Source organism: Paenimyroides ummariense (genome assembly GCF_900115115.1).
GTDB classification, from domain to species: Bacteria; Bacteroidota; Bacteroidia; order Flavobacteriales; family Flavobacteriaceae; genus Flavobacterium; species Flavobacterium ummariense.
On sequence record NZ_FOVI01000009.1, the window covers coordinates 1 to 112,137 of the forward strand.

At 35.1% G+C, this 112,137-nt stretch carries 131 protein-coding genes and 1 tRNA gene (1 of these 132 only partly in view); 37 read left to right on the forward strand and 95 right to left on the reverse strand.

The genetic code is table 11. From position 1 onward, the window contains the following. Positions 1-74 precede the first annotated feature (74 nt). Together BM253_RS08030 and mobA are read right to left on the reverse strand one after the other, a co-directional pair. Complete coding sequence (locus BM253_RS08030; RefSeq protein WP_450088497.1) at positions 75-320, reverse strand: hypothetical protein; 246 nt, start codon at positions 318-320, stop codon at positions 75-77. A 1-nt stretch (position 321) separates the two neighbouring features. Next, positions 322-759, reverse strand: coding sequence for a conjugal transfer protein MobA (gene mobA / locus BM253_RS08035; RefSeq protein ID WP_091521986.1), 438 nt, complete (start codon positions 757-759; stop codon positions 322-324). A gap of 509 nt (positions 760-1,268) precedes the next feature. On the opposite strand from mobA, the gene BM253_RS08040 reads away from it, so the two are divergent. After that, complete coding sequence (locus BM253_RS08040; RefSeq protein WP_091521988.1) at positions 1,269-1,727, forward strand: DUF3408 domain-containing protein; 459 nt, start codon at positions 1,269-1,271, stop codon at positions 1,725-1,727. 328 nt (positions 1,728-2,055) lie between these two features. On the opposite strand, the gene BM253_RS08050 is transcribed toward BM253_RS08040, so the two are convergent. The 4 genes from BM253_RS08050 to BM253_RS08065 form a co-directional block, all read right to left on the reverse strand. Beyond that, the gene (locus tag BM253_RS08050) at positions 2,056-2,400 is read right to left on the reverse strand and encodes a YciI family protein (RefSeq protein WP_091521993.1); all 345 of its coding nucleotides are present in this window, start codon (positions 2,398-2,400) and stop codon (positions 2,056-2,058) included. A 72-nt stretch (positions 2,401-2,472) separates the two neighbouring features. Then, positions 2,473-3,309: a sigma-70 family RNA polymerase sigma factor gene (locus BM253_RS08055; protein WP_091521996.1), complete on the reverse strand. Its 837-nt coding sequence runs from the start codon at positions 3,307-3,309 to the stop codon at positions 2,473-2,475. Positions 3,310-3,471: 162 nt separating this feature from the next. Then, positions 3,472-4,005, reverse strand: a complete 534-nt coding sequence (locus BM253_RS08060; RefSeq protein WP_091521998.1) for a dihydrofolate reductase family protein — start codon at positions 4,003-4,005, stop codon at positions 3,472-3,474. Between the two features lie 72 nt (positions 4,006-4,077). Beyond that, positions 4,078-4,812 carry a helix-turn-helix transcriptional regulator gene (locus tag BM253_RS08065; protein WP_091522435.1) on the reverse strand — a complete coding sequence of 245 codons (735 nt, stop codon included), beginning with the start codon at positions 4,810-4,812 and terminating at the stop codon, positions 4,078-4,080. A gap of 347 nt (positions 4,813-5,159) precedes the next feature. On the opposite strand from BM253_RS08065, the gene BM253_RS17320 reads away from it, so the two are divergent. Next, positions 5,160-5,321: a hypothetical protein gene (locus BM253_RS17320; protein WP_166666239.1), complete on the forward strand. Its 162-nt coding sequence runs from the start codon at positions 5,160-5,162 to the stop codon at positions 5,319-5,321. Between the two features lie 59 nt (positions 5,322-5,380). Continuing rightward, positions 5,381-6,946: a recombinase family protein gene (locus BM253_RS08070; RefSeq protein ID WP_091522438.1), complete on the forward strand. Its 1,566-nt coding sequence runs from the start codon at positions 5,381-5,383 to the stop codon at positions 6,944-6,946. On the opposite strand, the gene BM253_RS08075 is transcribed toward BM253_RS08070, so the two are convergent. The 12 genes from BM253_RS08075 to BM253_RS08135 form a co-directional block, all read right to left on the reverse strand. Further along, positions 6,906-6,979 (reverse strand) — tRNA-Met (locus BM253_RS08075). The genes BM253_RS08070 and BM253_RS08075 overlap by 41 nt on opposite strands. 123 nt (positions 6,980-7,102) lie before the next feature. After that, positions 7,103-7,822: a GIN domain-containing protein gene (locus BM253_RS08080; protein ID WP_091522000.1), complete on the reverse strand. Its 720-nt coding sequence runs from the start codon at positions 7,820-7,822 to the stop codon at positions 7,103-7,105. 5 nt (positions 7,823-7,827) lie between these two features. Next, complete coding sequence (locus tag BM253_RS08085) at positions 7,828-8,202, reverse strand: hypothetical protein (protein ID WP_091522002.1); 375 nt, start codon at positions 8,200-8,202, stop codon at positions 7,828-7,830. A gap of 68 nt (positions 8,203-8,270) precedes the next feature. After that, positions 8,271-8,984 carry a GIN domain-containing protein gene (locus BM253_RS08090; RefSeq protein ID WP_091522004.1) on the reverse strand — a complete coding sequence of 238 codons (714 nt, stop codon included), beginning with the start codon at positions 8,982-8,984 and terminating at the stop codon, positions 8,271-8,273. Positions 8,985-9,333: 349 nt separating this feature from the next. Further along, positions 9,334-10,563, reverse strand: coding sequence for an ATP-dependent Clp protease ATP-binding subunit ClpX (gene clpX, locus BM253_RS08100; RefSeq protein ID WP_091522009.1), 1,230 nt, complete (start codon positions 10,561-10,563; stop codon positions 9,334-9,336). A 5-nt stretch (positions 10,564-10,568) separates the two neighbouring features. After that, complete coding sequence (clpP, locus tag BM253_RS08105) at positions 10,569-11,246, reverse strand: ATP-dependent Clp endopeptidase proteolytic subunit ClpP (RefSeq protein ID WP_091522013.1); 678 nt, start codon at positions 11,244-11,246, stop codon at positions 10,569-10,571. An 81-nt stretch (positions 11,247-11,327) separates the two neighbouring features. Further along, a complete protein-coding gene (gene tig, locus BM253_RS08110; RefSeq protein WP_091522016.1) occupies positions 11,328-12,650 on the reverse strand; it encodes a trigger factor in 1,323 nt (440 codons plus the stop codon). A gap of 98 nt (positions 12,651-12,748) precedes the next feature. Further along, positions 12,749-13,090: a phage holin family protein gene (locus BM253_RS08115; RefSeq protein ID WP_091522019.1), complete on the reverse strand. Its 342-nt coding sequence runs from the start codon at positions 13,088-13,090 to the stop codon at positions 12,749-12,751. Positions 13,091-13,101: 11 nt separating this feature from the next. Beyond that, positions 13,102-14,688 (reverse strand): SGNH/GDSL hydrolase family protein, encoded by a 1,587-nt coding sequence (locus tag BM253_RS08120; protein ID WP_091522023.1) that lies wholly within the window; start codon positions 14,686-14,688, stop codon positions 13,102-13,104. Positions 14,689-14,697: 9 nt separating this feature from the next. Further along, positions 14,698-15,948, reverse strand: a complete 1,251-nt coding sequence (locus BM253_RS08125; RefSeq protein ID WP_091522027.1) for an OmpP1/FadL family transporter — start codon at positions 15,946-15,948, stop codon at positions 14,698-14,700. A gap of 131 nt (positions 15,949-16,079) precedes the next feature. Continuing rightward, positions 16,080-16,850, reverse strand: coding sequence for an alpha/beta fold hydrolase (locus BM253_RS08130; RefSeq protein ID WP_091522030.1), 771 nt, complete (start codon positions 16,848-16,850; stop codon positions 16,080-16,082). After that, on the reverse strand, positions 16,850-17,563 hold the full coding sequence (locus BM253_RS08135) for a pyridoxine 5'-phosphate synthase (protein ID WP_091522033.1): 714 nt from the start codon (positions 17,561-17,563) through the stop codon (positions 16,850-16,852). Before BM253_RS08135 ends, BM253_RS08130 begins: the two co-directional genes overlap by 1 nt. 71 nt (positions 17,564-17,634) lie before the next feature. Between BM253_RS08135 and BM253_RS08140 the strand changes: the two genes are divergently transcribed. The 8 genes from BM253_RS08140 (at position 17,635) to murI (ending at position 26,076) form a co-directional block, all read left to right on the forward strand. Continuing rightward, a complete protein-coding gene (locus BM253_RS08140; RefSeq protein WP_091522037.1) occupies positions 17,635-18,306 on the forward strand; it encodes a CBS domain-containing protein in 672 nt (223 codons plus the stop codon). 6 nt (positions 18,307-18,312) lie between these two features. Beyond that, complete coding sequence (locus tag BM253_RS08145) at positions 18,313-19,197, forward strand: NAD kinase (protein WP_091522041.1); 885 nt, start codon at positions 18,313-18,315, stop codon at positions 19,195-19,197. A 75-nt stretch (positions 19,198-19,272) separates the two neighbouring features. Then, entirely contained in the window at positions 19,273-19,965 is a 693-nt protein-coding gene (gene porG, locus BM253_RS08150) for a type IX secretion system protein PorG (protein WP_091522045.1), read from the forward strand. 1 nt (position 19,966) lies between these two features. Further along, positions 19,967-20,707, forward strand: coding sequence for an isoprenyl transferase (locus BM253_RS08155; protein ID WP_091522048.1), 741 nt, complete (start codon positions 19,967-19,969; stop codon positions 20,705-20,707). 12 nt (positions 20,708-20,719) lie between these two features. Further along, positions 20,720-23,503, forward strand: a complete 2,784-nt coding sequence (locus tag BM253_RS08160; RefSeq protein ID WP_091522053.1) for a BamA/OMP85 family outer membrane protein — start codon at positions 20,720-20,722, stop codon at positions 23,501-23,503. A 28-nt stretch (positions 23,504-23,531) separates the two neighbouring features. Next, entirely contained in the window at positions 23,532-24,656 is a 1,125-nt protein-coding gene (locus BM253_RS08165; RefSeq protein ID WP_091522057.1) for an OmpH family outer membrane protein, read from the forward strand. A gap of 63 nt (positions 24,657-24,719) precedes the next feature. After that, complete coding sequence (locus BM253_RS08170; RefSeq protein WP_091522060.1) at positions 24,720-25,229, forward strand: OmpH/Skp family outer membrane protein; 510 nt, start codon at positions 24,720-24,722, stop codon at positions 25,227-25,229. A gap of 67 nt (positions 25,230-25,296) precedes the next feature. Then, entirely contained in the window at positions 25,297-26,076 is a 780-nt protein-coding gene (gene murI, locus BM253_RS08175) for a glutamate racemase (protein WP_091522064.1), read from the forward strand. Between the two features lie 4 nt (positions 26,077-26,080). Here murI and BM253_RS08180 read toward each other — a convergent pair whose 3' ends face one another. Both BM253_RS08180 and BM253_RS08185 read right to left on the reverse strand, forming a co-directional pair. Then, entirely contained in the window at positions 26,081-28,033 is a 1,953-nt protein-coding gene (locus tag BM253_RS08180; RefSeq protein ID WP_091522069.1) for a coiled-coil domain-containing protein, read from the reverse strand. 1 nt (position 28,034) lies between these two features. Then, a complete protein-coding gene (locus BM253_RS08185; RefSeq protein ID WP_091522073.1) occupies positions 28,035-29,021 on the reverse strand; it encodes an LLM class flavin-dependent oxidoreductase in 987 nt (328 codons plus the stop codon). An 82-nt stretch (positions 29,022-29,103) separates the two neighbouring features. Between BM253_RS08185 and BM253_RS08190 the strand changes: the two genes are divergently transcribed. Next, positions 29,104-29,724, forward strand: a complete 621-nt coding sequence (locus BM253_RS08190) for a MarC family NAAT transporter (protein ID WP_091522077.1) — start codon at positions 29,104-29,106, stop codon at positions 29,722-29,724. 163 nt (positions 29,725-29,887) lie between these two features. After that, positions 29,888-31,402 carry a SulP family inorganic anion transporter gene (locus BM253_RS08195; protein WP_091522081.1) on the forward strand — a complete coding sequence of 505 codons (1,515 nt, stop codon included), beginning with the start codon at positions 29,888-29,890 and terminating at the stop codon, positions 31,400-31,402. A 72-nt stretch (positions 31,403-31,474) separates the two neighbouring features. Here the strand turns inward: BM253_RS08195 and BM253_RS08200 are convergent, their stop codons facing one another. From BM253_RS08200 to BM253_RS08405, 42 genes are all read right to left on the reverse strand, one after another. After that, positions 31,475-31,957 (reverse strand): hypothetical protein, encoded by a 483-nt coding sequence (locus tag BM253_RS08200; RefSeq protein ID WP_091522084.1) that lies wholly within the window; start codon positions 31,955-31,957, stop codon positions 31,475-31,477. A 140-nt stretch (positions 31,958-32,097) separates the two neighbouring features. After that, complete coding sequence (ctlX, locus tag BM253_RS08205) at positions 32,098-33,036, reverse strand: citrulline utilization hydrolase CtlX (protein ID WP_245758475.1); 939 nt, start codon at positions 33,034-33,036, stop codon at positions 32,098-32,100. Positions 33,037-33,094: 58 nt separating this feature from the next. Next, a complete protein-coding gene (locus tag BM253_RS08210) occupies positions 33,095-33,454 on the reverse strand; it encodes a four helix bundle protein (protein WP_091522089.1) in 360 nt (119 codons plus the stop codon). 36 nt (positions 33,455-33,490) lie between these two features. Next, positions 33,491-34,402: a dimethylarginine dimethylaminohydrolase family protein gene (locus BM253_RS08215; RefSeq protein ID WP_091522092.1), complete on the reverse strand. Its 912-nt coding sequence runs from the start codon at positions 34,400-34,402 to the stop codon at positions 33,491-33,493. 114 nt (positions 34,403-34,516) lie between these two features. After that, entirely contained in the window at positions 34,517-35,800 is a 1,284-nt protein-coding gene (locus BM253_RS08220; protein ID WP_091522095.1) for a citrate synthase, read from the reverse strand. A gap of 275 nt (positions 35,801-36,075) precedes the next feature. Then, complete coding sequence (gene eno / locus BM253_RS08225; RefSeq protein WP_091522445.1) at positions 36,076-37,371, reverse strand: phosphopyruvate hydratase; 1,296 nt, start codon at positions 37,369-37,371, stop codon at positions 36,076-36,078. 99 nt (positions 37,372-37,470) lie between these two features. After that, positions 37,471-37,788, reverse strand: a complete 318-nt coding sequence (locus tag BM253_RS08230) for a HopJ type III effector protein (RefSeq protein WP_091522098.1) — start codon at positions 37,786-37,788, stop codon at positions 37,471-37,473. 117 nt (positions 37,789-37,905) lie between these two features. Continuing rightward, entirely contained in the window at positions 37,906-38,613 is a 708-nt protein-coding gene (locus BM253_RS08235) for a hypothetical protein (RefSeq protein ID WP_091522101.1), read from the reverse strand. 47 nt (positions 38,614-38,660) lie between these two features. Beyond that, on the reverse strand, positions 38,661-39,773 hold the full coding sequence (gene carA / locus BM253_RS08240; RefSeq protein WP_091522104.1) for a glutamine-hydrolyzing carbamoyl-phosphate synthase small subunit: 1,113 nt from the start codon (positions 39,771-39,773) through the stop codon (positions 38,661-38,663). A 120-nt stretch (positions 39,774-39,893) separates the two neighbouring features. After that, a complete protein-coding gene (gene rplQ / locus BM253_RS08245) occupies positions 39,894-40,382 on the reverse strand; it encodes a 50S ribosomal protein L17 (protein ID WP_091522108.1) in 489 nt (162 codons plus the stop codon). 62 nt (positions 40,383-40,444) lie between these two features. Further along, the gene (locus BM253_RS08250; RefSeq protein ID WP_091522111.1) at positions 40,445-41,437 is read right to left on the reverse strand and encodes a DNA-directed RNA polymerase subunit alpha; all 993 of its coding nucleotides are present in this window, start codon (positions 41,435-41,437) and stop codon (positions 40,445-40,447) included. 25 nt (positions 41,438-41,462) lie between these two features. Next, on the reverse strand, positions 41,463-42,068 hold the full coding sequence (gene rpsD, locus BM253_RS08255; RefSeq protein ID WP_091522114.1) for a 30S ribosomal protein S4: 606 nt from the start codon (positions 42,066-42,068) through the stop codon (positions 41,463-41,465). 90 nt (positions 42,069-42,158) lie between these two features. Then, positions 42,159-42,542 carry a 30S ribosomal protein S11 gene (gene rpsK, locus BM253_RS08260; protein ID WP_091522117.1) on the reverse strand — a complete coding sequence of 128 codons (384 nt, stop codon included), beginning with the start codon at positions 42,540-42,542 and terminating at the stop codon, positions 42,159-42,161. Between the two features lie 8 nt (positions 42,543-42,550). Continuing rightward, the gene (rpsM, locus tag BM253_RS08265) at positions 42,551-42,925 is read right to left on the reverse strand and encodes a 30S ribosomal protein S13 (RefSeq protein ID WP_091522120.1); all 375 of its coding nucleotides are present in this window, start codon (positions 42,923-42,925) and stop codon (positions 42,551-42,553) included. Between the two features lie 2 nt (positions 42,926-42,927). Further along, positions 42,928-43,044: a type B 50S ribosomal protein L36 gene (gene ykgO, locus BM253_RS08270; protein ID WP_002987490.1), complete on the reverse strand. Its 117-nt coding sequence runs from the start codon at positions 43,042-43,044 to the stop codon at positions 42,928-42,930. Between the two features lie 85 nt (positions 43,045-43,129). After that, the gene (infA, locus tag BM253_RS08275; protein WP_011963449.1) at positions 43,130-43,345 is read right to left on the reverse strand and encodes a translation initiation factor IF-1; all 216 of its coding nucleotides are present in this window, start codon (positions 43,343-43,345) and stop codon (positions 43,130-43,132) included. Positions 43,346-43,348: 3 nt separating this feature from the next. After that, positions 43,349-44,695: a preprotein translocase subunit SecY gene (gene secY, locus BM253_RS08280; protein WP_091522125.1), complete on the reverse strand. Its 1,347-nt coding sequence runs from the start codon at positions 44,693-44,695 to the stop codon at positions 43,349-43,351. A gap of 14 nt (positions 44,696-44,709) precedes the next feature. Continuing rightward, on the reverse strand, positions 44,710-45,162 hold the full coding sequence (gene rplO, locus BM253_RS08285) for a 50S ribosomal protein L15 (protein ID WP_091522129.1): 453 nt from the start codon (positions 45,160-45,162) through the stop codon (positions 44,710-44,712). Between the two features lie 13 nt (positions 45,163-45,175). Beyond that, on the reverse strand, positions 45,176-45,358 hold the full coding sequence (gene rpmD / locus BM253_RS08290; protein ID WP_091522133.1) for a 50S ribosomal protein L30: 183 nt from the start codon (positions 45,356-45,358) through the stop codon (positions 45,176-45,178). Positions 45,359-45,369: 11 nt separating this feature from the next. Next, positions 45,370-45,894 carry a 30S ribosomal protein S5 gene (rpsE, locus tag BM253_RS08295; protein WP_091522137.1) on the reverse strand — a complete coding sequence of 175 codons (525 nt, stop codon included), beginning with the start codon at positions 45,892-45,894 and terminating at the stop codon, positions 45,370-45,372. A 12-nt stretch (positions 45,895-45,906) separates the two neighbouring features. After that, positions 45,907-46,257, reverse strand: a complete 351-nt coding sequence (gene rplR / locus BM253_RS08300; protein WP_091522140.1) for a 50S ribosomal protein L18 — start codon at positions 46,255-46,257, stop codon at positions 45,907-45,909. An 11-nt stretch (positions 46,258-46,268) separates the two neighbouring features. Continuing rightward, positions 46,269-46,811, reverse strand: coding sequence for a 50S ribosomal protein L6 (rplF, locus tag BM253_RS08305; RefSeq protein ID WP_091522143.1), 543 nt, complete (start codon positions 46,809-46,811; stop codon positions 46,269-46,271). A 17-nt stretch (positions 46,812-46,828) separates the two neighbouring features. Further along, positions 46,829-47,227: a 30S ribosomal protein S8 gene (rpsH, locus tag BM253_RS08310; RefSeq protein ID WP_091522449.1), complete on the reverse strand. Its 399-nt coding sequence runs from the start codon at positions 47,225-47,227 to the stop codon at positions 46,829-46,831. A gap of 105 nt (positions 47,228-47,332) precedes the next feature. Continuing rightward, positions 47,333-47,602 (reverse strand): 30S ribosomal protein S14, encoded by a 270-nt coding sequence (gene rpsN, locus BM253_RS08315; protein WP_091522146.1) that lies wholly within the window; start codon positions 47,600-47,602, stop codon positions 47,333-47,335. A 1-nt stretch (position 47,603) separates the two neighbouring features. Then, the gene (rplE, locus tag BM253_RS08320; protein WP_091522149.1) at positions 47,604-48,155 is read right to left on the reverse strand and encodes a 50S ribosomal protein L5; all 552 of its coding nucleotides are present in this window, start codon (positions 48,153-48,155) and stop codon (positions 47,604-47,606) included. 2 nt (positions 48,156-48,157) lie between these two features. Beyond that, complete coding sequence (gene rplX / locus BM253_RS08325; protein WP_091522152.1) at positions 48,158-48,472, reverse strand: 50S ribosomal protein L24; 315 nt, start codon at positions 48,470-48,472, stop codon at positions 48,158-48,160. A 12-nt stretch (positions 48,473-48,484) separates the two neighbouring features. Next, positions 48,485-48,853 carry a 50S ribosomal protein L14 gene (gene rplN, locus BM253_RS08330; RefSeq protein ID WP_007803649.1) on the reverse strand — a complete coding sequence of 123 codons (369 nt, stop codon included), beginning with the start codon at positions 48,851-48,853 and terminating at the stop codon, positions 48,485-48,487. Positions 48,854-48,855: 2 nt separating this feature from the next. Continuing rightward, a complete protein-coding gene (gene rpsQ / locus BM253_RS08335; protein WP_091522155.1) occupies positions 48,856-49,113 on the reverse strand; it encodes a 30S ribosomal protein S17 in 258 nt (85 codons plus the stop codon). A gap of 17 nt (positions 49,114-49,130) precedes the next feature. Next, complete coding sequence (rpmC, locus tag BM253_RS08340) at positions 49,131-49,322, reverse strand: 50S ribosomal protein L29 (protein ID WP_091522159.1); 192 nt, start codon at positions 49,320-49,322, stop codon at positions 49,131-49,133. A gap of 12 nt (positions 49,323-49,334) precedes the next feature. After that, positions 49,335-49,754, reverse strand: a complete 420-nt coding sequence (rplP, locus tag BM253_RS08345; protein ID WP_091522162.1) for a 50S ribosomal protein L16 — start codon at positions 49,752-49,754, stop codon at positions 49,335-49,337. 17 nt (positions 49,755-49,771) lie between these two features. Continuing rightward, positions 49,772-50,512 carry a 30S ribosomal protein S3 gene (gene rpsC / locus BM253_RS08350; RefSeq protein ID WP_091522166.1) on the reverse strand — a complete coding sequence of 247 codons (741 nt, stop codon included), beginning with the start codon at positions 50,510-50,512 and terminating at the stop codon, positions 49,772-49,774. An 8-nt stretch (positions 50,513-50,520) separates the two neighbouring features. Further along, positions 50,521-50,931 (reverse strand): 50S ribosomal protein L22, encoded by a 411-nt coding sequence (rplV, locus tag BM253_RS08355; RefSeq protein WP_091522169.1) that lies wholly within the window; start codon positions 50,929-50,931, stop codon positions 50,521-50,523. A gap of 9 nt (positions 50,932-50,940) precedes the next feature. After that, on the reverse strand, positions 50,941-51,219 hold the full coding sequence (gene rpsS / locus BM253_RS08360) for a 30S ribosomal protein S19 (RefSeq protein WP_091100312.1): 279 nt from the start codon (positions 51,217-51,219) through the stop codon (positions 50,941-50,943). Positions 51,220-51,229: 10 nt separating this feature from the next. Then, on the reverse strand, positions 51,230-52,054 hold the full coding sequence (gene rplB, locus BM253_RS08365) for a 50S ribosomal protein L2 (protein ID WP_091522172.1): 825 nt from the start codon (positions 52,052-52,054) through the stop codon (positions 51,230-51,232). Positions 52,055-52,059: 5 nt separating this feature from the next. Further along, entirely contained in the window at positions 52,060-52,350 is a 291-nt protein-coding gene (rplW, locus tag BM253_RS08370; RefSeq protein WP_091522175.1) for a 50S ribosomal protein L23, read from the reverse strand. A gap of 8 nt (positions 52,351-52,358) precedes the next feature. After that, positions 52,359-52,988 (reverse strand): 50S ribosomal protein L4, encoded by a 630-nt coding sequence (gene rplD, locus BM253_RS08375; protein WP_091522178.1) that lies wholly within the window; start codon positions 52,986-52,988, stop codon positions 52,359-52,361. Next, on the reverse strand, positions 52,988-53,605 hold the full coding sequence (gene rplC, locus BM253_RS08380; RefSeq protein ID WP_091522183.1) for a 50S ribosomal protein L3: 618 nt from the start codon (positions 53,603-53,605) through the stop codon (positions 52,988-52,990). Before rplC ends, rplD begins: the two co-directional genes overlap by 1 nt. A 99-nt stretch (positions 53,606-53,704) precedes the next feature. Next, positions 53,705-54,010: a 30S ribosomal protein S10 gene (gene rpsJ, locus BM253_RS08385; RefSeq protein ID WP_091522187.1), complete on the reverse strand. Its 306-nt coding sequence runs from the start codon at positions 54,008-54,010 to the stop codon at positions 53,705-53,707. 11 nt (positions 54,011-54,021) lie between these two features. After that, the gene (fusA, locus tag BM253_RS08390; protein ID WP_091522191.1) at positions 54,022-56,157 is read right to left on the reverse strand and encodes an elongation factor G; all 2,136 of its coding nucleotides are present in this window, start codon (positions 56,155-56,157) and stop codon (positions 54,022-54,024) included. A 22-nt stretch (positions 56,158-56,179) separates the two neighbouring features. Then, positions 56,180-56,656 (reverse strand): 30S ribosomal protein S7, encoded by a 477-nt coding sequence (gene rpsG / locus BM253_RS08395; RefSeq protein ID WP_091522195.1) that lies wholly within the window; start codon positions 56,654-56,656, stop codon positions 56,180-56,182. Between the two features lie 121 nt (positions 56,657-56,777). Beyond that, complete coding sequence (gene rpsL / locus BM253_RS08400; protein ID WP_091100281.1) at positions 56,778-57,161, reverse strand: 30S ribosomal protein S12; 384 nt, start codon at positions 57,159-57,161, stop codon at positions 56,778-56,780. 192 nt (positions 57,162-57,353) lie between these two features. Next, complete coding sequence (locus BM253_RS08405) at positions 57,354-58,085, reverse strand: T9SS type A sorting domain-containing protein (protein WP_091522198.1); 732 nt, start codon at positions 58,083-58,085, stop codon at positions 57,354-57,356. Between the two features lie 287 nt (positions 58,086-58,372). Between BM253_RS08405 and BM253_RS08410 the strand changes: the two genes are divergently transcribed. From BM253_RS08410 to rlmB, 3 genes are all read left to right on the forward strand, one after another. Continuing rightward, positions 58,373-59,983, forward strand: coding sequence for a ShlB/FhaC/HecB family hemolysin secretion/activation protein (locus tag BM253_RS08410; protein ID WP_177205749.1), 1,611 nt, complete (start codon positions 58,373-58,375; stop codon positions 59,981-59,983). A 124-nt stretch (positions 59,984-60,107) separates the two neighbouring features. Next, on the forward strand, positions 60,108-60,722 hold the full coding sequence (locus BM253_RS08415) for a hypothetical protein (protein ID WP_091522203.1): 615 nt from the start codon (positions 60,108-60,110) through the stop codon (positions 60,720-60,722). Between the two features lie 63 nt (positions 60,723-60,785). Further along, positions 60,786-61,523 (forward strand): 23S rRNA (guanosine(2251)-2'-O)-methyltransferase RlmB, encoded by a 738-nt coding sequence (rlmB, locus tag BM253_RS08420; RefSeq protein WP_091522207.1) that lies wholly within the window; start codon positions 60,786-60,788, stop codon positions 61,521-61,523. Positions 61,524-61,813: 290 nt separating this feature from the next. Here rlmB and katG read toward each other — a convergent pair whose 3' ends face one another. Together katG and BM253_RS08435 are read right to left on the reverse strand one after the other, a co-directional pair. After that, entirely contained in the window at positions 61,814-64,075 is a 2,262-nt protein-coding gene (gene katG, locus BM253_RS08430) for a catalase/peroxidase HPI (RefSeq protein WP_091522214.1), read from the reverse strand. A gap of 111 nt (positions 64,076-64,186) precedes the next feature. Beyond that, entirely contained in the window at positions 64,187-64,960 is a 774-nt protein-coding gene (locus BM253_RS08435) for a rhomboid family intramembrane serine protease (RefSeq protein ID WP_091522217.1), read from the reverse strand. A 130-nt stretch (positions 64,961-65,090) separates the two neighbouring features. Between BM253_RS08435 and BM253_RS08440 the strand changes: the two genes are divergently transcribed. Then, a complete protein-coding gene (locus tag BM253_RS08440) occupies positions 65,091-66,368 on the forward strand; it encodes a replication-associated recombination protein A (protein ID WP_091522220.1) in 1,278 nt (425 codons plus the stop codon). 251 nt (positions 66,369-66,619) lie between these two features. On the opposite strand, the gene BM253_RS08445 is transcribed toward BM253_RS08440, so the two are convergent. The 7 genes from BM253_RS08445 to radC all read right to left on the reverse strand — a co-directional run bounded on the left by BM253_RS08445 (position 66,620) and on the right by radC (position 71,370). After that, positions 66,620-67,039, reverse strand: a complete 420-nt coding sequence (locus BM253_RS08445) for a hypothetical protein (RefSeq protein WP_091522223.1) — start codon at positions 67,037-67,039, stop codon at positions 66,620-66,622. Position 67,040: 1 nt separating this feature from the next. Beyond that, positions 67,041-67,730, reverse strand: a complete 690-nt coding sequence (locus BM253_RS08450) for a YjjG family noncanonical pyrimidine nucleotidase (protein ID WP_091522226.1) — start codon at positions 67,728-67,730, stop codon at positions 67,041-67,043. After that, a complete protein-coding gene (locus BM253_RS08455; protein ID WP_091522229.1) occupies positions 67,730-68,209 on the reverse strand; it encodes a hypothetical protein in 480 nt (159 codons plus the stop codon). The genes BM253_RS08450 and BM253_RS08455 overlap by 1 nt, the downstream gene beginning before the upstream one ends. A 13-nt stretch (positions 68,210-68,222) precedes the next feature. Continuing rightward, on the reverse strand, positions 68,223-68,690 hold the full coding sequence (locus BM253_RS08460) for a hypothetical protein (RefSeq protein WP_091522231.1): 468 nt from the start codon (positions 68,688-68,690) through the stop codon (positions 68,223-68,225). After that, a complete protein-coding gene (locus BM253_RS08465) occupies positions 68,683-69,945 on the reverse strand; it encodes an ABC transporter permease (protein WP_091522234.1) in 1,263 nt (420 codons plus the stop codon). Before BM253_RS08465 ends, BM253_RS08460 begins: the two co-directional genes overlap by 8 nt. Next, positions 69,942-70,571: an ABC transporter ATP-binding protein gene (locus tag BM253_RS08470; protein WP_091522237.1), complete on the reverse strand. Its 630-nt coding sequence runs from the start codon at positions 70,569-70,571 to the stop codon at positions 69,942-69,944. The genes BM253_RS08465 and BM253_RS08470 overlap by 4 nt, the downstream gene beginning before the upstream one ends. Positions 70,572-70,671: 100 nt before the next feature. After that, positions 70,672-71,370 (reverse strand): RadC family protein, encoded by a 699-nt coding sequence (gene radC / locus BM253_RS08475; RefSeq protein WP_091522240.1) that lies wholly within the window; start codon positions 71,368-71,370, stop codon positions 70,672-70,674. A 28-nt stretch (positions 71,371-71,398) separates the two neighbouring features. On the opposite strand from radC, the gene BM253_RS08480 reads away from it, so the two are divergent. Continuing rightward, positions 71,399-72,055 carry a DUF1287 domain-containing protein gene (locus BM253_RS08480; RefSeq protein ID WP_245758476.1) on the forward strand — a complete coding sequence of 219 codons (657 nt, stop codon included), beginning with the start codon at positions 71,399-71,401 and terminating at the stop codon, positions 72,053-72,055. Here BM253_RS08480 and BM253_RS08485 read toward each other — a convergent pair. Genes BM253_RS08485 through BM253_RS08495 form a run of 3 tightly spaced genes read right to left on the reverse strand, consistent with a single transcriptional unit; the run spans position 72,052 to position 74,541 of the window. Then, positions 72,052-72,678: a hypothetical protein gene (locus tag BM253_RS08485; protein WP_143095608.1), complete on the reverse strand. Its 627-nt coding sequence runs from the start codon at positions 72,676-72,678 to the stop codon at positions 72,052-72,054. The two genes, BM253_RS08480 and BM253_RS08485, sit on opposite strands and share 4 nt — an antisense overlap. 49 nt (positions 72,679-72,727) lie before the next feature. Continuing rightward, on the reverse strand, positions 72,728-73,444 hold the full coding sequence (locus BM253_RS08490) for a LytR/AlgR family response regulator transcription factor (protein WP_091522247.1): 717 nt from the start codon (positions 73,442-73,444) through the stop codon (positions 72,728-72,730). Continuing rightward, the gene (locus tag BM253_RS08495) at positions 73,441-74,541 is read right to left on the reverse strand and encodes a sensor histidine kinase (protein WP_091522250.1); all 1,101 of its coding nucleotides are present in this window, start codon (positions 74,539-74,541) and stop codon (positions 73,441-73,443) included. Before BM253_RS08495 ends, BM253_RS08490 begins: the two co-directional genes overlap by 4 nt. 194 nt (positions 74,542-74,735) lie before the next feature. Between BM253_RS08495 and BM253_RS08500 the strand changes: the two genes are divergently transcribed. The 3 genes from BM253_RS08500 to BM253_RS08510 are packed head-to-tail and all read left to right on the forward strand — an operon-like array spanning position 74,736 to position 76,556. Next, positions 74,736-75,176: a hypothetical protein gene (locus BM253_RS08500; protein ID WP_091522253.1), complete on the forward strand. Its 441-nt coding sequence runs from the start codon at positions 74,736-74,738 to the stop codon at positions 75,174-75,176. Positions 75,177-75,200: 24 nt separating this feature from the next. After that, complete coding sequence (locus BM253_RS08505) at positions 75,201-75,413, forward strand: hypothetical protein (protein WP_091522256.1); 213 nt, start codon at positions 75,201-75,203, stop codon at positions 75,411-75,413. A 15-nt stretch (positions 75,414-75,428) separates the two neighbouring features. Further along, positions 75,429-76,556 carry an adenylate/guanylate cyclase domain-containing protein gene (locus tag BM253_RS08510; protein WP_091522259.1) on the forward strand — a complete coding sequence of 376 codons (1,128 nt, stop codon included), beginning with the start codon at positions 75,429-75,431 and terminating at the stop codon, positions 76,554-76,556. Between the two features lie 105 nt (positions 76,557-76,661). Here BM253_RS08510 and BM253_RS08515 read toward each other — a convergent pair whose 3' ends face one another. From BM253_RS08515 to BM253_RS08530, 3 genes are all read right to left on the reverse strand, one after another. Next, the gene (locus tag BM253_RS08515) at positions 76,662-78,017 is read right to left on the reverse strand and encodes a UDP-N-acetylmuramate--L-alanine ligase (RefSeq protein WP_091522264.1); all 1,356 of its coding nucleotides are present in this window, start codon (positions 78,015-78,017) and stop codon (positions 76,662-76,664) included. A 621-nt stretch (positions 78,018-78,638) separates the two neighbouring features. Then, positions 78,639-78,932, reverse strand: coding sequence for a type II toxin-antitoxin system RelE/ParE family toxin (locus tag BM253_RS08525; protein WP_091522271.1), 294 nt, complete (start codon positions 78,930-78,932; stop codon positions 78,639-78,641). Continuing rightward, entirely contained in the window at positions 78,929-79,189 is a 261-nt protein-coding gene (locus tag BM253_RS08530) for a hypothetical protein (protein WP_091522275.1), read from the reverse strand. Before BM253_RS08530 ends, BM253_RS08525 begins: the two co-directional genes overlap by 4 nt. Before the next feature lie 157 nt (positions 79,190-79,346). Between BM253_RS08530 and BM253_RS08535 the strand changes: the two genes are divergently transcribed. Next, the gene (locus BM253_RS08535) at positions 79,347-79,940 is read left to right on the forward strand and encodes a hypothetical protein (protein WP_091522279.1); all 594 of its coding nucleotides are present in this window, start codon (positions 79,347-79,349) and stop codon (positions 79,938-79,940) included. Positions 79,941-79,996: 56 nt separating this feature from the next. On the opposite strand, the gene BM253_RS08540 is transcribed toward BM253_RS08535, so the two are convergent. From BM253_RS08540 to BM253_RS08550, 3 genes are read right to left on the reverse strand one after another with little or no spacing between them, the layout of a single operon-like run. Continuing rightward, positions 79,997-82,330, reverse strand: coding sequence for a hypothetical protein (locus BM253_RS08540; RefSeq protein WP_091522281.1), 2,334 nt, complete (start codon positions 82,328-82,330; stop codon positions 79,997-79,999). Then, the gene (locus BM253_RS08545) at positions 82,293-83,282 is read right to left on the reverse strand and encodes a hypothetical protein (RefSeq protein ID WP_091522285.1); all 990 of its coding nucleotides are present in this window, start codon (positions 83,280-83,282) and stop codon (positions 82,293-82,295) included. Before BM253_RS08545 ends, BM253_RS08540 begins: the two co-directional genes overlap by 38 nt. 15 nt (positions 83,283-83,297) lie before the next feature. Further along, a complete protein-coding gene (locus BM253_RS08550) occupies positions 83,298-83,729 on the reverse strand; it encodes a hypothetical protein (RefSeq protein WP_091522288.1) in 432 nt (143 codons plus the stop codon). Positions 83,730-83,807: 78 nt separating this feature from the next. On the opposite strand from BM253_RS08550, the gene BM253_RS08555 reads away from it, so the two are divergent. Then, positions 83,808-84,218 carry a hypothetical protein gene (locus BM253_RS08555; RefSeq protein WP_091522291.1) on the forward strand — a complete coding sequence of 137 codons (411 nt, stop codon included), beginning with the start codon at positions 83,808-83,810 and terminating at the stop codon, positions 84,216-84,218. Positions 84,219-84,280: 62 nt separating this feature from the next. Here BM253_RS08555 and BM253_RS08560 read toward each other — a convergent pair whose 3' ends face one another. After that, the gene (locus BM253_RS08560; protein WP_091522295.1) at positions 84,281-86,437 is read right to left on the reverse strand and encodes a S46 family peptidase; all 2,157 of its coding nucleotides are present in this window, start codon (positions 86,435-86,437) and stop codon (positions 84,281-84,283) included. Positions 86,438-86,762: 325 nt separating this feature from the next. On the opposite strand from BM253_RS08560, the gene BM253_RS08565 reads away from it, so the two are divergent. After that, entirely contained in the window at positions 86,763-87,242 is a 480-nt protein-coding gene (locus tag BM253_RS08565; protein ID WP_091522298.1) for a hypothetical protein, read from the forward strand. A 123-nt stretch (positions 87,243-87,365) separates the two neighbouring features. After that, positions 87,366-87,824, forward strand: coding sequence for a peptidoglycan-binding protein LysM (gene lysM / locus BM253_RS08570; RefSeq protein WP_091522302.1), 459 nt, complete (start codon positions 87,366-87,368; stop codon positions 87,822-87,824). Between the two features lie 40 nt (positions 87,825-87,864). Here lysM and BM253_RS08575 read toward each other — a convergent pair whose 3' ends face one another. From BM253_RS08575 to BM253_RS08590, 4 genes are all read right to left on the reverse strand, one after another. Further along, positions 87,865-88,359, reverse strand: a complete 495-nt coding sequence (locus tag BM253_RS08575) for a thermonuclease family protein (RefSeq protein ID WP_091522305.1) — start codon at positions 88,357-88,359, stop codon at positions 87,865-87,867. Positions 88,360-88,549: 190 nt separating this feature from the next. Beyond that, a complete protein-coding gene (locus BM253_RS08580; RefSeq protein ID WP_091522308.1) occupies positions 88,550-89,218 on the reverse strand; it encodes a response regulator transcription factor in 669 nt (222 codons plus the stop codon). A gap of 10 nt (positions 89,219-89,228) precedes the next feature. Next, positions 89,229-91,169, reverse strand: coding sequence for a tetratricopeptide repeat-containing sensor histidine kinase (locus BM253_RS08585; RefSeq protein WP_091522310.1), 1,941 nt, complete (start codon positions 91,167-91,169; stop codon positions 89,229-89,231). 59 nt (positions 91,170-91,228) lie between these two features. Continuing rightward, positions 91,229-91,441 carry a hypothetical protein gene (locus BM253_RS08590; protein WP_091522313.1) on the reverse strand — a complete coding sequence of 71 codons (213 nt, stop codon included), beginning with the start codon at positions 91,439-91,441 and terminating at the stop codon, positions 91,229-91,231. A gap of 335 nt (positions 91,442-91,776) precedes the next feature. Here BM253_RS08590 and BM253_RS08595 point away from each other — a divergent pair, with 335 nt between their 5' ends. Further along, positions 91,777-92,727, forward strand: coding sequence for a hypothetical protein (locus tag BM253_RS08595; protein ID WP_091522316.1), 951 nt, complete (start codon positions 91,777-91,779; stop codon positions 92,725-92,727). A gap of 58 nt (positions 92,728-92,785) precedes the next feature. Here BM253_RS08595 and obgE read toward each other — a convergent pair whose 3' ends face one another. The 4 genes from obgE to hpt form a co-directional block, all read right to left on the reverse strand. Beyond that, positions 92,786-93,784: a GTPase ObgE gene (obgE, locus tag BM253_RS08600; protein ID WP_091522320.1), complete on the reverse strand. Its 999-nt coding sequence runs from the start codon at positions 93,782-93,784 to the stop codon at positions 92,786-92,788. A gap of 4 nt (positions 93,785-93,788) precedes the next feature. Then, positions 93,789-95,063, reverse strand: coding sequence for a hemolysin family protein (locus BM253_RS08605; RefSeq protein ID WP_091522322.1), 1,275 nt, complete (start codon positions 95,061-95,063; stop codon positions 93,789-93,791). 82 nt (positions 95,064-95,145) lie between these two features. After that, entirely contained in the window at positions 95,146-95,718 is a 573-nt protein-coding gene (locus BM253_RS17490; protein WP_245758477.1) for an adenylate kinase, read from the reverse strand. Positions 95,719-95,727: 9 nt separating this feature from the next. Further along, complete coding sequence (gene hpt, locus BM253_RS17495) at positions 95,728-96,258, reverse strand: hypoxanthine phosphoribosyltransferase (RefSeq protein ID WP_245758478.1); 531 nt, start codon at positions 96,256-96,258, stop codon at positions 95,728-95,730. Between the two features lie 113 nt (positions 96,259-96,371). On the opposite strand from hpt, the gene BM253_RS08615 reads away from it, so the two are divergent. The 4 genes from BM253_RS08615 (at position 96,372) to purE (ending at position 99,087) form a co-directional block, all read left to right on the forward strand. Further along, positions 96,372-96,917 carry a hypothetical protein gene (locus BM253_RS08615; RefSeq protein ID WP_091522324.1) on the forward strand — a complete coding sequence of 182 codons (546 nt, stop codon included), beginning with the start codon at positions 96,372-96,374 and terminating at the stop codon, positions 96,915-96,917. Between the two features lie 83 nt (positions 96,918-97,000). Beyond that, positions 97,001-98,155: a 5-(carboxyamino)imidazole ribonucleotide synthase gene (locus tag BM253_RS08620; protein ID WP_091522327.1), complete on the forward strand. Its 1,155-nt coding sequence runs from the start codon at positions 97,001-97,003 to the stop codon at positions 98,153-98,155. Positions 98,156-98,226: 71 nt separating this feature from the next. Further along, a complete protein-coding gene (locus BM253_RS08625) occupies positions 98,227-98,487 on the forward strand; it encodes a hypothetical protein (protein ID WP_091522329.1) in 261 nt (86 codons plus the stop codon). Positions 98,488-98,607: 120 nt separating this feature from the next. Continuing rightward, positions 98,608-99,087, forward strand: coding sequence for a 5-(carboxyamino)imidazole ribonucleotide mutase (purE, locus tag BM253_RS08630; protein ID WP_091522332.1), 480 nt, complete (start codon positions 98,608-98,610; stop codon positions 99,085-99,087). A 125-nt stretch (positions 99,088-99,212) separates the two neighbouring features. Here the strand turns inward: purE and BM253_RS08635 are convergent, their stop codons facing one another. Continuing rightward, positions 99,213-99,998 (reverse strand): hypothetical protein, encoded by a 786-nt coding sequence (locus BM253_RS08635; RefSeq protein ID WP_143095609.1) that lies wholly within the window; start codon positions 99,996-99,998, stop codon positions 99,213-99,215. A 100-nt stretch (positions 99,999-100,098) separates the two neighbouring features. Here BM253_RS08635 and BM253_RS08640 point away from each other — a divergent pair, with 100 nt between their 5' ends. Both BM253_RS08640 and BM253_RS08645 read left to right on the forward strand, forming a co-directional pair. Continuing rightward, the gene (locus BM253_RS08640; RefSeq protein ID WP_091522339.1) at positions 100,099-102,117 is read left to right on the forward strand and encodes a M3 family metallopeptidase; all 2,019 of its coding nucleotides are present in this window, start codon (positions 100,099-100,101) and stop codon (positions 102,115-102,117) included. Between the two features lie 107 nt (positions 102,118-102,224). Next, positions 102,225-102,782, forward strand: a complete 558-nt coding sequence (locus tag BM253_RS08645) for a hypothetical protein (protein WP_091522342.1) — start codon at positions 102,225-102,227, stop codon at positions 102,780-102,782. 32 nt (positions 102,783-102,814) lie between these two features. Here the strand turns inward: BM253_RS08645 and BM253_RS08650 are convergent, their stop codons facing one another. Both BM253_RS08650 and BM253_RS08655 read right to left on the reverse strand, forming a co-directional pair. Beyond that, the gene (locus BM253_RS08650; RefSeq protein ID WP_091522345.1) at positions 102,815-104,092 is read right to left on the reverse strand and encodes a cation:proton antiporter; all 1,278 of its coding nucleotides are present in this window, start codon (positions 104,090-104,092) and stop codon (positions 102,815-102,817) included. Between the two features lie 49 nt (positions 104,093-104,141). Further along, positions 104,142-105,509 (reverse strand): aldehyde dehydrogenase family protein, encoded by a 1,368-nt coding sequence (locus BM253_RS08655; RefSeq protein WP_143095610.1) that lies wholly within the window; start codon positions 105,507-105,509, stop codon positions 104,142-104,144. A 245-nt stretch (positions 105,510-105,754) separates the two neighbouring features. On the opposite strand from BM253_RS08655, the gene BM253_RS08660 reads away from it, so the two are divergent. Then, entirely contained in the window at positions 105,755-106,198 is a 444-nt protein-coding gene (locus BM253_RS08660; protein ID WP_091522353.1) for a VOC family protein, read from the forward strand. An 87-nt stretch (positions 106,199-106,285) separates the two neighbouring features. After that, positions 106,286-106,807: an SRPBCC family protein gene (locus tag BM253_RS08665; RefSeq protein ID WP_091522356.1), complete on the forward strand. Its 522-nt coding sequence runs from the start codon at positions 106,286-106,288 to the stop codon at positions 106,805-106,807. A gap of 51 nt (positions 106,808-106,858) precedes the next feature. On the opposite strand, the gene BM253_RS08670 is transcribed toward BM253_RS08665, so the two are convergent. Next, entirely contained in the window at positions 106,859-107,917 is a 1,059-nt protein-coding gene (locus tag BM253_RS08670; RefSeq protein WP_091522358.1) for a T9SS type A sorting domain-containing protein, read from the reverse strand. A gap of 54 nt (positions 107,918-107,971) precedes the next feature. Further along, positions 107,972-108,973 carry a hypothetical protein gene (locus tag BM253_RS08675; protein ID WP_143095611.1) on the reverse strand — a complete coding sequence of 334 codons (1,002 nt, stop codon included), beginning with the start codon at positions 108,971-108,973 and terminating at the stop codon, positions 107,972-107,974. Positions 108,974-109,228: 255 nt separating this feature from the next. Here BM253_RS08675 and BM253_RS08680 point away from each other — a divergent pair, with 255 nt between their 5' ends. The 3 genes from BM253_RS08680 to BM253_RS08690 all read left to right on the forward strand — a co-directional run bounded on the left by BM253_RS08680 (position 109,229) and on the right by BM253_RS08690 (position 111,978). Then, positions 109,229-110,821 (forward strand): glycoside hydrolase family 10-like protein, encoded by a 1,593-nt coding sequence (locus BM253_RS08680; RefSeq protein ID WP_091522364.1) that lies wholly within the window; start codon positions 109,229-109,231, stop codon positions 110,819-110,821. Between the two features lie 4 nt (positions 110,822-110,825). Continuing rightward, positions 110,826-111,368, forward strand: coding sequence for a DUF1697 domain-containing protein (locus BM253_RS08685; RefSeq protein ID WP_143095612.1), 543 nt, complete (start codon positions 110,826-110,828; stop codon positions 111,366-111,368). A 136-nt stretch (positions 111,369-111,504) separates the two neighbouring features. Beyond that, positions 111,505-111,978 carry a copper resistance protein NlpE gene (locus BM253_RS08690; RefSeq protein ID WP_091522458.1) on the forward strand — a complete coding sequence of 158 codons (474 nt, stop codon included), beginning with the start codon at positions 111,505-111,507 and terminating at the stop codon, positions 111,976-111,978. 35 nt (positions 111,979-112,013) lie between these two features. Here BM253_RS08690 and BM253_RS08695 read toward each other — a convergent pair whose 3' ends face one another. After that, positions 112,014-112,137, reverse strand: partial view of a helix-turn-helix transcriptional regulator gene (locus BM253_RS08695; protein ID WP_091522372.1) — the 3' portion only. 77 nt of this gene lie beyond the right edge of the window; 124 of the gene's 201 nt are visible here — the last part of the coding sequence; the start codon falls outside the window, past its right edge — the gene reads right to left on this strand; it ends in the stop codon at positions 112,014-112,016.

Here is a 112,137-nt window from a genome sequence, read left to right on the forward strand (position 1 = left end):
GGATAAGTCTAAAAGCTTTGCAGAGCGAATGGTGTACTTTGCCAGTTTTGGTTGTTAATAAATTTATGAATTTTTCAAAGAACAAATCTAAAGGCAGGATCAGGGTTCAGCGATATGTGGCGCACAGGCTTTTCTGTTTTGATATTTGCGGACAGATACGGCTCAAAACACTGGTGCAGGTAAGCGGTCGAATAGGTATTATCCAACGTTTCGGGCATTCTGTTCAACAACAGGACCTGTCCGTTTTCGCTGTCAATCTTCTTTTGGTTATAGGAAATAGCACTGTACAAATTCTCACCCTTTCCAATCTTTGCTATCATCTTATCTGTGTTTTTGCAGGTGTTCTTTTTCAAATTCCTGTGTTAGTTCAATCACTTTCCGGCATAAGTCCGCCATTTCTGCCGTCTGCTTTTCCAGTTTAAAGAGGTAAGCCGATGCCTTTTTCTCCGAGAAATTACGGTAAAGTATCTTCACGATTTGGTTGTAATTCACGCCAACCGCTCTGAACTGGCTGTAAAAATTGGTGAGCCTCGTATGAAAATCGACTGCATCCATATCAATTTTTACGGTCTTTACCGTCTTCTGAAAGATACAGGCTGTAATGAAATGTGCCTTTACGTTCATTCCTGATTGGTCAAACAGGGCAAGGAACTTGGTGTTTTCCTCTGCATTCAGGTTAATGGAATACCGATGTACGGCAGGGTCGTTCTTCGGTTTTCTACCTGTTTTCCTAATCTGCTTACTGTTCTTTTCTTCCATAATAAATCCATTTTAATGTTAAACCAAAACTGCGACTTCGGAGCGGTTTTCAGCCCCCTGCAAGGGCAAGTGCTTTTGAGGTACTGAAATTCATTTCGAGTACCTCAAAAGATAACTTGCTCTGAACAGGGGTTCAGAAAAATCCGTTTTGCAAAACGGATTGGAGTTAGCCGAAAAAACCGACCGCTTCCGTTTACAAATTTCGGGAAGACTATTTGAATAACAGCGATTTACAAACACGACAATGAACGCCAAATAGTGCCACTGACTGCCACCTTTAAGCGGATTGGGATTGCTTTTATTTCCTTTGTGTGGTTAGTTGGCTGATTGGCTACGGAGTTAGTCAATGGGTTAAATAGATTGCTTGCAATCCGTTGGCTTTTTAGCCAACGAAACAGCTAATTGGAAATATACAGGTGCATAAATGCTTAAATAGATACAATAGTATATACGACTGACTGTTCAGCTAACCAAACAGCTAATTTGAAACAACATCAAAATTGAATGATATGATACACGAAGAAGACAAAAAACAGCAACCCGAAGCACAGGATTTTTCTTTGGAAAATTTTCTCGGCGGAGAAAAGAAACCACCTGTACAGGAACAACCGACAGAAACGCAACAGGACAGGTCTGCTAAACCCGAAACAGGCGAAGAACCTGCGGAAGCGGAACAGACAAGACCGTCCGTAAGCAATCCCAAACGAACGACCTCAAAGCCAAAGAAGCTGACCAAAGAGGATTACTGCAAACAGTTCTTTAAAGTCCCGAACACAGCGGCAAGCAAAGGCAAATCGGTCTATGTACGGCAGGAACACCACGAAACGTTCAACAGGCTTACCAACATTATGGGCATTGACAAGCTGACGATTTATGCGTATCTGGATAACATTATCGAATACCATTTTCAGGAGTTCGGGGAGTTGATTAAGGAAATCTATAACGAGAAGCACAAGCCGTTATTTTGATAGTGGTGCGATGTCAGGTGGTGGTTCGTTCCTCCCTCTTAAAATTATTTTCCAAAACAAAAAAACAGAAAAAAAAGAAAGGCGTTCAATCAAGGCGGACAGGCTGAAAAACCAAAAGGAAACGGAATAAGTCCCGAAGGGTGGCAGGGCAACACAAACAACTCGGCGAAGCCTCCTTTTTGCCCTGCCATTATGCCGTAATCTTTTGGTTGGGTGGTGCGATGGGTGTCCGCCTTACCTTTGCTACCTTTTTGTTCTTTTTTGGTACAAGAATACAAAATAAAAGCCCCGTTTTTTTTCGGGGCTTGATTTGTTGTTTTGTTAAATGCTAATCTCTTTTCAAAACTTCTCTCACTTCGATGTTTCCACCTACTTGGTCAAAAATAGGATTACCTTTTGCAATTTCTATTGCTTCATCAATGGTTTCGGATTTTACCACAACATAACCGCTAACAAATTCATTGTTTTCGGTGCAAACTCCGTCAGTTACTTCCTTGTTGGACTTTACGTTTTTTGCACTTCCTGCAAATGGCAAAAGCGTGTTGCCTTTGTCCACTAATTTGTTTTGTGAAGCAATTCCTGCTAACCAATTCATACGTTCCTGCATTTGTTCAGGTGTTGGTCTGAAATCGGAAATGTCTTTTAATCTAAAAATCAATACAAATTCTTTCATTGTCTATAAAATTTAATTATTTCTTGTAAGACAATTTCAAATTGCGGAACGTGACAGAAAGTAGAGAAATCTTTAAATTTTCATCAATTTCTCGGGGTCAACGACAGAAAAAATACTTGTGATTTTTCCGTCTGGGTTTAGTTCAAATATCTGACAGTTTATCAAGGTTGTACCTCTGTAAAACAGTAATGCAGATTGATGATTTATTTCTTCAATTTTGATTTCAAGGTCTTTTTGATGATTTTCATAAACGTAGGTCATCAGTTTAATGGTGTTGTCAATTCCCGAAGTCAGTTCAGCAATGACCTGTAATTTATTTCCTGCATCTGCCAAAACCTGCACTTCGTCAGACAATATTTGTTCCAACGTTTTTACATCGCCTTTACGGATTGCGGACACATATTTTTCTAAATATTTTCGGTCTTTTGCAGACGAAGTTGCGATTTCGGGTTTCCGCAATTTCAGTTTCTTTTTGGCTCTTGTGAGGATTTGTCGGGAATTTTCTACCGAAATTTCTAATATTTCAGCGATATCATCGTGTTCGTAATCAAATGCTTCTTTTAACAACAAAACTGCTCTTTCTTTGGTGTTCAATGTGTCGAGCAAAACAAGCATTGAATAATTGAGTATCTCGTCTAATTCAATTTTGCTTTCACCTTGATTGGTAACGATTGGTTCGGGCAATGTGATTTTTTGTTGCCTTTCTCTGTCGTTTTTCTTTTTTAGATTTATGGCTTGGTTGATGACCGATTTTATCAGATACGCATTTGGATTGGAAATTGAGCAACCCTCTTTTTCATTGAATTTTATCAAGACCTCCTGAATTACGTCTTGACAATCGCCAATATTTCCCAAAATGTTGTAAGCATAAGGAAATAGTTTTTTGTTCAATGTGTTTAAATCGTCCATTTTTTGATTTTAGAGTTAGACAATTTCAAAGGTAATAATGTGACAGGTTTTGAGAGAATCTTTCAACTGTATTGTTTTTGCGTTTCGCTTTGCCTGAGGGAAAGAAAAAAGCCTTTCAACAAGTCGCTGAAAGGAAAGAAAACATTCAATTTAGTTGAGGTTTTATTTTTGTCGCTTGTAATGCAGTTGTGTCAATCCAGTCTCAAACGTTTTGACTTTGATAAATTCAAGTGTTTGCTCTGGTCTGCCGTCTTTGAAAAGTCTTGTTCCGTTACCTAATAAAATGGGTACTATCGAAATGATAAACTCGTCTATTAAGTCGTGTTTCAATAGTTCATTTATTACTTCCGCTCCTCCGTCACAATAAATATTTTTACCTTTTTCAGATTTCAGTCGTTTGACCAGTTCAGTCAAATTCCCTGTATAAAAAGTCGTTCTACCTACTTGCGGTCTTTCCGTTCTTGTGATGACATAGACATCCCGTTGTCCATTGTCGTAATGAGATAAACCAACATTTTTAAGCACATAATCATAGGTTCTTCTCCCAATAATCAATGTGTCAATTGTGTCTGTAAATTCTCCATAACCATAATCTTCTCCTGCTTTTTCAACGAGTTTCAAGAAAGTAAGGTCATCATTAGGTTTTGCAATGTAACCGTCTAAACTTGTTGCAATGAAAAGTGATATTTTCCGCATTTTTATAAATATTAATGTTTCTGCAAAGTTAGCTTTGTACGGCAGGTTGTACTTTGGAAAAATGCGACAATTTTAAAGTTGTGATGGCGAAAGTCCCGTATTTCGTTTTATTTCATTGGTAAGATGCGAATGGTCATAGTAGCCACATTCAAAAGCAACATCTAAAAAACTTCGATTTTCATCTGATTTTTTGATAATGGACAAAGCATTTTGAAAGCGAATAATATTTGAATATTCTTTTGGGGATAGTCCAATGAACCTTTTGAAATTTCGCTCTAACTGTCTTACGGTCGTGAAATTTCGTTTTGACAGCTGGTGAATGTTGATCTGTCCATTTGTAGAATGAATATCATTAATAACCGATTGCAATGGAATATGTTTTGCTTTTATTCTGTCGGAAAAAAATTGGTTAAGATAATCAAATGGGTTGTTAAAGATTTTATCGACATTGAATGAATTAGATTTTTCAAACTCGATTGTATCGTTTGTCAATTCATTTTGTGAGGCATAGCTATAGAAATTTGCAAAAGTTGCAGGTTTTAGACATACTCCCAATAAATGAGTATCACTGTCGATAAAGCTGTCTTTAAATGAAGTCATCGCACCCACCACATACGTTTTTCCAAACTCCATAGAAAGCGAACCGTTATCTGTTAAACAAGTACTTCCCAAATTCATTATTACACCTGCACAACCGTCTGGGAAAACCCGTTCCCATTGTTTTTCAAGTTCGTTTCCTTTCAGCTCCCAATAAAAATGTATAAAGGGCTTTAAGTCTTTGTAAGGTTTTATTATTTTGTATTCCATTTTGTGCTTGGGTGTCGTTCTACAATCCATAACCGCCAACTTGTTTATAGACACAACAAAATTACACAAATATTTCAAGCATTGTTTTTTCGTTTTCGTGAGGGATAGAAGCGGAAAGCCCACAGCGAAGTGCAACGGAGCGATGACTTGTAGCGGATGGTCCGACCCACTTGCATTTTTTGTGTTGGGGTTTGAGCATTAGCAAAAATGCAAAGGGACTCGCCAAAAAAACAATAATCCCAAATCAAGTATTTAGCATCTGAACGCCAAATGCGACCTCTGACTGCAACATTGAAAGTCCGACTTGCTTACCTGACTAATTTAGTCAGGACAAAACGAGTTAGGCAATGCAGGAGAGAAAAGAAATAGATAAAATACCTATCGAAGAAGCAATGGAGCTTCTCCGTGAAGTCGGTATTGATGTGGAACAGGAAAAAGCCGAACTGATTATGGAGTTTCTGTACAACCTCACAATGATAATTATCCGTGAATGCTTTGATACCGAATGATTTATTTCGTACTTTAGCTAATCCCACAAAACATTAATACCCACTCAAAAAGATTAGCTATGAAAAGAGCCGATTTATATATACGTGTTTCCACAGATGAACAGGCAGATAAGGGATATTCACAGCGTGACCAAGAGGAACGTCTGAAAAGGTACTGTGCGACCAATAAGATTGCTGTCGGGCAGGTTATCTACGAAGACCATTCCGCCAAAACCTTTAACCGACCCCAATGGACGAGATTGCTGAACAGCCTTAAAAAGAAAAGTTCAAAGACTGACCTTGTTCTGTTTACTAAATGGGATAGGTTCAGCCGTAATGCAGGTGATGCCTATCAGATGATTAGTACACTCAACAAACTTGGCATAGAACCACAGGCGGTAGAACAGCCTTTAGATCTTTCTATTCCCGAAAACAAAATGATGCTGGCAATATATCTATCTGCTCCCGAAGTGGAAAATGACCGCAGAGCATTAAATACATTTTATGGTATGCGTAGGGCAAGGAAAGAAGGGCGTTTAATGGGTAGAGCACCTTTTGGATATATCAACAGAAGCAAAGAGGACGGACGAAAATACATTGCCCCAAAAGAACCTGAAGCAACAGCTATGCGTTGGGCGTTCAACGAAATAGCAAAAGGCGTGTTTGCCTGTGACCAAGTACGGCAAAAAATGAACAAATTACACAAGACAACTATAAGTCGAAGTGCTTTTCACGTAGCTGTACGTAATCCTCTGTACTATGGTAAGATATTCATTGCCAAATTCAAGGACGAAGAAGCACATCTGGTACAAGGTCAGCACGAACCGCTTATATCCAAAGAACTTTTTGACAGGGTGCAACTGATATTGGACGGAAACAAAAGAACTGAACGTCCCAATACCAAAATACTTTCAGATGAGAACCTGCCCCTACGTGGTTTCTTAGTATGCCCCGAATGTGGTCGCAACCTCACAGGAAGTGCATCCAAAGGAAGAACAAATCGATATTACTATTATCATTGCGTTTCCTCTTGTGGCTTCCGTCAAAAAGCCGAATTAGCCAACGATATTTTTGAAAAGAGTATGCGTCAGTTTGCATTAAACGGTTCTGCTCAAATAGTGAAAAAACTGTTGCTGGACAACTACAAGAAATTCGTAAACAACCCATTTGACGAAAAGAAACAGATTGCACAGGAAATAGATAAACTAAATGCAAGGTTGTCAGTAGCACGCAACAAACTGCTATCTGAAATTATTGATGATGAGGAATACCTCGAAATCAAAGATGAATGTAAAAAAAGAATTGAGAGTTTGGAAGAACAGTTAAGCAAGGACGGTTCTGATACCAAGAAAATCAATATAGATAAGTCTTTGGACAGGGCTTTAAAGTATATAGAAAACATCCCAAAAATGTACAGCGAGGGCGAAATCAGCACAAGAAGAGGTATAATTGGTTCGATATTCCCCGAAAAATTGGAGTTTGACGGAAAAACGTATCGAACCGCCCGAATGAACGTAATCGCAAACTATATCTTTCAGATAAACAACGGATTACCTCAAAATAAGAACAGGACAAACGAAAATAAATTTCATTTGTCCTGTTTAGTAGCGAAGACGGGAGTTGAACCCGTGACCTCAGGGTTATGAATCCTGCGCTCTAACCGACTGAGCTACCTCGCCATTGGTATTTTAATTCGGATGCAAATATAGCAGTAATTTTAATACCTGCAAAGGAAAATTTGAAATTAAAATATATTTTTTTTACCGAATTTGTTACTTTTCTGTATTTGAACAATTTAAAAACTATTCTTTTATTACTTTTCCTTCACCGTTTTCGGTTACGTTAACGGTTTTGGTTACACGGTAGTATAAATTTCCTTTGCCGTTTAGGCTTCCGTCGATACCATTAACTGTGTTGGTATAGATGTTTCCCGAACCAGATGAATCTACTTCGGTGAAAAAAGCCGACAGTTCTTTTGCATTGATATCGCCCGAACTTTTACTGTTTATTCTTACAGTATTCGCATTTCCTTCTACCATAATTGTCGCATTATTTTCGGTATTTAAGTACAGATCTTCTACCTTTACCTTTAATTCCATTTTATTGTTACCTGTATTGGTCAGCGTTAGCTTCGGAATTTCGATCACACCTAAATTAATCACACTGCCATTATCGCCGGTCATGGTAATTTCGGTAAGATCTTTTGTTGCCAAGGTTACTTTTACAGGTTCTGTCTGACTAATAATTTCGAAACCAGGCTTTCTTTTCAATGTTAAAACCTCGTTTACAACACTTATTTGAACCAACTGATGCAGGTTTCCATCACCTGAAGTTCTTATGGTATTTTTAAACGGATTGTTCAAAATTTCGACCGTTACTTCACCATCTATCACCAATTTGGAATATTTTTGAACCTTACGGTTTTTCTCTTGAACTACGCCGTTGCCTTTAATCTTTCTATTTTGTGCATAACTTGTTACGGTAATGATCGAAACAAAAAATAATGCTAAAAATTTTCTCATACTATTTAAATATTGTTGGTTGAAAATACATCTTCGGGGAAATTACTGAAAACATCTTCGGTAAAATCCAACACTTCGGAATTTACAAAATTATTCTTTAAATCGTTCACGCCTTTTTCCATTAAAAGCGGTGTGGTGAACTTTCTGCTTACGCCCAAAATATGGTCGTTTACATTTACTTTAAAGAACAATTTTCCTGCCGGAGTTCTGTAATGTATAAATTTAATGATTGAAAAATTACGTTTTATAACGTTTATTTCGCTTAAACAATGTGCTTTGGAAAGGTAGCTGTTGCTTGTAAATATAACATTTCCCTTGCGATTGTTATAGGTATATTTATACTGGTTGTTTTCTTTTTTACTTATTACTAACGTGCCCATTTTTCTTTTACTACACACAAAGCTATTTATAAATGCCGTGAAATGAAACTTTGTTTTTCGTGATTTTTTTAGTACTGGTTGATACTGCCTACACCTGATATTTTTTTAACGATTTTCAATCGATCATAATTTTTGTAATCCAGATTACCCACACCCGAAATACGCACATTAATTTCGTCTGACGTATTGATTTTTGCATTCCCCGCACCTGTAATTTCGATATTCGCCAGTTTGTTGGTTAATGCTTCGGAATTTAAATTCCCCGCGCCCGACATGCTTGCTTTTATTTCATTGCTTATTCCGCGTAAACGCACATCGCCGGCACCGGTTACAAAAACACTTGTGATGTTGTTGAACAGTTTTACATTGATTTCGCCTGCACCCGAAATATGAAATTCGATGTCTTTTGTCAGCGTGATGTTATTGGTTGCGATAGAACCTGCACCCGCAATGACAACTTTCTGCAAATTAGGATTATTCATTTTTATAACCAGCGGTGATTTGTTTGATTTATAGGAAATTGATTTTTTGCTGGATATATTGATCTGTCCATCGTTATTTTCGATTTCCAGATTATCGACCAACGTTTTATCGCCGGTAATTAAAATTTCATTTGGCTTTACAGAAGAATCTAATTCGATATTGGCTGATGAATTATTTGATACCGCATTGTACGATGCCATTTGTTTTGTTTGGCTCACCACTTCGCCAGACAATTCTACTTTTTTGTTGCACGATACGGCAAAAACGCTTAAAAATGTAAGTAATAGTAGCTTCTTCATTTGTTTTTTCTTTAAAACTACAAAAAAGTATTTACATTTTATAATGGTTGTGTGTTATTAATGTGCTACAGATGTGCAGATTTACTATTTTGCAATATGATTGATACAAGTTTGATGCCAAAAAAAAGTATGGGGAGGTTTTCGACTCTGTTTGAACTCACGGGGACAATGAGATTTCTTCTAAAACCTATGCTGACTCGTCGAAGAATCGGAATGACAAGATTCATTTTGAATGAGATTCCTCCTACAGCCTGTGCTGAGCTCGTCGAGGCATCGGAATGACAAGATTCATGTGGAATGAAAGGTTTTAAAAAGAACAAAACCCTTTCGTGTGAAAGGGTTTGTGTATTTAAACGGTTAAAGCTAAACGCTTCATTAAGTTTTTATCTAAAGCGTGTTTCACGAAATCTCTATCAACTTCGAATTCTGTGGTGTCAGAACCCGGAAGATCGTACATAGGATCGGTTAAAACAGCTTCGCATAACGAACGTAATCCGCGTGCACCTAATTTGTATTCCAATGCCTTATCTACAATGTACCAAAGTGCATCTTCGGTAAAAGTCAATTCAACACCATCCATTTCGAACAATTTCTGATATTGTTTTACCAATGCGTTTTTAGGCTCGGTTAAGATAGAACGCAACGTATCGCGATCTAACGGATCCATGTGTGTTAATACCGGTAAACGACCTATGATTTCGGGAATCAATCCAAAATCTTTTAAATCTTTAGGTATAATGTATTGCAACAGATTGCTTTTATCTGCTTTTTTGTTTTCTTTAGAAGATCCAAAACCAACGGCATGAAAGTTCAAACGTTTGGTTATGATTCGTTCGATACCGTCAAAAGCTCCACCTGCAATAAATAAAATATCCTGCGTATTAACTTCGATAAACTTTTGATCCGGGTGTTTTCTTCCACCTTTTGGCGGAACATTTACCACAGAACCTTCTAAAAGCTTCAACAATGCCTGCTGTACGCCTTCTCCACTTACATCGCGCGTGATTGACGGATTATCGCTTTTACGGGCAATTTTATCAATTTCATCGATAAAAATAATACCGCGTTGTGCTTTATCCACATCATAATCTGCAGCCTGCAACAATTTGGTTAAGATACCTTCTACATCTTCGCCCACATAACCAGCTTCGGTTAAAACGGTAGCATCAACAATAGCCAAAGGTACGTTTAACATACGGGCAATGGTTTTGGCAACCAGCGTTTTACCGGTTCCGGTTTGCCCTACCACGATGATGTTACTTTTTTCTATTTCAACATCGTTCTTTAAATCTTGCTGCAGCAAACGTTTGTAATGGTTGTAAACGGCAACCGACAGTACTTTTTTGGTTTGATCCTGACCAATTACGTATTGATCTAAAAACGCTCTGATTTCCTGCGGTTTTCTCAATAAAACCTCATCTGACAATCCTGTTCCGCCTTGCGATTTTAATTCTTCTAATACAATGCCGTGCGCCTGCTCTACACAGTGATCGCAGATATGCGCATCTACACCGGCAATTAAAATATTAGTTTCGGCTTTTGGCCGCCCGCAAAAAGAACAGTTAAATCCTTCCTTCATTATAATTATTCTCTTGTTAAAACTTCGTCGATCATTCCGTATTCCTTCGCTTCATCTGCACGCATCCAATAATCACGTTCAGAATCTTTATACACTTTGTCGTACGGTTTTTTAGAATGTTTGGCAATGATCTGATACAGTTCTTCTTTTAACTTTAACATTTCTTTTAGGTTGATCTCCATATCGGTTGCAACACCCTGTGCCCCGCCCGATGGTTGGTGAATCATAACACGTGAATGTGGTAATGCCGAACGTTTACCATCGGCACCGGCACATAACAATACCGCACCCATTGATGCTGCCATACCTGTGCAGATTGTAGCTACATCAGGCTTAACGAACTGCATGGTATCGTAAATACCCAAACCTGCGTACACGCTGCCGCCCGGTGAATTGATATAGATTGAGATATCTTTAGAAGCATCAACACTTTCTAAAAACAGCAATTGCGCCTGAATGATGTTTGCCACATAATCATCTACCCCTGATCCAAGGAAAATGATGCGATCCATCATTAAACGCGAGAAAACGTCCATAGATGCAATGTTCATTGGGCGTTCTTCGATAATATAAGGCGTCATACTGCCTGTTGGTGTCATGCTGCCCACGATTTTATCGTAGTACATATTGTTTACCTTGTGGTGCTTTGTAGCGTATTTTCTAAATTCTTTCCCGTAATTCATATTTTTATTCTTGTAAATTAAAAAAATAAGCGTCGAAACAAACCGTTCGACGCTCAAATATACTTAAATTTTCGCAGAAAATTATTCTCCGTAAACCTCTTTAACGAAATCTTTGTAAGTTACTTCTTTTTCACTTCCGCTTACTTTTTCAGCGAATAATTTCATCATTTTATCGTTCATCAATTGCTCAGAAATACGTTTTACTTCTTCTTGGTTTGATAAAACGCGTGATACGATATTTGTTACATCGTCTTCTGACGGTTCTAACTGACCGAACTGTGCCATTTGATCTTTGATTAAGCCTGAAGTGTAGTCTTTAATCTCGTCAAAAGTGATTTGTAAACCGTTATCAGTAATAATTTTACCTTCGATTAACTGGTAACGCAATCCTTTTTCAGATTTTGTGTATTCTTCTTCTGCCTGCTCCACAGTTAATTCTGTTTCACCAGCCGTTTGTAACCATTTGATTAAAAATTCTTTTGGTAAATCGAATTTTGTATTGTCAACCAATGCTTCAACTGCATCGTTCATGAATTTTTGATCTGCCTGTTGTGCGAATTGTTTTTCGGCATCTTCTTTAATACGTGTTTTTAACTCGTCTTCTGAAGTTACTTTACCTTCACCAAACAATTTATCGAAAAACTCTTGGTTTAATTCTGCTTTTTCTTTTGTTGAAATTTCTTCGATTGTAAAAGTTACATCAACTTCCAAACCGTGAACTTTATCGTGATCAACTTTTAAAACGTCCATTAATTTATGTTCGTCTTCAAACAAACCTTTGGTAGAAATAGTAACCTCATCGTTTACTTTTTTACCAATGAATTTCTTTTGATTTGTTTTTGTACGGATATCTGCAATGTTGATTGTTGTTTCGTTTTCGATACCTTCTTCCTGGTTAGAAACTTTTACACGGATATCGTCACCTTCTTCTACTTTTTCTTTAGAAATTAATTTTCCGTATTGTTTCTGAATGTATTCAACCTGCTCGTTTACCATTTCTTCATCGGCAACGATTTTATATTTAGCAGCTGTTTTAGCAGCACCTAAATCAACCGTAAATTCCGGAGCTAAACCTAATTCGAAATCAAAACTTAATGTATCAGCATCCCAATCGATATCTTTAGCAACAGGAAGCGGATTTCCTAAAATATCCAATTTCTCTTCGTTTAAATAATTACTTAAACTTTCTTGTAACAATTTGTTCACTTCATCGAACATAATTGCCTGTCCGTACTGCTTTTTAACCAATGCAGCAGGTACCTGTCCTTTTCTGAAGCCCGGGATATTTGCGTTTTTTCTGTAATCTTTAAGAACTTTTTCAACGTTCGCTGCAAAATCTTCTTTTGCTAAATCAATTGTAATAACTGCGTTTAAAGCATCTACATTATTTCTTGTGATATTCATTGTAAATTTTGTTTCTAACTAAAATTGGCTTGCAAAAATACATTATTTTTACAAGCCAATCAAATTTTTAAATAATTGAATATTAATTATTAGTAAAATTAATCTTCGCTGCCTATCCCTCCTACTATTGACTGTACAATAGATAAAACCAAACTGAATAATAATGCCGGCCAGAAACCTTCTACATGAAAGCCGCCAACAATGTAGCTGCACAACATTATTATTAAAGCATTGATAACAAACAGGAACAAACCTAATGTTAATATGGTTACCGGAATGGATATTAACTGCAGTATTGGTTTTACTATAAAGTTAAGCAATGCCAATACGATTACGACGATTATTGATGATCCGAAACCATCGACACTTACGCCCGGTAAAAAATTTGCCAGCAGGTACACAATGACTGCCGTTACAATTAAATTGATTAAAATTCTCATAGCTTATAATTTTAATTTGATGCTTTTATTGTTACACCCGGATAATTACCCGGAACCAACATTGGCAATTTTGCTTTGTAATGTTCGTTGATTACTTTAACTATTTCGTTAGCTACAAATGCGTAACCACGAGGGTTTGGATGCACACCGTCTAAAGAAAACAACACTTTATTCATATTTCCGGTTCCTTTAAAGTAATCAGCCGTGTACCATTGTCCGTCACCTAAACGAATACCGCCTGTTAAATAGCCCATGATGGCATTCATATCGGCAACTGCCAGTTTTTTAGAACGAGCTGCAGCCCAGATAATATCGTTAAATTCTTTGGTTGCTGTTTTTATGATTGTTTGTTCGGCAGGAACTAAAACATATTTATCTTCTAAAGGAAATGTTACACCAATTTTACTGAATAATTCTTTGTACGGCGAAGGAACGTTTGCAAAAATCGGCGCAGTTGATGTTGTTCCGATTACCGAACTAGTACCCAATACAAACAAATCGTTTCTGCTTGCATGACGTGCCTGTCCGTATAGCTGACCTAATAATCCCGCAATTGGTGCCAATTGTTGGTTTTGTGAAGCCACAGCTGTAATTTGTTGCGATAAATCGGTTAATGTTTCATCTTTAACCAATAACGCATTACCTTCTGTTTTAGAAAATGAATTAATACGGTTACCCTGCCCTAAAGCGGTAAGAATTTGCTTTAAAGGCCCCAATAACTGTGCATTCAACTGATCAACCGTTGCTTCTCCGCCTAAAGCTTCAGCCGTTAACGGGTTGTAAGGTACTGTTGTAAAATGCGGTATAGACGTTACATCCGGTATTGTAGCTACCACGCCTTTTGCGCCATTGCTTGTTAAAGTATTTACAATAGTAGTATAAGCCGAAGCAAATACCTGACGATCGGTAATATCGTTACTTCCGTAAGTCGATGGATCCATATTACCTTCTTGACTTACACCTACACCACCAGATAATGCGTACGCTAACACATCGTTAGCGCCAATCCAGTTTGTAAAAAATGTAGGGTTCATGCTCATAGCGTCGCTTAAAACCGTTGTATTAGGACTGGTAGCATGACGCACAAAATAAGGATTTGCCTTTCCTGTTGCTACATTAGCCAAATTACCATAACCCGGAGCCAGCAAATGGAACGATTTTGCCCCAGGAACTCCCATATTATTGTAAGCTTTAGCCTGTAAATTACTAATTTCTATGGTTGGTGTACCGGTTAAATTTTGCGGACCACCTGTTGACATATTAATGATTAAACGTGTTGCAGCCGCTTGTTGTCCCATAAGCAACAAACCACCTAAATCGTTGGTATCGTCACTGAACGACGGTTGGGTAAACGACCCACCGCCAACAACGGCAAACTGTTTTGCCAGCAAATTAGGAAAAGAATACTGCTGACCCGAACGATACACCGTTCCGTCCATATAACCGGCTGTCAGGGAATTTCCCAAAGCAACGTAGGTTGTAAAGTCGGCCTCGCCTTTAGAATAAGATTCGTTTGTAACCTCGTTTTCAAATTCCGGTTCACAAGCAACAAAGCTAAATGCAAATGCTGCTAAAAGTATAGATTGATATTTTTTCATAATGATCGATTAAAAATTGTACGATAAACCTAAACCTAAAGAATATGCCGATGAGCGATAGTCGCCACCAAAAGAAACATGCGTACCATCTTCTATATAATGATCGTACGAGTTTTTAGTTTCTTTAAAGTGTAATGCACTTGCAGCAAAATCGATTCCGAATTTAGGTGTAACCTGATAAGTGAAACCTACTGTTCCTGCCAAAGCATCGTTACGAGGCGTTTCTGGTGCGAAATATCCATCCTGTACCGGCGAAATATCATAATAACCACCTACACGGGCAGAGAATTTTTCAGAAGGAGCAAACTGCAAACCTCCACGCATTGTTCCACTGCTTTTATAGTTACGAGGATTTACCGATGTTGCAATTGCAGGGTTATCAAAATCTATAACCAAATTATCATACGCTTTCCAGAACGTGTGGTTGTAATCTACAGCCGCCAACCATTTATCGTTAATTTGATAAGAGAAACCAATAGTCAATTCGGCAGGTAACGGCATGCTAGCATCAAACTTTCCATTCGTGTATGTTCCACCCAAAAAGCTCGGCATGTCATGGAATTTGGCATCGCCCCCTTCTACCTTCATATCGATTTGCGAACGATAGTTCACACCAAAAGTAACATAATCGTCTAAACGAGCTGTTACCCCAAGGTTGTATCCCCAAGCACTTACACCAGCTGCATCAATGGTAACATCTGAACGATTTCCGTTTTCATCTACCATACTTCTTGAAAGATTTCTGTTGAAGGTTACTCCTCCGTTAACATAAATCAACCCGGCACCAACACTAATATTATCGGTAATTTTGTACGATACCGTAGGCTGTACAAAAATTGCCTGTAAATCGATATTGTTTACCAAATGCGATCCCGGCCAGTCTTGATCCCATTCTACCGAACTTCCGTACGGTGTATAAACAGCCAAACCGACAGAAAAACGATCGGAAGCCTGATAATTTCCATAGAAATAAAATGGTGTTCCCGTGTTCGTTGTGGAATTAGACCAGTTGTATAAAGAATTTTGAAACTTTACGTTAGATACCAACGCGGTGGCACCTGCAGAAAAGCTCCATTTGTTTTTTAAAAAAGTACCACTCGCTGGGTTAAAGAACAAACTTTCGGCATTTTGACCGATAACGGCAACACCTGTATGCCCCATTGCCAACTGGCGCTGACCCTGCATACTAATGCGGTAACCGCCGGCAAATGTATTTGTAGCCAAGAGCGATAATAAAGAAATAGATAAAATTTTCTTCATAACTAAACTTTTATTTATGTTAGTATTTCAAATATACCACATTTTACAAAAGTTTAAAAACTCTTAAAGAAAATTACAGAATTATTAATTATTTGTTAAATACAAAAAGAATTAATTATTATGCACGCATATTATTTTAAAAAATCAATTGATTTATCAAAGAATTCCCCAGGATTGTCGGCATGCAACCAATGTCCCGCATTTGAAACCGTTTGAATTACCGCATTAGGGAAATGCTTTTTTATTAAATCAGTATCCGCTTTTGTGATGTAGTTAGAATTACTGCCACGCAAAAATAAAACCGATCCGTTAAAAACATCAGAATCTTTCAACGCTTCGCCAATTGCTTCTTCATCGTTATTAAAAGCATCCAAATTAAAACGGAAACCCAATTGTTGAGAAGTAACACGATGCACATTTTTCATTAAAAACTGTACCACTCCAGGTTCTTTTACATGTTGTTCAATAGTTTCCTGAACTTCGTTACGAGAAGGATTGGTTGAAAAATCAACAGCATTTAAAGCTGCCATTACATCTTGATGATGTGGCGGATAATATTTAGGAGAAATATCCGCAACAATTAATTTATCGACCAATTCAGGATATTTTACCGCCAAATTCATAGCAACTTTTCCACCCATTGAATGACCGATAACATCTACCTTATCCAAATTATTTGCTTTACAGTAAGCCACAACATCATCTGCCATTACCTGATAGTTGAATGTATCGGAATGAAAACTGCGACCATGATTGCGTAAGTCCAACAAATGCGCAGCAAAACCGCTTTCGGCATATTTTGTTCCCAAGGTTTTCCAGTTATCGCTCATTCCTAAAAAACCGTGTAATACAAGTAATGGCTTTCCCGTGCCTTCTATTTTGGCGTATAATAAATTGTTCATTATCTCAATTTTTGATTATACAAACACACCACATTTTCCAATCCCAGATAAATAGCTTCAGAAATTAATGCGTGACCAATAGAAACTTCTAACAAACCGGGAATATTCTGTTTGAAAAATTCGATATTATCCAAACTTAGATCGTGTCCGGCGTTTATTCCTAAATTTAATTCATTTGCTAATTCGGAAGCTTTGGTGTAAGGTTCAATCGCCTTTAAATTTCCTAAACCGTACTGGTGTGCAAAAGCTTCGGTATATAATTCAATACGGTCGGTTCCTGTTTCCTTTGCTCCTTCGATCATACTTAAAACCGGATCAACAAAAATAGAAGTTCTTATTCCGTTACGCTTGAATTCTGCAATCACTTCTTTTAAATAAGACTGATGTTTTACGGTATCCCAACCAGCGTTCGATGTAATGGCATCAACAGCATCGGGCACCAAAGTCACCTGTGTAGGTTTGCATTCCAACACCAGATTCATAAAATTATCCATCGGGTTTCCTTCAATATTATATTCGGTATGCACCACAGATACCAAATCACGCGCATCCTGATAACGCACATGTCGCTCATCTGGTCGCGGATGCACTGTAACGCCCTGCGCACCAAAACGCTGAACATCGGCAGCAACCTTTAACAAATCGGGAACATTACCACCGCGCGCATTACGCAATGTGGCAATTTTATTGATATTTACAGATAATTTTGTCATTCTATATTTAATTTATCAACAAAAATACAAAGTAAATTGGGTACAAAACCGATTATTTTAATTATTTTGCAATGAATTTTACCGTTATGAAATCGATACAAAACCTGATTAAACACAAACCAAAGCCTTTTACTTTTGCTACGAAATTCAATGATATTGTTGAATTTATAGAAGACAGCGAATACAGTCATTTTCCGGTGTTGGAGCAGGATATTTATGTAGGATCTATTGCTGCATTAGATATTCAACCATCTGAAACCAAAACCGTAGGCGATTACCGCTATGCTTTGCTGCCTTATTTTGTAAGGAAAGATGCCAGCTGGTTTGAAGTTTTAGAGAAATTTGCCCAGTTTGACTGTAATATTTTGGCAGTTTTAACCGAAAACAACCAATATATAGGATATTATTTTCAAGAAGACATTCTGCCATTTTTAAACAGCACACCCTTTATGAAAGATGCCGGTTTAGCAGTGGTTGTTCAAAAACATTATTTAGATTACAGCATCAGCGAAATTGCGCAGATTGTAGAAACTAATAACTGTAAACTTTTGGGCGTTTTTGTATCTGAAATGAAAAACCAAACAGCACAAATCACCATAAAGGCATCGGCAGGAAACATCAATGAAATAATTCAGACATTTCGTCGTTTTGGTTATGAGATCATATCAGAACACAATCAGGATTCTTATTTAAACGAATTAAAAGACCGTTCGGCTTATTTAGATAAATTTTTAAACATTTAACAAGGTATGAAGTTTGCCATTTACGCCCAGAATTACAAACCTAACTATAAAGAAATTATAGAAAAATTAGTCCGTGCATTGAAAACACACAACGCTAAAGTAATTTTTGAAAAAGAGTTTTACAAGCTTTTGGTAGAAAACAATGTTTTGAATTCTGAATTTGATACATTTTCATCGCACACCGATATAGACGACGATACTAAATTTTTTGTAAGTATTGGCGGTGATGGTACCTTGTTGCGTGCTGCAAATTTCGTTAAAAGCAAAAACATTCCTATTATAGGTGTAAATGCAGGCAGATTAGGTTTTTTGGCGAATGTACAGCAGGAAGCTATTGGATTTTTAATTCCGCTTTTGTTTTCAAACCAATACACGTTGTCGCGTAGAACCTTGTTACAGTTGAACGACCCTGATGAAGCAACCAGTAAATTCAATGTAAATTTTGCGCTGAACGAAATTACCGTTACGCGTAAAAACTCTACATCGATGATTACCGTGGAAGCCTACATAAACAACGAATATCTGGCAACTTATTGGGCAGACGGAATCATTATTTCGACACCAACGGGCAGCACAGGATACAATTTAAGTTGTGGCGGGCCTATAATTACACCCGACAGTAATTGTTTGGTGATTACGCCAATTGCACCGCATAATTTAACAACCCGACCGTTAATTATTAACGACCGCAGTAAAATTAAAATGAAGGTAAGCAGCCGCGAAACGCAATTTTTATTATCGTTAGATTCTGAAACGGCTGCCATAAGCAACGATTCCGAAATAGAAATATCATTAGCCAACCATACGGTAAACATGGTAGAATTTCCGTCGGTCACTTTTTTACGAACCCTGCGCAGTAAATTATTGTGGGGAGAAGACAAAAGAAATTAAAGAGTATTTCACAAAATACATCATAATTATAAAATATATTCGTTTACATTAGTATATTTGCAAATTAGTCATAAAATGAAAAGAAAACTTTTAACCATATTAACTATTTTAGGTGTTTGCACAACAGCTCAAAGTCAGATTCATGAACTTGGAGTAACTGTTGGCGCAACTAATTATATTGGTGACATTGGATCTACCAAATACATAAATCCTACCGATATGGGTTATGGTTTTCAATACCGTTGGAACAAAAGTGCAAGGCATTCATGGCGTGTAAACTACACCTATATGCCAATTTCGGGCAAAGATGCCGATTCTGATATGCCTTTAAGACAAGCACGCGATCTTTCAACAAAAAATAATTTGAACGAATTGATGCTGGGTTTAGAATTCAACTTTTTTGAATTTGACCTGCACAACGACTGGTTTGCCTTTACGCCTTACGTGCACACTGGAATTGCCGGTTTATCGTACAAAGAAACGTATTTTAACGAGTACGCAAAACAAATAGAAAAAGACACCGAGTACGCCCTTGCCATACCGGTAACGTTGGGCTTAAAAGCATTAATAAACAAAAAACTGGTTATTAGTGCCGAAGTTGGTGCACGTTATGCCTTTACCGACAATTTAGACGGAAGCAATCCTGCAAGTCCGTCAACCAACATTGTTGCATTTGGCAATACAAATTCCAAAGACTGGTATGTTTTTTCCGGCATAAACATTTCGTACACCTTTGGTAAAAACCCTTGTTACTGTGCCCCAAGATAAAATGAAAGAAACTACACTTATTCCCGAAAAACTACCTCAACATCTGGCTATTATCATGGATGGTAACGGCAGATGGGCAAAACAAAAAGGTTTTTTAAGAACTATTGGTCACGAAAACGGTGCAACAGCAGTAAAGCGTACCGTTGAACAATGTGCCCGTTTGGGAATTCCCTATTTAACTTTATACGCATTTTCTACCGAAAACTGGAACCGTCCGAAATTCGAAGTAGATATGTTAATGAAGTTATTGGTTAAAGCTTTAAGAAAAGAAGTAAAATCGCTTCACGAAAACAACATAAAATTAAACGCAATTGGCAATTTAGACCTTTTACCTTCATCAGTTCGCAAAGAATTAACAGAAGTTTTAGAAAAAACCAAAAACAATACGCGTTTAACGCTTTCGCTTGCATTAAGCTACGGCTCTAGGAATGAACTACTTGAAGCCACAAAAGAGCTGTGTAACAAAGTTAAAAATAATATAATTTCAATAGATGCTATTGACGAATCGGTTATTAATAAGCATCTTTACACCCATAATTTACCAGACGTTGACTTATTAATAAGAACAAGCGGCGAACAGCGTATAAGCAATTTTATGTTATGGCAGATAGCCTATGCGGAATTGTACTTTACCGAAGTTTTATGGCCCGATTTTTCTAACGAACACCTTCACCAGGCGTTAGAAACCTATCAGAACCGCGAACGCAGATATGGTAAAACAAGTGAACAAATCAATAAGTAATTTTTAAGGATAATGCATCGCAAAAAATTAAAATACCTTTTTCCATTATTAGTAAGCTTTGCTGCGGCAAACGCACAAGAGCAACCGGTAACACAACAAACCGGTAACAGTGATGCTGCACAAGAAACATTGATTCCCGAAACAGACCCGAATGCACCACGCAGATACCGTTTAGGAACCATTAAAGTAACAGGAAATTATCATTTTAACGAACTGACTATTTTTACCTATGCAGGTTTAGAAAAAGGTCAGGTAATAAATCTTCCGGGTGAAGAAATTTCCGATGCCATTAAAAAATTATGGAAAACAGGCTATTTCAGTGAAATCAACGTATATGAATCATCTGTTGTAGGCGATGTTTTAAATCTTGAAATACATTTGAACGAATTACCGCGTTTAAAAAATGTGGAAATTACCGGTATTAAAAAAGCTAAAAAAGAAGAAATCTTAAAAGATTTGCAACTGGCTGTTCCAGCAACACAAACAACTGCTGGTAAACAAGATAAAAAAATTAAGATTACCGAAGGTAAAATCATCAACGACAACTTAATTTCTACCACTAAAAACTATCTTACCAACAAATACCGTAAAGATGGTTTTTATAACACCAAAGTTACGGTTGAAAGAAAGTTACACGACGATAAAAAAACAGCCGATTTAATTATTGATATTGACAAAGGCAGCAAGGTGCGTATATCTAAAATTAATTTCGAAGGAAATTCGCAACTTACCGATGCAAAATTGCGCAAGGCAATGAAAAAGACCAAACAAAAGAGTCCTTTAAACCCTATGCGTATTTTTACTCCTTCTAAATTCATAGAAAACGAGTACAAAAACGATCTTGCAAATGTTATTGATGCCTATAAAGAAAAAGGATACCGCGATGCCCGTGTTATAGAGCAAAAGGCAACCTATGATCCTAAAAAGAACAATGTAGCCATTAATATCAATTTAGAAGAAGGTCAAAAATATTATATCGGAGATATCCGTTTTATTGGAAACTCCGAATATTCGGATCATCACCTTCGCAACCGCGTTTTAGGAATTAAAAAGGGAGATGTCTACAATGGTCCTTTATTAGAAAAACGTGTTGTGGATCGTACAAATCCTGATGCTATTAATATTGAAAATGAGTATCAAAATGCAGGTTTCTTATGGTCACAAGTTAATCTTGTTGAAACCGCAACACGTAAGGATACCATTGATTTTGACATACGTATTGTAGAAAATCCAATTGCACGTTTTAACAATATTAGTGTTTCTGGTAACGATAAAACGCACGATTACATTATTTTGCGTGAATTGCGTACGCTTCCGGGACAAAAATGGAGAAAGGCAGATGTAGTAGAATCTGTACGCCGTTTGGGAAGCATGGGTATTTTTGATGCTACGGCAATTAACCCTGATGTTAAAAACCCGGATCCGGTTGATGGAACTGTTGATTTAGAATACCAAGTGGTAGAAAATGGTCAGTCGCAAGTTGAAGTTCAAGGTGGATACGGTGGTGGTACATTTATTGGTACACTGGCTTTATCGTTCAACAACTTTTCGGCACGAAATATTTTCAACAAAGAAGCTTATACGCCTTTCCCAATGGGAGATGCTCAAAAAATGTCGTTACGTTTGCAGGCAGCAACCTATTTTCAAACGTACAGTTTAAGTTTTTCTGAGCCTTGGTTTGGTGGTCGCCGTCCTATTTCGTTATTTGGATCATTATCATACACAAGTCAGAAATCGTACAATTTTAGAACAAGAGATATTGACCGTAGCCAAGGATTAAACATTTCAACAGCAACCTTTGGTATTGCAAAACGTTTATTGGTTCCAGATGATAACTTTACCTTATCGCACTCGTTAAGTTTCCAGTATTACGAATTAAACAATTATTTCTCTAACATGTTTGCTTTCAGTAACGGGTCTTCACGAAATTTGGCTTACACCGTAGAACTTTCTCGTGACAACCGTGGAGGTATCATGCCGGCAATTTATCCGCAATCGGGAGCTTTTTTAAGTGTATCTGGTAAATTTACCGCACCATATTCTTTATTCAACAATGTTGATTATAAGAATTTAGAAAATATGGAAGAGTATAAGTACAGAACTACGCAGGTACAAGAACATCCAGATACAGGTGCAGATATTCCTATTGGATCTTACCTAGATGCAAACGGTAGACCTGTGAGCGATTACCGTAATGCACGAATTGATCAAGATAAGTTAAACCAGAAAAAATTCAACTGGTTAGAATATTATAAAATCAACTTTAAGGCAGACTGGTACACGACTATTTTTGACAAATTGGTTTTACGTACACAAGGTCAGTTTGGATTTTTAGGAGCTTACAACAACGATCGTGGCGTTATTCCGTTTGAGCGCTTTTATTTAGGTGGAAGCGGAATGATGATGAATACGATGGACGGAAGAGAAAATGTTTCATTGCGCGGATATGCCGACAACACGCTTACACCAAGGACTTACGATGAAACTATAAATCAAAATAGAGATACTGGTGGAACTGTGTACAATAAATTCTCTGTTGAATTACGTTATCCTATTGCATTAAAAGGACAAATGAGTGCGTATGTATTAACATTCTTTGATGCAGGTGCTGCGTATGAAGGATTTACGAACTACAATCCGTTTAAATTACAACGAGGTGCAGGTGCCGGTGTACGCGTACACATGCCAATGTTTGGTTTATTAGGTATTGATTTTGGTTACGGATTTGATAAAGTTCCGGGGACAAACCAGATTGGTGGTTTCCAAACGCACTTTGTGTTAGGTCAGCAATTTTAATGGCACACATTTTGAATAATTATTTTATATGAAAAAATTAGTTTCTATTTTACTTGTTTGCTTATGCAATTTTGGATTTGCTCAAAAAGGTCGTATCGCTTATATCGATTCAGACTTTATTATGAGTAAAATGCCCGAGTATGAAGAAGCTAACAAAGAATTAAAGAAAAGAACTGCCGAGTGGGAATCTGTTATAGAGCGTAAGAAAAAGGAAATTAAAGATTTAAAAGATCAGTTAAATGTAGAACGCCCTTTACTTACCCAACAATTGATTGATGAGAAAGAAGAAGACATTCAGATTATAGAAAAGGAATTGTTAGATTTTCAGCATGAAAAATTCGGTAAAGACGGATCTTACTTCAAACAAAAATTAGATCTGGCTAAACCTTTACAGGATCAGATTTCTACCATTGTTGAAGAAATCGCCCGTAAAAAACGCTATTCATCTGTAATTGATAAATCAACAAGTAGCGAAACAGCTTTGCTATATGTAAATTCAGCCGACGAAATTTCTGACCAGGTAATTCGGAAATTAGATCAAACTAGAAATAAAAGTAAGTTATCTAAAAAAGAAGTTCAACAGCTGGAAATTGCCGAAAGACAAATTGAAGTTAAAGAACGTCAGCGTAGCAAACGCGATGAATTAGAAGAACGCCAACGTTTAATTGAAGAAGAAAAAGAAGAATTAGCAAAATCGCAAACTTCTACTCAGAATACAAATACGGCACCAGAAGAATCTCCAGCAGACAAACGCAGACGCGAACAGCAAGAAAAAATAGCTGCAGCAAAAGCCGAACGTGAGCGTATTAGAGAAGAAAAGCTGAAAGAGATTGAAAGGCGTAAAGCCGAAATTCTTAAAAAACAAGAAGAAGTTCGTTTAGCAAAAGAAAAAGCGCGTGAAGAAGCACTAAAAAACAGAGAAAATGCAGCGAACGGCAGAACTCAGCAATCTTCAACTACCAATTCTAAACCTTTGTCTGAACGTGCACAACAAATAAAAGATCAGCAGGAACAAAGAAGAAAAGAAGCAGCCGACAAAAAGGCAAAAGCTTTGGAAGAACGCAAAAAAATGATCGAAGACCGCAAGAAAAAGATGGAAGAAGACAGACAAAAGCGTTTACAGGAGATTGAAGAGCGTAAGAAAAATAAATAATTATTAAAAAAAATAAGTACCTTCGCAAAGGTTTTATAAGTTGAATTAAATTAAAAATCGAAAATGAGAAAATTAAGAAATTTGTTTTTAGCAGCAATTGCAGTTGTTGGTTTTAATGTAACAGCACAAGCACAAGAAGTTGCACACATTAATGTTTCAGAATTAATACCTTTAATGCCGGAATCTAAAACTGCTAAGACCGAATTAGAGAAATTGCAGGAGAAATACAAAAAAGAAATGGAAACCATGAGAACTGATTTTGATACAAAATTAAAGAAATATCAGGCAGAAGCTCCTACAGCAGGTGATGCAGTAAACGAAACTCGTGGTAAAGAAATGCAGGATATGGAACAACGTATTCAATTATTCGTGCAAAATGCTCAACAAGAAATGGGTAAAAAAGAATTAGCTTTATCTGAACCTATTTTAACTAAAGCGCAACAAGCAATACACAAAGTAGCTCGTGCTAAAGGTTATAAATACGTTTTAGATTCTACAATTGGTGCTGGAGTAATTTTAGCAGACGGACCAGATTTAATGGCAGATGTTAAGAAAGAATTAAAAATCAACTAAGATTTTACCATTTAAATATCATAAAAACTACCTAAAATTTTAGGTAGTTTTTTTTTAAATTTGTTTTATGAACAACACGCAACCTATTGGTTTATTTGATTCGGGTATTGGAGGAACTACTATTTGGCGTTCCTTGCATAATTTACTTCCAAATGAAAACACGCTGTTTATAGGCGACAGTAAAAATGCACCTTACGGACAAAAAACAAAAGAGGAGATCATTCAGTTATCAAAAAAGAATGTGGAGTGGCTTTTAAATCACAACGCAAAAGCCATTATTGTTGCATGTAATACAGCAACCACCAATGCTATTTCTGAATTACGCAGTTCATACGACATTCCTATTATTGGAATTGAACCTGCAATTAAACCTGCGGCTGCTAATACAAAAACTGGTAAAGTAGGTGTTTTGGCTACGCAAGGAACTTTAAACAGTAAAAAATACGCAGAGGCACAAACTTTATACCCTAACATTGAATTTATAAACCAGATTGGTTTTAGAATTGTGCAGTTAATTGAAGATGGGCAACTGTATTCTAAAGAATTGGAATCGTTGTTGCGTTCTTATATTGATCCTATGATCGAAAAAGATATCGATTATTTGGTTTTAGGCTGTACGCACTACCCTTATCTGTTACCCATTTTAAATAAATTTTTGCCTGAACATATAAACGTAATAGACTCCGGCGATGCCGTTGCCAAACACACTTATAAAATTTTAAACGAAGCTAATTTACTTAAAACAGATAACCAGCCGGGATATGCCAAATTTTATACCAATAAAGACGAAGCAATACTGCAAAGCTTCATCGCCGATTTTGGTATTGCAGAAAAATTAGATTTCTAAAAGCTTACTTCTTTGTAAGCTTTATTTCTATTGTACCATCGCCATTTACCTTGTCATAGGTTGTAATAGATGTTTCTACATCAAAAACACTAAGTTTTAAAGCTTCTTTTTTGGTTACTTCTTTCCCTTCGATTAATACTTTTTTAATTTTAGGATTGTTGATACTGTTTTTAAATTCCTGTTCTAATTTATTGATAAAATCGGCACTTGCTTGATCACTGTTTTTTTGATCTTCAAGTTCTTTTAAAGCCTGCTTTTTCTTTTCTTCGGCTTCTAATCTTACTTTCTCTTCTGCATCGCGTTTGGCTTTAGCTTCCGCTTCTAATCGTTCCTTTTCCTCTGCTAATTTCTTCGCTTTGGCTTCTGCCTCTAAACGAGCTTTTTCTTCAGCGTCTTTTTTGCCCTTGGCTTCGGCTTCTAAGCGTGCTTTTTCTTCGGCTTCTTTTTTGGCTTTGGCTTCCGCTTCTAATCTAGCTTTTTCTTCTGCATCGCGTTTGGCTTTAGCTTCCGCTTCTAATCGTTCCTTTTCCTCTGCTAATTTCTTCGCTTTGGCTTCCGCTTCTAATCTAGCTCTTTCTTCTGCTTCTTTCTTCGCTTTCGTTTCTGCTTCCAAACGGACTTTCTCTTCCGCATCTTTTTTAGCTTTGGCTTCCGCTTCTAATCGATCCTTTTCTTCGGCTTCTTTTTTAGCCTTGGATTCGGCTTCTAAGCGTGCTTTTTCTTCGGCTTCTTTCTTGGCTTTAGCTTCCGCTTCCAATCGGGCTTTCTCCTGTGCATCTTTCTTCGCTTTCGCCTCCGCTTCCAATCGTGCCTTTTCTTCGGCTTCTTTCTTTGCTTTGGCCTCTACCTCTAATCGAGCTTTTTCTTCAGCTTCTTTCTTCGCTTTGGCATCAGCTTCTAATCGGGCTTTTTCTTCAGCATCTTTTTTTGCTTTGGCTTCTGCTTCTAATCGAGCTTTTTCTTCAGCGTCTTTTTTAGCTTTAGCTTCTGCCTCCAATCGAGCTTTCTCTTCTGCGTCTTTTTTTGCTTTTGCTTCTGATTCTAATCGAGACTTTTCCTCTGCATCTTTTTTAGCTTTAGCTTCTGATTCTAATCGAGCTTTTTCTTCAGCATCCTTCTTAGCTTTAGCTTCTGCTTCCAATCGAGCTTTTTCTTCTGCTTCTTTCTTCGCTTTGGCTTCTGCTTCTAATCGAGCTTTCTCTTCTGCTTCTTTTTTTGCTTTGGCTTCCGCTTCTAATCGAGCTTTTTCATCTGCATCTTTTTTAGCTTTGGCTTCTGCTTCTAATCGAGCTTTCTCTTCTGCGTCTTTCTTGGCTTTAGCATCAGCATCCAATCGAGCCTTTTCTTCAGCATCACGTTTTGTTTTGGCTTCTGCATCGGCACGATTTTTAGCATCGTTCTCTAAACGCTGATTTTCTTCAAACTCTTTACGGGCTTTATCTTCGGCGTCTTTTTTTGCTTTTTCGGCTGCATTCATTTTTGCCTGTTCTTCAGCTAATAATCGCTCTGCTTCTAAGGCTTCTTTTTTCAATTTTGCTTCCGCAGCCAAACGTTCCTTTTCTTCGGCATCTTTCTTGGCTTTCGCTTCGGCTTCCAAACGCGCCTGCTCTTTTAACTTGGCTTGTTCGGCATAATAGGCAACTTTTTCAATGATACGCTCATCAATCTTTGCTCCTTCTAATGAAAATCCTTTAAAACTATCAATCAGTTTAATAATAATCGCGCCGTTTCTACCGTTCTCGCCAAAAACTTCCACAGCATCTTCTGGTTCCAATTCAATGATGCTTTCTATATGTTCGGGTTTGATTTTTGCGTAATCTACAAATCGAATTTTATATCCGTTCACAATAACCAACGGATTTTTGTAACTGATTTCTTTAGAAATAGAAATAGTTGAAGCGGCATTAACGGTTAACGTTGCAAAAGCGCAACCAATTGATATAAGTATTTTTTTCATATTAGATTTTAGAAATAATTGCAGCAAATTTCTCCATAGAATACAAACGTTTTTCTAGGGAATATATTGGGCAAGACATCATAATTTCGTTTATTTTGTAACGATCAATAAACTGTTTCAAATTTCGAGCCACAGTTTCTTCATCGCCAATAAAACTTCCTGCGGTCATTTGGCTTAACTGCGCTTCTTCAACCACCGTCCAATCATCATAAAAAGCCATATCGGGTTGTTTCATTTTTGATCGCTTGTTACGGATCAAACCTAAAAACATCTTGTAAAACGTTGAAGCATGCAGTTTTGCTTCTTCATTTGTTTCGCCAATAATTACATTTACACAAGCTATTTTGTAAGGCGACGGAATTTCTCCGTTTGCCTGAAATTCATCGGTATAAAATTTAAAAGCCGCTCCCAATTGTTGCGGTGCAAAGTGCGATGCAAAGGCGTAAGGCAACCCATAAGCGGCAGCCAACACAGCACTATCGGTACTTGACCCCAACAGATAAACAGGAATATTTGTGCCTTCTGCAACAAAAGCACGGACTTTAGATTCGGTATTTTCGGTAGAAAGATATTGCTGGATTGCCGATACGTTTTTAGGAAACTCATGCACATTTTTCATGAAATTTTCATTCATGTGCTGTGCGGTTAATCCGTCGGTTCCGGGTGCCCTTCCCAACCCCAAATCAATACGGTTCGGATAAATCTGCGCCAAAGTTCCAAACTGTTCTGTAATAGCCAACGGTGAGTGATTTGGCAGCATGACACCCCCAGATCCTACACGAATTTTATTTGTATTTGCCGCAACATAACCCATTAAAACCGATGTAGCATTACTTGCAACACCTTCCATATTATGATGTTCTGCCAGCCAATATCTTGTAAAATTCAAGTCATCGGCTTTTTGTGCGGTTGCTTTTAACTCGATAAAAGCATCCTGAACAGTTTTGTTTTCTTTTACGTAAACTAAATCCAGAAAAGAATAGTTCATATTTTTTTTATAAAAATAGTCAATTTATTTTTAACCTTATTTGAAATTATTTTTTAGCTTTAAAAAAAACTTCTTTCGTGCTATGGATTTATTTCTGATAACATTTGCCGCTTTATTTTCTGTAATAAATCCGTTGGGATCGGTCCCAATTTTCTTAGGTTTAACGCAAGGAGATCCTAAGGAATCTAAAAATAAAACAGCCTTTTGGGCATCGGTAAACGTATTCATTATTTTGGTAATTTCGTTTTTTATAGGGAAAGTCATCTTAAACTTTTTTGGAATAAGTATCGATGTTCTGCGGATTGCAGGTGGTGTGGTTATTTGTTCATCGGGTTTTGGGCTGCTTTCGGGAACATTCAGCAAACGCAGAGGTGTAAACAAAAAAGTAGCCGATGACGCTCAACAACGAAACGATATCGCTTTAACTCCGCTGGCAATTCCTATGATGGCTGGTCCGGGATCTATGTCATTATTGATTGCAATGGAACAAGACAATCCAGAGTTAATCAATAAATTGTTAATTGTAGCTGCCATTTTTGCTGTAGCAGTTACGGTTTTTTTAATATTAAGAAGCGCAAATTACATATCAAAACTTCTGGGAGCATCAGGTATCGTTGCTATTTCAAGAATTATTGGTTTCCTTGTGTTGGCAATTGGTATTCAGTACATTATAAATTCTTTACTGATTCTTTTTAAAATATAAAAAAGGTACGCTGTGTGAAACGTACCTTTATTAAAAACTAAATAACTAACAACAATAATATAAGCAATAATTTATTCACTTAATTACGAGTGTAAAAGTAATAAATTATTTTTATTTATTCTAAATAAGAATAAATATTTTAAATATTTTTTAAGTTCTTCAAATGTCTTTTGATTTAAAAACATACCGAATTGAAATTTTAGCAGGTTTAACCGTTGCTATGACCATGATACCCGAATCGCTTTCTTTTGCAATTGTTGCGGGATTACCACCTTTAACAGGATTGTACGGAGCATTTATTATGGGAATTATCACCGCTTTTTTGGGTGGAAGACCCGGAATGATTTCAGGCGGAGCCGGTGCAACGGTAATTGTTATGATTGCGTTGATTGCTACTCACGGAATTGAATATTTCTTTGCTGCTGTAGTTTTAGCAGGACTTTTTCAGGTTATTGTCGGAATTTTTAAACTCGGTAAATTTGTAAGATTAGTCCCACAACCTGTAATGTATGGCTTTTTAAACGGATTAGCAGTTGTGATATTTATGTCGCAAATAGAACAATTCAAACAAAAAACTACTATTGGGTTTAGTTGGTTGCAAGGTGAATCTTTATACATCATGGCTGGTTTGGTAGCATTAACGTTGGTATTGGTTTATTTAATTCCGAAAATATCAAAAGCCTTACCTACCACTTTAATTGCTATTGCAGTAATTTTTGGTATTGTTCATTTTTTTAATATCGATACAAAAACAGTTCAAGATATTGCTTCGATCAGCGGAAGCTTACCTCCTTTTCATATTCCGCAGATTCCTTTAAATTTAGATACACTTCAGATCATTTTCCCGTATGCAGCAATTATGGCGGGTGTGGGTTTGCTTGAAAGCCTTCTGACCTTAACGCTTGTTGATGAAGTTACCGAAACCCGAGGAAATGCCAATAAAGAATCGGTTGCTCAAGGAATTGCCAATATTGCCAACGGTTTTTTTACGGGAATGGGTGGCTGCGCCATGATTGCACAGACATTTGTGAACTTAAACGCAGGTGCACGAAAACGAATATCGGCAATTGTGAGTAGTTTGGCGATACTGTTCATTATATTGGTTGCTGCTCCTGTTATCGAGCAAATTCCAATGGCTGCTTTGGTAGGCGTTATGATGATGGTTGCTATTACAACTTTTAGCTGGGGATTTTTTAAGAAGATAACCAAAATGCCCAAAAGCGATATTTTAGTTACATTGATTGTAGCAGGAATAACCATTGTACGTCATAATTTAGCTATTGCCGTTTTGGTGGGAATTATTATTTCGGCATTGGTATTTGCATGGGAAAGTGCGAAACGCATCAGAGCCAGAAAATATGTTGATGCTAACGGAATTAAGCATTACGAAATTTACGGACCGTTGTTTTTTGGATCGGTAGCAAATTTTAACGAAAAGTTTGATTTAGCGAATGACCCCGAAACGATTATGATTTCTTTTAAGGAAAGTAGAATTGCCGATATGAGTGGAATTGAAGCGGTTGATTTACTGACAAAAAAATACTGCGAACGCAACAAAAAAGTGATTCTTACGCATTTAAGTGAAGACAGCCGAAAGCTGTTAGAAAATGCATCGGCAATTATTAAAGTGAATATTGAAGAAGATCCGCACTATAAAATACCAACTGATTTGTTGTAGTTCTACCACAGATACACAGATTATAATTATAAAGCAAACCACGATTCAGATTCCTGATTATGGTTTGTTTTATTAATGCATCCAAATTTGTTTTCGTTCTATCTCTATCCATTTATTATTTTTTCTTTCAAAAACAATAATTTCTCCATAACCACTTAATAAACTACTAATCACGGAAAAACCAACAAAAGCGAATTTCCCATTATCTGTGAATATAGGCAAAGTTGTATAATATAGATTATTTTTTAGATTGAAAATCGAATCAGATCGACTTTCGATATCTTCTTCAAACAATCTATAATTAGGAAAAAATTCATTGTAATTATCATTAAGAATAAAACTTCCCATTTGTGATTCAATATCTTCTATTTTCATATCAACAGCATACTTTTCTAACAATAAACCTTCTTCTGAATAAAAGCCGCTTTCAAATGAAGTCCAATCCAATTTATTACTTAAATGATTACAAACCAAAGAATCATCAACATAAAATTTTAAAATAGTGTTAGTAAATTTTAATTTATCTTCTAATGTGTAATCTTTTCTATTTGGCAATTTATTCTTTGTACACGAAAAGATCAAAAAACACAATAGTATAACTTTTAATATAAATGATTTCATAGTAATTATTATTAAAATCAAGATACAAAAACCGCATTGATTTCTCAATGCGGTTTCGTTTTATAAGTTTAAATTTATTCCTGCGGTAAAAACACTTCAGCCAGCATACAACGGGCGCTGCCGCCGCCGCAAGCTTCAATGGTGTAAAGCGGCGCGTGTAAAATAGCGCAATGCTTTTCTATGGCTTTAATCTGAACATCGGTTAAAATTTCGTACGCTTGTGTACTCATTACCATGTACAATTGTCCGTCTTTACCTTCAACTTGCAACATGTTTCCTGCAAAATGGTTTACCTGATCTTCGGTAATGTAAATAATTTCTTTGCCATCTTCTTTCAGGCTGTTTACAACCAATTTACGTTCTTGTTTATCATCAATACTATCGCCACAAACAACAGCAAAAGTTTCGGCAATGCTCATCATAACGTTTGTATGATAAATTGGTAAGCGTTTGCCATCAACCGTTTGGTATGCTTCAAAAATCACCGGATGCATATCGTTGTCTTCGCAAAACTCTATAATCAGTTCTTCATCTGCACGAGGCGATAAAGCGGCATAAACTTTAGCGTTTTCACGATCGATAATCATACTTCCGGTTCCTTCTAAAAAGATATCGTCTTCTTCTGCCGATGTATAATCGTTTATTTCGTTTATTTTAAAACCTTTTTCTTCCAGAATATCTAAAATATCCTCACGACGCTCTAATCTGCGGTTTTCTGCAAACATCGGGTACAAAACCACTTCTGCATTGTCGTGAAACGAAACCCAATTGTTTGGAAAGATACTATCGGGCGTATCGCTATCTGTGGTATCATCTACCACAACTACGTTTACACCAACCGAACGCAAACGCTCTACAAAACCATCAAACTCTTCTTGTGCTTTTTGGTTTACGTTTGCCGGAGTTAATCCTTCTAATTTCTTTTGATAATAATTATTTACTGCCGTTTGTTCGTTCATACGGAATTGCACCGGACGAATCATTAATACGGTATTTGCTGCTTGCTGACTCATATATTTTATGTTCTATGTTGTTTGTATTAAGTTGTATGTTCTGTGATATTACATGTTTCTATTTCCAATTATTTTCAACGTATTTAATAAAAGAATAAATTTTAGCACTTAAAATTTCATAATTCTGAATCAAGTCGTCTCTAAATAAGTTACCGTATAAATGCTTAATCTTTTCAAGATGATTAATTGTTTCTAAAGAACTTGCCCATGAAAAGGTTAGGAATCTCACAAACTCTGCTTTATAAGCACTTCGTCCGTACCCTTCTACAATATTTGTTACAATACTATCAGACGATCTTCTTAATTGACTTCCTAATTCGTATAGTTCATATTTAGGTAATTTTAAAGACATTGGATGTACTTCATAAAACAAAGACAAACTAATTTTGTAAATGTCTAAATCTTTATAACTGCTCATGATTAAACCTAAAACATATAACTTATAACGTAAAACTTATTCTCTTATCAGTGGTAAAGTTGAACAACGTAAAAGTCCTTCTTGTTTAGAAATTTCTGCGTATGGAATTTCTTCTACGGTGAATCCGTTATCGCGTAACCAGTTGTTTAATCGGGTGAAATTACGTTCTGAAACCACTACATCTTTGTCAATAGAAAAAACATTGGAGTTCATGTGGTACATTTCTTCACGTTCGATATGAAACAGATTTTCTCTGCCAAAAAGGTTCACTAAATACATATAATCTGCTTCTTCACGGAAGCCCGATTTGTAAATGATTCCTTTGTTTGATCCTACGGGTTGAAAGCAACAATCTAAATGCAGTGCGTTATCGCGAGGTTCAATTTTAGATTTTACCAAATCGAATTCCTTTACAATTTTATGAGGAAACAAGTCTTTTATAAACTGTACGCCCGCCATATTGGTACGCGCCGTAATAAAATCTTTATAATCGCTGCCTTTGTATGTGCCAATAAAAATATGATCGTTATAAAGCATTACATCTCCCCCTTCGATATGAACTTCTTCTGGCGGACGAACCACTTTTGTTTGATCCATTTGATCGATCACATACTGAATTGCTTCTAATTCACGCTCGCGATCTGGCAAAATATTGGCTTTTATAAAAACATCGTCAATCACAAAACCGATATCTCTACTAAAGATCTGATTGTAATTTTCGATAATTTCCGGACGGTAAACTGTTACATTATATTTTTTAAAAACTTCATTAAAAGCTTCCATTTCGTTAACCATATCTTTTTCTACAGGATATGTGCCTGCTTTGATATGCTCTAACGATTTTGGATCGTACGCTTCATCTATTGTCGGTGTTGGGCCATTACTTTGAGCGGTTCCAAGTATTACGGCCTTAAGCCTTGAAGTTTCGTCGGTTACATGTAATTTCATAAAAAAGTAATTAGGTAATAGGCAAATATAAGAAGTTCTTTGCTGTTATGCTATTAAAAACAGCAAAGCCAAATCGGTTTGATTTGGCTTTTTATTATGAATGACAGATTTTTATTATCTGTTTGACATTTCTTTGAACGGACGCAATGGTTCTCCAACATAAACCTGACGTGGACGCCCGATTGGTTCTTTGTTTTCACGCATTTCTTTCCATTGAGCAACCCATCCTGGTAAACGTCCGATAGCGAACATCACGGTAAACATTTCGGTTGGAATTCCTAATGCACGGTAAATAATACCTGAATAGAAATCTACGTTTGGATATAGGTTACGTGCCACGAAATACTCGTCTTTCAACGCCATTTCTTCTAAATCTTTAGCGATTTTTAAAATAGGATCGTTTACGCCTAATTCTGCTAAAACTTCGTCTGCCGCTTTCTTAATGATACGTGCACGTGGATCGAAATTTTTGTATACACGGTGACCAAAGCCCATTAAACGGAACGGATCGTTTTTATCTTTTGCTTTTGCAAGATATTTGTCAGCGTCTCCGCCGTCTTTTTGAATTTCTTCCAACATTTCTAACACCGCTTGGTTTGCCCCACCGTGAAGTGGTCCCCAAAGTGCAGAAACACCAGCTGAAATAGATGCGAATAAACCTGCATGTGCAGAACCTACCATACGAACTGTAGATGTTGAACAGTTTTGTTCGTGATCTGCGTGTAAAATAAACAACTTATCAATTGCGTTTAATACAACCGGGTTTATTTTGTAAGGCCCTGTAGGTAATTTAAACATTAACTGTAAAAAGTTATCTACGTAAGGTAAAGTGTTATCGTAATAATTTAATGGGAAACCTTGCGTTTTTCTGTAAGCCCATGTTGCAACAACCAAGAATTTACCCATGATTTTACAAACAGCTTCGTACATATCGCCTTCTTTTTCAACATCAACCACTTTTGGGTTAAAAGCAGTTAACGCACAAGTTAACGATGCCAAAATACCCATTGGGTGTGCATGTTTAGGGAAACCGTCGATAATGCCTTTCATTTCTTCGTTAACCAAAGTGTACTTGCGTATGTCAGCTTCAAAAGTTTCAATTTGTTTTGTCGATGGCAATTCACCAAAAATAACCAAATAAGCTACTTCTAAAAAGTTAGATTTTTCTGCTAAATCTTCAATTGAATAACCACGGTATCTTAAAATTCCTTCTTCACCATCTAAAAAAGTAATAGCACTTTTACATGAACCTGAATTTTTATATCCTGGGTCTAAAGTAATTGCACCCGTTAAATCTCTTAACTTCTGAATATCGATAGCTACTTCGTTTTCTGTTCCAACGATAACCGGTAAGTCAATCGTTTTGTCATCTATCGCTATAGTTGCAGTTTTTGACATATATCTTTAGTTTATTTTTTATTTTGTTTTTAGCGAATTTAATAAAAATGTTTCACTTAGTAAAGCGTAAATATATAAATAATTCCTATTAATTATAGAAAATACTTATTATTAATACAACAATCAATCGGTATAAAGAAGTTTTATTTTTAATAATTTAAGATTTTATTTTCATATTCTCAAAGTTTAACATCTTGCATTATCATATCAGAAAAAAAATACCCTAAAAACAAAAAATGACGCATTTAGCGTCATTTTTTAAATCTTCAAAAAAATTATCTTTTTATTTTAAAAGCTTTATTTTGCGGATAGTATGCAACCAATCCCAATTCTTCTTCGATACGCAATAACTGGTTGTACTTACTCATACGATCCGAACGAGAAGCAGAACCTGTTTTAATTTGTCCGCAGTTTAGTGCCACAGCCAAATCTGCAATGGTGTTATCTTCTGTTTCGCCCGAACGGTGACTCATAACCGAAGTATAACCTGCATTATGCGCCATGTTTACAGCCGCAATAGTTTCGCTTAACGTTCCAATTTGGTTCACTTTAATTAAGATCGAATTTGCTGTATTTTCAGCAATTCCGCGTTGTAAACGAGAAACATTTGTTACAAACAAATCATCGCCAACTAACTGAACTTTATCTCCAACTTTCTGCGTTAATAAATTCCAACCAGCCCAATCGTCTTCGTACATACCGTCTTCAATTGAAATAATTGGATATTTTTCGCATAATTCAGCCAAATAAGCCGCTTGTTCTTCAGAAGTACGTACTTTTCCAGTTTCGCCTTCAAATTTTGTATAATCGTAATTTCCGTTTACATAAAATTCAGAAGCAGCACAATCTAACGCAATCATGATGTCTTTTCCAAAAACATAACCAGCTTTTTCAACAGCCAGTTTAATAGAATCTAACGCATCTTCTGTTCCGCCGGCTAAATTTGGTGCAAAACCACCTTCATCGCCCACTGCTGTACTTAAATTTCTATCGTGTAATACTTTTTTCAAATTGTGGAAAATCTCTGTTCCCATTTGCATTGCTTCGGTAAAATTAGCAGCAGAAACCGGCATAATCATAAATTCCTGAAAAGCAATCGGCGCATCAGAATGCGATCCTCCGTTAATAATATTCATCATTGGAACAGGCAAAGTGTTTGCAGAAACACCACCAACGTAACGATACAATGGCATTCCTAATTCGTTAGCCGCCGCCTTTGCAACCGCCAATGAAACACCTAAAATAGCATTCGCACCAAGGTTTGATTTATTTGGAGTACCATCTAATTCAATCATAGTCTGATCGATCGCGTTTTGTTCAAAAACACTGAAACCAACAATATTTTCTGCAATTACCTCATTAACATTTTTAACCGCTGTTAAAACACCTTTTCCCATCCAGTGTTTACCGCCATCGCGTAATTCAACTGCTTCGTGTTCGCCTGTTGATGCTCCAGAAGGAACTGCCGCGCGACCTAAAACGCCTGTTTCTGTAACTACGTCAACCTCTACCGTTGGATTTCCGCGAGAATCTAAAATCTGACGTGCATGAATTTTTACAATTGTACTCATATCTTTAATTGTGTTGTTTAATTTGTTTTGCAAATGTAATTATTTGATTGATAAAAAAAAAGAAGTAATTTTTAACAGAAAAAATAAAATCAAAATGAACTATTTTGACTGAAGAACCTCTTTTTCAAATAAAATACCCTTCCAACCAAATTTCATAAAGTTTCTAATATTTTGATGTGATGATCCTTCTTTATCTTCTAAAACTGCCTGATAATGTTCTGCAAATAATTTCAACGTATCTTCGATAGATAAATTATTCAACTTTGCAAAATATAATGTTTTAGCACTTCCTTGATTTTCATTTTCGGCATTCATTAACGCTCCATTTTTAAAAGACGAAGCTGTGTAATCAAAATTCTCATCAATATATGCTATTATTTCTTTAAAGGATAATTTTTGTAATTCTGCTAATTCCATGGTTTATCTTTGATTTTTGTGTTGCAAATATAAAAACTCTTACTAAATAACTTTTAGAAGCAAAACCATTCATGATGATCCAACTATTTTTTATTACATCCTTCAAAAAAGAAGCTGTTAAGCGTCTTTTAAATTCGTATTTTCATTGTTTCTTAAATTCTCTATAAAGAAAAAGACTAACAAAATAGTAAATATCAGAATAATCCAATGTAAAAACAGATAACTGTTATCTAAAAAGTAAATTGATAAAACAAAAAGCATCACACTTGAAATTATTCTAACCTTGTAAGTATTACGTTCAACTGTTTTCTCATTATAATAAACCAACGAAGTTATTAATGAAGTAAGACCAATTAAAAAAGCAAATGGGGCTAAATCATTATTTTGTTGAACAACTGAAAAGATCAAAATAATTAATGAAATTAAAAATAACAATAGAGATGATTTTAAGTTTTTCAATATGATTAAATCTTTCTGATTAATATTCTTATCAAATACCAGATATTCTTCAATTGATAACATTTTACTTTGTAAGTAATTTGATTTTAAACTATCGTACAATGAAAGTAACATTCCTCTGTGATTAAGGCTTAAGCCAACAAACACTTTTCCTTCATTATAATCAATAGATGTTAACGAAACAGCCGTTTTGTATGGATAAATAGCACCCAACTGAAATAGAATTTCTTTAGTATCATCAGGTATTTCAATACTATGATTTCCGTTTGCATTTATACTGGTACAAAAATTATCATCAGTAAAAATTTTTATATTTCTATATGAAAACCAACCGTTTACAAAACTTATTTTTACATTTAAAATCATGACACTTTAAATTTTAAGTATCAATAAATATACAAAAAAAGGAGCTATTAAGCTCCTTTTTGTTCTTTCATATAAGAAACAAACTCATCAAACAAATATTTTGAATCGTTTGGTCCTGGTGATGATTCTGGGTGGTATTGCACCGAAAACACCTGCTTATCTTTTAAACGGATACCTGCAACGGTATTGTCATTTAAATGGTAATGTGTAATTTCTAAATTCGGGTTTTGTTCCACTTCTTCACGAACTACAGCAAATCCGTGGTTTTGAGAAGTAATTTCGCCTTTACCTGAAATCGCATTCATAATTGGGTGATTGATTCCACGGTGACCGTTAAACATTTTATAGGTATTTACACCCTGCGATAACGCGATGATTTGATGCCCTAAACAAATTCCGAAAACCGGTTTATCTGTCGCAATAATATCTTTCGCAGTTTCAATAACCTGTGTTAACGGTTGCGGATCTCCAGGTCCGTTAGACAAGAAATATCCATCAGGATTAAAACTGTTTAAATCTTCAAGGGTTGCGTTGTAAGGATACACCTTTACATAACAATCACGTGCAGCAAGGCAACGCAAGATATTTGTTTTGATACCAAAATCTAAAGCTGCAACTTTGTACGTTGCATTTTCATTGCCATAGAAGTAAGGTTCTTTTGTAGAAACAGCTGATGCTAATTCCAAACCATTCATATTTGGTACGGCAGCCAAAATTTCTTTTAATTCTTCAATTGACTTTCCATCTGTTGAAATCACTGCATTCATAGCTCCGTTATCGCGAATGTAACTTACCAATGCGCGTGTATCAACATCAGAAACAGCAACCAGGTTTTTCTTTTCGAAATAATCATATAAAGATCCGTCGGCATCTGGGCGAGAAAAATCTTTACTGAAATTTTTACAAACCAATCCGGAAATTTTAATTCCGTCTGAATCTACTTCGTCATTATGAACTCCGTAATTACCAATATGCGCAACGGTTGACAACATTATTTGCCCGAAGTATGAAGGATCGGTAAAAATTTCCTGATAACCCGTTACCCCTGTGTTAAAACAGATTTCACCGGTTGTTGTGCCTTTTATCCCTACTGATTTTCCATGAAAAATAGTACCATCGCTTAAAAGTACAATGGCTTTATCTTTAGAAGTATATTTCATTATTGTTGATTGTTTCGGTGTACAAAATTAATACAAATACTTTAAAAAAAAGCATAAAAAAAAGGACAAACTTTAAAAGTTTGCCCTTTTAATATAATAGAATAATTTATGTTTAATAAATTACTCATTTGTTTCGTTAGCTTCAGTAGAAGTTTCAGCAGCAGGAGTAGTTTCAACTGTAGTATCAGCTTTTTTTCTACCTCTACGAGTTGTAGCTTTTTTAACTTCTTTTTTACCAGCGTTATAAATTTCGTTGAAATCTACTAATTCGATCATTGCCATTTCAGCGTTATCTCCTAAACGATTTCCTAATTTAATAATACGAGTGTATCCACCTGGACGATCACCTACTTTAGGAGCAACCTCTCTGAATAATTCAGTAACGGCATACTTGTTTCTTAAGTAAGAGAAAACGATACGGCGGTTGTGTGTATCATCTGTCTTAGACTTAGTTACTAAAGGCTCAACAAATTGTTTTAATGCCTTAGCTTTAGCAACTGTAGTGTTAATACGTTTGTGTTCTATTAAAGAACAAGCCATATTAGCTAACATTGCTTTTCTGTGACCAGCTTGTCTACCTAAATGGTTTACTTTTTTTCCGTGTCTCATGACGTAGTTTTTTAACCTTCATCTTGCATCAATCCGCTATGGAGCGCAAAATATGAAGTAATTTATTCTTTATCTAATTTGTATTTTGAAAGATCCATTCCGAAAGTTAAACCTTTAACTTGAACCAGTTCTTCTAATTCTGTTAATGATTTTTTACCGAAATTTCTAAATTTCATTAAATCGTTTTTGTTATAAGAAACTAAATCGCCTAATGTATCAACTTCAGCCGCTTTTAAACAATTTAATGCTCTTACTGAAAGATCCATGTCAACCAATTTCGTTTTCAGAAGCTGTCTCATATGTAATGATTCTTCATCGTATGATTCAGTTTGAGCAATTTCATCGGCCTCTAAAGTGATTCTTTCATCAGAGAACAACATAAAATGGTGAATTAATGTTTTTGCTGCTTCTGTTAAAGCGTCTTTAGGATGAATAGATCCGTCTGTAACAATATCAAAAACTAACTTTTCGTAATCGGTTTTTTGTTCTACACGATAGTTTTCTATAGCGTATTTTACATTTTTTACAGGAGTATAAATACTGTCTGTATAAATTGTTCCGAAAGGTGCGTTAGGTTTTCTATTTTCTTCTGCTGGAACGTATCCTCTACCTTTTTCGATAGAAATTTCCATGTTAATGGTAATTTTACCGTCTAAGTTACAGATAACTAAATCAGGATTTAGTACTTGAAAACCTGAAATATATTTTTGGAAATCGCCAGCTGTTAATTGATCTTTTCCTGTGAATGAAATGCTAACAGATTCGTTATCTACATCTTCAATCTGACGTTTGAAACGTACTTGTTTTAAGTTTAAGATAATTTCTGTTACATCCTCAACAACACCAGAAATAGTAGAAAACTCATGCTCAACACCTTCAATACGTACCGAAGTTATTGCATATCCTTCTAATGATGACAGAAGTACTCTTCTTAGTGCATTACCAATGGTTAATCCATATCCAGGTTCTAAAGGTCGAAATTCGAATTTCCCTTTAAAATCTGTTGAATCAATCATGATAACTTTGTCGGGCTTTTGAAAATTAAATATTGCCATGTGTGTTTCGACTGAATGTCAATTATTATTTGTTGTACAACTCTACGATTAACTGTTCTTTGATGTTTTCTGGAACTTGAAGTCTAGCAGGAACACTTACATATGTACCTTCTTTAGTATCGTTATTCCAAGTAATCCATTCATAAACAGCGCTAGAATTAGATAATGAACGTTCGATTGCTTCTAATGATTTAGATTTTTCACGAACCGCTACTTTATCACCAGCTTTTAATTGGTATGATGGTATGTTTACTAATTCTCCGTTTACAGTAATGTGTCTGTGAGAAACGATTTGACGAGCTGCACGACGAGAAGGAGCGATACCCATTCTGTAAACAACATTGTCTAAACGTGATTCACATAACTGGATTAAAACTTCACCTGTTACACCTTTAGATGCAGATGCTTTTTTAAACATGTTACGGAATTGTTTTTCTAAAACACCGTAAGTGTATTTAGCTTTTTGTTTCTCCATTAACTGGATAGCATATTCAGATTTCTTACCTCTTTTTTTTGCTAAACCATGTTGTCCTGGAGGGTAATTTCTTTTTTCGAATGCTCTGTCATCTCCGAAGATTGCTTCACCGAATTTACGAGCGATTTTTGTTTGTGGACCAGTATATCTTGCCATTTTAAAAAAAATAAAAAGGTAGGGATTATGAATTCAGGTCTTATCCTCCGATAATCTTTCTCCTACCTTAGGTTATACTATAAATATAAATTAAACTCTTCGTCTTTTTGGAGGGCGACATCCATTGTGTGGGATTGGAGTGATATCGATGATTTCTGTAACTTCGATTCCACTGTTGTGGATCGAACGAATTGCAGATTCTCTACCATTTCCTGGTCCTTTAACGTAAACTTTCACTTTTTTAAGTCCAGCTTCTAACGCTACTTTACCACAATCTTCTGCTGCCATTTGTGCTGCATAAGGAGTGTTCTTTTTAGAACCACGGAATCCCATTTTACCAGCTGATGACCAAGAAATAACTTCACCTTTTTTGTTTGTTAACGAAATGATGATGTTATTAAAAGTTGCACTGATATGAGCCTCTCCAGTAGATTCAACTATAACTTTACGCTTTTTTGTATTTGCTTTAGCCATACTACTTATTATTTAGTTGCTTTTTTCTTGTTAGCAACAGTTTTTCTTTTACCTTTTCTTGTTCTAGAGTTGTTTTTAGTTCTTTGTCCTCTTAACGGAAGACCAGCTCTATGACGGATTCCACGTTGACATCCGATATCCATTAAACGTTTAATGTTTAAAGATACTTCTGAACGTAATTCACCTTCAATTTTGTAACTAGACATTGCCTCACGGATCGCTCCGATTTCGTCATCGTTCCATTCAGAAACTTTTTTGTCTTCGTTAACGTTAGCTGTTGCCAACACCTCTTTTGCTCTACTTAAACCTACACCGAAAATGTAAGTTAAAGCAATAATTCCTCTTTTATTTTTAGGTATATCTACCCCTGCTATTCTTGCCATAATTATCCTTGTCTTTGTTTAAATCTAGGATTTTTTTTGTTTATAACGTATAATCTTCCTTTTCTACGTACAATAATGCATTCTGCACTTCTTTTTTTAACTGATGCTCTTACTTTCATTGTAAATTTGCTTTAGGCTTTAAGCTTAAGGCTTTAGGAATAAACTTAATGGTTATTGCCTACTGCTTATAGCTTATTGCTTTTTTTAATATCTATAAGTAATTCTTGCTTTAGACAAATCATAAGGGCTCATTTCTAACTTCACTTTATCACCAGGTAATAATTTGATGTAATGCATACGCATTTTTCCAGAAATATGAGCAATTACAATATGTCCGTTCTCTAATTCTACACGGAACATAGCATTTGATAATGCTTCAATGATTGCTCCGTCTTGTTCTATTGCTGATTGTTTTGCCATATATTAAGCAATTGCTTTTCTATTTTTACCACTCTTCATTAATCCGTCGTACTGCTTGTTTAACAAATAAGCATTAATTTGCTGTATTGTATCAATTGCAACACTTACTAAGATTAATAAAGATGTTCCACCATAAAACATTGCCCAACCTTGTTGAATTCCCATTACTGATACAGCGATTGCAGGTAAAACTGCGATCACAGCAAGGAACAACGAACCTGGAAATGTGATTAACGACATTACACGATCTAAGAAGTTTGCGGTTTCTTGACCCGGTTTAATACCAGGTATAAAGCCACCACTACGTTTTAAATCGTCTGCCATTTTATTGGTAGGTACCGTAATTGCGGTGTAAAAGTACGAAAAAATAATTATTAACAAAGCAAAAACTAAATTATACTCTAAACCAAAGATGTTACTGAACATTGTGGTTACAGTTTGTGCACTGTCTGAAGAGGATAACCCAGCAATTACTGGTGGTATAAACATAATTGCCTGTGCAAAGATAATTGGCATTACACCTGAAGCGTTAAGCTTTAAAGGAATCCACTGACGGTTTCCTGATACAGATGCAGCGTCGTATTCACCAACAACACTTCTACGAGCGTATTGTACTGCGATTTTACGAACTGCCATTGTTAAAAATATACAAGCTATGATTATTAATAACCAGATGATAACTTCTATTACAATCATCATTGCACCACCTGTACCTGCAGCCATACGAGACTGTGTCTCTTGTAAGAAAGCCATTGGTAATTTAGCGATGATACCAACCATAATTAATAATGAAATACCGTTTCCAATACCTTTATCAGTAATCTTTTCACCTAACCACATTGCGAAAACCGTTCCTGTAGTTAAGATTAATACCGACGAAAATAAGAAAGAGAAAGAATCAAAGCCTAATAAAAAAGCATCAGGTGGTAATTGTTTATACAAGTTGTAGATATAACCCGGCCCTTGAACTAAGGTAATACCAATGGTTAACCATCTTGTAATTTGGTTCATTTTCTTTCTACCACTTTCACCATCGTTTTGAAGTTTCTGTAAGTAAGGTACAGCTATACCCATTAACTGAACTACAATTGACGCAGAAATGTACGGCATTATACCCAATGCAAAAATAGAAGCCTGCGAGAACGCACCTCCCGTAAAAACATTAATAAGCCATCCAATTCCTTGATCAGTTTGATCTGATAAAGCATGTAATTTCGTAGCATCAATACCTGGTAAGGTTACTTGTGCACCAAAACGATACACAAGCAACATACCTAAAGTTATTAAGATTTTATTCTTAAGTTCTTCGATATTCCAAATATTGGCTAAAGTTTCAAAAAACTTCTTCATAAGTAGTTAAAGATTTATAAAGATACAACTTCACCGCCAGCTGCTTCGATAGCCGCTTTTGCTGTTGCTGTAAATTTATGAGCAGTTACTGTTAATTTCGCCTTAAGCTCTCCTCTACCCAAAATCTTAACTAAGCTATTTTTAGAAACTATTCTATTTTCAACTAATGCATTAAAATCAATTGCATTAGTAATTGTTCCGTTATCAACTAAAGTTTGTAAAGTATCTAAATTAATACCTACATACTCTACTCTATTGATGTTTTTAAAACCAAATTTAGGAACACGTCTCTGTAAAGGCATCTGTCCACCTTCAAAACCAATTTTCTTAGAATAACCAGAACGAGATTTAGCTCCTTTGTGACCACGTGCAGACGTACCACCTTTACCAGAACCTTCACCACGACCTACTCTTTTGTTTTGATTATGTACAGAACCGTTTGCCGGTTGTAAATTACTTAAATTCATAATTCAATTTAAATTAGTTAATTTCTTCTACAGAAACTAAATGTTGAACTTTCTTTACCATTCCTACAATAGTTGGTGTATTATCATGCTCAACAACTTGTCCTAATTTATGTAAACCTAAAGCTTCTAAAGTTCTTTTTTGGTTTTCAGGACAATTGATTTTGCTTCTAACTTGTTTTACTTTAATTTTTGACATACTACTCAAAATTAAGATTTAAATACTTTCTCTAAAGAAATTCCTCTTTGTTTTGCAATAGTAGCAGCACTTCTCATATTTAATAAAGCATCGAAAGTTGCTTTAACAACGTTATGAGGGTTAGAAGAACCTTGAGATTTTGATAATACATTGTGAATACCTACAGCTTCTAATACTGCACGTACGTTACCACCCGCAATTACACCGGTACCTACTGATGCTGGCAATAAAAATACGCGTGCACCACCAAATTTACCTTTTTGCTCATGAGGAATAGTAGTTCCTTGTAATGGAATACGAACTAAGTTTTTCTTAGCATCTTCAACTGCCTTAGCAATTGCTTCAGAAACGTCTTTAGATTTTCCTAAACCATGACCCACTACACCGTTTTCGTCACCTACTACAACTACAGCAGAAAAACCAAATGCTCTACCACCTTTAGTTACTTTAGTAACACGATTAACTGCAACCAAACGATCTTTTAAATCAAGACCGGCTGGTTTAACATATTCTACGTTTTTATAACTTTGATACATAACTAACTACAATTAGAATTTTAATCCAGCTTCTCTTGCGCCTTCTGCTAATGATTTAACACGACCGTGGTATAAATTACCACCTCTGTCAAAAGAGATAGTTTCTACGCCAGCTTTCAAAGCCTTCTCTGCAATTAGTTTACCAACTGATGCAGCAGTTTCAATTTTAGTTCCTTTAGTTACACCAGCTTCTCTTGAAGATGCCGCAGCTAAAGTTACACCGTTCACATCATCTATGATTTGTGCATAGATTTCTTTATTGCTTCTAAATACAGATAAACGAGGTGTAGCAGCTGTACCGCTTATCGTTTTTCTAATTCTGTATTGAATTCTTTGTCTTCTTTCAGATTTGTTTAATGACATGATCTTAATTTTTAAGCTGATTTACCTGCTTTTCTTCTTAATACTTCACCAACAAACTTGATACCTTTACCTTTGTAAGGCTCTGGCTTACGGAAAGAACGAATCTTAGCTGCAACCTGACCTACCAATTGTTTGTCTGCCGATGATAATTTAACGATAGGGTTTTTACCTTTTTCAGAAACTGTTTCAACTTTTACTTCGTTAACAATTTCTAAAACGATATTGTGAGAGTAACCTAAAGCTAAATCAAGTTTTTGACCTTGATTTGACGCACGGTAACCAACACCTACTAATTCTAATTCTTTAGTAAACCCTTCAGATACACCAACAACCATGTTATTGATTAAACTTCTGTATAAACCGTGTTTTGCTCTTTCTTCTTTTACATCAGATGAACGCTCAACGATTACTTGTCCGTCTTCTACTTTCACATCAACTTTATCAAAAGCCTGTGAAAGCTCTCCTAATTTTCCTTTAACTACAACAACAGAATCTTTAACTTCTACAGTTACGCCCGCTGGTATTGTGATTGGATTTTTACCTATTCTTGACATTTCGCTAGTCTATTTTATTAGTATACGTAACAAACAACTTCACCACCAACATTTAACTGCTTCGCTTTTTTACCTGTCATTAAACCTTTAGATGTTGACACGATTGCAATACCTAAACCGTTTAAGATACGAGGTAAATCTGCAGATGATGCATATTTACGTAAACCTGGTTTACTAATTCTTTGGATATCTTTGATAACAGACTCTTTTGTGTCTTTATCATATTTTAAAGCTATTTTGATTGATCCTTGTACTGAAGAATCATCGAATTTGTAGCTTAAAATATATCCTTGTTCGAATAAAATTTTTGTGATTTCTTTTTTGAAGTTAGATGCCGGGATCTCTACAACTTTGTGGTTTGCACGAGAAGCATTTCTAATTCTTGTTAAAAAATCTGCGATAGGATCTGTATACATAATGTATGAATTGCGATTATGGTTTTCAGGAAACAATATGTTTCCTGAACCTTTAATCAATTAAAATTATTTTTTAGTTTGCAAAGATACAAACTTTTTGCGAGATTACCAACTTGCTTTTCTAACACCTGGGATTAACCCTTGGTTAGCCATTTCACGGAATGTTACACGTGAAATACCAAACTGACGCATATAACCTCTTGGGCGTCCTGTTAATTTACAACGGTTGTGTAAACGCACAGGAGAAGCGTTTGCAGGTAACTTTTGTAATGCTTCATAATCACCAGCTTCTTTTAAAGCCTTACGTTTTGCAGCATATTTAGCTACCAAAGCTTCTCTTTTCGCCTCACGGGCTTTCATTGATTCTTTAGCCATACTAGTTCTTTTTAAAAGGTACTCCTAATTCTGCCAATAATGATTTTGCTTCAGCATCTGTGTTAGCAGATGTTACAAAAGTAATATCAAAACCTGCAATTTTGTTAACTTTATCAATATCGATTTCAGGGAAAATAATTTGCTCAACTACACCTAAGTTGTAATTTCCTCTACCGTCAAATCCGTTAGATTTAACACCAGCGAAATCACGTACACGTGGTAATGCAGAAGTAACCAAACGGTCTAAGAATTCGTACATTCTTTCGCCACGTAAAGTAACTTTAGCACCAATTGGCATCCCTTTTCTTAATTTAAAAGAAGCAACGTCTTTTTTAGAAATAGTAGCTACTGCTTTTTGTCCTGTAATTTTTGTTAGTTCTTCAACAGCGTGATCAACTAATTTTTTATCAGAAACAGCAGCACCAACTCCACGGCTTACAACGATTTTCTCAAGTTTAGGAACTTCCATTACATTTTTGTAACCGAATTCTTCTTTTAAAGCAGAGATTACTCTGTCTTTATATTCTTGTTTAAGTCTTGGTATATAAGTCATGACTATAATGCTTGATTAGATTTTTTAGAAACGCGTACTTTCTTATCTCCTTCTACTTTGTAAGTCACTTTAGTAACACTGTTTGTTTTAGTGTCAATTAAAGCAATGTTAGAAATATGAATTGCAGCTTCTTTTTTTACGATACCACCTTGAGGGTTTGTAGCGCTTGGCTTAACATGTTTAGAAACCATGTTTACACCTTCAACGATAGCTTTGTTTTTTTCGCGGAATACGCGTAAAACTTTTCCTTCAGATCCTTTGTGATCTCCAGCAATAACGCGTACGTTATCTCCTGATTTAATTTTTAGCTTTGTCATCATTTGAAAGAATTAAAGCACTTCAGGTGCTAATGATACAATTTTCATGAATTGTTTTTCACGAAGTTCTCTTGCAACAGGACCAAAAACGCGAGTTCCTCTCATTTCACCTGCAGCGTTTAATAAAACACATGCATTATCATCGAAACGAATATAAGAACCATCAGCTCTTCTCACTTCTTTTTTGGTACGTACAACAACTGCAGTTGATACAGCACCTTTTTTAACGTTACCGTTAGGTGTTGCGTCTTTGATAGACACTACAATTTTATCTCCAACAGAGGCATAACGACGTTTCGTTCCTCCTAAAACACGGATAGTCAAAACTTCTTTTGCTCCTGTGTTATCTGCTACTTTTAATCTAGATTCCTGTTGTACCATAATTACTTAGCTCTTTCAATGATTTCAACTAATCTCCAACATTTGTTTTTAGATAATGGACGAGTCTCCATAATTCTAACTGTGTCACCAATGTTACAGTCGTTCAATTCGTCGTGTGCAACATATTTCTTAGTTTTTAACACGAACTTTCCGTATAATGGGTGCTTTACTTTACTTGTTTCAGATACAACTATTGACTTAGTCATTTTGTTGCTTGTAACTACACCGATTCTTTCTTTTCTTAAATTTCTTTTTTCCATCTTTCAGCAGAATACAATTATTGTAAGTCTTTTTTGCTAATCTCAGTATTCACTCTTGCGATAGCTCTTCTTACAGTTCTTAATTGTAATGGGTTAGCAATAGGTGAAATAGCATGAGCGTTTTTCAACTCAGCGTATTGGTTTGTTAATTCACCAAGTTTTGCTTGTAACTCAGCTACAGATAGATTATTTATTTCTTGTTTCTTCATAATGATCTAAAATTAAGCTTCGAAATCTCTAGCAATGATAAACTTAGTTTTTACTGGAAGTTTTTGAGCAGCTAAACGTAATGCTTCTTTTGCAACTGCTAAAGGCACACCACCTACTTCAAACATAATTCTTCCTGGCTTAACAACTGCAGCCCAATACTCAACTGCACCTTTACCTTTACCCATACGTACCTCTAAAGGTTTTTTAGTAATAGGTTTATCTGGGAAGATTTTAATCCATAATTGTCCTTCACGTTTCATAAAACGAGTTGCAGCGATACGTGCAGCTTCGATTTGACGAGAAGTAATGAACGAGTAATCTAAAGATTTAATACCGAACATTCCGTTAGAAAGTTCGCTACCTCTTTGAGAAACCCCTTTCATTTTACCCTTCTGTACCTTACGGTACTTAGTTCTTTTAGGCTGTAACATTTTTCGTTAGATTTAAATTACTTTCGTTTGTTGTTGCGTTGTTGGTTTGGTCTTCCATTTGGTTTTCCAGATCCTGCCGGTTTAGACGATTTTTGTTGTTTGTCCATTCCTGCTAACGGAGAAAGATCTCTTTTACCATAAACCTCACCTTTCATGATCCATACTTTAATACCCATTCTACCGTAAGTAGTGTGAGCTTCAGCTAAAGCGTAATCAATATCCGCACGGAAAGTAGATAAAGGAATACGTCCATCTTTAAAGTTTTCTGAACGTGCCATTTCAGCACCATTCAAACGACCTGAAATTTGCACTTTCATACCTTCAGCGTTCATTCTCATTGCCGCAGCAATAGCCATTTTAATAGCTCTACGGTAAGAAATACGGCTTTCGATTTGACGTGCGATGCTTGTTGCAGCCAAATAAGCATCTAATTCTGGTCTTTTAATTTCAAAGATGTTAATTTGTACCTCTTTGTTAGTAATTTTCTTAAGTTCTTCTTTCAACTTGTCTACCTCTTGACCGCCTTTTCCGATAATGATACCTGGACGAGCAGTAGTGATAGTAACGGTTACAAGTTTTAAAGTTCTCTCGATAATGATTTTAGATACACTAGCTTTTGCTAAACGAGCATGGATATACTTTCTGATTTTTGCATCTTCAGCAAGTTTGTCTCCATAGTCATTTCCACCGTACCAGTTAGAGTCCCATCCTCTGATGATCCCAAGGCGATTTCCGATTGGATTAGTCTTTTGTCCCATACTGTTTATTAATTGCTTTGTGTGTTATTATTTGATCCTAACACGATTGTTACGTGGTTAGAACGTTTTCTGATTCTGTGTGCGCGACCTTGTGGTGCAGGACGTAATCTTTTTAACATTGCGCCACCGTCTACACGGATTTCTTTTACAAATAATTCTGCTTCTTCGATGCTTGCTTCAGCGTTTTTAGCTTGCCAGTTAGCAATTGCTGATAACAATAATTTTTCTAATCTTCCTGAAGCTTCTTTTGTATTAAATTTTAATATGTTAAGAGCATTCTCAACTTTCTGTCCTCTTACTAAATCTGCAACTAAACGCATTTTACGAGGTGAAGTTGGGCAATTGTTTAGCTTAGCAAAAGCAATACTTTTGTTTGCTTCTTTTATCTGCTCTGCTCTTTCTCTTTTACGAACTCCCATAGCTTCTTATTATTTTTTACCTTTATTTTTTGCACCTGCGTGTCCACGGAATGAACGTGTTGGTGAAAACTCTCCTAATTTATGTCCTACCATGTTTTCTGTTACGTAAACTGGTACAAATTGACGACCGTTGTGTACTGCGATTGTTTGTCCTACGAAATCTGGAGTAATCATTGATGCTCTAGACCAAGTTTTAACAACTGCTTTGTTACCGTTTTCTGCGTTCTCTAAAACTTTTTTCTCAAGTTTAAAGTGAACATAAGGTCCTTTTTTTAATGAACGTGCCATACTTACTTAATTATTTCTTTCTACGTTCTACAATATGTTTGTTACTTGCTTTTACTTTAGAACGAGTTCTATAACCCTTCGCTGGTAAACCTTTTCTAGAACGTGGGTGACCTCCTGAAGAGCGTCCTTCACCACCTCCCATTGGGTGATCAACTGGGTTCATAGCTACCGGTCTAGTACGTGGTCTTCTACCTAACCAACGAGATCTACCTGCTTTACCTGAAACGATTAACTGGTGATCTGAGTTAGATACTGCACCAATTGTAGCCATACATGTTAATAAGATTAAACGAATCTCACCTGAAGGCATTTTAATTGTTGCGTATTTACCATCACGAGCAACTAATTGTGCAAAAGTTCCTGCAGAACGTGCGATAACAGCACCTTGACCTGGACGTAACTCGATACAAGAAATAATTGTACCAAGAGGAATGTTTGCTAAAGGCATTGCATTACCAACTTCTGGAGCTGCATCTGGTCCAGAAACTACTTTCTGACCTACTTGCAATCCTGCTGGTGCTACGATGTACGTTTTTGCTCCATCTGCATATGCTAATAATGAGATAAATGCTGAACGGTTTGGATCGTACTCGATTGTTTTAACTGTAGCTGGAACACCAACTTTAGTTCTTTTGAAATCAATGATACGATATTGTTGTTTATGACCACCACCAATATAACGCATGGTCATTTTTCCTTGACTATTTCTACCTCCAGAGTTTTTTTTCGGTGCTAATAATGAACGCTCCGGCTTATCAGTTGTAATAGCGTCAAAACTATTAACAACTCTAAAACGCTGACCTGGGGTAATAGGTTTTAATTTTCTAACTGACATTGTTATTAGATATTAGTGTAAAAATCGATTGAATCTCCTTCTTTCAATGTTACAATTGCTTTCTTGTATGAAGACGTTTTACCAGTAATCATTCCGCTTTTCGTAAACTTTGTAGTTCTATCAGCTCTGTAAATCATTGTGTTTACATCTAAAACAGAAACTCCATAAGCTTTTTCAACCGCTTTCTTAATTTCTACTTTGTTTGCTTTTTTAGCTACCACAAATCCAAAACGGTTAAATAATTCACCGTCTTTTGTGATTTTTTCGGTAATGATAGGTTTAATAATTATACTCATTTCCCTATTTATTTACTTAAATTTTCTACAATTCCTTCTAATGAACCTTCAGTTAATACTAACGATTTTGCATTCAAAATACCGTAAGTATTTAATTCTGAAGATGTTACAACAGAAGCTCTTTCTAAATTGCGTGACGACAAATATACGTTTTTATTTGATTCACCCAACACAAATAATGATTTTTTACCTTCTAACCCTAAAGCTTTCAATACGTTAATGAAATTTTTAGTACTTGGTGCTTCAAAAGTAAAATCTTCTACAACAAATAAATTAGCTTCTTGAGCTTTCATTGTAAAAGCAGATTTACGAGCCAAACGCTTTAAAGCTTTGTTCAATTTGAACGAGTAGCTTCTTGGGCGTGGTCCAAAAATAGTACCACCACCTTTAAAAACAGGTGATTTTGCAGAACCTGCACGTGCAGTACCTGTACCTTTTTGTTTTTTAATTTTACGTGTAGATCCTGCTACTTCAGCTCTTTCTTTAGCTTTGTGCGTACCTTGACGTTGATTTGCCAAATATTGTTTAACATCTAAATAGATAGCATGTCTGTTAGGCTCAATTGCGAAAACTGAATCAGCCAGTTGTACTGATCTGCCAGTTTCTTTTCCGTTGATATCTAAAACTTTTACTTCCATTACTTTTGAACGATTACGTAAGAGTTTTTATGACCTGGTACAGCACCTTTAACTACTAATAAGTTTTTGTCTGCAACCACTTTTAAAACTCTAAGGTTTTGAACTGTTACTTTTTCTCCTCCTGTTCTTCCAGCCATACGCATACCCTTGAATACTCTTGAAGGATAAGACGATGCACCAACAGAACCTGGAGCTCTTAAACGGTTGTGCTGACCATGCGTAGCCTGACCAACCCCACCAAATCCATGACGTTTTACAACCCCTTGGAATCCTTTACCTTTAGAAGTACCTTGTACATCAACAAAGTCTCCTTCAGCAAATAAATCTACAGTGATCACATCACCTAAACCATAAGCGCTTTCAAAATCTTGAATTTCAACGACTTTTTTCTTTACAGAAGTTCCTGCTTTTTTAAAGTGACCTGTAGCCGCTTTAGTTGCATTTTTTTCTCTAGCGTCATCGAAACCAAGTTGATAAGCTTCATACCCGTCAACCTCTTTGGTTCTGACTTGGGTAACGACACATGGACCTAATTCGATTACAGTACAAGGAATGTTTTTCCCGTTCTCATCGAAGATTGAAGTCATGCCGATTTTCTTTCCAATTAACCCAGACATAATTTTAAATTAATAATTATTAAATATAAAAATTTCAAGCATCGGCAAAATTAATACCAATGCTTGAAATATACAAGTATTTTGTAAAATATTTTATTATCAAACTTTTATCTCTACTTCTACCCCTGAAGGAAGCTCTAATTTCATTAAAGCGTCGATCGTTTTAGAAGATGAAGAATAGATGTCTAATAATCTTTTATACGAACTTAACTCGAATTGTTCTCTTGACTTTTTGTTAACGTGAGGAGAACGTAAAACAGTAAAGATTTTTTTATGAGTTGGTAATGGAATTGGTCCTGTTACCACTGCACCTGTACTTTTTACAGTTTTTACGATTTTTTCAGCTGACTTGTCAACCAAAGCATGATCGTAAGATTTTAATTTTATTCTGATTTTTTGACTCATTTTCTTAATTATTAAGCGTTACCTTTTGCTTTTTTAATTACTTCTTCTTGAATGTTAGAAGGTGTTTGCTCGTAGTGAGAGAACTCCATTGTTGAAGTTGCACGACCTGAAGATAATGTACGTAATGTTGTTACATATCCGAACATTTCTGATAACGGCACAGAAGCTTTAACAACTTTTGCTCCGTTACGATCGTCCATAGAGTTGATTTGACCACGACGACGGTTTAAGTCACCTACAATATCACCCATGTTTTCTTCTGGTGTTAACACTTCTAATTTCATGATTGGCTCAAGGATGATAGCACCTGCAGCTTTTGCAGATTCTTTATATCCCATTTTAGCTGCTAATTCGAAAGATAATGCATCCGAATCCACCGCGTGGTAAGAACCATCGACCAAAGTAACTTTTAATGAATCCATTTCGAATCCTGCTAAAGGACCTTGTTTCATAGACTCACGGAAACCTTTTTCTACAGCAGGAATGTATTCTTTTGGTACGTTACCACCTTTAACTTCGTTAACAAACTGTAATCCTACGAATGGTTTACCGTCAACATCGTCAGCCGGACCAATTTTGAATACGATATCACCAAATTTACCACGACCACCAGATTGCTTTTTGTAAGTTTCTCTGTGACTTGCTTCTTTTGTGAAAGCTTCTTTGTACTCTACCTGAGGTTCACCTTGGTTAACCTCTACTTTAAACTCACGACGCATACGGTCAACAATGATATCTAAGTGTAACTCACCCATACCAGAGATGATTGTTTGTCCAGAAGCTTGGTCTGTACGAACTGTAAATGTTGGATCTTCTTCTGCTAATTTAGCTAAAGCCATACCCATTTTATCTACGTCTGCTTTTGTTTTAGGTTCAATAGCAATACCAATTACCGGATCAGGGAAATCCATAGATTCTAACACGATTGGGTGTTTTTCATCACATAAAGTATCTCCTGTTTTAATATCCTTGAAACCAACAGCAGCACCGATATCTCCAGCTTCAATTCTTTCGATTGGGTTTTGCTTGTTAGCATGCATTTGGTAGATACGAGAGATACGCTCTTTGTTTCCTGAACGCGTATTCAACACATAAGAACCAGCATCTAATCCACCTGAATAAGCACGGAAGAAAGCCAAACGACCTACGAAAGGATCGGTAGCAATTTTAAATGCTAATGCAGCAAACGGATCGTTTACAGATGGTTTACGTGTAATTGGCTCTTCAGTATCTGGGTTAGTACCTTCGATCGCTTCTTTATCCATTGGAGATGGTAAGTAACGACAAACAGCATCTAACATGAACTGAACACCTTTATTTTTGAAAGATGAACCACATGTCATTGGAATGATGCTCATATCTAAAGTTGCAGCACGCAATGCTTTGTGTACTTCTTCTTCAGTGATAGAGTTTTCATCCTCCATATATTTCTCTAACAAGTTTTCGTCGTAAGCAGCAATTTCTTCGATTAATTGACCACGGTATTGTTTTACCTCGTCAACCATTTCAGCAGGAATTTCTACGATATCAAAAGTAGCACCTTGTGTATCATCATGCCATACAATAGCACGGTTTTTCACTAAATCTACCACTCCTTTAAAATCAGCTTCGTCACCAATTGGCAATACAATAGGCACCGCGTTAGACTTCAACATATCTTTAACTTGCTGACAAACTTTTAAGAAGTTAGATCCTTGACGGTCCATCTTGTTAACAAATCCCATACGTGGAACTTTGTAGTTATCAGCTAAACGCCAGTTAGTTTCAGATTGTGGCTCAACTCCGTCAACTGCAGAGAATAAGAATACCAATCCGTCTAATACACGTAATGAACGGTTTACCTCAACGGTAAAGTCAACGTGTCCTGGGGTATCGATAATATTAAAGTGATAATCTTGTGAATCTGCAATTTTTTTACCTTGATCTGTTGGGAAAGCCCAAGTACAAGTTGTAGCTGCAGATGTAATAGTGATACCACGTTCTGCTTCTTGCTCCATCCAGTCCATTGTAGAAGCACCATCGTGTACTTCACCAATTTTGTGGTTTTTACCTGTATAAAAAAGGATACGCTCTGTTGTTGTTGTTTTACCAGCATCAATGTGAGCAGCGATTCCTATGTTTCTAGTAAATCTTAAATCTCTAGCCATTTGTGTTGTTCTTTATGAAAAATTAAAATCTAAAGTGAGAGAATGCTTTATTAGCATCTGCCATTTTGTGAACATCCATTCTTTTCTTAACAGCAGCACCTTCTTCTTTTGCAGCAGCTAAGATTTCAGCAGCTAATTTAGAAGCCATAGATTTGTCGTTTCTTTTTCTTGCATAAAGAATCATCCATTTCATCGCCATAGAAATTTTTCTATCCGGACGAATTGGCATTGGAATTTGGAATGAAGCACCACCTACACGGCGAGAACGTACTTCAACGTGAGGCATAACGTTTGTTAATGCATCTTTCCATACTTCCAAAGAGGTTTTTTCTTCATCTTGCTTTTTAGTTTCAACGATTTCTAATGCATCGTAAAATACTTTAAAAGCAGTAGATTTTTTACCATCCCACATTAAGTTGTTCACGAAACGTGTTACTAACTGATCGTTAAATTTTGGATCTGGTAAAAGAGGTCTTTTCTTTGCCTGTCTTTTTCTCATTTCTTTGTTACTTTTAAAAGTTTCTAGTTTAAGGTTCCAAGTTTAAAGCTTTGCATCACCCATAATGGCAATGCACAAATCTTTACGACTTTTAACTTTTGACTATTCTACTTAAATTAAATTACTTTTTTGCGTCTTTAGGGCGTTTAGCACCATATTTAGATCTTCTTTGGGTACGACCGTTAACACCGGCTGTATCTAAAGCACCACGTACAATGTGGTATCTAACTCCTGGTAAATCTTTTACCCTTCCACCTCTAACTAATACTATCGAGTGCTCTTGTAAATTGTGTCCTTCTCCTGGGATGTAAGCGTTTACTTCATTACCGTTTGTCAAACGTACACGCGCTACTTTACGCATTGCAGAGTTTGGCTTTTTAGGCGTTGTAGTATAAACACGCGTACACACACCACGTCTTTGAGGACATGAATCCAAAGCAACCGATTTACTCTTCTTAGTTAATTGGGTTCTCCCTTTTCTTACTAATTGTTGAATTGTTGGCATAATGTTTATTAAAAATTTTCTACATTCAAATTTGTTTCCCGTGTATTTTCGGGGATGCAAATATATAAATTATTATAATCAAAACAAACGTATTTCGTTTATTTTCAAAATATTTCTACATTTATCAAAGTAACCCTTTCAAAGTTCGAACTCTGAAAGGGTTATAAATATTTAAGATTGCAAATGTATAAATTATTGCTTTACCATTTTCTTATTCATTATTCGTCCATCTTTTGCCTTAATATTGATATGATAGATACCACTTGAAAAATTAGTATAGATCTCTTGCATCGGATTAGGGTTTAAGACAGTTTTTATCAATCTACCTGTGTTATCAAAAATTTTAATTTCTTCAATAACCTCATCGTAATCCTCTACAAAAAAGTGGTCTTCAAATGGGTTTGGGTAAACTTTAATAAATTGCTCCAATTTATTCTCTTTAATATTTGCTAAAGGAACAGTACTATAATAAGCTTTATTTCCTGCGTTGTTTGTTATGATTAGCTCACTATAACTAGAAAAATCGTTAATAATATAGGTAAAGGTATTATTGCGATAATTCTCAAAAAAATCATAGTATTTACCAAAATACTGAATTTCTTCATTAGTCATCCAACTACAAGGCATATTCATTGTAAGGATTATTTTTCCATTATCAATAGTAAAATCTGTAGAAGTTATATTTACCGCAGCATCAAATTGAGAACAATAAGTACTTGATAATTGAATGGTTTCAGGGATAGGAGTATGAAAAATTGAAAAACGCCAATTCCCGCCTGTTGTTCCGTTTACAGAAATAGGAACAATATCAATTTGATTATTTTCTTCTATTTGGGTTAAATACCAATTGGTATTCAATATTGGTATTTGTGCTGTTAGTTGATTTACTCCTAAAACTGTAAGTATGATTAATATCATTTTCATAACTTTATAAGTATTTATTTGTTTACTACAAACCTAGTTCTTTTTTTCTAAAAAAAAACTTATTTCACTAATAATCAACAACAAAAACTCAAAAAGAGAACTACACATTTTATAATCTACTAAATAAATGAACTGTTTATCAAAAACTATAAAAACGACTTATTACCTTAAAAAGGTAGTTTAATTATTTTTAATCTTTAGCGTATATTTACGGGAAATTTATCTGAATGCTGTTTTCAAAAAAAATCTTTTACTTACTTTTTTTAATCCTTGCAACAAGTACTCGTTTGTATGCTCAACAGATTTACCTAAAAGTAAATGGTAAAAATACCAGCGAAACATCTTTTTTAAAACAAAATATTAAAGACAGTATTTTTAATAACGGACAAGAAGTTGAAACCAAATTGATTTTTTTACAAGATTTTCTAAGAACGAACGGGTATTTATACCACCAAATAACATCGGCAGAAAAAAAAGACAGTCTGTATCTTGTAAATTTTGATTTAGGCAAGAAAACCGATAGCTTAAAAATTAACTTCAACAAGCACCAAGCTCAGTTAAAATCAATCTTACAAATTAACGAACCTACCAAAACCATCGCCATACAAAACACCGAAAGCTTTCTTAAAAGCATTGTTGAAAAATTAGCCAAAAAAGGTTATTCTATAAGCACGGTTAAGTTAACAAATCATCAATTTTTAAATGATATGATTACTGCCGATTTAGACCTGCATTTAGATGAACAGCGCAGAATAGATCAGTTGGTTTTTACACCTTACAACAACTTCCCTACCGGAATTAAACAGCGATTGATTAAGAAATACGAAAAGCAACCGTTTACCGATGCCGTGACTAATGAATTGCAAAAAGAAATGAGCCAGTTTCCGTTTATAAAAACCACCAAACAACCTGAAGTTCTTTTTACCGAAAGCAACACTGCTTTGTATTTATATGTGGAACGACAAAATATTAGTCAGTTTGACGGATTGATTGGTTTTACAAATGATGATAACGGAAAAGTACAGTTTAACGGTTATGCCGATTTGCAGTTAATGAATATTTTAAACAAAGGCGAACAACTGAAATTGTATTGGAAGAATGACGGAAACCAGCAAACACAGTTTAATCTTTCGGGCGAAGTTCCTTATCTGTTCAATACGCCATTTGGGTTGAAAGCTTCGTTAGAATTGTTTAAGCAAGACAGCACTATGATGAACACCAAATTTAACGCGGCGGTTTTATATTACTTGAATTTTAACCACCGAGTTGGTGTTGGATATCAATCAACATCGTCAGTTGCAGGAACAGAGAATTTTTATCAGGCTACCGATTACAACAATCAGTTCATTACACTGAATTATTTATTGAACAAATATCAGGATCATCCCCTATTTCGACAAAAATACTACATAACAGGTTTGGCTGGTTTTGGATCGAAAACCGAAGAGAAAGACAACCGCAAAGGTTCGCAGCAATTTATAAATTTAACCGCCAGTTATCTGTGGCAGATAAACAACCGCTGGTACTTTAACCAGCAATTAGAAGGATCGCTTTTGCGGAGTGCCATACCTTTATTATATAATGAATATTACCGTTTTGGTGGGATACATTCTATTCGCGGATTTAGAGAAAATTCTTTGCTCGCCAAAAGTTTAGTTGGTTTGTATAACGAAGCCCGTTATTTACTCGCTCCAAACATGTACATACACTCAATCACCGATGTTGCTTATTACGAAGGCGAAAATACCAACGATTTATTATATTCATTTGGTTTGGGTTTTGGTATACAAACCGGCGGCGGCTTATTCAATATTATTTACGCAAACGGCATACAGCCAGATACCGATTTTAAATTATCAAATTCAATATTTCATTTAAGCTACAAAACGCAGTTTTAATTTTATTTGGGTTGATAAATCACTGAATCTAAAACAGCATTTCAGAAAAAAAAAATCAGTATATTTATAGAACAAAACATAATAAACACTCATTTACTTAATAGTAACTTTAAAATTTTTAGTTATGAGGATTTTATGTTTTCTACTTTTATTATTTACACTACAATCTTGTGCTACTAAAAAATACACGAAAGCGCACTTGCTTTCTGACGGAATAAAATCTGCAACCGAAGAAACGTACAACGTTACCAATAATCAGAAAAAGCTTTTTCAGAAAAAAGAAATTGTTTTCAAAAAAGGTCGAATCAAACATTCTAAAACGTTTGATTCATCGGGTAATCTTTTGCAGGAAACAAATAAGAAAATGTGGTTTACCGAAGAACTGTATCCCGACAAAGAAACTCTGTATCGTAAAACCCGCTGGAAACCCAACCGTCGCGAACGTATTAGTACGTACTTAAAAAAACAAGACAAGCAAAGCGAAAGCATTTATCATTACAATAAAAACGGATCAATCAATAAAATAGTCGATAATTTTTCGACTTTTCAAACGCAGCATTTTTATTATACCGATAACGAATTGTCTAAAATTGAGATCACTTCAAAAGATGGTAAAGTTGTTGACGAAGTTGCCATTGAATGCAAAGAAAAAGACAGCCGAGGAACGTGTTTAAAACAAATTAGAACATCAAAAAAAGGTGCAAAAGAAGAAATTATTATTAAACCTGTTTACAGTTGAATAAAAACTATTTATATAAATACAGAATTTAGATTTTTATAAATATAGTAATATCTTTGCGCTATGCAAAATGAACATCAAATATTTGGAATTCGTGCAGTTATCGAGGCGATAAACGCGGGAAAGGAAATAGATAAAGTATTTATACAAAAAGAAGCTCAAGGCGATTTAATGCAGGAGCTTATGAAAACGTTGAAGAAAAATAACGTAAATTTTTCGTACGTTCCGGTTGAAAAGCTGAACAAATTAAGCAAATTCAATAACCACCAAGGTGCAGTTGCATCTATCGCGCCAATTAAATTTGTTACGATGGAAGAATTGGTTGAAGGTGTGTTGGAGAAAAAAGAAAGTCCGTTGTTTTTAATTTTAGATCAGTTGAGTGATGCCCGAAATTTTGGTGCGATTATTCGTACGGCAGAATGTACAGGTGTTGACGGAATTATTATCCAAAAACAAGGTTCGGCTCCGGTAAATGGTGATACCGTAAAAACATCAGCTGGTGCGGTTTTTAATATTCCGATCTGTAAGGTGGATCATATTAAAGATGCTGTTTTTTATTTACAGGGTTCGGGAATTGCAACCGTTGCTGCAACCGAAAAAACCGAAAACAATATTTACGAGATTGATTTTAACAAAGGAATTGCCATTATTATGGGTTCTGAAGATAAAGGGGTGAATCCGTCGGTTTTAAAAATTGTTGACGAAAAAGCTAAGTTGCCAATGTTTGGAACGATTTCTTCGTTAAACGTATCGGTTGCTTGCGGTGCTTTTTTATATGAAGCTGTTAGACAACGTTTGTAATTAAATGAAAGTTAAACATTACACATTTCTAATTATTTCTTTAATTATCCTTGCTCTTATTTTTGGTTTCGGGATAATAAATACAATGGTTAGTTTAAAGTATGAAACAAATTTTGATAATGAATGTGTTTCAACAATATCTGGCGATAATTTGTGTAATTCTCTAAGAAATATAAAATACTTGTTTTATATAGATCTAATAGCAATTTTGATTCTGCTATTATTTCAAGAAAAAATCATAAAAAAAAACGGATTCTAATTAGAATCCGTTTTTTTTATCCATTTTTAAATTAAAATCGATCTGCGTTCATTACTTTATTCCAAGCTGCAACAAAATCGTTAATAAACTTTTCTTTAGCATCTGCACTTGCGTAAACCTCAGCGATAGCTCTTAATTCAGAATTCGATCCAAAAACCAAATCAGCACGAGTCCCTGTCCATCTAGGTTGTCCCGTTTTACGATCGGTTCCCAAATAAACTTCTTTACTATCATCAATTGCTTTCCACTGCGTATTCATATCTAATAAATTCACAAAGAAATCGTTGGTCAAATGCTGCGGATTGTTAGTAAACACACCGTTTTTAGATCCATCAAAATTTGTATCTAAAACACGCATTCCTCCTACCAAAACAGTAAGTTCTGGCGCGGTTAAAGTTAAAAGCTGTGCTTTATCAATTAATAATTCTTCGGTAGAGACATTTTTGTTGTAGGCTTTTCTGTAATTTCTAAAACCATCGGCAATTGGTTCTAAATACGCAACAGAATCTACATCGGTTTGTTCTTGCGAAGCATCTGCACGTCCCGGTTTAAACGAAACAGTTAAAGAATATCCTGCATTGTTAGCTGCTTTTTCAATAGCTGCAGCTCCACCCAAAACAATTAAATCTGCCAAAGAAATTGTTTTTCCGGTTGCATTAAAATTGACTTGAATTGCCGTTAATTCATGTAAAACTTTATGTAATTGCACCGGATTATTTACCTGCCAGTTTCGCATAGGTTCTAAACGAATGCGTGCTCCGTTTGCACCTCCACGCATATCGGATCCACGGAATGTTGACGCCGATGCCCATGCGGTTGACACTAATTCTGAAACAGTTAAATTTGACTGAAGAATGGTGCTTTTTAACTGCAGAATATCTTCTTCGTTAATTAAAGAATGATTTACCTGCGGAATTGGATCTTGCCATAAAAATTCTTCTGTAGGAACATCGGCACCTAAATAACGTTCGCGCGGTCCCATATCACGATGTGTTAACTTAAACCACGCTTTAGCGAAAGCATCGGCAAAAGCATCTGGACTTTCGTAAAAACGACGTGATATTTTTTCGTATTCCGGATCAAAACGCAACGATAAATCGGTGGTAAGCATTCTTGGTTTTTGCTTTTTAGACATATCGTCTGCCAACGGAACAGAATCATCTGCATCAACAGCTTCCCATTGGTGTGCACCAGCCGGACTTTTAGTTAATTTCCATTCGTATTTAAATAAATTTTCAAAGAAAAGATTTGTCCATTCCGTAGGTTTTTGTGTCCAAGTAACTTCTAAGCCCGACGTAATTGTATCGCCGCCTTTACCTGTCCCGTACTTACTTTCCCAACCCAAACCTTGTTGTTCTAAACCAGCCGCTTCGGGTTCTTTACCCACATTATCTGCCGATGCCGCACCATGCGTTTTACCAAATGTATGTCCGCCTGCAATTAAAGCCACGGTTTCCTCATCGTTCATTGCCATACGTGAAAACGTATCGCGAATATCTTTTGCAGAAGCAATTGGGTCAGGATTTCCATCAGGTCCTTCTGGGTTTACATAAATAAGTCCCATTTGTACAGCTGCCAACGGATTTTCTAAATCGCGTGTATGTATTTTTCCGTCGGCATCATCGTCTGATGAAACTACGCCGTGATTTTCTGCAACCCCTTCAGATCCTTGCGAATATCGGACATCGCCTCCCAGCCACGTTTTTTCACTTCCCCAATATACATCCATATCCGGTTCCCAAACATCGGCACGCCCACCGGCAAATCCCAAAGTTTTAAAACCCATAGATTCCAAAGCCATGTTTCCGGCAAGGATCATTAAATCTGCCCATGAAATTTGGCGTCCGTATTTTTGTTTGATCGGCCATAACAATCTTCGAGCCTTATCTAATGAAACATTATCGGGCCAAGAATTCAAAGGTGCAAAACGTTGTTGTCCTGCTCCTGCTCCACCACGACCGTCTTGTACACGATACGTTCCCGCACTATGCCAAGCCATACGTATAAATAAAGGACCATAATGACCAAAATCTGCCGGCCACCAATCTTGCGAATCGGTCATTAAATTTTTAAGGTCGCTTTTAACAGCTTCCAGATCGAGTTTCTTAAATTCTTCGGTATAATTAAAATCATCGCCCATAGGATCGGACTTTGATGAATGTTGACGTAAAATATCAACTCTTAATCGGTTAGGCCACCAATCGTTGTTTGTTGTTCCTTTGCCGGCAACCGGATTACTTGTAGTTCCGTTATGAAACGGGCATTTACTGATATCGTTTCCTGCGTTTTCCATTGCTTATAGTTGTTTTATAGTTCTTTCATAAAATTACTAATAAAACAGGCAGTTACAATTTGTATTGATATTAAAAATCTATTAAACAATAGATTTTCTAACTGCATGATTCTATTTTTGCAACGTATTTTCTTTTATAATGTAGGATTGATGGTTTGAATTGTTTTTACGGTGGAAGGTGTCGTTATAAAGATATCCTTCTGAATCTTTTCTTAATAAAGGTAAAGGATTGAAATTTCCTTTAGCATCAAACTGTCTGATAAAATCGTCTTTGCTTTCATCGTAATCAGGATGTTGCCAATCGTACTTATATTCGGGTTCAAACTGAGGTCTTTTCAAAATATACGAAAGAAGAAAACCAGAAATAAATCCAGCCAAATGTCCTTGCCATGAAATACCTTCTTCAATATCAGGCAACATATACCAAACCGACCCTCCGTACAAAATAATCATTAAAAACGAAATTGCCATTAAACGGTATTGCTTGCTGCGAATTCCCGTAAAAAACATGTAAGCTGTTAAAACGTAGATTAATCCACTTGCTCCAATGTGCGTTCCTGTTTTTGCGATAAGCCACGTACCTATTCCCGATAGTAAGATTCCTCCGAAAATTAGGGTTTGCCAGTTTTTATAGTAGTAATAACATATAAGTGGAAGCAAAACCAAAAGCGCTAGTGTGTTGTTCCATAAATGTTGAATGGATCCATGCAAAAATGGCGAAAACAGTATACCGCGCAACCCTTTAAATGTTCTTGGTACGATTCCGAAATTATTAAGTTCAAAGAAAAAACGCCAGTCTATATAATAAATCAACCAGATCACTAAAAGTGAAACAAACGGAACCCAAAAAACTTGCGGACGGTATTTTAATTGATCTATTTCCATGAGGGAATGAAATCAAAAATAAACCCAAATAAATAAGACTGCCGTTTTGACAGAAAACGTCATGCTTCACAACAACTTAAATAATACATATTTTTTTGTTGCGACATAATCTATTTTATAATTTTACGATATGAAAGCACCTTTAGCAGAACGTATTCGCCCGAAAACATTAAAAGATTATATAAGTCAGGAACATTTGGTTGGTGAATCAGGCATTTTAACGCAAAGCATTAAACGCGGCATTATACCGTCGATGATTTTTTGGGGACCGCCCGGAACGGGGAAAACAACTTTAGCCGAAATTATTGCAGAAGAAAGCAAGCGACCGTTTTATGCGTTGAGTGCGATAAATTCCGGTGTAAAAGATGTGCGCGAAGTTATTGAAAAAGCTAAAGGACAAAATGGCTTATTTACGCCAAAAAATCCTATTTTATTTATTGATGAAATTCACCGTTTTAGTAAATCGCAGCAAGATTCTTTGTTGGCAGCTGTTGAAAAAGGATGGATCACATTGATTGGTGCTACGACCGAAAATCCGAGTTTTGAAGTCATTCCCGCATTGCTTTCACGCTGTCAGGTTTACACGTTAAACGCTTTTACAAAAGCAGATTTAGAGGCTTTACTGAACCGTGCGTTAATTGTTGATGAAGAACTGAAAGAAAAAAATATTTCGATTATAGAAAACGAAGCTTTGTTCCGAGTTTCAGGTGGCGATGGCAGAAAATTGCTGAATACGTTTGAATTGATTGTAAATTCTATTGATGATGAAACCGTTGAAATTACGAATGACAAAGTACTGCAGATTGTCCAAAAAAACACGGTTTTGTATGATAAAACCGGCGAACAGCATTACGATATTATATCTGCTTTTATAAAATCGATTCGTGGAAGCGATCCAAACGGTGCTGTTTATTGGTTAGCCCGAATGATTGAAGGTGGCGAAGATTTAAAGTTTATCGCACGTAGGTTGGTTATCTCGGCATCAGAAGATATTGGTTTGGCAAATCCAACAGCAATAATTATGGCAAATAATATCTTTCAGGCAGTTTCGGTTATTGGATACCCTGAAAGCAGAATATTATTAAGCCAATGTGCTATTTACTTGGCAACATCTCCCAAAAGCAACGCCAGTTATATGGCAATTGGCAAAGCACAGGCTACTGTGAAACAAACCGGAGATTTATCTATTCCGATTCATTTACGAAACGCTCCGACCAAATTAATGAAGGAATTGGGTTACGGCGAAGATTATAAATATAGCCATGATTATCCGGGAAATTTTACCTATCAGGAATATTTACCAGACGATTTAATCAACACACCGTTTTACGAACCTGGAGAAAATGCGCGTGAAAAACAAACCAAAGATTTTTTACATCAACGTTGGCAGGGAAAGTATGGTTATTGATGGATGACGGATGATGTATGATGGATGTTAGGTGCAGGGTGTATGTGTTAGGGATTGAAGCGGATAGCCCGCAGGTGCTGGAGCTATAGCGGAATGCACCGAGGACTTGCAGCGAAAAGCCCGACCCGACTACTTACACGTATTTGGTGTTTATTAACTTCGTTCTATTTATTGTAATTTGACTTTGAAAAACCAATTTAGGGGAACGCCAAAAAAAAATCTCGCCAAAGTATTGACGAGATTCTGTTATTTTATTGTTTATTTTTATTAAGAACCGTATATTCTAAAGCATTTTTCAAAGCATCAACATGAGATTTGCTACGTTTTTTAATTCTGCTTTCGCCGTTTGCTGTAAAAATTTGTTCGTTTTTGCAGTTTATTAAGCTTACTGTTAATTTAGTAGCAGTCATTGATTTTCCGCGTTCTACATTACAAGTTAAAAGTTTACAAGGATCTGCTTTTACTTCTTGCGGTAATTCCTGATCATCGTAAAAAACGGTGTAACCAGCTTCTTCTAATTTATGTTTTAAAAAAGAATTTACGCGGTATTCGTTAAATTCTTCCTGAAAGTTATACACCTTTTTCATTTGAACATATTTTACGTTCAAACCTTGTGCCTGCATGCCTAAACCTAAACATGCGAAAAGCATTAATAATAAAAATTTCTTCATTTTATAAGATCTCTAAAAGTTGATTTAATTGTTGTACTTCTGCCACGCCAATGGTATTTTCTAATTTAAACTCGTTAAACCAAACAGCCTGCATACCTACGTTTAACGCACCGTGAACATCGGCATTTATGTTATCGCCAATCATTAAACTGTTTTCGGCTTTTGTTTTTGCGGTTAATAAAGCATGTTGAAAAATTCCCGGATGCGGTTTTTTAACTCCTGCTATTTCAGAATTGGTTATTGTTTGAAAATATGCTGTTAAATTGGCATTTTTCAATTTTTTCTCTTGAACCGAATCGGGTCCGTTGGTGATAATATGTAAGCGATAATTGTTTTTCAATACTTCAAGCGTTTCGTAAGCGCCGTCAAAAACATGATTATGGTTAGGCAATTTACCGATAAATTCATCTGCAATGTAATAGATGTGGTCATCATTAATCTTTACATCAATAGCATCAAAAGTATCTTTTAATCTGCCATAACGTAAAAAATCGCGCGAAATTTCTTCTCTCGAAAATCGTTCCCAATACGAATCATTAATCGGTTTAAAATGCATCATAAAATCATCGACACCGTTTAATTGCATTTCGGTAAAAATAGCTTGAAAAGTCAACGCGGAATTTTTATCAAAATCATAAATGGTATGATCCAAATCAAAAAACAAATCTGTAATTTGTTCCTTTTGTATCATTATTTCTGATGTGTAATAACAGCGTTTTCAATGTGGTAAATCCAATCGTCGATGTCGTCTGCATTGTATCTAAACGTACCTTCCATGGTAACATAGGTATCAGTTTTCAATCGCGGCGTATTGCCTTTAAACTTAATACCCATAATGGTTTCAGGCCCGGCATTTCCGCAGAAAAAACACTGTGCGAAAACATTTTTACTCAACGCGTACGATTTACTGTCGATAGGAACAATAAAACCCGAAGCCTTGATTTTTTTACCCTGCAAAGCCTTTAATGTCCCGTTTATCATAGGATACATTACTTCACCGTAATGCGGATTTTTCTTTTTAACGAAATCAATCTGTCCCAATAATTTCCAAGTGACTTCGGTTGGGTTTTGATAAAATTCCGATGGTTTTTCTGTTGTATTTTTTGCAGAAAAGCTCATTAAAAAAACGGCTAATCCGCAATAAGCTGCAACGAATATTTTTTTTAACATGTGATCTATTTTATTATTTTTTATTGGTAATTATTGCGTTTTGTATATTAAAAATTAAATCGTCTTTATTTTTATCGTTGTAAAAAAATGTTCCTTCTAACGTAATATAGGTATCGGTTTTTAAACGTGGGGTTTTGTTTTTAAACTGAATGCCCATAAGTGTTTCTATACCCGCATTTTTATTGCAGAAAAAACAATGCGAATACACATTTTTGCTTAAAACGTACGATTTACTATCTAAAGGAATTACAAAACCGCTTATCTTAATCTTTTTGCCTTGTAACGATTCTTTTATAACATCGCCATAATTCTGCATAACCTGTAAGCTGCCGCCCATTCTGCCCAACATTTGCCAGGTAACTTCGGTTGGCTGATCTTGAACATTAATTTCTGCAAAAGACTTAGCTTTTTTATTTGTAGAAAAGCTCATTAAAAAAACAGCTAATCCACAATACACTGCAATGATTATCTTTTTAAGCATTTGCCAATGTTTTTGATATATTTAACGAATACGCTTTAATTGCCGGAATTATTGCTGCAATGATTCCTACAGATAATGTGGCTAAAAACAACATTCCTTCTTCTTTCCATAAAAATTCAAAAGGATCAAACGCCATTTTAAATTCTTCTTGCGATGAAACGGATAAGAAATACAATCCGATTCTACCAAAAACAATACCAAGAATAAATCCGATAGTACATAAAAAGATACTTTCTAACAAAACCAACCATAATAGCTGCATTTTAGTAGCCCCGGTGATGCGAAGCAACGCAAATTCGTACTTGCGTTCTTTCAATGTATTGTACAATGCAACAAAAATACTGATGCCCGAAATAAACATAATGCCGTACGCTAAATAGGTTAATGCCGAAATTCCTACACCAAACAAAGCAAACAAACGGTTGACTTCTAAAGCTGGCGATGCTGCCTGCATTTCGGTATTTTGAGGAATGATTCTTGGCCACGTCATTTTAGCCATATTGTTGCGCAGTTTTAAAAGAACTGCCGTAATTTCTTTTCCTTCGTGCGGATTTACTTCTTCGTGATGATGCTCCTCGCCTTCTGCATGTTGATGATCGGAATGATCGTGTGCTGCTTCAGAATGACCTTCGTGTTCATGTTCATGATCGTGCATGTGCCAAACCGATGAGATGTTTGATAGAATTAAATTATCGGCAACTTTACCAGACGGCGCCAATATTCCCACCACTTTATAGGCATGATGATCGTGTACTTCGCCTTCTTCAGCATCGCCATGTGTTCCAAAAAAAGTATCGCCTATTTTTAAATCGATATTTGCTGCAATGTTCGATCCAACGACAACCTCAAAATCTTTTGAAAACAATTTTCCCTGCTGAATTTTCAAGTCGAAGTGTTTGGTATAATTTTCGTTGGTCCCAACAATTTTATATCCCAAATAATTATCGCCATAAGCCAGCGGAACGGCACTTTCTACCATTGGTTTGTTCATCCATGCTTCGGCTTCGGTGTACGAAATATTTCCCGGGGGAGCATCCATTTGATAAACCGATGAAAGAATCAATTGCAACGGACTTCCCTTTGCTCCCAACACCAAATCTATATTATCCATTGATGACGAAAACTTCTCTTCGAACTGTTTTTGAAGCAAGATCAATATCGATATAATAGAAACCGATGCTGTTAAAAGTATGATGCTTAAAAAAGTATTCAGCGGCTTAAACCACGTATTTTTCCATGCTATTTTGCTAATCATGACAAGGTAATTTGGTGGTTAAACAATGATTTTAAACGTTGATCGTGCGTAACAATGATTAGTGACGACTGATATTCTTTTGCTAAATCGCTTAATAATCGGGCTACAATTAAAGCATTTTCGTCATCTAAACTCGATGTAGGTTCATCTGCTAAAATTACTGACGGATTGTTTATTAACGCTCGGGCAATGTTTACACGCTGCTGCTGACCGATACTTAACTGGCTTGGCAATTTATACACGTGATCTTTCAACCCCAGATTATCCAAAATGCTTAGGGCTTTTTCTTTGGCTTTTGATTTTTTTGCGATCCACGATGCCAGCAAAACATTATCTAAAACCGAAAGTGCTTCGATAAAAAATGATTTCTGTAAAATCATACCGATCGATTGTCCGCGAAAAGCATCTAATTTAGCTGTGTTTAACTGTAAAATATCCTGATTGTTTATAGTGATGTTTCCTGCGGTTGGCTGCAACAAACCACCCAGCAAATGCAGTAAAGTGGTTTTACCTGTACCCGAATTTCCTGTAACCAACAAGGTTTGCCCGTTAGAACAATCGATATCAGGAAAATGGAATTTTTGCGTAGCCGAATAGGAAAAAGTAACGTTTTGTGTTTTAATCATTTTGTATATTCTTAAACGGTATGCAAGATAGTGAATATTCTGCGGATATTATAATAGGTTTGTTTCAGGTTATCGTTTGTTTAACGTTTAAAGTTTTAGCCTACAAAATATCCTCATCGGCAAAACTAAAATAACCGGTTTGGGTAATAATTAAATGATCAAGCAATTTAATATCCAAACTATTGCCTGCCAGCTTAATTTTCTGCGTGATATCTTTATCTGCACCACTTGCAACTAATTGTCCCGACGGATGGTTGTGCACCAGAATCAAAGCCGTTGCCAAATGTTCCAAAGCGGTTTTAAACAACATTCGGATATCAACAACAGTTTGGGTTAATCCGCCTTTGCTTAGTTGTAATTTGTAAATTACTTTGTTGCTATTGTTCAGCAATAAAACCCAAAATTCTTCATGCGGTAAATCCCCAATTATTGGTTGCATTAATTTAAATACATCTTCTGAAGATCCTATTTTTGTGAGTTCTTTGGTTTCCGATAACTGCAAACGCTTCGCCAGTTCTAACGCTGCTACAATGGTTATGGCTTTTGCTTCGCCAATGCCTTTAAACTGCATTAACTGCTGAATACTTTGCTTTTGCAACTGATGCAACTGATTGTTATTTTGCTGTAAAATACGCTTGCATAATTCAACCGCACTTTCATTTCGGCTGCCCGATCCTATTAAGATAGCAACCAATTCGGCATCACTTAACGCATTTTTGCCTTTGTACAATAATTTTTCGCGCGGCTGATCGTCTTCAGACCAATTTTTTATGGAGAAATGTTTACCTTCGTTACTCATGCCCAACTAATTAACGTTTTATAAATATATGAAAGTATTTTTGTTTTTGATGTTTTCTATTCTGATAAGTTCGTGTACTTTGAAAGGTCAGGAAGGTACTGATGTTGCTGTATTTTCATCTGACGAAAAAACTATCAAGAAAGACACGATTAACGATGATGTTTCAGATTTTAGAAAAAATCTTTCTGATAAAGCACTTTCTATTATTGATCCCTCGGTTCGATACACGCCCGATTACGTTAGTATTAGTTACCCAAATGGCGATGTACCTGCGAAAACCGGAGTTTGTACCGATGTTGTGATTAGATCGTACAGAAAGTTAGGAATTGATCTTCAAAAAGAAGTGCATCAAGATATGCGTGCGAATTTTGGTATCTATCCGAAAAATTGGGGTGCTACAAAACCCGATACCAACATTGACCACCGACGTGTGCCTAATTTAGAAACTTTCTTTACCAGAAAAGGTAAGAAATTACCCGTTACACAAACTCCCAACGATTATAAAACAGGAGCCATTGTTACCTGGATGATTAACGATAAATTACCGCATATTGGCATTGTTACCAACAAACTTTCTAAAGATGGTAAACGCAGGTTGATTGTTCACAATGTTGGCGGTGGACAGGTATTAGAAGATTGTTTGTTTAAATACACTATTGTGGGACATTTTGTTTATGAGGGTTAAGCGTTGTATTTTGGATTATGTTTTCTAAAATCGCTTTTACTTTCAAAAGTATGGTTACCAAGAATATCATGTAGGTTTAATTCCCGGATTAATCCTAACTTATAATAATGAACCAGTTCTTTTCTAAAAGAAAACATGTGAATTTCATTCAATAATTTAAACTGATATTTATTAACTGTCCCATCTTTAAAACGAATAGATAAAAAGTTATAAATACCTGCAGAGTTAACCGGATTGTACAAACTGCCGCCTCCAATATATTTATCTTCGTAAGTAACACAAGTAAACTCCATATTTTCAATTTCAAATAAATCAAAACGTCTGTCTAAAATCTCTACAAAATCCATATAAAAATATATCTTACCTAAAGTGCTATAAGTTATATTCTCACTTCTCAACAGATTGCCTATTCTTACATAGAAAAAATTAACCAAATAATAAACAATACTCAGAACAAAGATAAAAATCGTAACAAAATCAGGAAGATATCTATGAAAAAATAGAGCTATTGCTATCAAGGGAAGAATCACAACCCATTCTTTATCTATAATATCATAATACTTATATTTTGGCTCTGGCAAAACCTCAACAATACTTAAACCTTCTTCGGCATACGCTCTCATAAAAATGTTTTTACTAATATAAAAAAAAGCAACAAAAATGTTGCTTGGTTTAATCAATATTCAATGAACCGTTTGAGTATTTATCGAAAAAATCTTTTTTATACACATCGCCCAAAGGAATTTCGGCATCGTTAATATATAATGTGTGATTGGTAAACGAATCAATATAATCTAAATTAATCACATACGATTTACTTACACGTTGAAAATAATTTTCAGGCAGTTTCTGGTGGATGCTTTTTAAATTCATTGCCGTAATAAGCTTTTGATTTTGGGTATGAATAATCACGTAATCCTTTAACCCCTCTACAAACCAGATATCCTTAAAATAAATTTTATGGTAACGACGGTCGGCTTTTATAAACAAAAAATCGGTGGTGTTTGATTCTATCGTGTTCTTTTGTTCGGCAAGTAAATCTATATATAAAGTGGCTTTTTTAACGGCTTTGTCTAATCGGTTAACATCAATTGGTTTCAGCAAATAATCAATCGCATCAAATTCGTAACTTTTCAGTGCATATTGTGGGTAAGCCGTTGTAAAAACAATCAGCGTTTTTTCGGGTATCTGCATGGCATATTCCAAACCGTTCATTAAAGGCATTTCGATATCAAGAAAAATTAAATCAACATCATTTTCCTTAATAAAATCTAACGCTTTTATGGCTGTAGAAAATTTTGCTTTAATTTCTATGTTCGATACTTCGCCTAAAAGTGCCTGCAATTCTTCGCGTGCCAAAGGTTCATCGTCTATTATAATACAGTTCATAACGGAATGGCTAAATTAACAATATATTCTTTTGGGTTATTGGTAATACTTAACTGGTAATTATTGCGATACAGTAATTCTAAACGTCTTTTTATGTTCGCTAAACCCAAACCATTGCTTTTGTTTTTTGAAAGCTGGTTTTCTTCGGCTTTTGAATTGATACACACAAAATGCAGCTGTTTGTCTTTAATATCGATACTTATCTTCACAAATGTTTCATCGCCATTAGGATCTACGCTGTGTTTTATGGCATTTTCTATAAAAACGGTAAATAATCCGGGCGAAATAAAAGTGCTGTTTAGTGTGTTTTTATCGATATGATTTTCAATTTCAACCTTAAAATTATCCTTACGGATTTGTTCCAGATTTAAAAAGTTCGAAATAAATTCAATTTCTGATGCTAAAATGGTTCTTTCTCCACTGTTTTCGTACAACTGATATCTTAAAAATTCTGACAGACGAATAATTACTGTGTTTGCCATTTCGGGATTTGTACGGATCAATGCTTTTACGTTGTTCAACATATTAAACAAAAAATGCGGACTTACCTGATTCTTCAGTTCATTTAATTCCATCTCAAACGTAATGTTGTTTAGTTCGGTAATACGTTCGTTATCTTTAAGCCAGCGCTGCAATAATTTTATGGTGGTTGAAACCGAAATTAAAGATGCACAAATAACGATCACTCCGTAAAAATCAGATCTTCTATTAATTTCCTTATGCATCAATCGGTGTGCTTCAGCATAATCTTGATGTAAATGCAGATTGAAATAGTTCTCATGAAAATAACTTAAAATCTGCACACCAGAAACAGCCAGCAAAATTAAAAAAACAGCATATCCTAAATATTTAGATCTAAACAAAAAGCACGGAACCAGCACGTACATATTTACATAAAACATGGCAACAAAGATTACGTAAACCATTGCTGCAGCGTAATATCCGTACGGCGTTCCGTACGAATCTACAAAGCTACCGCCATAAAGCATCAAGAAAAACACCGTTAAAAACAACACATGGCGTTTAATTCGGTAACGTTTATCTATCAAAAAATCCAATACTTTTTTATCTCTGTAATCCTGACATTCTGCAATCATCAACACAAAAAAATTTATGCTGCAAAGTTAAGGCTTCTTTTACAACCACTTACCTATATTATACAAACCACCTAATTTATTATATCAAAAAAACAAATTATGGGTTTTGTATAAAAAAACCAAGGTTTCATCTAAAAAACAAAAAATGCGTGGTTTTAAGCAAGTTCTTTGCACTGTATTTAAACAAATGGTTTATGAATATTGATACTTTTCAAACATTTTTAGAACGAATAGATCCTGCTTTAACTAAAGAGGAAAAGAAAGATAAAATGGTGCAAATTGCCGATATTAGTTTGTTTACCCAATGTTACAACACCCAGATAACTTTTATGGGTTGTATTGAATACGATATTAATATTATTGAACAAAACGGCATTAAAACAGGCATTTTGTTTTGCGATTTAAACAAGTTAAAAAAAGATTCGTTTAATCCTTGGTTGTACACTCCGTTTTCGTCACCGTTTTTTAGATCGCAGACAAATGTAGATGATTTTTGGTTTGTTTTTGTTGAAGAGCACATAAACCCAAACGCTAAAAAATTCACCGATTTTATCGAACAAAACAATCTAACAGACTTTTACAGCAAGATATTTTTACTGAGTTATTTTGAATCAACCCTACACCAACTAAAATAATAATTGTTTAACGATTGAATAAATATGATACGGATTTTTAAAACAAACGTTACACACGCTACAGACGGAAACCATTTATTAGAAAATGTTCTGCAGCAGAAATACCCGCACTTTAAAATTAATTTTGATTTAGAAGATTGCGACAATATTTTACGAATTGAAGGTACCGATTATGAGTCGAACGAAATTATTGCCTTAATGGATACCAACGGTTTTTTATGCGAAGAATTACATTAACCTAAAAACACACGCATGTTTCAAGATTTCGCAGCCTGGTTTAAAAATAAAATCAACAATAACTTAGCTTACAATTTACGGCAGGTTTGCTACATTGTAGGCATTTGGGTTTTTGTTACGTTGTTTTTTATCTACCTAAAGTTTAACGACATTCCTGAAAGTTTTTTAGTAGAAATATACCAGTTAGATTACAGTATTTCAAAAAAACAAATGTATCAGGCGGCATTATTCATTGGATTATCTTTTGGTTCAGTATTGGGATTTTTGCATGTATTTGTATATCCTTATATCGAAAGAACCCAGAAACTTTTATTCAATATTGTGTTTAGAATCACTGTTTTCTGTCTGCTTTCGCACATTGTTTATTATACATTGCTCACTTATTACGGATATTCTATGAACACCAAATTCGTTATTTGGGGTTTTAACGATCCGGGAACCATAAACATTTTAATGTACGCTTTTGTAACCGAATTTTTGGTAGGATTGATTATACTTCTACGACGCAATTTGGGTAGAAAATACTTTATCAATACCATTAAAAACACCTACCGGCATCCGAAAGAAGAAAATCGAGTTTTTATGTTTTTAGATTTGGAAGATTCCACGGTTATTGCCAACAAAATGGGACATTTGAATTTTAGCAGATTTATCCAGGATTGTTTTTGGGATTTATCGGATATCACACTGAAATACGGTGCCGAAATTTATCAATTTGTTGGTGATGAAGCGGTAATAACCTGGAAAGTTTCAAAAAATTTCGATTACGAGAAATGTATTGCCCTTTATTTTGCCTACAAAGAATTGTTAGAAAGTAAAACCGATTTTTACATCAAGAAATACCAGACAATACCCAACTTTCGATGTGCCCTTCACAGCGGAAAAGTTTCTGCAGCTTTGGTTGGCGATTATAAAAAAGAAATTGCCTATCACGGAAATGTTCTAAATTTAGGATCGCGCTTGCAGAAAACCTGCAAAGAACACAATGCCGATATTTTAATTTCGGAAGATTTTTCAGAGAACCTAAAAGATCATTGGTACGGTTTAACTCCAATTACTTTGCATCATTTAAAAGGCATCAACGATATACAAACCGCTTATAAAGTTTGTGAAGAAAACAAGAAGTATTATTTTTATTTGTGATTGAATATAATAAACTTGTATCATCTTCCTTAATTTTTAATCAAAAAATCCTACAAGGTTTTAAAAACCTTGCAGGATAAATTATAATTTAAAAAACGCTTTAAGTTATTCTATAATACTTTGAACCTCATCAAAATTCAGTCCGCCGTAATTTCCGGAACTCATCAGCAATAAAACCGAATCGGTGAAATCCTGCACTAGTAAAAACGATTTGAACTCTTCAGGATTGGTGTAAACAATTATATTTTCGCGGTTAAACGCTTGTTCTATCTGTTCCTTTGTAACTTCTTGTAGCTTTTTAATAGCAACCGCATCTGGTGAATAAAACACAACAGCAACATCGGCAGCATCTAACGCACCTTGATATTCTGTTAAAAACTCGGCATTTAAACTGCTGTATGTATGCAATTCCAAACAAGCAATCAATTTTTTCTGCGGATATTGCTTTTTAACTGCCTGCGTTGTTGCAGACACTTTACTTGGCGAATGCGCAAAATCTTTATAAGCAACCGCCGTTTCTGTAACGGCAATTTTTTCTAATCGTTTACTTGCACCTTTGAACGATGCAATGGCTTCGTAAAACTCGGCTTCATCAATTCCCATGTTCTGACAAATCCATTTTGCACCTGCCAAATTACTTAAATTATGCGCACCAAAAACTTCAATAGGCATGGCTCCATCTAAGGTTTCCAAATACGTAATTCCGTTATCGATAGAATATTCTGGTAACGAATACGGCATTTTACGGATTGGTTTTTCTGCTTCCTCGGCAATTTGTTTTACAACAGCATCGTCTTCGTTATAAACCAGAATTCCGCCGTTTGTAATTTTATCTATAAATATTTTGAATTGATCTACATAGTTTTCAAACGTTGGAAACACGTTGATATGATCCCAAGCAATACCGCTTATCAAGGCAATATTTGGTTGGTACAGATGAAATTTCGGACGTAAATCGGTTGGTGATGACAAATATTCATCGCCTTCAATCACAATAAAATCGTTTTCTTTTGTTAAATGCACCATATTGGTAAAACCTTCTAATTGTGCGCCTACTAAGAAATCCACCGCTACGTTATGATAGTTCATTACGTGCAAAATCATGGAAGTAATGGTTGTTTTGCCGTGCGATCCGCCAATAACAACTCGAGTTTTGTTTTTTGAATGTTCAAAAATAAATTCAGGGTACGAATATATTTTCAATCCTAATTCTTGCGCTTTTAACAATTCCGGATTATCTGCTTTTGCGTGCATACCTAAAATTACCGCATCAATTTCGCTGGTAATTTTTTCTGCAAACCATCCTTCTTCCGCCGGAAACAGACCTTTTGCCTGCAAACGTGATCTCGATGGTTCAAAAATAGCATCGTCGCTACCTGTAACTACATCGCCTTTATCATGTAAAGCCAAAGCCAAATTGTGCATGGCGCTGCCGCCTATTGCTATAAAATGTACGCGCATTGTTTTTTATTTTAGTAACAAAACTACATTTTTTTAGGGGAATAGGAAATAGAATCAAGAAGAAAGAAGAAAGAAGAAAGAACAAAGAGAAAAGATTTTTAATTAATCCGATTTATTTAATTACTTTGCTTAAGGTTATAAGATACGTGCTTTATTAATGAAACATCTGATTTTAAATATTGCGTCAATTTTAATGTTCATATTTTACTATTGCATTAATAATAACGATTTCACGAAAGAACAACTTGTTTTTCATTTTGGTTCTCGATCAATATTATTTGTATTATCGATAGCCATTCTGATGCTTATTTTTATTGTAAACCTTTTTTACTTTTTAAAACTTAAGAAAAGTACTCAAAAATGGATAAGCTTAATTTTTATTGTAATTGCTGTTATAAGTTTATATGCATTTCTATTTCAATCTCCCTTATTGTATTAATTTTATTGATTGAGTTTCATAAATCATTAACAACCTATAAGAGATTCCTCCTTTGTCGGAATGACAAACTATGTGAAATTTTGAGAGTGAACAAGTATTGACAAACTGAAATAACAAAAAAGAGTAAAAACATATCGTCTTTACTCTATTTTCTATTTTCTATTTTCTAATTTACTGAAAAACTAAAGATTTTGCCAGCTTTCAGGATTTTGTGAAGTATGGAAAACAGAGTAAACAATTATTTCATTACCGTTTATTTGATAAATGATTAAATAAGGAAATTTACTTACTAATGCTTCTCTAAAAGGAGGTGTTTTCTCTGAAAATTGAAACGGATTTTTCAAAATTATATTAAACAATTTGTCAACACATGAAATAAAACGCTTACCTAATTTAGTTTGTTGCAGTTCATACCAATCCACAGCATCAGCCATTTCAGCCTTCGCTTTAGGTAAAATCACTAAACGATAATTCATTTATTTACTCGTTCTAACAATTCCTTTTTACAATCTTCCCATAACAAACCTTGAACTTTTCCGTTTTCATAATCGTTTTTTCTTTCTATAAGTTCATTGATAAAATCTTTTGGTATTAAAGACCCATTATCAGTTGGAATTTGAAAATCTTCTGTAACTGTTATAGACACAGGTTTTCCGTTATAGAAACTCTTTAGTTTTTCTATAAACTCTTCTGTAATTTCATTTGCAGATGAAAATCGAAATGTAGTATCCATAGCTCTAATGTATTTCTTTCAAAGATAATGATTTTTAAAGAATTGATAAAACCTTAGAGTTTAGAGATTTTAATTAATTTTACAGCTCATTTAAAAACACACATGAAAAAAAAAAAAAAAAATTAGAGGTGGAAAAAGAAGGTTAAAAGCCATTAAATTGTGGGTAGAAAACAATAAAATGTTAGACATAGATTATTTACGTTCTTATGAAAAAGATTATGTAAAATTTCGTATTGGTCCTTGGGGGCGATTTATTATAAACAATATTGAGTTTCCGCAGCCTAAAAAAATGTTTAAAAGAGAATTTATAAATGGCTTAATAGATATTTATACTTCATGGCAAGATCAATTAAACAAACTTAATGAACCTTATTATTTGAAAATTTGGCTATTTGAAAAAGATTTAAAAAAATCACAAGTAGTTTGTGCTATCAATTCTAAAATAGATTTTTATGTAAACACTTTCGAAAAAACTGATACTTCAAAACATTCAAACAAATTACTTTCTTTTAAAAACAGTAATCCAAAATTAAATGATTTTCAGTGGGAAATGGCTTTAGATAATTTATATGTTGAAGATGATATCATTCAAAATAAAAATGAATATTCCAACGAAAGAGATTATTTAGAAGCAAAAAAATGGTTTAACAAAGTTGTTTTAAAAGAATATAAACGAATTGAAATTTTTGAAGGTAATCGATCATTTTATGTTTTAGATAATGATGTGGTTTGGATTGGTGAAAGAAAATAAAAAAAGAGTAAAAACATCGCGTCTTTACTCTTTTTACTCTTTTCTCTATTTTCTAATTACTGCAACCCTAAATATTTACGGAAATAACCACATTCTGCAATTACATCTTGGTAATATTTGGTATCGCTGTAATTTGCTTTTAAATCTACAAAGCCTTGCCATTTCTGAATTACAGCCCCATCAGGATAACCCCAATAAGTGTTTGTTGAGAAATACTTATTGTAGTAAAAATCGTTACGTTGTGTTTTAGCCAGCATATATGCCATTTTAGCTTTTTGCTCGTTATCTGCAGCTGCTTTTTTAGCTATGTTGTAATACTTTTGTACGTTTTCCATGCCGTACAACATTTTGCTGTGTTCATTACTGATGCTGTTTCCGTACTCGTTTATAATGTTGTTGTAGTAAAAAGCGCGTGCATTTCCAAAATAGGAGGCGTTATAAAAAGCATTTCCTACCAAAAGCGCGTTGCTGTAAACATCTTCGCCTGCGGCAATTTTCGCCTTCATTTCTTTTATTTTTTGAAGGAAATTCAACTGCGAATATTTTACCGATTGTTTTGCTGCATGATCGCAATCGTTACAATCTTTAATTTTTCCATTGAACGGATTTCCTGGTAGCTCTTGTGTTTTGTAATCAACCATTTGGGTTTCGTATTGTTGTTTTTCCCAATTATAGGTTTTGCTTTCAAACGGAGTAATCTTTTCAAACTCTGCAATGGCTTCATCAATCTTATCCTGATAGAACAAATAAATTCCTCGACTTTCGTAAATATCTGCCAGTTTATAAGGATAAATCCCTACAAAAATATCCTGCCAAGCCGAACGCTGACTACTCAACAACAGTTTTTCCATGGCGTTGCTCTGCTTTTGATCTTTATAAAATCCTTTAATCGGATACGTTAATTCTGACATTAACCCATCGCCTTGTTTCCTGTAAAGTGAACTGATGTATTTTTTTGTAAACGATTGCAAATAATCGGTTCTTCCTTCGCTAACATAATCTTTTACCGGAAATGTTTCTTCGTAAAACAACCAGTTTACATCTTCAATCAGTTTTCCTTCGGCTTTTAAATCGATCTGATCAACACTTAAAAGATTGTTCAACAAACGCAAACTGCGAACCTGATTTTTTTGATTAGCATTTTGAGATAAAGTATGTGCTTCTTTCAGTAAATTATCGGCTTTAGAATAATCGCCCGCCAACGAATTAAAATATGCTGCAGTTGCTTTCCAAATGTACGGATTATGCACTTTTGAATCGTTTGCTACTTCGTTAATCCACTTTAATTCAACTGCATTTACCTTATCTTTCAGTTCTTTTTTAACCTTTTTAGCATCGATATCCAACTTATCGTATTCTGTATAAATATTGATACTTTGCTCATTGATATTTACCCAGCGCGATAGTACAAAATCGATATGCGGCGAGTTCGGATTCAGCTTATACAAATCTTGCATGGCACTGAATTCGTTGGTATAGTAGCCCTGCAAAGCGTACATAGCTTCTTTTGCAGACTGATTTGGCGCCTGACTTAAAGATGCTTTAAAAGCAGCGGCATCTAAAGGTTTATAATCAAAAAGTGCAGACGGCATCATTGGTTTACACTGATTAAAAACTTGCGCAAATGTGGCATTTGCTTTTTCGTAATTTTTCAGGTTTTTATACGCACCGCCCACATAACTTAACGCCTGATAATACAGGTTGTTTTTAGGTTGATCTTTCTGCGTGTCGTTAAAAAAGGTAATGACCGAACTGCGATCCGATGAATAAAATTTAGATCGAACTACCTGAAACCACATGCGGTTTTTAAAGAAATCGTCTTTATTTGAAGTTTGTTTTTTGTACAGATTTTCCACTTTTCCGGTAAAGTCCGTATCGGCATTTAACTGTGTGCGGTTGTTGTAATCCCAATAATTGTAGGATTGGTTAGAATAGGTTTCGATACCGCGCGCCAACATAATAAACAGTACAAATTTCTGCGTTTTTTCGTCTGATGTATCCAAAGTGAATTTAAAATTCTGCTTTTTAAACTCAGCTGCCGGATTTTTAGCCTGACTAATTGTTCTTAATGGAGCATCTAAATCTTTATTGTACAGATAATATTCTACCGTTTCAGGAGTGTATTTTTTCAGGTAGCTTGTCCAATCTGAAACGTTTTCGTCTTTAAACAAATCGCCGGGTGACTGAACGGTGTATCCATTATAAAATATGAAATAATCATCGTAAAAAAACGGTTGGTAATCTTTGTTGTTTACCGTAATTTCAGGTGAAAAAACCGATGTATAACCCGATCCCCACCAACCATCGGCACAACCATAAGCGTAGGTTCCGTAACCCAATATAGCAGTTAAACTACCAGCGGCTAACAGTTTTAAAATCTTCTTTTTCATAAGCTTTTAAATTATTTTCATTTAAATCGTAAAATATAATCTCGTTAGGTTTGTGTCTGCTGTTCTTTTTAATATCGTGCATCATTTCCTTTAACTGATCGGCACTTACAGCTTCAATTTTAATTTCATCGTCTTTCGCCAGATATCTGCCTTTAAAAACAATATCTTTTACAACCTTATATCTATTATCGCTGATCTTTGCAAATTGATCTCCCGTTAAATCGTTCACTCGCAAACCACCTATTAAATTTGTCACCTGATTGTTGCGAACATGAACACCCCAACTAAAAACGGGCAACGCAATATTTAATGGTAGGTTGTAATTTTGTAACGAATTTACATAGTTTTTTGCTGTTTTTTGACTGTAGATGGAATTGTCTTCACCGGAATTGATAACACCCATGTTATAATACATTAACACGCCGGTTTTTACTGAAGGAATTCCAGTTTTTTCGGGATATTTGATTTGATGCAGCCGAATGGTCGCCGATAAATTGGGATGTAGTTTTTTAAATTGATCTATAAACTGAAAGTAGTTTTGTTTTGATTTTAGACTCCAATCGCAATCAAACTGAATTTCGTTTACCGATACATCTGCCGATTTATTGATTTGTTGGATATAATTGTACACTTTTACCGCCAAACTATCAGCAGAACCGTTTTGCAAGAAAACTTCATTCTTAATATATACAACAGGAACAACATTATATCCCTCAGGTTTCTGATTAAAAACTATTGGTGCTACAGGAATAGCTTCATTGTTCTGTAAAGCCACATCGAAATACCGAATGTACAGTTTTTTGACATCCAGATCTTTTAAATACTGCTGTTCTGTTTCGGTTAAACTAAACGTTGTACGCCAGAAGTAAAATGCCGTGCTTATTTTTTCTGTTTTTGCCGAACAAGCTACCAACAAAGTAACCAGCAACATTAACAACCAAATCTTTTTCATAATGCAAAGAAAAAACTATTCCTGCAAAGTAGCGTTATCTTCGGTTAACAATTTAATTTCGTTCGTTTGCACCGCATCTTCGTATCGAACAAAAACAGGTGTTGCACCCAAGCCTTTACAGGTAAAAAACACGGTATAGCCTTTTTTATCGTCGCCCGACACATTTATGGCTTTTACCTTTAATTTTTTGTTCATTTCATCGGCACGCAGGTATGCATCGTTTTGAGTAATATACATGTAGCGTTCAAAATTACTTGGATTGCTAATTTGTAAACTATCGCCTACTTGAACTGTTGCTCCTGCTCTTGAAATATATTCGGTATAAGTACCTGCTTTGGTCAACGCATCATGCGAAACTGATTTAACTTTTTTGTTTTGAGCCAAAACCTGCTGACCAACAACAACTAAAAGAAGTAGTATTATTTTTTTTAAATGGATATTTTTCATAATTAATAGCATTTAATTTCAATTAAAAGTAATCAATTTTAATGTTAAATTTTTTATTTTAGATAAAATTTGTTTCCTATGATTTTTAAAATCTATTACCAAAATATAGTTTTTCTTTTAAGTATAATATTAATTAGTTCTTGCAGTTCAAATTTTGACAGTAAAGAATATCCTATTATTTATTCCTCAAAAAACACGCAATTTAACATGCTTATTTATAGTGGAAAATTTCCTATTGATGAGAAGCTTGTATTTAATGAAGACAAAAGCTATTTTTATGAAACATGTAGTTTAAACGAAAAAGGAACATGGAAAATAAAAGGTGATTCACTATTTTTATTTTGCCAAGAAAAAGGTTTTAAAAATGAAAATTTGTATAAAATTGATTCATTAAAGCAGGTTATAATCTGCAGAAAAACACCAACGATTTGGATAATAAAGAGCAACCGAATAAAACAAGTTGATAGAAATCTTCTATTATTTGAATAAAAACAAAACCCCGACGGAGTTTAAAACTCCGTCGGGGTTGGTAAATTATCTAATAAATAAGATTATTTAATAATCTTTAATTCGTTAATTAAGTTGGTTGCACCAGCGTATTTATCGATAATGAACAATACGTAACGGATATCAACATTAATGGTACGTTGCAATTTAGGATCAAAAATAACATCACCAGCCATAGCTTCAATATTACCGTCGAAAGCTAAACCAATCAACTCTCCTTTTCCGTTTAAAACCGGTGAACCAGAGTTACCACCAGTAATATCGTGATCTGTTAAAAAGTTTACGTGTAACGTTCCGTCTTTATCGGCATACTGTCCATAATCTTTTGCGTTATACAAATCAATTAAACGTTGTGGGTTTTCAAACTCTTCGTCGCCTGCTTTGTGTTTCGCAATAGTCCCTTTTAAAGTCGTGTACCAATTGTCAGTTGCATCGTTCGGACGATCTGCACGGCGAGGTAAATCAATTACTTTTCCATAAGTTAAACGCAATGTTGAGTTAGCATCCGGATAGTATTTTGTTTTTGGATTTGCCTTACGTAAACCATCAACCAATTTGCGGAAAGCTACATCGTATTTTTCTTTTAGCGGAGCAATTGTTGCTGGTTGCTCGCGGTATTTGGTTAATAAATCAGATGAAATCTTAAATAATTCATCATTCTCGATCATTGATTTATCAGGATTTTTTAAATACTTCATCAATAAATCTTTTGATGAAAACACACTACCTGCAAATGCTTTATCTACAATTTTAGAATAATCGAAATTATTTTTCTCGCCTAATTGTTTTACATACGGAGCCACATCATAACCAACAGATTTAGTTGCATACAGATTTAACTGACGCGCCAACATTTCAGCTTCTAACGGACCATAAAAACCTTTATAAGTATCGTTAATTGCCTCTTCTAATCTTGGGCGCATTTCTGCGCGCTTCGCTTCGTTTTCATTAGCATACTGAATTAACGCATTTCCGAAACTATAAGGAATTGCAGCTAAATCTGATGTACGTAAAATAGTCATTAAATAATTGTCGTGTCGTGCTTTTTCGTTGGTTGCAGCGTAATATGCATTGATATCGGCAACAACGTTTCCGTATTCTTCTTTATTATTTTTTTTGTTAGCCCATTTGTTAAATTTGGCTTCGTTTTTACGTTTTGTATCTGCTGTTTTTTGAGCTGTTAATGCATCGATCATACCCTGACGGTTTTTCCAGTAGTTTGCAACGCCTGCGTATTTACTTGCATAAGCCAAACGAACTTCGTCTTTCTGATCCATGTATTTTTTCATCACATCCATTCCTAAACGAGATCCTTCAACCCAAGCAGGATAAGCAAATTCAACATTTTGCTGAATTCCTTCTGCCGGCATCCAACGATTTGTTCTACCAGGATATCCCAAAATCATAGAGAAATCGCCTTCTTTTAAACCTTGAATGTTTACAGGTAAAAAGTGTTTTGGTTTTAACGGAACGTTGCTAGCAGCATATTCTGCCGGATTTCCATTCGCATCGCCATAAACGCGGAACAATGAAAAGTCACCTGTGTGACGTGGCCATTCCCAGTTGTCTGTATCGCCACCAAATTTACCGATTGATGCTGGTGGAGTTCCCACTAAACGAACATCGGTATAATCTTGATACACGAAATAGTAATATTCGTTCCCTTGGAAGAAAGATCGAACTGAAACAGTATATTTACCACCTTCGTTATTTTCTTTATCGATTTTTGCAATTTCCTGATTGATCGCCTTTTCGCGTTCTGCTTCGGTCATTCCTTTGTTAACAACACCTAAAATACGTTTTGTAACATCGTCCATACGAACAAAGAAACGCACCGAAATATCTTTAGGTTTGCGTTCATCGGCTTTTGTTTTTGCCCAGAAACCGTTTGTTAAAATATCGTCTTGCGGAGTAGAAAGTTCTGCAATTTTATCATATCCGCAGTGGTGGTTTGTTAAAACCAAACCTTGATCCGAAATAATTTCTGCAGTACAACCTCCGTCAAACTGCACAATGGCATCTTTTAAAGAATGGTTGTTTATGCTGTAAATTTCATCGGGCGTTAACTGTAACCCCATTTTTTGCATATCGCGGTGGTTTAAACGTTCAATGAACATTAAAAACCACATTCCTTCGTTTGCAAACATACCCAAAGGCATTGCCAGCATAAACAAAGAAAGAAATAAGCTTAATTTTTTCATTATTAATGTTGATTTTTTCTTTACATGCGAAGATAATAAATTGTTTTTAGTTGTAGGTTATTAGTTACTTAAGATACTTATTTGGTTTGATATTTTTAATTGAAAACAGACGGTCTGCGGAATTTCTCCACAAAAAACCACAATTCATCAATAGAACTTTCTGCTTTTAGATCCTTTTAAATTGACATCTTTCAAAATTATTAATCAATAAACAGCTGATTTTGTAAAGAATACTCTTAAATATCAATTAAAAAACTAAGCCCATTGTAATGTTATAAAAAAACGGTTCGGTTTTAGTAAATGGTTTTATTTAAAATTTTAAACCATGAAGAAAATATTCAAAAATTTTATTGGCTTATGTACTTTAGCCGTTGTAACAAGCGCTCTATTTGTAAATTGTAGCAGTAGCGATGACGGAAATGGCCCTGTTATTCCTGGAATTGAAGGTAAAAACATGAAATTTACCATTACCATTGATAATGTAACTATGGACGATTATATTTCATTTGTTGCCGTGAGTTCGTCTTTCAACACCAATACTATTTGGAAAGTGAATGGTACAGAACGTGCAAACGAAACAGGCATTTCTTTAGATAAACAAAGCTTTTCAGGATCGACTAAAACGTATGTTATTGAAAGTATTTCGCCATTACCTGCCGCAAGTTTAAGTATGCAGTTTATTCCTTTTAACAACAAAAGCATTACGTATTCTTACAAAGCAGAGATTAATGGAACGGTGGTAAAAGACGAACAAAACATCACGGTAACTAACCCAAACAGCCATACAGCACAATACAGTTACTAATAAAAAATGTCTCTAAAATTTTAGGGACATTTTATTTGGTACGATATTAAATTCAGTTGCTAAAATTTGATCACATTATATATTTTTTATTACATTTATTAAAATTTAAAAATTAATTACGTTATGGGATTATTTTCATTTATTAAAGAAAAGGGCGCTAAAATTTTTGGCAAAAAAGAACAGGAAGCTCCTGTTGAAGAGAAAAAAACATTGCAGGCACAAGCTTTGTTAGACTATGTAAAGCAGCTTGGTTTACCTTACAACAGAATTAAATTATCGGTTACCGATGATGATGTTAAGGTTGAAGGCGAGGTTGCTGCACAAGAAGATGCCGAAAAAATTGTTTTAGCAATTGGTAATGTTGAAGGTGTTGACCAAGTTGATAACTTAATGACTGTTGCAACACCGGCTCCACAAGCACAATTTTATACTGTTGTAAGTGGTGATACCTTATCGAAAATTTCTAAAGAATTTTATGGCGATGCCAACAAATACAATACTATTTTCGAAGCGAATAAACCCATGTTAACGCATCCTGATAAAATTTATCCGGGTCAGGTTTTAAGAATACCAAATTTATAAACTGAAAAATCCTCTTAAAATTTTAAGAGGATTTTTTTGATTATCTATTCCACAATCCGCGATTGTTTTCACGAGCTTGAACTTGCAGATTGTAAAAAAGATCGGCATATCTTACATTGGGCGATACCGTCATAATTAAGGCATAACCTTCTTTTATCATGATAGCGTTTACAAAAGTATCGTCTTCTAAATATACGTAGGATAAGGTTCTGCCGTATCGATCTAAAGAATCGATATCTGTTTCTAAACGCACTTTTTTATCTTTCAACATTTTGGTTAGATACGCTTTGGATTCTTTACCATAATGTCCTTCTTCTTTTTTCCATCGTTTTTGAGATTCGGGAGCATCGATACCTGTTAATCTAATTTTTATTCCTTTTGATGTTCCGTTATCTACCCAAAAGGTATCACCATCGACCACTTTTGTAACCGGATACCATTCCTGAGATTGTCCTGAGTTTTCAGAAAAATCGTTTTTGTTTGAACTGCAAAAGGTTAACGATACCAATAAAAAGAGTAAATAAAGTTGTTTCATAGGGTTTGTTTTAAATTGCAAAAATGAGGATTATTTACAAACTTACTCTTAACAAGAATCAATTTCTTACGACTTTCCACATTCAACAAAAAAAATCCGACTAAAAAGCCGGATTTCAACATTTTCTTAAAACAAACAACTTTAAGAAAACAACAACAAAGTGTTTCAATGTAATATTTTAAAAATGGATTTATATTAACCCTATATCTTTGGTTTGACTGATAAGATGTGTAATGTTTCGAGAATTAAAATGAATTTTCAGTTTATTTATGCGCTTTTCAACACTGCTCATGCTTGCAGATGTGTAATTTTTACTCCTAAAGTCTTTACTGATTTCTTCTTGAGAATATCCTTTGGCTAAAAGATTCAACAATTCAATATCTTGTTCTTCAATCTCAAAAACCGAAGCTTCTCGAAACATACTCTGAAGGTTTTCCGGAACATATTTTCCCTCGTTTGCATATACGTTTTCAATGGCTTTTTTTAGTTCTTGCGTGCTGTTTCGCCCTTTAGAAACATAGGCATTTATTAAATTGTTGTCGAACATATTTTTAATTTTTGCCATGCGGTCTTCTATCGAATATACAATGATGCGAATTTCGGGTTGAATTTCTTTTACCGCCTGTACCAATTCTTCGCCCGCATGCAAAATGGTCTTGGTGTGATCTGCCTTAAAAGAAAGATCAGAAATCAGCAAATCATAAGGATTGTTTTCCTGGATCGCTTTTTTTATTTTTAATAACGCATCGTCGCAATATTTGGCATGGTGAATTTCCATAGTTGAATATTCTGCCAAAGCGGTAACTATACCAAAACTAATGGTATCGATATCTTCTGCTATTAAAACTTTTTTAAACATTTTATTCTTTTTATAACGGGAAACGCAACACAGCTTTCACGCCCTTTTTTACTTTCGAGTCAAAAGTAATCGTTCCATTTATAGTTTTTATGCGGGTTTCCACATTTTGGAGTCCATTTTTTATTTTTTCTTTATTTTTATCGAATCCAACACCATTATCGGTATATTGAATTTCGGCGTATTTGTTAGATTTTGAGAATTTTATAACCACCAAATCTGCCCCGCTGTGCTTTTTCATATTCACTAATAATTCTTGAATAATTCTGTACAAAACCACTTTTTTGATCTTATTTAAATTATCCCACGAAAAATCATCGATACCTGCCGTAATAATTTTCACCTGCGAATTTTGAAATTCTAATAGCATATTTTTAAGATAACTTACATATTCCGTTCCTGTTGGAATAAAGCTGTTTTCTTTTGAAATATTTCGGGTACGGTTGTAAACATCTTCTAAATGATCCAATAATTTTACTTTGTTGTTTCCATCAGATAGATCAGTGTTTTCGGCATACGAAATGGTATGATACACATCGTTTGCCAATTCATCATGAATTCGTGTTGCAATGCGCTGTTCGGTTTTATAGTTTTCTTCGATTTTTTCTTTTGCATGTCTGTTGCGGAGATAATAATAGATAAAATAGAAAAATATGATTACAAAAGCAATGACGCTGCACAATACCAAATGAGTGTTTTTTTGCTTTTGAATGGTTAACTGATTTTCGATTTCTTTTGATTTAAGCGTTTGATTTTGTTCTAATTCTTTGGAATAATCAAAACGCATTTTAGCAAACTGGTTTTTTGCCTGGTTTCTAACGCTGGTAATGCTATCGTTTAATCGAATATATTCTTCGGAATAATTTAATGAAGCGTTATTCTTTGCTAATGGAATCAACTTTTTTAAAGCTAAAATTTTATTGTCGATACTTTTGTGTTTGGTTGCTAATGTTAATGCTTTTTTTAGATAATCTATAGCTGTTGATTTATTTTTTAACGCGTAAAAATCAGATAGTTCAATATAGTTTTCAATCGATAATGTTTCAAAATGTGCACTTTCTCTTATTTGTAAAGATTGTAAAATTTGTTGTAGCCCATTATCATTATCTTGTTTAAATAAAGCATTTCCTAAATTTAGTAGAACAGCCGATTGTAAATTTTCATCATTAGTTACTAAATCAGAATCTAACAAATTATAAAGTGTTTGTTTTGCTTTTTCGTATTGGTGTAAAGCTATATATAAAGAAGCTATATTATTTCTTAAATAACTTTCTTCTAAAGATCTTTTTTCTGTAAGTGTTAATGCTTTTTGGTAATACGTAATGGCTTCATCATATTTATCCGATTTCTTGTAAATGCTCCCTAAAATATTATATGTTTCAATTATATAAGAGTTGTTTTTTCCTTTTAGATATTCCAAAGCTTGCGTAACTAATTCTTCACTTGCATTGTAATCGTTATAAAAATAATGAATACGCGCCATCATAAGTTGGTTATATGCTAACGATAAGCTGTCATTAACATCATAATAAACCACATTGGCGTTTTTAAAATAATAATACGCACTATCGTATTGCGTATTGTTATAAAGAGAATTTCCTTTTAACGAATACGAATAACCAAGATATTTTTTATTTTTTTTCTTTTTAGAAGTTGTAATAAGTTGGTTGATGTAATAATTTGAACTATCTGGAAATACATCAAGATAATGATACGCTTTATTACCAATCCCTTTTAAATATAAGGAATCGATCTGATGCTTTTCCGCAAGAAGAATTCCTTTATTGGTAACTTTTATTCGATCATTCAAATTAAGATCATCAGAAAAAGACAGATCATAAAGTGAATCTATTGTTATATTAGGATAATTACTTACATCATTAGTACTGAAATTCTTTTTACAAGAAAAACATAATAACGCAAAAAGTAATAAAATAAGGTAGTTATATTTCATTAATCTTCTAAAGAAATTAAATACCCTAAATTATTACTTTTATTTAGTTAAACAATAATTTATTTAAGAATAACCGGTGGTTTTGGTGGTTTAATAGGTATTAATACCGTTCCGGTGTTGTTGTTACCGCCACCGCTTTGGTCTATTCCTTCTGTTACATTATTATTGATTGATACACTTTTTTCACTTTTAACTGTTTCATTACTTTTTGCAAAAGCAGTTACCGAAATACCAAGCAGGAACAAGCCTGCTAAAAAGCCTTTTTTTGTCATTTTAATTACTATTGAGATTAAACAATAGTGTGCTTTTCAACATTCGTCGATAGATTTTGCACACCTTTAAAAAAACAGAGCGCTCTGTACTGGGAAGTGTTAATACCTGACTTACAAAAAATTGCTACTCCCCAGAGAAAGATTTCGCAAGCCAAGCATTTATTTTGTAGAAATTAGTTTTGTATTTTTGCGACATTCGCAACAAGACATCTTCTGATTTCTGAAGCAAAGTAACGGTGCTTTTTACGCCTGAATATCAAGGAATTCCAATGATTCCGACAATTCCGAAAAATGCTTAAGAATTCCGAAAAATTCCGATATAAAATAGTTTACTTATGATTGAATCATATAAAAAAGCACTGAAAGATTATTATGAAATACAGAAAGAAGATGATCAAATTCGCTCTTTATTAAACCCAACTCCTGCAGGTTTAAGAGAAATTCTAATCTTAAAAATGAAAGAGGAATTAGATAGTTCCGACAAAAAAATTATCGAGGATTTCTTTGATGTACCTTTTGCAGAACTTACTTTGAACAAGCTTCGGAGTGAAACAGATAAGTTTAAAGCTTTAGCTAATTTTTTGAAAGAAAAAAGTGGTGGTTCCGATTTAAGAAGATTGGAAATGGTTGCTCTAATTTTAGATTTTAAGCAACGCCCATACCGTAAGTTTGAAAAACATTACAGCAAGATTTCTGAAGTTGAAGATATTGTTGACAATCAAAAAACAAATTTTGATTCAGAAGAACCAAATGTAGAAAGCAGTAATAACGAAGTTGAAAAACCAGAAATTGAAGAGGTTGTTGATAAAGAAATTGTGACTATAGAAGCCGAAGTAAATACTCCAAAAGTTATAGGATCTTCCGAAGAAGTTTCAATCCAAAAGCGAAAAAATGTTCCGTTGAAAAAAATCGGAATTATTGGAATTGTGTCTGTGATTATTGGATTTTCGCTCTTTTTGAATTTTAAAACCTGGACAACTAAAGATTGTATGGTTTGGAAAGGAGATAAATATGAAGCCGTAGATTGTACTGAAACAATTAATAGTTTTGCAGAAACAACTTTACCAAAAGATGATAAATTGATTAAAGAATTTAGAAAAATGAAGGTTGATAGCAAAACTTCTTTTTTTGATAAAAAGGGAAATCCGAAAATTTGGTATATTAAAAACCCTAATGGTATTTTAGAATTTTACAATCAACCTGGATTGCAACCCGAAACCGGAAAAACATTAAAACCCATTTCAAGATACATTATTCAAGAATATGTACTAAACGAAAAAAAGTAAATAAAAAAGGAGCTCATCTTTGCAGATAGCTCCTTTTTACTTTATCAATGAGATGCTTTTAATTCAGCATCTGCCACAATTTATCTTTTAGCTCGGTTAAGCCTTGTTGTGCAACAGATGAGATAAATAGATACGGAAGTCCGTCAAATTCTTTATCAAGCTGTTCTTTTAATTCGTCTTTTAGTTCATCATCTAACATATCGCATTTAGAAATGGCTATTAAACGATCTTTATCTAACATTTCCGGGTTGTATCTTCTTAACTCATCCAACAAAATATCGTATTCTTTTTTAATATCGTCTGCATCGGCAGGAATCAAAAATAATAAGGTAGAATTTCTTTCGATATGTCTTAAAAAGTAATGTCCTAATCCTTTACCTTCAGCAGCACCTTCGATAATTCCAGGAATATCAGCAATTACAAACGATTTGAAATCACGATATTCTACAATTCCCAAGTTCGGCTTTAAGGTTGTAAACGGATAATCGCCAATTTTTGGTTTTGCCGATGTTAAAACAGACAGTAACGTAGATTTTCCTGCATTTGGAAATCCAACCAAACCAACATCTGCCAAAACTTTTAATTCTAAAATAATATCAACTTCTTCTGCAGGCATACCCGGCTGTGCATAACGCGGCGTTTGATTGGTTGACGAGCGAAAATGCCAGTTACCCAAACCACCTTTACCACCTTTTGCCAAGATTTTTTCTTCGCCGTTTTCGGTAATTTCAAAAAGCAATTCACCTGTTTCTTTGTCTTTAACTACGGTTCCAAGCGGCACATCAATATAACGATCTTCACCATCGCTACCAGTACTACGCGAACTACCTCCATCGCCACCGTGACCTGCTTTTATATGTCGTTGAAAACGTAAATGATGCAATGTCCATAAACTTTCGTTACCACGAATAATTACGTGACCTCCACGACCACCATCTCCACCATCGGGACCGCCTTTTTCAATGAATTTCTCACGGTGTAAATGCGATGACCCTTTACCACCTTTACCAGATGCTACATATATTTTTACGTAATCTACAAAATTTCCTTCTGTCATTGTTTTAATCTTTTAATAGAGAAATCCCTATTTTATCAATTTTTACTCCGTTTGAAGCCAATACTTCAAACTCCATTTTATTCCAAATTAATTTTTCGCCGGTTTTTGGTATGTACGATAATTCTTTCATCACCAAACCACTTATGGTTGTTACATCATAATCGGGCATTAATTCATCTAACTCAAAATACGAAAGCAGATCGTGCAGCGGATAAAATCCATCAACAATCCATTCGCCTTCGGCTACTTCTTCTAACTTAAATTCTTCTTCGTAAAATTCAGACGCATCGCCCACCAACGATTCTAAAATATCGTTTAAGGTAATTACTCCTTGAATTACGCCATACTCATCAGACACCAATGCAAAGTGATTTTTTGACGTTTTGAACTGTTCTAAGGCTTTGTATGCCGATGTGTGTTCAATAAAAAACGTAGGTTCTTTTATGATTGATTTTAAATCTACATTGTCTTTTTCAAACAAAATAAACAGATCTTTTAACGATACAACTCCGATTACCTCATCCAATCCGCCTTCGCAAACTGGGTAAAACGAGTGTAAATCTTCTATTACTTTGGCTTTTAATTCCTGTAAGTTATCTTCGCAATCTAAATACATTACCGATTTTCGGTGCGTCATTAAAGCGTTTACCTTTAAATCGCCAATATTAAAAACACGCTCTACGATATCCTGTTCAATTTCCTGAACCTCGCCTACTTCGGTACTTTCTTTAATAATCGATCTAATTTCTTCTTCGGTAACTTTTCCGTCGGCAGTTGGTTTTATGTTGAAGATATTCAGCAGCAAATCAGACGATTTTGTAAGCAACCACACAAACGGCGCGGCAACTTTAGAAATAAACGTCATGGGAATGGCTACCATTTTTGCAATAGCTTCGGGATAATTCAACCCTAAACGTTTTGGAACCAGCTCACCTAAAATCAGCGTAAAAAAAGTTAATAAAACCAACACCACACCAACACTTAACGATGATGCGTACGGTTGTAACGATGGAATTTGAGCAATAAAAGTTTGTAAGTCGGTGGTTATTTTATCGCCCGAATAAATACCTGTTAAAATACCGATTAAGGTAATACCAATTTGTACGGTTGACAGGAAGTTGTTGGGCTCTTCAACCAGCTTTAAGGCGGCTTTAGCACTGCTGCTGCCTTTTTTTGCAGCCATTTCTAAACGGTTCTTCCTGGAAGATACTAATGCCATTTCAGACATTGAGAAAATGCCGTTTAGAATGATTAAAATAAAGATGATTAAAATTTCCACTATTGTTGTTCTATTAAATGCAAATAATCTTATCCTAAATTACAAAAAAGGATAAGATTATTTAAAATTATTTTTTTTAGGATTAAAAACGATCAATCACCGCACTTAATCTTTCGGTAATTTCCTGTATTGATCCAATACCGTTTACTGCGTGGTATTTGTTTTTGTTGGTATAATATTCAATTAACGGTGCCGTTTTTTCGTTATATTCTTCGTAACGTGTACGAATTTTTGTTTCGTCTTGATCATCTGCTCTGCCCGAAGTTTTCCCACGCTCTAAAATACGTGCAACCAAAACATCATCATCAGCTTCTAAACCAACAGTTGCTGTTACTTCTAAATTAATCGATTGTAAAAAAGCATCCAACGCTTCGGCTTGCGCAATTGTTCTTGGAAACCCATCAAACAAAAAACCTGCTTTATCCATGTTTTTAGACACTTCATTCTTTAACATATCAATGGTAATTTCATCGGGAACCAGTTCGCCTTTATTAATAAATTCTTGCGCTTTCTTGCCCAACTCTGTTTCGTTCTTAATATTAAATCGGAAAACATCGCCCGTAGAAATATGCGTTAAATTGTATTTTTCTTTTAAAAACTCTGCCTGTGTGCCTTTGCCTGCCCCCGGCTTTCCGAATAAAACTATTGCAATCATTTTTGTATGTTATTTTATTTGATAAACTTCGCCTAAATTTCTGCCTTGTTTGTTGTAATCTAATCCGTAACCTACAATAAACTTGTTTTCGATACTAAAACCTGTGTATTTAATATCAATAGTTTGTTTATAAGCTTCGGGTTTAAAAAACAAGGTTGCCGTATTTATGCTTTTTACCTTAAATCTGTTTACTAAATTGTACAGCGCCGCAATGGTGTTGCCGGTATCAACAATATCTTCTACAATAACAACGTGTTTGTTGGTAAGGTCAATATCTAACCCTAAAAGTTCGGTTACGTTGCCAGTAGTTTCTGTACCGTTGTACGATGCCATTTTTATAAATGAAATTTCTGCCGCACTGGTGTACTGTTTCATTAAATCGGCAGCAAAAATAAATGCGCCGTTTAAAACCACTAAAAAGACAGGAACTTCGTTTTTATAATCATTCAATAAATCTTTTGCCAAACGCTGTACTTCCGCATCAATTTCTAATGCCGAAAGGTAGGGTACAAAGGTTTTATCTAAGATTTGAATTTCCATATTATTTTTAACCGTGCAAATATACGAATACGTGTACTTTAATTAAAGTTTATTCGCAGTTTTGCCAAATATATTTTTATTTTTAGCATAAATTTTGTTTTTAATAATTTTATATGGATGTAATTACCTATTTCTCAACGCATCACCACAACTTAAGTACGCAAAGCCGAACGTTGGCTATAAATCATATACTGGATCAGGGCATTTTGGCTGATGCTTTTATCGAAGTGATTTATTTTGTTGATGAAAAGCAGAAAATTGTGCTGTATCACGCATTGGATATGTTGGTAGAACGCCATATTGATTATTTAAACGATTATTTGGATCTATATCTGGAAAAAGCACTGAACGAAACGCACGAATCTACCAAACGCTGTGTTTCCCGAACGATATTCCATCAATTAAAAAACAATAAAAATCTTTACAATAAAGAACAAAAACAGCAGATAGTTCACACGATGTTCGATTGGATTATTCTACCATCGGCAGTTGCAACACGTGTAAATGCTATTCATATTTTGTATTTTTTGGTCGATCAAGAAGATTGGATTAAAGAGCAGTTAATCGCACTTATCGAACAAAATTTACTTTTGCAGGAACCATCGTTTTTAAGTCGTGGAAGAAAAATATTGAAACTTTTGCATAAGCAAAAATCATAATTTTACATTTTTATAATGTGGTTTGAAACAGTATCTTTGCCCATTACAATTAAACAGATATACAACTCAACAATAAAACAACAATGAATTATTTTTCTTCTGATTTTAAATTAGGAATTTTAGGTGGCGGACAATTAGGTAAAATGATGCTGACCGAAACCCGAAAGTTCGATATTCAAACGTATGTAGTGGATCCAAGTGCCGAAGCACCTTGCCAGTTTGGCGCTACCAAGTTTTTTCAAGGTTCGTTAAACGATTACGATACCGTGATTAATTTAGGAAATCAGGTTGATGTTTTAACCATTGAAATTGAAAACGTAAATCTGGAAGCTTTAGAAACCTTGGAAAAAGAGGGTAAAAAAGTGTATCCGTCGCCAAAAACGTTGCGATTAATATCAAACAAAGGAAATCAAAAAGATTTTTACGCTTTAAATAACATTCCAACCGCACCTTACAAACGTTACAAAACCTTACCTGCATTAAAGATAGATGTTGAAAACGGTTTGGTTGAACTGCCTTTTGTGTGGAAAGCAACCGAAGGCGGTTACGACGGAAACGGTGTAAAAGTGGTTCGACAGGTAATTGATTTGGAAAATTTACCGGAAACAGAATGTATTGCCGAAACCATGATTCCGTTTAAAAACGAATTGGCGGTGATTGTAGCTCGTTCGACATCGGGCGAAATTAAAACCTATCCTGTGGTAGAAATGGAATTTCATCCGGAAGCAAATCAGGTTGAATATGTAATTTGTCCGGCTCGTATCAGCGAAACCGTTGCAAACAATGCACGCGAAATCGCGTTGAAAGTTTCCGAAAGTTTTAACCATGTTGGTTTGTTGGCTGTTGAAATGTTTCAGACTGCCGATGATCAAATTTTAGTGAACGAAGTAGCTCCGCGTCCGCATAATTCAGGTCATTATTCTATCGAAGCGAGTTATACGTCGCAATTTGAACAGCATATTCGCGCCATTTTAGATTTACCTTTAGGAAACACCGACAGTAAAGTTGCCGGAATTATGGTAAATTTAGTTGGCGAAGAAGGTTTTTCGGGTCAGGTTGTTTACGAAAATATCGAAAAAATCATGGCAATTGATGGTGTAACTCCACACATTTACGGAAAACGTGAAACTCGTCCGTTCCGCAAAATGGGACACGTTACCATTGTAAACGAAAACATGACCGAAGCACGTAAAGTTGCCCAACAGGTTAAAGAAACTATTAGAGTGATTTCGAAGTAGTATTAAGATAGTTGTATTAAGTATTAAGACTATGTTAGATTTTTTATTAACTTTAATGTAAATTACTACAAATGAGCACTTCAGAGTTACAACTAAAGCTTGATATAATCAGCAGAATTACCGAATTAAAAGAAGTTCGTGTAATAAAGGAAATTAAAAAACTTTTAGATTTTGAACTAGAAGAGAATTTGTATGAATTATCTACAGATCAAGAAAATCGAGTTGCAGAAGCTAGAAAGGAATACAAAAATGGTGATTATATTACTAATGAAGAAGCTGAAAATGAAATTGACCAATGGCTAAAAGAAGATTTACAAGTTTTTAATGTATAAACTTTGTATTTGCTGCAAGGTTTCAAAAACCTTGTAGCTATAGATTCCAAAATAAAGCGATACCTACAAGGTCTTAAAGACCTTGCAGGATAATCAAAAAAACAGACAAATAAACAAAAAATGAAAGTAGCAGTAGTAATGGGCAGCATTTCGGATATGCCGGTAATGCAACAAGCCATAGATATATTAAAAGAATTTGGAGTAGAAACACATGTTGATATTGTATCGGCACACAGAACTCCTGAAAAATTAGTCGATTTTTCTAACAACGCACACAAAAACGGCATCAATGTAATTATTGCAGGTGCAGGTGGAGCAGCGCATTTACCGGGAATGGTAGCAAGTATGAGTCCATTACCAGTAATAGGTGTTCCAGTAAAATCGAGCAATTCTATTGACGGTTGGGATTCTGTTTTATCAATTCTGCAAATGCCGGGTGGTGTTCCTGTGGCAACGGTTGCGTTAAACGGAGCTAAAAATGCAGGTTTATTGGCAGTACAAATTTTAGCAAGTCAAAATGCAGAGTTGTTACAAAAAATGATCGATTATAAATTAGGTTTAAAAGAAGCTGTTTTAAAAGCAGCCGAAGGTTTAAAATAATAAAAGAGCGACTGAAAAGTTGCTCTTTTTGCTGCTGCAAGGTTTTTAGAACCTTGTAGCTATGTTAACCTACAATGTCAGAAAGACCTTGCAGGAGTAAAAAAACCTTAGATTAATTTAAGTCTTTACCAAGTTGCATAATTACCATAATAAAATTGTTGCGCTTGAGTAAGGTAAAAAGCATCTGTTATTTGAGCATCAATTTCATTGATTAAAGCAAATAGTTCTTTCTTTAACTCTGGTTTCTCGGTTTCATGAATATCAAATGTATTTTCTAATCTATCAGTAACAATTTGTTGTAATGTTTGCTTAAACAAATCTTTCTGTTTAGTAATATCGTATTTTACTGTAAAATCTTTTCGCGTTAAAGCATATAAATAAATAGCATACTCTGCTTCGCCAAAAGTACGTCTGTATAAGTGCATATATCCCGGACCACCACCATCCAACAAACTAAACATTCTGTTTAATCGTGTGTAAATGATCATTATTTTTTTCCGTTGATCATTAAAATCATCATCAATCTTATACATTTCATTCGTATTCTTTAGAAAATACGCGTAATATAAATAATACATATCCTGTCCTACTTCACTTCCAAACTCAACAGAACTTGGTATTGAACTATAAGTAACATAAGGATCATTCGGAAACTCAACAAAAAACTCTGGATGATTTCTCACTACATCATTAAAATCATCTTTTAAAACATATACAATATCTTCTTCAAAAGAAGCCAACAAAACAGAATCTTTGGTTGTGTAATATTTTTCTGGATTGAATTGATTCGTGGTCTGATCTTTCATTTCTTCTTGGTGGATTGGATTAGTATTCTGATTTTCCGTTTTGTTCTGACCGCAACTAACCAAACAAAAGCAGTAAAACAAAATTACCTTTATATACTTCTTCATAAGCGAAATTTTAAAATCGAATATAACGAATTTTCATTTAGCTTTAATACTTCGTTAACGATATAATCCTTAATTTTAGGCTTTAACTTTTAAGCAAATTATGGAAAATATATTATTGTCGGCTTTTGATACGGCTCCGTTTTCACAGATAAAAACCACCGATTACGAACCGGCATTCGAAGAAGTAATTAAGCAGGCAAAAGCAGAAATTCAACAGATTATTACCAATACCGATACTCCTACTTTTGAAAACACGATTGAAGCCATGTCGTTCTCAGGTATGCAGTTAGATCGCATTTCAAACATCTTTTTTAATTTGAATTCCGCAGAAACCAACGAAGAATTACAGAAAATTGCTCAGATTGTTGCACCTAAACTATCAGCTTTTGGAAACGATATTTCGCTAAATCCAGATTTATTCAAACGCGTGAAACAGGTGTTCGATACTATTGATAAATCTACTTTAACTACCGAACAAATTACGTTGTTAGACAAAACTTATAAAGGATTTGTGCGGAACGGTGCATTGTTAAACGACAATCAAAAGGCAGAATTACGTGAGATTGATGCACAATTATCGGTACTTTCGTTACAATTCAATGAGAATGTTCTGGCTGAAACCAATGCGTATCAACTACACATTACCAATGAAGAAGATTTAGCCGGATTACCCGATGGTGTGATTGAAGCTGCAAAAAATCTTGCAGAACAACAAGAGAAACAAGGTTGGATTTTTACTTTAGATTATCCAAGCTATCTGCCATTTGTAACTTATGCTAAAAACCGAGAATTGCGTAAAGAAATTGCTATTGCAAACGGTAAAAAAGGCTTTCAGAAAAACGATTACAACAACGAAGAAATTGTTCTTAAAATTGTAAAACTGCGTAACCAGCGTGCGCAATTATTGGGTTATAAAAATCATGCAGCGTTTGTGTTAGAAGAACGTATGGCGCAAAACCCTGAAAAAGTATTGTCTTTTTTAAACGATTTATTGGTAAAAGCAAAACCTGCTGCCCAAAAAGAGTTTGAAGAACTGACTGCTTACGCTAAAAAATTGGACGGAATTGATCGATTAGAAAAATGGGACGGAAGTTATTACAGCGAAAAATTGAAGCAGGAACGTTTTAATTTAGACGATGAAGCTTTGAAACCTTATTTTAAATTGGATAATGTTTTGAATGGTGCGTTTACTGTTGCCGAAAAATTGTTTGGTTTGCATTTTACCGAAGTTTTTACGGTTGATAAATACCACGCCGATGTACAGACTTTTGATGTAACCAACGATAACGGAGAAAAAATCGCGTTGTTATATACCGACTTTTTCCCAAGAAAAGGTAAACGCAATGGTGCGTGGATGACATCGTTTAAATCACAATGGATTAAAAACGGAGTAAATGAACGTCCGCATATTTCCATTGTTTGCAACTTCACCCCTCCTACTCAATCAAAACCGTCGTTGCTAACTTTTAACGAAGTAACTACTTTGTTTCACGAATTCGGTCACGCATTACACGGAATGTTGGCAAACACAACATATCCGTCGTTATCGGGCACATCGGTTTATTGGGATTTTGTGGAACTTCCAAGTCAGATTATGGAAAACTGGGTATATCAGCCAGAAACATTAGCGTTGTTTGCAAAACATTACCAAACCGGCGAAACCATTCCGCAGCAATACATTGATAAAATTAAAGAAAGTGCCAACTTTTTAGAAGGAATGGCAACTTTGCGTCAGTTGAGTTTTGGTTTGTTGGATATGGCTTGGCATTCGGAAAATCCTTCAGAAATTAAAGATTTAAAATCGTTTGAGAACAAACAATTCGAAACTACGAAATTATATCCTGATGTTGCCGAAAATGTTATTAGTACTGCTTTTTCGCATATTTTTGCTGGTGGATATGCCGCAGGATATTACTCGTACAAATGGGCTGAAGTTTTGGATGCCGATGCGTTTGATTATTTTGAACAAAACGGAATCTTCAACAAAGAAATAGCTACCAAGTTTAAAGATTATATTTTATCGCAAGGTGGAACCGATCATCCAATGACGCTTTATAAAAAATTCCGCGGACAAGAACCATCGCCAAATGCACTTTTAAAACGTGCCGGCTTAATATAACAAAACTCATGCGCAAGAGTTAACCAACTCTTAAGCATAAAAAAACAGCAACCTGAATAAGGTTGCTGTTTTTTTGTATATTGCTAACTCGTTTTAAGTTAATCAAAATGAAAAAATTACTTTTGATAATTATTATTTCGATTCATTATTCATCATATAGTCAAACTTATAGTTCTATAATAAATGATAAGGAAATTTCTAATTTCTTAAATTGGATAACTATTCATGATAAAAAATACACTGAAGAAAGTTATTTTGAGAGGAAGAAAATATCGAATAAAATTTTAAAATGGCATTTCGAAAATTTTATAAATAATTATGAAGATCCTTATGAAAATGAAATGTTTCTTTATCATGAAAAAAATGATTTAGATTTAATATTCAATAAAGACGATCAAGAATTTATTTATAAACAATTTGTAAGCATCAAAGATTCTATTTGGTATACAAAATTCTCAAAATCAAAGCTACTTTCTAAAAAGAATAAATCAAATAATTATTATGCTTATTCGGTTCCTCTATTTTCTATTGATAAGAAAAAAGTTATATTTTATCGTGTTTTTCACTGTGGAAATGAATGTTCTTATGGAGGATATTACATATATTCCAAGATAAATGAAAACGATTGGATACTGATAAAAAGTATTAATTCTTGGCAAAGTTAAAAACAGCAACCTTATCGGTTGCTGTTTTTAGTTTACGCTGCTTCATTAATATCGGCAGATTCATCATCTTTTAAAACTTTTTTGGCAACTTTACCAACGGTTAATCCTTGTACAACAATAGAGAACAGAACCACGATATAAGTAACTTCTAACAAAACATCTTTAATATCGCCCACCGAATTAGGTATGCTCATAACCAACGCAATGGAAACTCCGCCGCGAATTCCGCCCCAAACCATGGTTGTTAACGATCCTTTTGAATACGTGTTTTTTCGTAAAATGGTGCTTGCCGGTATAAATATCGCCAAGGTTCGTGCCAATAAACAAATGAAGATCGCAATAACGCCTAACAGTAATTGCTCTTGTAAATCGGGTAACATTAGTAATTCAAAACCTATAAAAAGGAAAAGAATGGCGTTTAAAATTTCATCGATCAATTCCCAGAATTTGCTTAAATAATCGCGTGTGGTTTCGCTCATTGCAGCTGTTTTTCCGAAGTTTCCAATAATCAATCCGGCAATAACCATGGCAAGCGGCGATGAAAAATGCAATTCCTTCGCTATTAAAAATCCACCCATTACAATTGATAACGTTATAAGAACCGATACTTTGTAATCATCGATCTTTTTCATAACGTTGCTTGCGGTAAATCCTAAAAGAGCTCCTAATAAAACACCGCCACCGGCTTCTAACAAAAATAATTTTGAAACAGATGCAAACGAAGCATCAAAATCGGTATCGGTCGCCATTTTCAACACAACGGCAAACATTACAACGGCAACACCATCGTTAAAAAGCGATTCGCCCGTAATTTTTGTTTCGATCATTTTTGGAACTTTCGCTTCCTTTAAAATTCCTAAAACAACGATAGGATCGGTAGGCGAAATCAATGTTCCAAACAACAAACAATATATAAACGGAATTTCCATGCCCAACATTGGGGCTACAGTATAGAATAATCCTGCAATAATCAAGGCAGACAGCACCACACTTACCGACGCGTAAGTCAATATAGGCCATTTGTGATCGCGCAAGTCGGAAACGTTAATATGCAGTGCGCCGGCGAAAAGTAAAAAGTTCAGCATGGCACCCATTAGAATTTCGGTAAAATCGAATTCCTGTATTAGAAGAAAAAATTCTTTTGTAGTTTCGGGGAAATATTGATCGCCCACTAAACGGATTCCTACCGAAACCAGCATAGCAATAATCATGATACCAATGGTACCGGGCAATTTTAAAAAACGAACATTTAAATAAGCAAAAAACGAGGCAAGTACAATTAAAACTGAAAACGTGTAGTATAATTCCATAAAAAGTGATTTTTACAAATTTACTATTTTATTATTTTTTGTGCCCAATTTACAAGAACTTAAACAGTTTTTTTAACAACGCTAACTTATCTTTAGTATAAGGCGGATATTTTAATTTATTGTCGAACCATGTTTTTCTGTACACAACTGCTTTAGCTTGCGAAAATGCTTTAAAACTGTATTTTCCGTGATAATTTCCAAAACCACTGGCTCCGATTCCGCCAAAAGGCAACTTGCTGTTCACAATGTGCGACAAGCAGTCATTTACGCAGGCACCACCGTATTTACACTGATTTAACAAGGTTTCAATTTCGGTTTTATCATTACCAAAAACATAAAATGCCAAGGGTTTATCGTTTTCATGATTGTACACAATAATCTCGCTTATGTGGTTGTAATTTACAATTGGCAAAACGGGTCCGAATATTTCGTGCTGCATTACCTCATCGTTCAAATCGTCTATCTTTATAAGCGTTGGCGCAATGTATCGTTTTTTAGAATTGGTTTGTCCGCCAATCAACACATTGCCCTTCAACACATATTGTTTAATGCGATGGTAATGTTGTTCATTGATAATCCGAGCAAAATAGGGCGATGCTTCGGGTTCGTCTCCGTAAAAAGTTTCCAGCACTTTTTGCATTTCGGCAATAAACTGCTTTTCTACTTTTGGATGGATGAAAATAAAATCGGGTGCAATACAGGTTTGTCCGGCATTTACAAATTTACCAAAGGCAATACGCTTTGCAGCCAACGGAATATTGGTACTTGGTGTAACAATACAAGGCGATTTTCCTCCCAGTTCCAAAACAACGGGTGTTAGATTTTTAGCTGCAGCCTGATGCACGATTTTTCCTACCGAAGTACTTCCCGTAAAAAAGATCTTATCAAATTTATGATTTAAAAGCTCGGTTGTTTCTTCCGCACCACCTTCAATAACCCGAATATATTCATGACTAAAATATTTTCCGATTAAATTTCCAAGCAAGGCAGAAGTATTTGGAGCTAATTCAGACGGTTTTAAAACAACACAATTACCTGCTGCCAATGCCGCCATTACAGGCTGTAATGCCAACAATAACGGATAATTCCAAGGCGAAATAACCAAAACTACTCCGTAAGGTTGATACTCCAACGTTTCCTTCGAAGGAAAATTCAATATGCTTGGAAAAACCCGTTTAGGGTGCATCCACGTTTTTAGATTATTTTTAAAATACGTGAGTTCTTTTTGCAGCATGCTTATTTCGGTAACCAATGTTTCAACAGCAGGTTTATTAAAATCGGCTTGTAAAGCAGCAATCATTTCGTTTTTATGGTTGTTTAACAACTTTTGAAACTGCTGTAAACAATCCATTCTGTGTTTAAAACTTAATGTTTTGCCCGAATAAAAATAAGTATGTAGGTTTTGTAGATTTTCCAAATCAATTCTTTTTACTGAAATTACAAAAACCAAAATTGTTTCATCTAAAATTTATGTGAAACTATTATTAATAAATTATTTTATTTTGAAATATCTGTTTTCGAAAATAATTATTTCTAAAATGCTTTCTACTTTTGATAGGATTAAAATCTTAAAAAAATAAAGCAATCAAACTTGCCATAAGACAAGTTCATTTGTTTAGTGGTATATTAAATTTGAAAACTAAACTCTAAAAAAATAAAACTATGGCAAAAATTCATGCGTACTTAAATTTTAACGGAAACTGCGAAGAAGCGTTTTTGTTCTATGAAAAAGTGTTTAAATCTCCAAATATTGGAATACACCGTTTTGGCGATATGCCCGAAAACCCTGAGTTTCCAATGAACGATGAGGATAAACAAAAAATTATGCACACGGCAATTATGATTAACGAAAGCACGATGGTTATGGGATCGGACTGTTTGGAAAACTTTGGCCATAAATTAACATTAGGCAACAGCACTTATGTAATGTTAGATACCGATACGGCTGAAGAAGCTAAAGAACTTTATGCTGCTTTATCTGAAAATGCCATGAAGATTGAAATGGAATTAGGCGAGCAGTTTTGGGCAGAATTATATGCATCGTTCCAAGACCAGTTCGGTATCTGGTGGATGGTTCATTTTGAAGGAAACAAAAGAATGGGGTAATCAATCCTTATTTTAAACTCAACAGAAATTATCAGGAAACTTGTCGTTAATCGGCAAGTTTCATTTATAAACTAAAATATTATTACTATGAAATTTTTAAAATACGCACTTTTCACCGTTTTGGGTTTGATCGTATTAGCACTTGTTGTTGCAGCCTTTGTACCTAAAACATTTCATGCAGAAGGTTCGGCAGTTATCAACAAACCTAATGCCGATGTTTTCAACTATGTAAAACACATTAAAAACCAGGAAAATTTTGGCGTTTGGTTTGAGCAAGATCCGAACATCATAAAAACTTCAGAAGGAACCGACGGAACTGTTGGCTTTAAATACAGCTGGAAAAGTGAAGAAGTTGGTAATGGATCGCAGGTAATTACAAATATTGAAGAAAACAAACGTGTTGATATTGATTTGTTTTTAATGGACAGCACTGAACCTGCAAAATCGTTTTTTACAACAGAAGCTGTTAGTGAAAACCAAACTAAAGTTCGTTGGGTGGTTGATGGCGAAATGCCTTATCCGTTTAACTTAATGAGCCTTTGTTACGACATGAACAAAGACTTTGTTCATGGAACCGCAAATTTAAAAGCAGTTTTAGAAAAGCAGTAAGTAATACTATCATAATAAAAAAAACCTGTAATAATTTACAGGTTTTTTAATTTACTTCTTTATCAACTTTTTAACGGCTAAACCTTCGTTAGTTTGTATATGCAACATATAAGTGCCGCTTGCCAAGTTCTCTACATTTAATTGTATTTGGGTTTCGTTGTTAAAACTTTGGGTGTTTAACTGTTTACCGCTGATATCATAAACAGTAACTTGTTGTACAACCATATTTTCGCTGTTGGTTATGTTTACTAAACTTGTCACCGGGTTTGGGTAAAGATTAAACTTAGTAGCTAATTGTTCGTTTACGCTTAAATTTATAACCTCTGGTGGTACCGCCGCTAATGCCGTTATTTTAATATTATCGTACCGGTTACGTGTAACCGTTTGTGGATTTTGAGTGCTGGTAGTAAAACCTGCAATCAATGAAATAATCGAAGGTTTATAGTCTTCTATAAGGTTGGTTGAAGGATCGTTCTTTAAAAAATCGCTTACAAAAACTTTATTCAAAGAAGGTATTTCAAAATAAACTTTTCTATTGGGATAATCTAAATAGGCAGTAAGCTTTACCCAGGTATTAAAAGGTAAAAATGTATTTTGTTGAACAGGAGTGGTACTTGAAACAAACTCGGTGGAACTCGCAATGCTTCCATCTTGTTTATTATAGTCAAAACGACATAAAAAAGGAGGATTAATCAAGCCTCCTTCAACCTCTCCAACCGGTATTAAGTTTATCCATGAACTACTACTGGCATTCGCCTGTATAGATCCTGTAAAATAATCTATTTCAAATTTAATCACATCGTTACCCGGGGTACGGTTGTCTATCACTTGATCAATACCGGGTTTAAATGCAAGCAAGCTTTCGCTATGTGATAGGGCAGTAATATCTAACACCTTACCCCGATTGGCTTCGTTCACTATGGTAAAAAAAATGTTGGTTTGTGTAATTTTAGATTTGGTGACCCACCCCCATTGCCCGGGTATGGTGCCGGTAAAATCGGTCCCTAAGGTACCTACACTGTGATTGTCAAAATTTTCGGTGTATACTACTTGACTATTTGCGGTAAGGGTTACTGAAAAATATACTAAAAAAAACAGGTGCTTTTTCATACAAGGTTATTTTAAAAAGTGAAAAGGCTGTTGTTCCACAGCCTTTAAAATAATTTATCTACCGGTTACATTTAAATACAATGCCGAATTTACCCAGCCAGTTTGTCCTGTTGCGGAAAACCCTAACCTTAATTTATAAGTACCATCAATATCTACTTCATGGGGTACCATAGGTACATCAAAAACCACCTCACGGGAATTACAAAAATTTTCATCAGAAAGACGCGTTATATCCCAATCTGTTTTACCAGGTAATGGCATCGTATCATCATAAAAATAATACAATGGTACAGTGAAACCTAAAGTTGGCACGTCTGCATACACGTGATTACCTGCCAAATAATCAACAGGTTTCCAGCCAGCATCTATATCGTCAGGAATACCTGAAGGTAGAGTTTTTATTTCAGGATGCATTAAGGTTGAAAGCACTAATGCATTTGTAACTTTATCTGTCACATACACTTCATAAAAAAATATTTTACCATAGTGTGCTAGTAACTCTCTTTCTTGGGGTAATAATGTACCCGCCTGATCAAAGTTAGTATGAGGCGGTGGGTATTTTGGCCCAGCTGGAGTTACTCCTGATAGTGGTAAATGTAACAACTTATCTTCGATACGGAATGAATAATGAGGATCTGGATAAGCAGGTACATCAATAGGTACTGGTATTCTTACCAGATTACCAACTTCATGACCGTTTGCGTACAGATTTGGGTAATTTCCAGAAGTTAAATCATGAATAGGCGGAGCTCCAACTTGTGCTACGTCATGAAATTGTCCATCATCTGTTCCGTCAAAATAAGCTATACCTGCATAGGCAAAAACGCGTATATTGTAGGGCGTAACATCTTCAACGTTTCCGTTTGAAAAGAAATAAGAGGGTTGAAGGTCATTTATTCCATTAACTGTAGCGCCCCTAAACCAAATATCCCAAGGTGAAATATAATTTTTACCCCACCATCCTATACCTCCTGGTCCATACCCAGCATATTGACCACTATCACCGTTGTTAAAACTGTTTGTTTGGTATTGGGAACCTGCTTCTTCGTTTTGCATTTCAGCTTCCTGATAAACGTCTTCGCTACACGCTGTAAGGGTTAGGCACATTACCCCCCCCCCCACAAAATTTTGGTAAATTTTGTCATAAATAATATTTTTTAATTAATTGTATTGTAAATATAATAAAAATTTTAACACAGTGTTAAATAAATTTTAAGAAAGAAAAGTATCTGCTTAAATTAACAGCAGAATATTTTAAAAATTAGCCAGGTACTCATTTATCTTTTTATTTTTGTGCATTATTATATTTGTATGAAACTGAAAGTAAATAAATACCTGGCTTTTATAGCACTAACCTCTTTATCTTTAATATCGTGTGCGGTACAGCAGCAGCAAAAACCTACAAAAGTTACGGTTGTAAAAAGTTCTGAAATAGAACCTGTAACCAAAACACCACAACCTGTTGCACAACCAGCAACAACTAATGATTTAAAGATTAATTTACCCGAAGTTAAACGCGAATTTCGCGCTGCGTGGATTGCCACGGTTGCCAACATCAACTGGCCAAGCAGAAAAAATCTATCTACCGAAGAACAGAAAAACGAAGCCATTAAATTGCTCGATTTATTACAAGATGCTAATTTTAATGCAGTAATTTTTCAGGTTCGTCCGGCTGCCGATGCCTTATACAAAAGTAATTACGAACCTTGGTCGTGTTATTTAACCGGCGAAACCGGTAAAGCACCTTCACCTTATTACGATCCGTTAGAATTTTGGATAGAAGAGGCGCACAAACGCGGCATGGAACTGCATGTTTGGCTGAATCCTTATCGTGCGCACCATTTAAGCGGTGGATCGGTTAGCAGTGAATCAATGGTTAAAAAATCGCCAAGCAATATTGTACGCCTAAAGAATGGTATGTATTGGTTCGATCCGGCAAGCGTAAAAACCCAAGATCACGTTTCTAATGTGGTAAAAGATATTGTGTCGCGTTACGATATTGATGCGGTTCATTTCGACGATTATTTTTATCCGTATGCATCGTACAACGGTGGTGCCGATTTTCCTGACACTGCTTCGTGGAATACTTACAAAAATGCTGATGGAACACTTTCAAAAGCCGATTGGCGCAGAGATCACGTTAATAAATTCATTGAACGTATCAACAAAGAAATCAAGCAAGAAAAACCGTATGTTAAGTTTGGTATCAGTCCGTTTGGAATCTGGAAATCGGGTTATCCTTCGGGGGTTGTTGGATCTTCTCAATACGATGAATTATATGCCGATGCCAAATTATGGTTGAACAAAGGCTGGGTTGATTATTTTTCGCCTCAATTATATTGGCCGATCAATTCACAACGTCAGAATTTTCAGGATTTATTGGAATGGTGGCAGGATGAAAACACTATGAACCGACATTTATGGCCGGGTTTAAATACGGTTGAAGTGAAAGCAGCTAACAGATCGACCGAAATTGTAAATCAGGTAAAAATTACTGCTGACGTTTTAAGTAAAAACAGCGTGGGCGCGATACATTACAGTATTGCAGGCTTAACAGACAACAGCGAAATGATTCCGGCATTAAAAAATGGTCCGTATAAAGAAAAAGCGTTAATTCCATTGAGTCCATGGATAAAGATCAATAAAATTGCAACTCCATCTTTAAATATTAGCAACGATAATTCTTCTATAAATGTAAATTGGTCAAGCAGTAAATTGAATGATGCTTTTCAGTGGGTTTTGTACACGCGTTACGATAACGAATGGCAGGTTGAGATCCTTCCTAAAAATCAACTAAGTAAATCTATTGTTCGATCTAAAAACGGAAAAAACTGTAACACTGTAGCCTTAAAAGCGATTGATCGTTTAGGTAACGAAAGTGATTACGCTGCCAAAAAAATATAAGCACATGAAAACGTATATTGTACTTTTACGCGGTGTGAATGTTTCAGGCAAAAACATTATTAAAATGGCAATTTTGAAAGATGTTTTAATTGATAACAACTTTAAAAATGTGGCTACTTACATACAAAGCGGAAACATTATTTTAAGTTCTGATTTAGAGAAGCATGAAGTTGAAACGAAAATTCAACAGCTTATTTACGATCATTTTCAGTTACAGATTGCTGTTTTTTGTTTGGATCTTCAGGAAATGGAAACCGCTTTACAGAACAATCCGTTTATAGAGAACATCGAACCAAATAAATTGTTTTTTACTTTTTTGAACGAAGAACCTGCTGCCGATTTACTAGCTGATTTAGAAAAAATCGATTTTGCAAACGATCAGTTTAAGCTCATTGATAAAGTGCTGTATTTTTATCTATCAAAAGGTATGGCAAATTCTAAACTGAACAATAATTTCTTCGAAAAAAAACTAAAGGTAACAGCAACGGGCAGAAATTTAAACACCATTCACAAACTGATCGATCTGGCTAAAAACAGCAACAATTAATCGTGATGTGTGTATATCATACTCAAAATGTATAAAGCTATTTAATTATTAATTGCTTAAAAGTCTGTATTTAGGCAGGTTTTGGCTTTGGCATTTTTATTGAATGATGTATTATACAATTATAAATTTATATGTTATGAAAAAAAGTATCTTCACATTTTTTGTTTTAGGATTAACCATAATTTCTTGTAATAAGAAAGAAACTGAAACAACTACAGAAACAACAATAAGTGCAGACAGCACGGAGATTATTGCAAACGATACACTTACAAATGTACACAATGGTCACAATGCACAAAACTCGTTAGATTGGAATGGAACCTACGAAGCAACATTGCCTTGTGCAGATTGTTCGGGTATTAAAACGACAATTACGTTAGATAAAAGCGGAACTTTTAAATATGCTGCCGAATATTTAGACAAAAATTTAAAGGTAAACGATGCCGGCGATATTATGTGGCATGATAACGGATCGGTTGCCCATTTAAAAGGAAAAGATATCGATATTAAACTAAAAGTTGTTGAAAACGGATTGGTTGGTTTGGATACCGAAGGTAAAGAAATTGATGGTCCGTTAAAAGAACATTACAATTACAAAAAATTAAATTAATCAGAAAAACCGGAAGTTCAGCTTCCGGTTTTTTGTTAATCGTCGTCATCCAATTCAAAGAGACTGTCTAAAGGCATATTGAAAATCTTGGCTATTTTTAATGCCAGAACCGCAGACGGTATATATTTTTTTGTTTCGATAGAATTAATTGTCTGTCGT

What these genes read in the sequence shown, in the direction of transcription:
- BM253_RS08155 (WP_091522048.1), top strand. Translation starts at nt 19,967, where the DNA reads ATGAAAGAAACTACACTTATTCCCGAAAAACTACCTCAACATCTGGCT.
- BM253_RS08185 (WP_091522073.1), bottom strand. Translation starts at nt 29,021, where the DNA reads ATGAACTATTCTTTTCTGGATTTAGTTTACGTAAAAGAAAACAAAACT.
- clpP (WP_091522013.1), bottom strand. Translation starts at nt 11,246, where the DNA reads ATGAATTACGGGAAAGAATTTAGAAAATACGCTACAAAGCACCACAAG.
- BM253_RS08620 (WP_091522327.1), top strand. Translation starts at nt 97,001, where the DNA reads ATGAATTATTTTTCTTCTGATTTTAAATTAGGAATTTTAGGTGGCGGA.
- rlmB (WP_091522207.1), top strand. Translation starts at nt 60,786, where the DNA reads ATGCAAAATGAACATCAAATATTTGGAATTCGTGCAGTTATCGAGGCG.
- BM253_RS08450 (WP_091522226.1), bottom strand. Translation starts at nt 67,730, where the DNA reads ATGATACAAAAGGAACAAATTACAGATTTGTTTTTTGATTTGGATCAT.
- tig (WP_091522016.1), bottom strand. Translation starts at nt 12,650, where the DNA reads ATGAATATCACAAGAAATAATGTAGATGCTTTAAACGCAGTTATTACA.
- BM253_RS08665 (WP_091522356.1), top strand. Translation starts at nt 106,286, where the DNA reads ATGAAATTTTTAAAATACGCACTTTTCACCGTTTTGGGTTTGATCGTA.
- BM253_RS08515 (WP_091522264.1), bottom strand. Translation starts at nt 78,017, where the DNA reads ATGCGCGTACATTTTATAGCAATAGGCGGCAGCGCCATGCACAATTTG.
- BM253_RS08080 (WP_091522000.1), bottom strand. Translation starts at nt 7,822, where the DNA reads ATGAGAAAATTTTTAGCATTATTTTTTGTTTCGATCATTACCGTAACA.
- BM253_RS17490 (WP_245758477.1), bottom strand. Translation starts at nt 95,718, where the DNA reads ATGATTGCAATAGTTTTATTCGGAAAGCCGGGGGCAGGCAAAGGCACA.
- BM253_RS08145 (WP_091522041.1), top strand. Translation starts at nt 18,313, where the DNA reads ATGAAGTTTGCCATTTACGCCCAGAATTACAAACCTAACTATAAAGAA.
- BM253_RS08160 (WP_091522053.1), top strand. Translation starts at nt 20,720, where the DNA reads ATGCATCGCAAAAAATTAAAATACCTTTTTCCATTATTAGTAAGCTTT.
- rplO (WP_091522129.1), bottom strand. Translation starts at nt 45,162, where the DNA reads ATGAATTTAAGTAATTTACAACCGGCAAACGGTTCTGTACATAATCAA.
- BM253_RS08625 (WP_091522329.1), top strand. Translation starts at nt 98,227, where the DNA reads ATGAGCACTTCAGAGTTACAACTAAAGCTTGATATAATCAGCAGAATT.
- katG (WP_091522214.1), bottom strand. Translation starts at nt 64,075, where the DNA reads ATGGAAAACGCAGGAAACGATATCAGTAAATGCCCGTTTCATAACGGA.
- BM253_RS08590 (WP_091522313.1), bottom strand. Translation starts at nt 91,441, where the DNA reads ATGACAAAAAAAGGCTTTTTAGCAGGCTTGTTCCTGCTTGGTATTTCG.
- BM253_RS08545 (WP_091522285.1), bottom strand. Translation starts at nt 83,282, where the DNA reads ATGAAAAAGATTTGGTTGTTAATGTTGCTGGTTACTTTGTTGGTAGCT.
- BM253_RS08170 (WP_091522060.1), top strand. Translation starts at nt 24,720, where the DNA reads ATGAGAAAATTAAGAAATTTGTTTTTAGCAGCAATTGCAGTTGTTGGT.
- BM253_RS08580 (WP_091522308.1), bottom strand. Translation starts at nt 89,218, where the DNA reads ATGTTTAAAAAAGTTTTAATAGCAGAAGATATCGATACCATTAGTTTT.
- rpsD (WP_091522114.1), bottom strand. Translation starts at nt 42,068, where the DNA reads ATGGCAAGATATACTGGTCCACAAACAAAAATCGCTCGTAAATTCGGT.
- rpmC (WP_091522159.1), bottom strand. Translation starts at nt 49,322, where the DNA reads ATGAAGAAACAAGAAATAAATAATCTATCTGTAGCTGAGTTACAAGCA.
- BM253_RS08050 (WP_091521993.1), bottom strand. Translation starts at nt 2,400, where the DNA reads ATGAAAGAATTTGTATTGATTTTTAGATTAAAAGACATTTCCGATTTC.
- BM253_RS08115 (WP_091522019.1), bottom strand. Translation starts at nt 13,090, where the DNA reads ATGAGAATTTTAATCAATTTAATTGTAACGGCAGTCATTGTGTACCTG.
- clpX (WP_091522009.1), bottom strand. Translation starts at nt 10,563, where the DNA reads ATGAAGGAAGGATTTAACTGTTCTTTTTGCGGGCGGCCAAAAGCCGAA.
- hpt (WP_245758478.1), bottom strand. Translation starts at nt 96,258, where the DNA reads ATGGAAATTCAAATCTTAGATAAAACCTTTGTACCCTACCTTTCGGCA.
- BM253_RS08550 (WP_091522288.1), bottom strand. Translation starts at nt 83,729, where the DNA reads ATGAAAAATATCCATTTAAAAAAAATAATACTACTTCTTTTAGTTGTT.
- mobA (WP_091521986.1), bottom strand. Translation starts at nt 759, where the DNA reads ATGGAAGAAAAGAACAGTAAGCAGATTAGGAAAACAGGTAGAAAACCG.
- BM253_RS08555 (WP_091522291.1), top strand. Translation starts at nt 83,808, where the DNA reads ATGATTTTTAAAATCTATTACCAAAATATAGTTTTTCTTTTAAGTATA.
- rpsC (WP_091522166.1), bottom strand. Translation starts at nt 50,512, where the DNA reads ATGGGACAAAAGACTAATCCAATCGGAAATCGCCTTGGGATCATCAGA.
- ykgO (WP_002987490.1), bottom strand. Translation starts at nt 43,044, where the DNA reads ATGAAAGTAAGAGCATCAGTTAAAAAAAGAAGTGCAGAATGCATTATT.
- BM253_RS08565 (WP_091522298.1), top strand. Translation starts at nt 86,763, where the DNA reads ATGAAGAAAATATTCAAAAATTTTATTGGCTTATGTACTTTAGCCGTT.
- rplC (WP_091522183.1), bottom strand. Translation starts at nt 53,605, where the DNA reads ATGTCTGGGTTAATTGGAAAGAAAATCGGCATGACTTCAATCTTCGAT.
- BM253_RS08635 (WP_143095609.1), bottom strand. Translation starts at nt 99,998, where the DNA reads ATGAAGAAGTATATAAAGGTAATTTTGTTTTACTGCTTTTGTTTGGTT.
- BM253_RS08675 (WP_143095611.1), bottom strand. Translation starts at nt 108,973, where the DNA reads ATGCAAAACGAAGAAGCAGGTTCCCAATACCAAACAAACAGTTTTAAC.
- ctlX (WP_245758475.1), bottom strand. Translation starts at nt 33,036, where the DNA reads ATGAGTCAGCAAGCAGCAAATACCGTATTAATGATTCGTCCGGTGCAA.
- rplB (WP_091522172.1), bottom strand. Translation starts at nt 52,054, where the DNA reads ATGTCAGTTAGAAAATTAAAACCTATTACCCCAGGTCAGCGTTTTAGA.
- BM253_RS08690 (WP_091522458.1), top strand. Translation starts at nt 111,505, where the DNA reads ATGAAAAAAAGTATCTTCACATTTTTTGTTTTAGGATTAACCATAATT.
- porG (WP_091522045.1), top strand. Translation starts at nt 19,273, where the DNA reads ATGAAAAGAAAACTTTTAACCATATTAACTATTTTAGGTGTTTGCACA.
- murI (WP_091522064.1), top strand. Translation starts at nt 25,297, where the DNA reads ATGAACAACACGCAACCTATTGGTTTATTTGATTCGGGTATTGGAGGA.
- BM253_RS08455 (WP_091522229.1), bottom strand. Translation starts at nt 68,209, where the DNA reads ATGTTAAAAAAAATATTCGTTGCAGCTTATTGCGGATTAGCCGTTTTT.
- carA (WP_091522104.1), bottom strand. Translation starts at nt 39,773, where the DNA reads ATGAAATATACTTCTAAAGATAAAGCCATTGTACTTTTAAGCGATGGT.
- rpsG (WP_091522195.1), bottom strand. Translation starts at nt 56,656, where the DNA reads ATGAGAAAAAGACAGGCAAAGAAAAGACCTCTTTTACCAGATCCAAAA.
- rplE (WP_091522149.1), bottom strand. Translation starts at nt 48,155, where the DNA reads ATGACTTATATACCAAGACTTAAACAAGAATATAAAGACAGAGTAATC.
- BM253_RS08660 (WP_091522353.1), top strand. Translation starts at nt 105,755, where the DNA reads ATGGCAAAAATTCATGCGTACTTAAATTTTAACGGAAACTGCGAAGAA.
- BM253_RS08615 (WP_091522324.1), top strand. Translation starts at nt 96,372, where the DNA reads ATGGATGTAATTACCTATTTCTCAACGCATCACCACAACTTAAGTACG.
- rplN (WP_007803649.1), bottom strand. Translation starts at nt 48,853, where the DNA reads ATGGTACAACAGGAATCTAGATTAAAAGTAGCAGATAACACAGGAGCA.
- BM253_RS08470 (WP_091522237.1), bottom strand. Translation starts at nt 70,571, where the DNA reads ATGATTAAAACACAAAACGTTACTTTTTCCTATTCGGCTACGCAAAAA.
- BM253_RS08120 (WP_091522023.1), bottom strand. Translation starts at nt 14,688, where the DNA reads ATGAAAAAATATCAATCTATACTTTTAGCAGCATTTGCATTTAGCTTT.
- BM253_RS08230 (WP_091522098.1), bottom strand. Translation starts at nt 37,788, where the DNA reads ATGGAATTAGCAGAATTACAAAAATTATCCTTTAAAGAAATAATAGCA.
- radC (WP_091522240.1), bottom strand. Translation starts at nt 71,370, where the DNA reads ATGAGTAACGAAGGTAAACATTTCTCCATAAAAAATTGGTCTGAAGAC.
- fusA (WP_091522191.1), bottom strand. Translation starts at nt 56,157, where the DNA reads ATGGCTAGAGATTTAAGATTTACTAGAAACATAGGAATCGCTGCTCAC.
- rpsK (WP_091522117.1), bottom strand. Translation starts at nt 42,542, where the DNA reads ATGGCTAAAGCAAATACAAAAAAGCGTAAAGTTATAGTTGAATCTACT.
- BM253_RS08085 (WP_091522002.1), bottom strand. Translation starts at nt 8,202, where the DNA reads ATGGGCACGTTAGTAATAAGTAAAAAAGAAAACAACCAGTATAAATAT.
- rpsS (WP_091100312.1), bottom strand. Translation starts at nt 51,219, where the DNA reads ATGGCACGTTCATTAAAAAAAGGACCTTATGTTCACTTTAAACTTGAG.
- rpsQ (WP_091522155.1), bottom strand. Translation starts at nt 49,113, where the DNA reads ATGGAAAAAAGAAATTTAAGAAAAGAAAGAATCGGTGTAGTTACAAGC.
- BM253_RS08480 (WP_245758476.1), top strand. Translation starts at nt 71,399, where the DNA reads ATGAAAGTATTTTTGTTTTTGATGTTTTCTATTCTGATAAGTTCGTGT.
- rplD (WP_091522178.1), bottom strand. Translation starts at nt 52,988, where the DNA reads ATGGAAGTAAAAGTTTTAGATATCAACGGAAAAGAAACTGGCAGATCA.
- obgE (WP_091522320.1), bottom strand. Translation starts at nt 93,784, where the DNA reads ATGACAGAAGGAAATTTTGTAGATTACGTAAAAATATATGTAGCATCT.
- rplP (WP_091522162.1), bottom strand. Translation starts at nt 49,754, where the DNA reads ATGTTACAGCCTAAAAGAACTAAGTACCGTAAGGTACAGAAGGGTAAA.
- BM253_RS08510 (WP_091522259.1), top strand. Translation starts at nt 75,429, where the DNA reads ATGTTTCAAGATTTCGCAGCCTGGTTTAAAAATAAAATCAACAATAAC.
- BM253_RS08210 (WP_091522089.1), bottom strand. Translation starts at nt 33,454, where the DNA reads ATGAGCAGTTATAAAGATTTAGACATTTACAAAATTAGTTTGTCTTTG.
- rpsJ (WP_091522187.1), bottom strand. Translation starts at nt 54,010, where the DNA reads ATGAGTCAAAAAATCAGAATAAAATTAAAATCTTACGATCATGCTTTG.
- BM253_RS08490 (WP_091522247.1), bottom strand. Translation starts at nt 73,444, where the DNA reads ATGAACTGTATTATAATAGACGATGAACCTTTGGCACGCGAAGAATTG.
- BM253_RS08070 (WP_091522438.1), top strand. Translation starts at nt 5,381, where the DNA reads ATGAAAAGAGCCGATTTATATATACGTGTTTCCACAGATGAACAGGCA.
- BM253_RS08670 (WP_091522358.1), bottom strand. Translation starts at nt 107,917, where the DNA reads ATGAAAAAGCACCTGTTTTTTTTAGTATATTTTTCAGTAACCCTTACC.
- BM253_RS08525 (WP_091522271.1), bottom strand. Translation starts at nt 78,932, where the DNA reads ATGAATTATCGTTTAGTGATTTTACCTAAAGCGAAGGCTGAAATGGCT.
- rplW (WP_091522175.1), bottom strand. Translation starts at nt 52,350, where the DNA reads ATGAGTATAATTATTAAACCTATCATTACCGAAAAAATCACAAAAGAC.
- BM253_RS08130 (WP_091522030.1), bottom strand. Translation starts at nt 16,850, where the DNA reads ATGAACAATTTATTATACGCCAAAATAGAAGGCACGGGAAAGCCATTA.
- BM253_RS08415 (WP_091522203.1), top strand. Translation starts at nt 60,108, where the DNA reads ATGAGGATTTTATGTTTTCTACTTTTATTATTTACACTACAATCTTGT.
- BM253_RS08650 (WP_091522345.1), bottom strand. Translation starts at nt 104,092, where the DNA reads ATGGAATTATACTACACGTTTTCAGTTTTAATTGTACTTGCCTCGTTT.
- BM253_RS08560 (WP_091522295.1), bottom strand. Translation starts at nt 86,437, where the DNA reads ATGAAAAAATTAAGCTTATTTCTTTCTTTGTTTATGCTGGCAATGCCT.
- secY (WP_091522125.1), bottom strand. Translation starts at nt 44,695, where the DNA reads ATGAAGAAGTTTTTTGAAACTTTAGCCAATATTTGGAATATCGAAGAA.
- BM253_RS08065 (WP_091522435.1), bottom strand. Translation starts at nt 4,812, where the DNA reads ATGGAATACAAAATAATAAAACCTTACAAAGACTTAAAGCCCTTTATA.
- BM253_RS08575 (WP_091522305.1), bottom strand. Translation starts at nt 88,359, where the DNA reads ATGAAACAACTTTATTTACTCTTTTTATTGGTATCGTTAACCTTTTGC.
- purE (WP_091522332.1), top strand. Translation starts at nt 98,608, where the DNA reads ATGAAAGTAGCAGTAGTAATGGGCAGCATTTCGGATATGCCGGTAATG.
- BM253_RS17320 (WP_166666239.1), top strand. Translation starts at nt 5,160, where the DNA reads ATGCAGGAGAGAAAAGAAATAGATAAAATACCTATCGAAGAAGCAATG.
- rplV (WP_091522169.1), bottom strand. Translation starts at nt 50,931, where the DNA reads ATGGGAGTTCGTAAAAGAGAAAGAGCAGAGCAGATAAAAGAAGCAAAC.
- rpsN (WP_091522146.1), bottom strand. Translation starts at nt 47,602, where the DNA reads ATGGCTAAAGAATCAATGAAAGCCCGTGAGGCGAAAAGAGAAGCTTTG.
- BM253_RS08500 (WP_091522253.1), top strand. Translation starts at nt 74,736, where the DNA reads ATGAATATTGATACTTTTCAAACATTTTTAGAACGAATAGATCCTGCT.
- eno (WP_091522445.1), bottom strand. Translation starts at nt 37,371, where the DNA reads ATGAGTACAATTGTAAAAATTCATGCACGTCAGATTTTAGATTCTCGC.
- BM253_RS08190 (WP_091522077.1), top strand. Translation starts at nt 29,104, where the DNA reads ATGGATTTATTTCTGATAACATTTGCCGCTTTATTTTCTGTAATAAAT.
- infA (WP_011963449.1), bottom strand. Translation starts at nt 43,345, where the DNA reads ATGGCAAAACAATCAGCAATAGAACAAGACGGAGCAATCATTGAAGCA.
- BM253_RS08030 (WP_450088497.1), bottom strand. Translation starts at nt 320, where the DNA reads ATGATAGCAAAGATTGGAAAGGGTGAGAATTTGTACAGTGCTATTTCC.
- BM253_RS08125 (WP_091522027.1), bottom strand. Translation starts at nt 15,948, where the DNA reads ATGAAGAAAATTTTATCTATTTCTTTATTATCGCTCTTGGCTACAAAT.
- BM253_RS08445 (WP_091522223.1), bottom strand. Translation starts at nt 67,039, where the DNA reads ATGAAGAAATTTTTATTATTAATGCTTTTCGCATGTTTAGGTTTAGGC.
- rpsL (WP_091100281.1), bottom strand. Translation starts at nt 57,161, where the DNA reads ATGCCAACAATTCAACAATTAGTAAGAAAAGGGAGAACCCAATTAACT.
- BM253_RS08055 (WP_091521996.1), bottom strand. Translation starts at nt 3,309, where the DNA reads ATGGACGATTTAAACACATTGAACAAAAAACTATTTCCTTATGCTTAC.
- rplR (WP_091522140.1), bottom strand. Translation starts at nt 46,257, where the DNA reads ATGTCATTAAACAAATCTGAAAGAAGACAAAGAATTCAATACAGAATT.
- BM253_RS08090 (WP_091522004.1), bottom strand. Translation starts at nt 8,984, where the DNA reads ATGAAGAAGCTACTATTACTTACATTTTTAAGCGTTTTTGCCGTATCG.
- BM253_RS08220 (WP_091522095.1), bottom strand. Translation starts at nt 35,800, where the DNA reads ATGTCAAAAACTGCAACTATAGCGATAGATGACAAAACGATTGACTTA.
- BM253_RS08460 (WP_091522231.1), bottom strand. Translation starts at nt 68,690, where the DNA reads ATGCTTAAAAAGATAATCATTGCAGTGTATTGTGGATTAGCTGTTTTT.
- BM253_RS08235 (WP_091522101.1), bottom strand. Translation starts at nt 38,613, where the DNA reads ATGATTTTAAATGTAAAAATAAGTTTTGTAAACGGTTGGTTTTCATAT.
- BM253_RS08165 (WP_091522057.1), top strand. Translation starts at nt 23,532, where the DNA reads ATGAAAAAATTAGTTTCTATTTTACTTGTTTGCTTATGCAATTTTGGA.
- BM253_RS08140 (WP_091522037.1), top strand. Translation starts at nt 17,635, where the DNA reads ATGAATTTTACCGTTATGAAATCGATACAAAACCTGATTAAACACAAA.
- BM253_RS08640 (WP_091522339.1), top strand. Translation starts at nt 100,099, where the DNA reads ATGGAAAATATATTATTGTCGGCTTTTGATACGGCTCCGTTTTCACAG.
- BM253_RS08250 (WP_091522111.1), bottom strand. Translation starts at nt 41,437, where the DNA reads ATGGCAATATTTAATTTTCAAAAGCCCGACAAAGTTATCATGATTGAT.
- BM253_RS08530 (WP_091522275.1), bottom strand. Translation starts at nt 79,189, where the DNA reads ATGGATACTACATTTCGATTTTCATCTGCAAATGAAATTACAGAAGAG.
- rpmD (WP_091522133.1), bottom strand. Translation starts at nt 45,358, where the DNA reads ATGTCAAAAATTAAAGTAAAACAAGTTAGAAGCAAAATCAATTGTCCT.
- BM253_RS08540 (WP_091522281.1), bottom strand. Translation starts at nt 82,330, where the DNA reads ATGAAAAAGAAGATTTTAAAACTGTTAGCCGCTGGTAGTTTAACTGCT.
- BM253_RS08440 (WP_091522220.1), top strand. Translation starts at nt 65,091, where the DNA reads ATGAAAGCACCTTTAGCAGAACGTATTCGCCCGAAAACATTAAAAGAT.
- BM253_RS08060 (WP_091521998.1), bottom strand. Translation starts at nt 4,005, where the DNA reads ATGCGGAAAATATCACTTTTCATTGCAACAAGTTTAGACGGTTACATT.
- BM253_RS08680 (WP_091522364.1), top strand. Translation starts at nt 109,229, where the DNA reads ATGAAACTGAAAGTAAATAAATACCTGGCTTTTATAGCACTAACCTCT.
- rpsM (WP_091522120.1), bottom strand. Translation starts at nt 42,925, where the DNA reads ATGGCAAGAATAGCAGGGGTAGATATACCTAAAAATAAAAGAGGAATT.
- rplF (WP_091522143.1), bottom strand. Translation starts at nt 46,811, where the DNA reads ATGTCAAGAATAGGTAAAAATCCAATCACAATACCAGCGGGCGTAACT.
- BM253_RS08435 (WP_091522217.1), bottom strand. Translation starts at nt 64,960, where the DNA reads ATGGAAATAGATCAATTAAAATACCGTCCGCAAGTTTTTTGGGTTCCG.
- BM253_RS08495 (WP_091522250.1), bottom strand. Translation starts at nt 74,541, where the DNA reads ATGATTGCAGAATGTCAGGATTACAGAGATAAAAAAGTATTGGATTTT.
- BM253_RS08040 (WP_091521988.1), top strand. Translation starts at nt 1,269, where the DNA reads ATGATACACGAAGAAGACAAAAAACAGCAACCCGAAGCACAGGATTTT.
- lysM (WP_091522302.1), top strand. Translation starts at nt 87,366, where the DNA reads ATGGGATTATTTTCATTTATTAAAGAAAAGGGCGCTAAAATTTTTGGC.
- BM253_RS08465 (WP_091522234.1), bottom strand. Translation starts at nt 69,945, where the DNA reads ATGATTAGCAAAATAGCATGGAAAAATACGTGGTTTAAGCCGCTGAAT.
- BM253_RS08195 (WP_091522081.1), top strand. Translation starts at nt 29,888, where the DNA reads ATGTCTTTTGATTTAAAAACATACCGAATTGAAATTTTAGCAGGTTTA.
- BM253_RS08645 (WP_091522342.1), top strand. Translation starts at nt 102,225, where the DNA reads ATGAAAAAATTACTTTTGATAATTATTATTTCGATTCATTATTCATCA.
- BM253_RS08405 (WP_091522198.1), bottom strand. Translation starts at nt 58,085, where the DNA reads ATGAAAATGATATTAATCATACTTACAGTTTTAGGAGTAAATCAACTA.
- BM253_RS08685 (WP_143095612.1), top strand. Translation starts at nt 110,826, where the DNA reads ATGAAAACGTATATTGTACTTTTACGCGGTGTGAATGTTTCAGGCAAA.
- BM253_RS08485 (WP_143095608.1), bottom strand. Translation starts at nt 72,678, where the DNA reads ATGAGAGCGTATGCCGAAGAAGGTTTAAGTATTGTTGAGGTTTTGCCA.
- BM253_RS08215 (WP_091522092.1), bottom strand. Translation starts at nt 34,402, where the DNA reads ATGAAATTACATGTAACCGACGAAACTTCAAGGCTTAAGGCCGTAATA.
- rpsH (WP_091522449.1), bottom strand. Translation starts at nt 47,227, where the DNA reads ATGTATACAGATCCTATCGCAGATTTTTTAACAAGAATTAGAAATGCT.
- BM253_RS08595 (WP_091522316.1), top strand. Translation starts at nt 91,777, where the DNA reads ATGATTGAATCATATAAAAAAGCACTGAAAGATTATTATGAAATACAG.
- BM253_RS08180 (WP_091522069.1), bottom strand. Translation starts at nt 28,033, where the DNA reads ATGAAAAAAATACTTATATCAATTGGTTGCGCTTTTGCAACGTTAACC.
- BM253_RS08135 (WP_091522033.1), bottom strand. Translation starts at nt 17,563, where the DNA reads ATGACAAAATTATCTGTAAATATCAATAAAATTGCCACATTGCGTAAT.
- rplQ (WP_091522108.1), bottom strand. Translation starts at nt 40,382, where the DNA reads ATGAGACACGGAAAAAAAGTAAACCATTTAGGTAGACAAGCTGGTCAC.
- rplX (WP_091522152.1), bottom strand. Translation starts at nt 48,472, where the DNA reads ATGACAAAGCTAAAAATTAAATCAGGAGATAACGTACGCGTTATTGCT.
- rpsE (WP_091522137.1), bottom strand. Translation starts at nt 45,894, where the DNA reads ATGTATCAAAGTTATAAAAACGTAGAATATGTTAAACCAGCCGGTCTT.
- BM253_RS08505 (WP_091522256.1), top strand. Translation starts at nt 75,201, where the DNA reads ATGATACGGATTTTTAAAACAAACGTTACACACGCTACAGACGGAAAC.
- BM253_RS08585 (WP_091522310.1), bottom strand. Translation starts at nt 91,169, where the DNA reads ATGAAATATAACTACCTTATTTTATTACTTTTTGCGTTATTATGTTTT.